Source organism: Chloroflexota bacterium (assembly GCA_026708035.1).
GTDB lineage: Bacteria > Chloroflexota > UBA11872 > UBA11872 > UBA11872 > JAJECS01.
On sequence record JAPOVQ010000012.1, the window covers coordinates 1 to 80,765 of the forward strand.

An 80,765-nucleotide genomic window follows, 5' to 3' on the forward strand; every position below is an offset into this window, starting at 1 on the left:
CTGGTGCGCGGCGGTCCGGGCGCCCACCAGGGACGCCCCTACGCGAAGGGCGGCAACCGCACGGGCGCGTTTTGTAGGGGCAGCCCTCGTGGCTGCCCGCCCTCCGTCAGTCGAGCGGGTCGAAGTAGGTGAAGTCGGTGCCGAAGCTGTCCATGGCATCGACCGCGGCGCCGCGCAACCGCACGCGGATGTCGCGGGTGCGGTGGTTCAACACCAGCTCCCGCGTGGGCAGCGCCGCGTGCAAGGTGATGGCCTGATTCGGCGTTGGGTTCGGGAACTCCAGATAGCCGCCCGCGAAACGGTGCTCGAGCCGGGCCGGCGCGACCTCGATATCGCCTGGGCTGAGCCACTCCGGAATCCGCACTGCAAGGGGGCCGCCGCGAAGCGGCGTGATCCGCAGCATGCCCTCGGAATAGTCCGATTCCACGCGCGCGTCGGCGGTGTCGCGGTCGAACCACAGATTTACGCGGGTGACGTCGCCGTCGCGGCGCACTGCGTCAGCGAACGCCTCGCATAGCGATCCGGTGGTGCCGGCAACGATGTCCCAGCTGGGCGCGACTTCCGGAATTCCGATGGGCCGGTGCGCGTAGGGCGCGCAGAATCCGAACATTCCCAGCGCGCGATCGGCCACGTCGCGGCGCGCGTCGCTGTCGTCGGGCTCCGGCGGCAGCCCGGTGAACGACGTGTCCCGGAACTGCGACGGCAGTATGTGCGCGCGCAGCATCTGCTCGGCGTCGTCGTAGTAGCTCGGATAGCCCCGTCGCGCCAGAATCAGCGCCGTTTCCAGCACGTCGCCGGTGTTGTTCAGCTCGCCCTGGTCCGGGTTGCGGCCCGCGTCGCTGCGCTCCATCACCCAGCCAATTTCGTCGCGGATGGTCCACAGCCCCCCGTCATAGAACGTCCGCACGCGCTCCAGCAATGCCGCGTCGTCGGTCAGATCGGCCAGCTGGGCCAGCGACGACATGACGCACGTCGTCGAGTGCCCGTGCGCCCCGAAGCGTTCGGTTTCGTAGGAGCCGTCGGGCAGGAAGAACTTGTCCAGCGCGTGGTCCTTCAACGTCTGCGCCAGCTCCAGCGCCGCGTCCGATCCGGTCGTGCGGACGTACTTGACCAACGGCCCGATGGCTCGACCCACACCCTCGACGAAGGTCGGGCGCGCCTGAAAGTCCAGGCCGGACCGGGCATTGAGCGACGCCAGGTCCCAGCCGCGCTCGGGCGACCAGAATTCTCGAATGGCGGCGATGCAGCGCTCGGCCAGCTCAGCCGCCTGGTCGTTGCCTCGGTGCCGCACCAGCGCGTTGAGCCCGTGGAACCCCTCCCGAATGCTGTGCTCGTCAACCTCCACGAGCGGCCCGCCCATCTCGCGCCGGTTGCAGGGCAGCGGCACCGGTCCCGTGAAGGAGAACAACGCCCCCCGCGTGTGCTTGGCGATGGCTTCCTCATCCACCGGCGCGCCGGTCACCTCGGCGGCCCGCAGCATCGACTCCAGGTGACGCCCCGACACCTGCACGGCGCAGTGCCACGGGCTGAACCCAAACCACCCGTCGGGCCACAGCCGGGAGTACATGAAGGGCAGATCGTCGTCGTCCGCGTTGAAGGAGCGGGCCATGGCGCGCGTGCCCAGCTCGATGGCGCTGCGTATGTCCGTGGTGTTGACGTTCCCCACGCGACGCGGGCCGCGCCCATGCGCGGCGGGCGCCGGAGCGTCGTGCGGCTGCGCGTCGTCGGAGGCGGAGCGGACCGTCATTCCCTCACCTGCCCCCGGCGCCTATGAGTCGTCGGATGCGGCATGCGCGGCCAGCACCGCTTCCGCCCGCTCGCGCAGCTCGGGATCGTCACGTTCGATGATTCGCTCCAACGCGCCGATCGACTTCCTCACCAGCTCGGGCGACAGGGAGCCGTCTTCGAACTCCTCGAGGGTCCGAGCGTCCACCTGCTCGAGATGGACATTGTTGACGTCGGCGATCGTGGTCTGGAGGTCGGACCAGTAGTACTTCAAGTCGTCGGACGCCCAACCGGCGTAGACCTCTTCCCACGTTGTCACGCCCATGTGCGGCAGCAGGGTCCGTTGGAGCACGGGCTCGCCGGCGCATTGATAGCGGCCGTCGACCGATATGCGGATCCTGTCGCCCGTCACCGGCAGGCCCCGGTGCACCGTGAGACTGTGAAAGATGAGAACGTCGCCCTGGCGGAACTCGTTGGTCGCCCAGGCGCCTTCCAGCGGATCGATCACGGCGATGCCGCCCGCCCCGAGCGCCGGGCGGTAGTCGTAGACGCCCCGGCGGTGCGAGCGGGCCGCGACCGCCAACCCGCCCATCGACGCCGGCAGGTCGTGCAGGGGAAACCACGCCGTGTAGACGTCGGCCGAGCCCTGCACGTGCGGGAAGTCCTGGTGCGCGGGCGTGGTGAACATCTCGCGCTGCGGGAACATCACGCGCGCGATGATGCTGGGATGCGCCAGCACCGGGGGTTCGAGCAAAGCCTCCATGACTCCCAGCAACGCCGGCTCGAGCTGCAGCGCGTGGAACGATTCGAGGAGATAGAGCCGCGCGTAGGTGTCGTTGGGGATGCTCCCGCGACCGTCCGGGATTCCGGCGGGGTTCACCAGTTGGTCGCGGTAGCCGTCGGCGTCGGCATAGCCCAGGTCGCGCAGGACCTCGAGAAACTCCAGCCGCACGCGCTCCAGGTTGGCCGCCGGCAACAGGCCGCGAATAAAGAGGTAGCCATCTTCCTCGGCGCGGGCGCGCAGGCGGTCGGCATCGCCGACGAGGTCGGTCGAGTCGCGAAACTCGTTCATGGCACCACAGGAATTGCGGGCGGTGACGGCAGCGATGATAGCGCCGCGCGGGCTCAGTCGCTCGCATCTCCCGCGGGCGGCCAGTCGCTCTTCAGCACCGCGTAGTAGGCGTCGTCGACGCGCAGGCCATGCGCGACGCGGTTGCCGCGCACCTCGCCGACCTGGACCATGCCCACCTTCTCCAGCACGCGCCGTGAGGCGCCATTGCGCACGTCGACTCGGGCGTAGACGCGCTCGAAGTCGGTGGTGGTGAACACCGCGTTGACCACGGCGCTCACGACCTCGGTGGCGAAGCCCTGGCCCCACCGCGGCCTGGCAATGGCATAGCCGACCTCCGCGTGGCGGTTCTGCGGGTCGGGCCACATCCCGATGTGGCCGATCAGTTCCCCGTCCAGATCGGCTGCCCACCACGACGGATCCTTGCCCCAATCATCCACCAGCCGCCCCACGACGAATTCCTCCGCGTCACGACGGGTATACGGGTACGGAAGCGGGAAATAGCGAGCCCACTCGGCGTCGTTGCAATAGGCCTGGCGGGGCTCAACGTCGCGCAATTCGAACGGCCGCAGGGTCAGTCGCGGCGTGCGAATCGTGCGAGGCAGGTGCTCCATTGCAGGCTAGCGTACGCCATTCGGACGGGCTCTGGTCCGGTGGCCCATGCTGCGCGCAGCATGGGAGGTTCAGCCACGGCCGGTCCCACGCTGCACGCAGCGCGAGCCACCGGAGATTGCGGGCAGCCACAAGGGCTGCCCCTACACGTCCGAGTCCGCTGTCGGGGCGCCTCTTGTGGGCGCCCGCGATTTGTCGAATTCGGAAACGGAATGTCGGCGGCCGGTCAGGCGTCGTCCGCCATCCCCGGCACCACGGTCGCCTTGAGGGCGGTCATCTGCGTGGCCGCATCGATTGCGGCGGTCACGCCTTCCTCGCTCAGGTCGAAGTTGGTGTGCAGGCGCGGCCAGTCATGGTCGGACTGAATGGCGTGCAGATCGCGCATGGCCTGGGCGACCTCGTCCGGCGCGAACGCCCAACTGCCGAGCAGTTGAATCTCCTTGGTGCAGATGCGATGCCAGCTGGTGTCGAAGCTGCCGGCGTCGGTGAACTGCCCCATCTCCACGAAGGTCCCGCCGTCACGCAGCATCTCCACGCCCTCGGGTCCGGCGGCGGGATTGCCCGAGCACCCGATCACAATGTCCGCGCCGCTGCCGCCCACGGCCTCGCGCACGGCGGCGATGCGAGACGCCGCGTCGGGCGTCGCCGCGAGCGACACGGTGGCATCGGCGCCAAACGCGCGCGCCAGGGCCAGTCGCGGCGTCTCCGGATCGCCGACGGTCACCACCGGCGCGGCCCCCCGCTGACGCGCGGCCACGGTGGCGAGCAAGCCGATGGGCCCGGCGCCCTGGATCACCACCGACGCGCCCGCGGTACCCGCCCCAAGACCCAACGCGTCGACCCGATTGAAGGCCCGCGTCACCGAGCTGTAGGGCTCGACCAGCGTGCCCACCATCAGCGGCATGTCGTCCGGCAGGCGAAAGAGCTTGGTGGCGGGGAAGGCGTCCAGATCCACGAACAGCATGTCGGCCCAACCACCCCAGAGGTGCGGCGGCCGCTCGAAGGGAATCTTGCGCCCGTAGTAGGTCGGGTTGAGGCACTTGTTGGCGCGCTCGGGCGATTCCACGCAGACCTCGCACGCGCCGCAGGCGTTGAGCGGCGGCAGCATGACGTGATCGCCTTCGCGGAGCGGCGCGCCAGTGGCGTCCGTGCGGAGCTGCGGTCCGATCTCTTCCACGACGCCGGCCAGCTCGTGACCCAGTGTGATCGGCCAGGGCAACGCGCCCGGCCAGTGCCCCTGCAGGATGTGCAGATCGGTGCCGCAGACGCCGCAAGCCTCGATGCGAATCAGCGCGCCGCGCGGCGGGATCGAGGGACGGGGAACGCGCCGCAGCACCGGGGGCGTGCCGGGACCGTCAAAGGTCACTACGCGAATGTCGGCAGCGGCGCTGGTCATTGGCTCAATCGACGAAAAACTCGGGCTTCAGTATGCCCGCCACAATGCGCTCTGCTATCAATGTCGCGCAGCCATCCGCCGGAGCAACGGGTCATGGGCGATATCCGCGGCGTCATTCCCATTCTCAAGACTCCGTTCGATCTCGAGGACCGGGTGGACGAGGAGAGCCTGCGCCGCGAGGTGGACTACTGCATTGACGCCGGCGCTCACGGGCTGGGGATCGCCTTCGGCAGCGAGATGCCCAAGCTGAGCGAGGCGGAGCGCACGCTGGTGGCGAGGGTCGTCATCGAGCAGGCGCGGGGTCGCGTACCGGTTGTTATGTCAACCGGGCATCCCGCCACCGTCCTTGCCGTGCGCGCAAGCCAGGAGGCGGAAGCGCTCGGCGCGTCGGCGGTGATGCTGATTCCGCCGGCCAACGGCCTGGCGGAAGCGGAGCTCCACGGCTATTTCAGGGCCGTGGCCGCATCCATTCGCATTCCCCTCGTCGTGCAGGTGATGACCGGCGCGCATCTCTCGGGCGACGAGCTGGCGGCGCTGGCGCGGGCGGTGCCGCAAATCCAATACGCCAAGGTCGAGAGCGCCCCGCCGGCGGAGTCCGTCGCCGAGGCCATCGCCAAGGCCGGCGACCGCGTCACGATCATCGGCGGCGCCAGTGGCGGCGCGCTCATCGAGGAGTTGGAAATCGGGTCGCAGGGCACCATGCCGCACGCCGCCCTGGTCGGCTCATTCGCGCGCATCTGGGACCTGTGGCACGCGGGCAATCGCGATGCCGCCCGCGAGACCTGGCAGCGGGAGATCGTGCCCCTCAACGCCATCGGCGGGGCGGTGTATAAGGAGATGCTGCGGCGCGAGGGCGTGATTGCGCACAGCCACTTCCGCGCGCCGGCGGAGAGCCGCTTGGCCGCCGAGGCGCTGCGCAAGCTCGATCGACTCTGTGAGACGCTTGGCATCGGCTGACCGCCCGCACCCGGCATGATGCGCCCATGACTGAGACGATCGTTTTCTTTGTGATCGTGGGGACGATTGTGCTCGGAATCGGGCTCGATGTGGGGTATCGACTATGGCGCGCCGCGACGCGGCGTCAGCCTAGCGACGCGCCCGCGGGCGTTGCCCCGGAGCTGCCGGTCGACGACGGTTAGGCCCGGCCTGGATCCCCGCCTGCGGAGGCCATTTGAAGAATGGTCAATACTTCACGCCCACGCCCCGGATCACCCTCACCCTAACCCTCTCCCTTCAAGGGAGAGGGGACCGGACCCGCTCCCCGGTCCCTGCCGGTGCGGCTTTGCAAGGGTCTCCCGCCTTCGGAATGACGGACGGACTGCCGGGAGACCGCGACCTACGCGAACGGGTCCATGCGCATTGGCAGCCCCGCGGCCACGAGCTCGCGCTTGACGCGCTCGATGCTGATCATCTTGAAGTGAAAGATCGACGCCGCCAGCGCAGCGTGCGCGCGGCCCTCGACCAGCGCCTCGCGGATGTGCTCGATCGACCCGGCCCCGCCCGAGGCGACGACCGGCACCGGCACGGCGTCGCAGACGGCGCGCAGCTGGTCCAGGTCATATCCGGCGCGCGTGCCGTCGGCGTCGATGCTGTTCATCACGATCTCGCCCGCGCCAAGCTCGACACCGCGCTGGGCGACCTCGATGGCGTCCAGGCCGGTGGGCGAGCGCCCGCCATCCAGCACCACCTCCCACCAGGGCGAATCCCGGTCGCTCCGAAGCTGCGCATCGATGGAAAGCACGATGCACTGTGACCCGAACCGATCGGCGCCGATCCGAATCAAGTCGGGGTCGCGATGGGCGGCGCTGTTGATGGACACCTTCTCCGCCCCCCGCCGCAGCATGGCGTACATGTCGTCGGCGTTGCGCAGCCCGCCGCCCACGGTGAGCGGAATGAAGACCTCCGACGCCACCCGCTCGACCAGGTCGCCCATGATGTCGCGGCCCTCGGCGGATGCCGTGATGTCGTAAAAGACCAGCTCGTCGGCGCCCTCCCGGTCGTAGCGTGCGGCCAGCTCGACGGGATCGCCGGCGTCCACGTCGGCTGAGAATTTCACGCCGCGCACGTTGCGGCCGTTCTTGACGTCGAGACAGGGAATGATGCGGCGGGTCAGCATCAGGCTTCACCGGCGGCGGCCTGAATAGCCTCGCCAAGCGAGAACGCCCCGCGGTACAGGGCGCTGCCGATGATGACGCCTGACGCCCCGGCGTCGCGCAGCCGGACGATATCGTCGAGCGACGCCACGCCGCCCGAAGCGACGACCGGCAGGTGTTGCCCGACCTGCTCGACCAGGTCGCGCGTGCCTGCGACGTTTGGTCCCTTGAGCATGCCCTCGACCACCACGTCCGTGTACATGATGGCCGCGGCGCCGGCTTCCACGGCCCGCGCCGCCAACTCGCTGACCGGCAGCGTGGATTCCTTCGCCCAGGCGTCGGTGACCGCCATGCCCTGGCGCCCCTCAACCGCCACGGCAATCCGGCCCGGATGGGCGGCGGCGGCGCTCGCCAGCATTTCGGGATCGCGCACGGCGGCGGTGCCCAATACGACGCGCGCGGCCCCATGCCCCAGCACCCGCTCGACATCGGCCTGCGAGCGGATGCCGCCCGCGACCTGCACCGGGACATCACCCGCGACCTCGATGATGTCCTCGATGACCGCCGCGTTCGTGCTGACCCCGACGCGGGCCCCGTTGAGATCGACGACGTGCAACCACGACGCGCCCTGCTCCAGCCAGTGCCGGGCCGCTTCCACCGGATCGTCGTAGAACACCGTCTCCCGGTCGAAGTCGCCTTGCACCAACTGCACGCAGCGACCGCCGCGGATATCGATGGGGGGATAGACCTCCATCACGGACCGGCCTCGTCGCGCGGGCGCTGTCCCGCCAGGCGCGCGAAGTTGGCGTAGAGCCGCAGACCCGCGGCGCCGCTTTTTTCCGGGTGAAACTGCGTGGCGAAGAGGTTGTCGCGCAGCAGCGCGCTGGCGAAGGTCACGCTGTAGTCGGTCGTCGCGGCCACGTGCGCCGCGCCGTCAACAGGCGCGAAGTACGAGTGCACGAAGTAGAAGTTGGCGTCCTGCGGGATGCCCGCGAACAGCGGCGACTCAACCTGCTGGCGGACCTGGTTCCAGCCCATGTGCGGCACGTGCCGGCTGGGCGGGAAGCGCACCACGCGGCCCGGTACCACGCCGAGGCACGTCGTGCCGCCGTCCTCGTCGCTGGCCTCGTAGAGCACCTGGAGCCCCATGCAAATGCCCAGGTAGGGCACGCCGCCGTCAATCGCGTCCAGGATGGCGGGAATCACGCCGGCGCGTTCCAGGCCGCGCATGGTATCGGCGGCGGCCCCGACGCCGGGCAGGACGACGCCGGTGGCGTCGGCGATCTCGGACGGATCGTGGGTCACGGTGATCTCGGCGCCGACGTGCCGCAGCGCGCGCTCCACGCTGTGCAGATTGCCGGCGCCGTAGTCGACGACCGCGATCATGCGTCGCTCGCGGCTGCCGGAGCGGCGAGGATGGCCTGCGTGGACGACACGACGTCGTCGAGCGCCACGTCCACCTGGTCGCCGCCGTCGAGGGGCTTGAGGGACACGCGCCCGGCCTCGACCTCGCGATTGCCGACGATCAGCGCCACCCGCGCGCCGACGGCGTTGGCGCGGCGCAGGTGCGACCGCGGGCTGGCGGCGGAAAATCCGACCTCGGTGGCGATGCCCGCCTGCCGCAACCCTGCGGCCACGGTGGTCACGACCGTCAGCGCCGCATCGGCCAGGGGCGCCACATACACATCGGGCGTTGGAGGCGACGCTTCCTCGAGCCCGACGCGCCGGCGATTGAGCAGGATGCGCTCGATGCCACTGCCGAACCCGACGCCCGGCAGATGCGGACCGCCGAGCGTCTCGGCCAGGAAGTCGTAGCGGCCGCCGCCGCCGACGGTGCTCTGCGCGCTGCCGTCGGGCGGCACGATCTCGAACACGGTGCGGTTGTAATAGTCCAGGCCGCGGGCCAGCCGGTGGTCCAGAGTGCAGGGAATACCCAGCGCCCCGAGCAGGCTTCGCAGCGTATCGAAGTGCTCGCGCGCGGCGTCGCCGAGGTAATCGAGCGAACGCGGCGCATCGGCGCTGACGCGCTCGCACGGCGGTTTCTTGCAATCGAGCAGCCGCAGCGGGTTTTGCGTCAGCCGCGTCTGGCAATCGGCGCACATCCTGTCCGAGTACGGCGTGAAGAAGGCCACCAGGGCGGCGCGGTATTCCGGCCGCGACTCCGGGTCCCCGAGCGAGTTGACGTGCAGCGCGAGGTCCGAGATCCCGAGTGCGCGAAGCGTGCTCCAGAGCAGATCGATCACCTCGGCGTCCACCGCCGGGTTGGGGTCGCCCAATGCCTCGGCGCCGATCTGGTGGTGCTCGCGCAAGCGGCCGGCCTGCGGACGGTCATACCGAAACACCGGCAGCACGTAGTAGAGCTTCACCGGCTGCGGCAACACGTGCATGCCGTGCTGCTGATAGGCGCGCACGATGGACGGCGTGCCCTCGGGCCGCAGGGTCAATGAGTCGCCCCCGCGGTCGTCGAAGGTGTACATCTCCTTCTGCACGATGTCCGTGGTCGCACCGGTGCCCTTGTCGAACAGCTCGGTGGCCTCGAACGTCGGCGTGCTGATCGGCTGGAAGTTTCGCAGGCGGCACTCGCGCGCGAATGCGCCCAGGACGCCGTCCCACGCGGGCGCGTCGGCCGGCAAGCGGTCGGACGTGCCGCGCGGTCGCTGGAGACCGGAGCTAGGCACGGTTGTTGGGCTTCGGCGAAGACATGGCTATTCGAGCTGCGCCCGCGCCGCGGGACTGCAAGGCAGACACGGCATCGCGCTACGGCAGCGCGAGCGCCACGATCAACCGCCACACGATTTGGATGACCACGATCGCAATCAGCGGCGACAGGTCGATCATCCAGGACGAGGGCAGTCGATTGCGGATCGGCGCCAGAATCGGCTCGGTGACGTCAATGAGCAGACGCATCAGCGGGTGGCTGGGGTCTTGCACGAACCAGGACAGCAGCGCCCGGCCCACGATCGCGAAGACCAGGATCGTGACCAGGATTTCGAGAAAGCTGATGAGGCCGATCAGCATGGCGAGTCCATCGATGGCGGCGCGGGCCCGGCGCTCGCGGCCGTCGGGCGACTGCCAAAGATAGCCCGTCCCACGCGAATCATCGTCGAGCCCTCGGCGATCGCCGCGCCGAAGTCGTCGGTCATGCCCATCGACAGCTCCGTCAGCGGCTGGTTGGGGAGCTTCGGGCGCAGCGCGTCGCGCGTCTCACGCAGCTCGCGAAAGCAGGCGCGTAGGGCCGCCAGATCGCCCCGCAGCGGGCCGATGGTCATCAGGCCGCGCAGGATGAGACCGGTCTCGCGGTCGATCACCTCGCACAGTCCTTCAAGTTCTTTCGGCGCCACGCCCTCTTGCGTGGGCGCGCCGGTGAGATTCACCTGCGCCAGCACGTCCACGGGGCGGTTGTCGCGCACTGCGTCCAGCCGGCGGGCCAGTCGTGGGGAGTCGACGCTCTGGATGCAGGCAAAGCGCTGGACCGCCGTCCGCGCCTTGTTGCGCTGCAGGTGCCCGATGAGGTGCCACGTCCCGCCGCCCACCTGGGGAATCTTCGCATCGGCCTCCTGGACCCGATTCTCGCCGAAGGTCGTGAGACCCGCGGCAAGCGCCGCGCGCACCACGTCGACGGGCACGGTCTTGGTCACCGCCACCAGCTCGACGGATTCGGGCGAACGGCCGGCCGCGGCGCAGGCTGCCGCGATCTCCCGGCGCACCGCCGCGATGCGCAGGCGAAGTCCCTCATCGACCGTTGGCGCACCCTGCATCCCGCCATTCTAGGCGCGGACGGGCGCCGGCGACGGTTGGCGGTCGGTCGTGCGATTACCCGGCGGACCGGCGCCGCAGGAATGCCGGAATCTCGATCTCGGGCTGGTCGTCGGGACCGGGCGAGAAGTCCAGCTCGCGCACCCGGGGCGAGGCCGGCGTTCGCACGCGCGTCCGCGCGGCGGGTCGCATTTCCTTGCGCTCGAGCTGGAAGCCCGTCGCGATCACCGTGACGTGAATTCGACCTTCGAGCGCCTCGTCGACCACGGTGCCGAAGATGATGTTGGCGTTCGGATCGGCCGTCTTGGCCACGATCTCCGCCGCCTCGTTCACCTCGTACAGCGTCATGTCCGAGCCGCCCGTGAAGTTCAGCAGCACGCCACGCGCGCCGTCCATGGAGGTATCGAGCAGCGGGCTGTTGAGGGCCTGGGTGACGGCGTCGGTGGCGCGGGTTTCGCCCTGGCCCTCGCCCATGGCCATGAGCGCGGTGCCGGCATCGGTCATGACGGCCCGCACGTCGTTGAAGTCCAGGTTGATCAGCCCAGGCATGGTGATGAGGTCCGAGACGCCCTGGATCGCCTGTCGCAGTACGTCGTCGGCCAGCGCGAAGGCCTCGCTGATCGTCGATTTGGCGTCGGCCACGTTGAGTAGTCGGTCGTTGGGGATCACCACCAGGGTGTCGACGCCCTCCGCGAGATCTTGGATGCCTTCATCGGCCACGCGCGCGCGCGCCGTGCCTTCGAATGCGAACGGACGGGTAACGACGCCCACGGTCAGCGCGTCGCTTTCCTGCGCGATCTCGGCCACGACCGGAGCGCCGCCCGTGCCCGTGCCGCCGCCCATGCCGGCGGCGATGAAGATCATGTCGGCCCCGTCGAGCGCCTGGCGCAGATCCTCGGCGGATTCTTCGGCTGCCTTGTGGCCCAGCGCCGGGTTGCCGCCGGACCCAAGCCCGCGGGTGGCCTTTTCACCAATGTGCACGCGCACCGAGGCTTGCGAGCGCATCAGCGCCTGCGCGTCCGTGTTGACAGTGATGAAATCCACGCCGCTGACGTCCACGTCGATCATCCGGTCGACGGCATTGCTCCCGCCCCCGCCCACGCCGACTACCTTGATGGTGGCGGATTGCTCGCTGGGAGGCTGGGACGCCTCGCGCCGCGGCGTCGTGAGTCGTGTAATGCGGCCCGTGCTGCCGGTATCGTCGTTCATGTCTTGGTCCCCTGTCGCCGGAGTCCAGCGCTGGCGGACGTCATTGCGGTCAGCTCGCGCGTTCGGCTACTCATTATGCACAACAGTAAAGCGTCTGTGGGACATTTCGTCAGGCTGCGGCTGGTGCGACCAGGCCGCGCAGCCACGAACCGAAGTTGGTGAGCACCCCGCCGGCTCGCCGCACGGGCCGCTGATCCAACCACCCGTGATCCGGGCGCGGCGTCGCCCCCATGAGCGTCAGGCCGATGGCCGTGCTGAACTGCGGCTCGCGCATGCCCTCGTCGAGGCCCCAGAGCGCCTGCGGCCGGCCCAGAGCCACGGGCAGCTCCAGAATCTCGGACGCCTTGGCCGCCAGACCCGGAATCAGCGACCCGCCGCCCGTCAGGGCGACGCCCGCCGTGAGCACGTCGTAATACCCGCTGCGCACGATTTCATCCTTCACGTGGGTGAAGATTTCCTCCATGCGCGCGTCGATGACCTGGGCCAGGTCGCGGCGGCGAACCGCGACCGGCGCGCCGTAGTCGAAGCCCGGGACCTCGACGGCCGACTCGTCGGCATCGACGTAGGGATCGGCCCGACCATGCTGGATCTTGAGGGCCTCGGCCACTCGCAGCGGCAGCCGCAGGCCCCGCGCGATGTCGGATGTGACGAGCGCCCCGCCCATGGGCAGCACGGCAATGTGCCAGCAGGCGTCGCCCACGTAGATCGCCACGTCGGTCGTGCCGCCGCCGATGTCGACCACGGCGGCGCCTTCCCGCCGCTGGTCCTCGGTGAGACAGGACGCCGCCGACGCCAGCGGCTGCAGGACGCGGTCGCGAACCTCGCATCCGGCCCCCGTCACGCAGCGCTCCAGGTTGGTCATGGCGTTGGTGGCGCCCGTCACCACGTGGGCCTCGACCTGCAGGCAGCGCCCGGTGAGCCCGCGCGGGTCCAGCACGTCGGTCAGGTGGTCCACGCTGAAGGTCTTGGGAATCACGGCGGCGATCTCGCGCTCGGCCGGCAGCGAGATGGCCGCCGCCGTGCGCACGATGCTGTTCATATGACGCGGCCGCACCGTCGGGTCGTCGGCGCCGAGCCGCAGCTCGGCGTGCTGGCTGTGTGACTGCAGGTGCCCCCCGGCGATGCCGGCCACCACGTGCCGCACCCGCGTCTGCGAGACCTCCTCGGCGCGCATCACCGCCTCGTCGATCGCCTTGATCGTCTGCACGATGTCCACCACCTGCCCGCCCTTGAGGCCGAGCGATGGCGCCGTGCCGATGCCCAGGACATGCAACTGCGTGTCCCGATATTCCTGACCAACGACCACGCAGGTCTTAGTCGTGCCTACGTCCAACCCGACGACCGTTCGATTGCGTCCCAACGTCTGCTCCTCCAGTGCCCCCCGGATGTCTGCCGACTCAGCGAACTCCGCTGCTGCTATCTCACGGGGAATCCCCGATCGTGCTGATCAGCGGCGGGGCGTTGGTGGTGCGATAGGTCGGGCGGTCCACGGGGCGCAGATCCACGGACGCGACGCGCTCACCGCGGCGGTTGGCTCGCTCGAGCACGGCCTGCAGCGCCACGAGCTTCGGCTCGAGTCGCTCAATGCCGCCGAACTGCAGCTCGCGACCGGAATGGTCGATGACCGTGAGGTTGCCGGCCGAGTATTGGATCCGGTTGGGGAACACCCGCAGCAGCGGCAGGTTGCTCTGCAACTGGTGGGCGGCGAGCAGGGCGGGGAGATTGACGTGCTCGCCCGGAGCGGTCTCGCGCGCGCCGGTGTCCTCGATGGTCAATTCGAGGTCGGGCCGATAGCGCGCCGCCAAGATCTGGCCGTCGGCATCAACCAGGTAGCTCTGTCCGCCGACAATCCAGTTCGCCACGGGCGCGTCGTAGGCGATGGTCACGGTCAGATGGCCATCCACGGCGACGTCGACCAGCGCGTCGGCCACGCCCGGAATCTCGAGCAGCTCGTCGCGGATGGCGGCGGTGTCGACGCGAAACACGCTGGCCCCGACGAACTGGCCGACCAACGACTCGATCTGCTCCGCGCTCACCACCGGGGGCGGCGACGACGCGGCACGGTGCACCGTGATGTTGCGCACCTTCAGCACGGGCGACGTGAGCATCCACACCAGCAGGATGGTGGCCAGGCCGGCGATGCCGAGCGAGAGCAGATGGACGTGCCACGGGCGGGGGTCGGCCGTCATGCCATCAGCTCCGAGGCCGCGGCCTGCCAGCGACCCAGCATGCGAACTTCCGGCTCCAGGCGAATCCCGTGCCGCTGCTGGACGATGGTCTGCACGTGCAAGGCCAGCGCCAGAATGTCCGCCGCCGTGGCGGTGCCGTCGTTGCTGATGAAGTTGGCGTGCATCGGGGACACGAAGGCACCGCCGCGAGCGCATCCCTTGAGTCCCGCGGACTCGATGAGACGCCCCGCGTAGTCTCCGCTCGGGTTCTTGAAGAACGAGCCGGCGTTTTGTCCGCGCGGCTGGGTATCCAACCGGCGGCGCGCGAAGGCCTCCAACTGCGCCTGTAGCGCCGCAGGGTCGCCGGGCTGGATGCCGAGCGACGCGCTGAGCACGACGGGCGTTTGGGGATCGTTTTGCAAGGCGCTGTGCCGATAGTCGAAGGCCAGATCGTCGGGGCCAAGCTGCCGCACGCCGTCCGGATACCAGACCTCGGCGGACTCCAGCACAGCCGCGATATCGCTGCCCCAGGCGCCGGCGTTGCCAAACACGGCCCCGCCGACCGTCCCGGGCACCCCGATCGCGAACCCGAGCCCGGCGTGCCCGCCGGCGGCGGCCTGCCGGGCGAGCCGCGCCATCGTGTGGCCCGATTCGACGCGCGCCAGGCCGGCGGCCGCGTCGAACGTCAATCCGACGCAGTTATTGCTGATCACCAGGCCTTCGATACCTTCGTCGGCCACCAGCAGATTCGTGCCGTGTCCCACCACCGTGCGCGGCGCCCCGGCCGCCTCGGCGGCGTCGAGCACGGCCACGAAGTCATCCACGGCGTGCACTTCGACCCAAAGGTCGGCCGGGCCGCCCACGCCGAAGGTCGAGTGCCGCGCCAGTGGCTCGCGCTCGCGCACGGCGAGGTGCCCCGGGAGCGCCAGCGACCCGCTCATGCCGCGGCCCGCGTTTCGACCCAGACGCTGATGCGATCGGCCAGTGGGGTCACGGAGTCGGGCCCCATCACCAGGATCACGTCGCCCTCGGCCGCCTCGGCGGCCACCAGGTCGGCGATGGCGTCGAACGACGGGAGAAAGCTCGCGTCGGAATGTCGCACCCGGGCGGCCAGCAGCGCCGAGCTCGCCTCGACGCCCCGCTCGCGGCCTGGCGGTGAGTAGATCTCGGCAAAGGTGACGCGGTCGGCGCCCGCAAACGCCTCGACAAAGTCGTCCAGCAAGTCGAGCGTGCGGCTGCGGAGCAGCGGCTGGTAGATGGCCCAGAGCCGCCGATGGGTGAATTCGCGCGCGGCCGCGATGGTGGCGCGCACGGCGGTTGGATGGTGTGCGTAGTCCTCCAGCACCCGCACGCCGCCGCCGCAGGCGCGCAGCTGCAAGCGGCGCTCGACGCCGCCGAACGACTCAATCGCGCGCGCGACTTCGGACGCGGGCACCCCGGCCAGCGTGCAGGCCATCAGCGCCGCCAGCGCGTTCCAGGCGTTATGACGCCCGCGCAGCGGCAGCCGGCAGGCCACCGGCCCGTGCGGCGTGCGAAACTCCACCGCGCATCCATCGGCCGCCGGCGTGTAGGTCTCCAGGTCCCACGCTTCGTCCGGGCCGAACCACAGCGCCGGCGTGGGCGCACCGGCCGCGACGCGTCGCAGATGCGCCACGTCGCCGCGGGCGATCAGTCGGGCGTCGGCGGGAAGCCCGGCCGCGAACGCGGCGAAGGCCTCCACCATGCGCGCCTCGGTCCCAAAGTAGTCCAGGTGATCGCGCTCCAGGTTTGTGATCACGGCAATCTCCGGCCGGTAGGCGAGAAACGCCGAGTCGAACTCGTCGGCTTCCACCACCATCCAGCTGTCTCGTCGGTAGCGCCCGTTGGCGTGATCGAGCGACGGACTGGCGGCGCCGAGCAGGAAGCTGGGATCGCGGCCGGTCTCCCGCAGCACCGCCGCGATCATGGCGCTCGTGGTGGACTTGCCATGCGTGCCGGCGACGGCGATGCCGCGGGACGCGTTGAAGAGCTCGGCGATGATCGCCGCGCGCGAGGCCACTGGCACGCTGCGGCTCCGGGCCGCGACAAGCTCCACATTGTCCGAGGGAACGGCGGCGGAATGCACCACCAGGTCGGCGCCGGTCACGTTGCCCGCGTCGTGGCCGCGATGAATCCGCGCGCCGCGCGACTCGAGCTGTCCCGTAGCGGCGGTGGCGCGCAGGTCGCTGCCGCTGACCTGGAGCTCGAGATCGATCAGCGCGGCCGCCACGCCGGACATGCCCGCGCCGGCAATGCCGACCACGTGCACGCGGCGCACGTCCGCCCCGAGCAGCCGGCCGGGTGCGGCGTTCATGCCGCCGCCGCCTGCCGGGTCGGATCGGCAAGCCCGATCGCGAGCCGGGCCACGGCGTCCGCGGCGTCCGGTCGACCTCGCGCGGCTGAGGCGCTGCGCATCTGGTCCAGGCGCGGCGTGTCCGCCAAAAGGTCGGTGATCGTCGACGCCAGCTTGCCGCGGGTCAGGTCATCCTCGAGCAGCACGACCGCCGCGCCGGACGCGGCGACGGCGTTGGCGGTGGCGATTTGGTGTCCAGCCCCGAATGCGCCGGGCGCGATCACGGCCGGAGCGCCGACGGCGCCGAGCTCGGCCACCGCCGTCGCGCCCGAGCGCGTCACGATCAGGTCGGCGGCGGCCATGAGGTCCGCGAATCCTTCGTTGATGAAGGCGTGGATGTGATAGCGCGCGCGCCGGTCGGGGGAAAGGCGCTCGCGCACCGATGCAAGCCACTCGAAATCGCCGCGCCCGGTGACATGCACGATTGCGGCCCGGTCGAGCAGATGGGTGAGATCCCGCGCGATGGCGGCGTTGACCGCGTGCGCGCCCTGGCTGCCGCCGACCACCAGCACCAAAGGCTCGTCCGATTCCACGCCGACACGAGTCCGGCCCGAGTCGCGATCGGGACTGGCAAAGGCATCCCGCAGGGGATACCCCGTGAACTCGACGCGTGTGCCGCGCAGCTGCCCCACCGCCTCGCGGAAGGCCACCGTGGCGACGGTCGCCAGCGGGGCCAGCGCCTTGGTGGCCCACCCCAGTTGCGCGTCGCCCGAGAAGATCAGGCGGGGAATGCCCCGCAGCCACCCGGCCAGCATGACGGGCACGCTGACGTAGCCGCCGCTCAGGACGATCGCGTCGGGCGGTCGGGCGCCAAGGTCGCGCCACACGGCAACCGTCGAGATGCCGAGGCGCCACAGACGCGCCGGGAGCCGGGCGAAGCCCACGCCCACGATGCCGCGGACGCGGATCGGGAAGAGATCGAACTCCACGCCTCGGTACAGCTCGCGATCGAGCTCGCGCGCCCCGCACACGATGGTGATGTCGCCCTCCGCGTCGCCCAGCAGCTTGCGCAAACGCCGCGCGACGGCCAGGGTCGGAAAGATATGTCCGGCGGTGCCGCCGCCGGCCAGCACGATTCTCATTCGCGCCGCTGCAACGCGGATTTCCGCGCCACGTTGAGCAGGATGCCCATCATCAGCAGCGAAGCAAGAAGCGACGAGCCGCCCAGGCTCACAAACGGCAGCGTCAGGCCCGTGACCGGGATCAGTCCCGTGACGACGCCCATGTTCACGAACGCCTGAAACGTGAGCTGGGTGACGATGCCGACGGCCAGCAAGCGGCCGAACGGATCCTCGGTCGAGCCCGCGATCTGGATTCCCCGTACGAACAGCGCGAGAAACAGCACCAGCACGAGGCCGGTGCCGACAAGGCCGAACTCCTCGCCAATCACCGCGAAGATTGAGTCGGAATCGGGCACTGGCAGCAGAAATTTCTGCGTCCCGGCGCCCAGTCCACGCCCGGTGACGCCGCCGGCGCCCAGGGCGATCTTGGCCTGTGCGGCTTGATAGCCGGTGTTGGTGACCTCGGGGTCGCGAGTGAGAAAGGCCAGCACGCGCGCCCGCTGGTACTCGTGCACGGCGATGGATATGGCGCCGGCCGCTAGCGCGCCGATCGGCAGCACCGCAAGGTGCCGCAGCCGGACGCCGGCCACGAACAGCACGGCCAGACCCACCGCCGCCATCGTGACGGCCGTTCCCAGGTCGGGCTCGGCGACCACGGGCAACACCACGGCCGCGAGCAGCCCGCCGCCGCCCAGCAGGCCAATGCGCCAATCCCGCACGCGGTCGCCGAAGTGTTTGGCCAGCTTGGCCAGGGCCAGAATCAGGGCGAGCTTGGCGAACTCGCTGGGCTGCAGCGTGAAGTCGCCGATGACGAACCAGCGTCGGGCCGCCAGCTGCGGCGGCGCGTTCGAGAAGAAGTAGACCCCAAGCAGGAGCAGCCAGGCAATGCCCAGGGCGGGCAGGGCAACCCGCTCGTAGCGCTGGTAGTCCACGGCGCTCAGACCCAACGCCAGGACCAGGCCCGTGATCCCAAAGATCATCTGCTGAATCGTGTCGGCGTCGAGGGGCGCCCCCTCGCCGAGAACCGCCGGAATGCGCGCGCTGGCGACCATGACCGCGCCGCCCAAGGGCAGCAGCACCGTGAGCAGGAGCAGAATCGGGTCCTGCGGCGGCCAGCGGAGCCCACGCGCGGCGGGCCGTGCCTGCGTCGCCATCAGCTCACGCGGCCCGCGCCGGGATTCGCAGGTACGAAAAAACGCGGGTCATGATGCGCTGGAACGTCGGCGATGCCACGAAGGCGCCGAAATAGCCCTCCTGGGGACGGTTGATGACCACCAGCGTGAGCAGTTGGGGATCCTCCAGCGGGCCAAATCCCACATAGGACGCGATCGAGAGATCGGATTGAAAGCGCCCGCCGACCGGGATTTCGGAGGTGCCGGTCTTACCCGCGGTGCGATATCCGGCCACGGTCGCGGGGTTGTTCGGAATTCCGCCTTCGGCGCTCTCCATCATCTGCATGAGCTTGTGCGCCGATTCAGCTGAAACGACCCGCCGCACCTCCTGGGGCTGCACGAAGCCCCGCCGGCCGTCGGCGTGCTCAACCGCGCGCACGATATGGGGGCGCATGAGCACGCCGTCGTTGGCGACTGCGCCGATGGCGGCTGCAATTTGGAGCGCGGTTACCCCGATTCCGTGACCGAACGAGTTGGCCGCCAGATCCGCCTGAAACCACCCACGGTCGCCGCGCCGGCGCACGATGCCCGGCACCTCGCCGCTCAGGTCCACGCCGCTGATCTCGCCGAAGCCGAACTTCTCGATGTAGCGATAGAACCGATCCGGACCGGTCTTGTCCGCCACGAAGATGGCGCCGGTGTTGCTCGAGTGACGCAAGACGCTCGTCATGTTTTGGTCGGGATAGGTCTGCAAGTCCCAGTTCTTGAACTCCTCGCCGAAGTAGCGAATGGATCCCGGGAGGTCATGGGTCGATTCGGGCGTGATGGATTTGCTGTCCAGCCCGGCGGCCATGGTGACGAGCTTGAAGGTGCTGCCCGGCTCGTAGACGTGGCTCAGCGCGCGGTTGGCGAACTCCGGGCCGAAGGACTGGTACTCGTGCACCCGCGCCGGGTCGTAGTCCGGCACGTTGGCCAGCGCGAGGATGGCCCCGGTGCGCGGGTCCAGCATGATCACCGAGCCCGACGCCGCGCTGAAGCGCTCGACCGCGACTTCGAGCTCTTCCTCCACGATGTGCTGAATGGTGCGGTTGAGGGTGAGCGTGAGATGCGACCCATGGCGGGCCGGCAGCAGATTGTGACGCCCGATCGGGATCTCGCGGCCCAGGCGGTCCAGGTCCGACGTGCGCAGGCCGGGGCTGCCGGCCAACAAATCGTCGTAGTGCGCCTCGACCCCGGCTTGACCCACGACGTCGCCGGGTCGATCGACGCGCTCGCCGAGAAAGCCCAGCACGTGGGCGCCGAGCCGGCCATTGGGATAGACGCGCACGCGATCCGGCTCGAGCCGGATGCCCGGCAGCTCATCGGCCGCGACGGCGCTGCGCAACCGCCGTTGCTCGTCATCCAAGATGCCCCGCGCCAGCAGCGCATAGCGGGACCGCGGGTTGCTGATCGCGTTGGCAACCGAAATGGGATCGAGACCCAGGATGTCGTTGAGGCGGTTGGCGATGTCGAAGGGGGCGCTCTCCTCGTGCACCACGCGCGGGTCCGCCACCACGCTGATGGCGCTGCGCTCGATGGCCAGCACGTCGCCGGAGATGTCGAAAATCGTGCCTCGCCGCGGGTGCAGCTCGGTCCGCGCCAGCAGCTCACCGGCGCCGCGGGCGGCAAGATCCGCCGCCTGGTTGACATGCCAGTCGTAGAGGCGCCAGCCGAGGACTCCGGCGCCGAGCGCCGCGCCCCCAAGCATCACCGCCAGACGCCGGCTCGGGTCGGCGGGCGCGTTGGCGCGGTCCGTGACCGGGCGCCTACTCGCGGAGGCTGGTGATCTTGCCACTGATCGCTCGCAGAAACGCTTCCCACCACGGCATCGCATACAGCCACTGGCTCGGCGCCGCCCAGACCGGAAGGTCCAGCGACACGCCGGGTGGCAGGGCCTGACTGTTGACGAAGAGGGGATTGGTGGGTTCGCGCATGTCCAGGTCCCTGAACGCCACCCGCTGCACGGTTGGCAGATCGTTTTCGGTGGCCAGCTGCGCGCGAATGTCCTGTTGGGTCCGCAGCAGCACTTCGAGCCGCCGCTCCAGCGCCTGCACCTCACCGCCAACGCGAACGATCGCCTGCGTCTGCTGCACCCAGACCATGGCGAGCACAAAGGCCGCCACGATGAGCGCCAGCACCAGGCGCGACGGGCTGATCGGCCGCAGGACCACCTGCGCGAACTGCGCCGGCAGCGCCACGCGGCGCTGGATCCGCGCCTCACGGACGGCCATGGCGTACCTCGGTGAGAGCGCCCATCAGTGGGATAGCGTCAGACGCGCGGCGCGCAGCTTGGCGCTGCGCGCCCGCCGGTTGGCCGTCACTTCCGCCGCGTCGGCGCGCCGCGGCGAGCGCGTGAGGATCTCGGCCGTACCCGCGGCGGCCCAGGCGCGGAACCGGTGTTTGACGATGCGGTCCTCGTGGCTGTGGAACGCAATCACCGCCACGCGGCCATCCGGGGCGGCAATCTCGTGCGCCGCCTCCAGGCCGGCCGTCAGGGCGCCCAGCTCATCGTTGACGGCCATGCGCAGCGCCTGAAACGTGCGGGTGGCCGGATGAATGCGCTGGCGACCGGGGATGGCGCGTTTAACCGTCGCCGCCAGCACCGCCGTGCTGGTGATCGGCCGGCGCTGCACGATGCGGCGGGCAATGCGCCCGGCGCGCCGCTCGTCGCCAAACCGGCGCAGCAGCTCCGCAAGCTCGGGTTCGGGCAGGCGGTTGACGAGGTCCAGCGCGGGACGGCCGCCATTTGGATCGAAGCGCATGTCGAGCGGCCCGTCGTGCTGAAACGAGAAGCCGCGCGACGGGTCATCGAGCTGATCGCTGGAGAGTCCGAGGTCGAATATCACCCCGTCGGCGCGGTCGAAGCCGTGGGCCGGGGCGACGCGCGCCAGGTCGCGAAAGTTGGCCTGCACGGGTGACACGCGGGGATCGTCGTTGAAGCTGTCGCGAAGCCGCGCCACGGCATCGGGATCGGCATCGAGGGCCAGGACGCGCGCGGCTCCGGCGGCTAGGAGTGCTTGGGTGTGCCCCCCGGCGCCGGCCGTCGCGTCCACGTAGCTCCCCCCGCGTGAAACTCCCGTGAGATCAATGACCGCCGCAACGAGCACTGGAGCGTGAACTGGCGACGCTCCCTTCGGAGGTTTGGTGTATGGGGGACGCAGGGGAGGCACTGCGTCCCCCATAGAACACCCGAAAGTTAGTGTGGGGCGCCTCCACCGGCTCGCCGCATGATGGCGACGGCGTCCGCGTCGATACGGTCGCGCTGATCGCGCCAGGTATCGGCGTCCCAGATTTCAATGACATCGCCGGTGCCAATCACGGCGACTTTCTTTGCCAGGCCAGCGAAATCGATGAGGTGCGACGGAATGTTGATCCGTCCCTGCCCATCGAAGTCCACGCGCTCGGCCATGCCGAAGACGCGTCGTTTGGTGTCGCGCACGTCGGGGTCGAGGGGATCCATGTCCGCCAGACGTTCCTCGATCTGGCGCCAGCGCTCGCTCGGATAAAATGTGAGGCACCGCTCGGCGCCCACCGTGAGCACGCCCCCGCCGGGAAGCAAGGCGCGAAACTTGCTGGGGAAGGCCAAACGCCCCTTGGCGTCGAGCTGGTGGACTCGAAGTCCGGTGATGCCGTGCATTGCTCATGACGTTCGCGAGATCGCCTATCGCCCGCGGTCATCCTCCCCACGTTCCCCCACAAATCACCACTCCAGTAGTGATTCAACGGCGGAAGTAAACCACAGGCCCCACCATGCGTCAAGTGATTTGCCGAAAAATCCTTGAGATTTTTGGGCGGCTGCCGTCTGCGCGTCCGCGCCGCGGCTAGCCCGGCGTGGCGTCCGCCGGATCGATGCGGTCCAGCGCCCAGTTCGCCAGCCGGTCCGCCAGAACGTTGGCTTCTCGGCCGACGTGGGCGTACCGCACCCGCGCCCCGGCCGGCTGGGCGGCCCGGACGCGTTCCGCCAGCGGGCGCAGACCAGCGTGCTTGATGCGCCACTCGCCGCTGAGCTGCCGGACCACCAACTCGCTGTCCAATCGGAACTCGATCTCCGTGGCCCCGAGCTGCCCGGCCAGCTGCATGCCGGTCCACACGGCGTGATACTCGGCCTGGTTGTTGGTCATCACGCCCAGCCGCACGGCGGCTCGAGCCACGATCTCGTAGTGCTCGTCGAGCGCGACCACGCCGGCGGCCGCCGCCCCCGGGTTGCCCCGGCTGGCGCCGTCGCAATGAATCGTGAGCTTGATCGTCGCCCTCGAGAATCGTGCGTGGCTCGCGGGCGTGATCGTACCTGTCGGCGCGCTCGAGCTCGGCGATGACCGATCGCGCGCTGCTGCACGCCGCGGGGCCGTTCGAGCGATATCGAGCGGAGCTGGCGCTCGGGACGCATTGGTACCTGGCGGCGCTCCGCGCGGCGGGCGCGTGGACGCTTCGTTCGGAGATCGTGCGGCAGCGCCGGCTGGTCTATCTCATCGACGGGCAGGCGCTGGACCTGCTGCTGGTCATCGAGCGCCTGGTGACCGCGGGCGGCGGCGCCACGGCCGTCGAGCGCGACCGGCTCCTCTTCACCGGTGAACCGCCGATCCCGCTGACCGAGGCCGAGTTCCGCGACGCCCTGGGGCCGGATGGCTATTCCGCCTACCTCAACTACTTCTACGGCGTCACCGTCGAAGAAGCGCTGCATGGCGTCGTCGAGCTCGAGGCGGCAAAGGCCCACGCGCTGGACGCATCCGCGAGCCTTGGGATCTTTGAGCGGATTTACGGACGCTCGCTGTTGGACCTGTTGGCGGCCTACGCGGAAGAGCGCGGCGAAGACCCGCCGCGGCGCCTGGCCTGGCCGGCCTACAAGTCGTTTACCTACTGGCTGTTTCGTTTGCGGGTGCGCACCTCGGTCGCGCCGCGTATCGCCAGCGATACGCGCAAGGCCCTTGACTATCTGCGCCGGCTGCGCGGACCGGGCGGCGGATCGCCGGACCCGTTGCGTCCCGATGCGGACGCAAGCGCCGATCCCACGGCGCCGCCGAACATCATCGACATCAGGCGCCCGGCCTAGGGAATCTCAGAACAAGCGAGGCCCTCCGGCATGCACAGACCCCAATCCGTTCGACAACCCCTTCGACAAGCTCAGAGCCTGCCCCGTACTCGATACGGGGGCGAACGGATTGGGGTCGAGCCGGCGGCCGAGGTCAGACCCTTCCTCGACGACATCGGACTACGAACCCGCGTCGGCTCGACCCGGCCCGCGCGCGAGCGAGGCGACCAGGGCCAGCAGAGTGACAGCCGCGGCCGCCGCCCACGTCACGCGGAACGCGTCGAAGGCGGTGTCCAGCGGTTGATCCCCGACCACGGCCACGCCCAGAAGTCCGGCCGCCAGCACGCCCCACAGCGTGCCCCAGAGCGCCTGACCCACGGACTGCCCGGTATTCCGCGCCAATGACATGGTGGCGCTGGCCTGTCCGCGATGGCGCGGTGCCGCGGCCCCCATGAGCGAGCTGGCGTTGGCGCTGTTGAACAGGGCCAGTCCCACGCCCGTCACCAGGGTCCGCGCGACCACGTCTCCCGGGCCGGCGGCGTCGCCCAATGTGGCCATCAACGCAAGTCCCACGGCGGTAAGCGCCACGCCCACCGAGGCAACGGACCGCGTCCCCAGGCGATCGGCGAGCGCTCCCGACGGCGGCCCCAGCAGTCCCATGAGGACCGGGATCGTCGCCAGCACCAAGCCGACTTGGACCGGAGCCAGCCCCAGACCGCGCTGCAGATAAAACGGCAGCAGCAGGACGAGCGACGACAGCCCGGCGAACGCCAGAAACGCCGCCAGCGTCGCCGCGCTCAGCTCGCGCACGCGGAACATCCCGAGGTCGACCGTTGGCGCCGGCGAGCGGCGCTGCCAGGCCAGGAATCCACCGAGCAACACAATGCCCATCAGCAAAGGCACGAGCACCAGCGGCGCCACCAGACCCGCGACTTGCACCCGGTTGAGCCCGAACAGCACCAGCATGACGCCGACCACCAGCGACGCCGCCCCGGGGACGTCGAACCGCCGAGGTCCAATGGGTGCGACGTAGGGGAGGGACCGCAGCCCCAACGCCAGGCTAATCAGGCCAACCGGGACGTTGAGATAGAAGATCCAGCGCCAACCGATGGTGTCTACGAGCACGCCCCCGGCGAGCGGCCCGGTGATGAGACCCGCCGAAACCGCGCTGAGCACCCAGCCCATGGCGCGGCCGCGCTCGTTCTCCGGGAATGCGTCGATCACCAGCGCGGCGCCGATGGCCTGCGTGGCGGCGCTGCCAAGTCCTTGCAGGACCCGACACGCCACCAGCATCCACACGTTGACCGCCATGCCCGACAGCAGTGAGCCGGCCACGAAGATCGCGAGGCCCGCCACGAAGAATCGCCGCCGCCCCAGCACGTCCGCGGCGCGACCGAACGGCAGCAGCAGCCCGGTGATGACCAGCAGGTAGGCCAGCACCACCCACTGCAGCGCGTCGAAGGTTGCGTTCAGCTCGACGGCCAGCGTGGGCAGCGTGATGTTGACGGCGCTGGAGTCGAGCGTGGCCATGAACACGCTGGTCATGACGACCACGAGCGTGGTCCACTTGCGCGAAAGTCGCATCCGGTTCATGTCGCGCGGCGGGTCAGCTGAGCGAACGCGCGAACTGCACCAGCGCGCCCGCGAGCCGCTCGGCGTCTTCCGTTGAGATCGAGCTTGTGATCATGACGGTCGCGAGGCCCGCGGCGCTCTCGGCGTCCACATAGTGGTCCAGGCGCTCGCGCAGCGCTTCGAGGTCCTCCGCGGGCACGCCGCGGCGGCGCAGCAGGTCGAGGGCAACCTCCAGGCGCGGTTCTCGATGCCGGGCGTCGGGCGCGTAGACCCAGGCGATGCTCTGCAGCCGCTCCTCCAGCGGCGCCTGCAAGGCGAACCCCCGCGCGGTCGGTCGCAGCGGCAAACCCGCATCCTGCCAGCGGCCCAGCAGGTGCTCGCAGATGGGGAACAGCTCCGAGGGCATCCGGCGCTGGAGCGCCCGCACTTCGTCGTCGTCGCTGCGGTAGATGCGGAACTCAGCCTCCACCAGCCGCCCCCAATGCTCGGACCGCGGATCGGCGCCTTTTCCGGGTAGGGGCGGTTCGCGAACCGCCCGCCGGAGACCCCGCCAGCCGCCGAGTATTTCCCCTCATCCTGTCCTCCTCCCACCAGGGGAGAAGGGACTGGCCCACGGACCCCCTGCTTGGCATCAGGTGCACCCGCGCTCACCGGCCGGAGCCCGGTTCCCTTTACCTCGACGGGAGAGGGTTAGAGCCTGCCCCGTACTTGATACGGGGGTGAGGGTGCCGGCGGCCCATGCTGCGTGCAGCAAGGGAGTCCCACTCTCAATCACCGGGAAGCCGCTCCGGTTCGGCGCACGTTCCAGAGTAGCGGCGCGGCCCTACTTCAGCAGCCGCCCGATCAGTCGCGCGAATAGCGTCGAAAGCCCCAGAGCCACGCCAAAGGCCACGGCCGCCCGCGGCCCGAACAGCGCCCGCACGTTGCCCTGGATATTGGCGCCCACCACGGCCAGCGTCAGCACCCGGTCGGCCTGCACGTTGCCCGCCACGACCCACGACGCCGCCACGTTCTCCAGCTTCGCGTTGGCGGTCAGGGCGCCCGCGACGGCGCTGTTGCGCACGGTGGCCTCCCGCGCGGCCACGCCGCCCACCAACGTTTGACCGGTGGCAAGCGCATCGGCCTGCGCGACGCCGATGGCCGAGGCGTCGCTTTGGAGGACATCGGTCTGAATGCGGCGCACCGACCCGCCGCGCACGATGGCGTTTTCAGCGCGCACCACGCCCACCGGCTGGCGGTTCAGGCGCACGGTCTCGCCGCGGGTCTGCTGCAGCGGCTGGTGATCGTCACGATCGGTCATCTGGGCCTCCCGTTGCCGGCTGAGTCGAGGACGCGGCCTCCCATGCGGCAGCCCGAGCCGCATCGTAAACCGTCTGCAAGCGAACGTCGTGGTCGCGCGCGGCGCGGGCGCAGTCGTCGGCCTCCGGCGCCACGTCGCGCAATCGTCCGTCAACGTACGAAGCCTTGACCCCAATCTCCCCATAGGGCGTGTTTACCCGCAGCGAATGCCGCGGCACTTTCACGCGCCGCGCGTCATGAAGCCGCACGCCCAGCGTCGACGTCTCGCGCAGCAGCACGTCGACCGCGGCATCGCTCGTTTCCGGGGACGCCAGAACGCGGACCAGCGTTCCGGGTCGCCCCTTCTTCATCACCAGCGGCGTGAGGGTGACGTCCAGCGCACCGACCTCGAAGAGGCGCTCGCTGACCGAGGGGTAGTGCTCCGGATTCATGTCGTCCACATTCGCCTCGATCACCGTCACCACGTCCGCGCCGAGCGTGGGAGCAGACTCACCCAGCGTGACCCGCAGCACATTGGGGATGGCGAGGTCGGCGGTGCCCGCGCCATATCCGGTCGCCGTCACCCGCATGGGCGGCGCATGGCCGGCGTGGGTCGTGAACTCCGTCAGCACCAGGGCGCCCGTCGGCGTGAGCAGCTCCGCATCAACGTCGTTTGCGTAGATCTCGAGCGGCGCCCCCTCGAGGAGTTGCAGCGTCGCCGGCGCCGGAACCGGCAGCACACCGTGCGAAGTCGTGACCGTTCCCGTGCCCGCATTGATGGCCGACGTGCTCATGGCATCGATGTCCAGCAGGTCCACGGCCACGCACGCGCCCACGATGTCGAGCACCGCGTCCACCGCGCCGAGCTCGTGGAAGTGCGCGTGGTCCGGGTCCACGCCGTGAACCGTCGCCTCGGCGACCGCCAGCCGCCGCACCATGCTCAGGGCCCGGTCTTTGATGGGCGCTCCCAGTCCGCTCGCAGCAATGACTGCCGCCATCGACGCGGGGTCGCTCAGCGTTCCGTGCCCGGCGGCGGCCTCGATCTCGAAATCCATGTGCGTCGCCGCGATCGGACCCTTGCGCACCGCACGACGGACCAGGCGCCACGGCGGCAGATCGAGCGTGCGCAGCTCGGCCTCCAGCGCGGCCTGGTCCAGCCCGGCATCGAGCAGCGCGCCCAGAAACATATTGCCGCTGGCGCCCGACGGGCAATCGACGCGGGCGATGGTCATTCGGTCGCCGCTCCGCCGGCGCGCCGCGCGATCAGCGCCGCCTGATATCCCGCGCCGAAACCGTTGTCGATGTTCACCACCGACACGCCGGGCGCGCAGCCGCTGAGCATGGTCAGCAACGCCGCAATGCCGCCCAGCGAGGCGCCGTAGCCCACGCTGGTGGGCACGGCGATCACCGGCCGGTCCGTCAGGCCGCTCACCACGCTGGGCAGCGCCCCCTCCATGCCCGCGACCGCCACGATGGCGTCGGCCGCGTCCAGGCGCTCCCGCTGGGCAAGCAGCCGATGCAGTCCGGCCACGCCCACGTCGCCGACGGTCGTCGCGTCCGCGCCGAGCGCCTGGGCCGTCACGTGGGCTTCCGCCGCCACCGCCGCGTCGGACGTGCCGCCGGTGAGCACGAGCACGCGACCCTTGGGTTCGGGCCCTGACTCGGGCACGCGGGTGATCATGCGCGCGTCCGCGTGAAACACCGCGTCCGGCAACTCGGCGCGCACGGACTCGAAAGCCGCCATGTCGGTCTTGGTGACGAGCACCGGCTGCGCGTGGCCCGCGATCGACGCCGCGATAGCGGCGATCTGGGCCGGGGTCTTGCCCGCGCCGTAGATGACCTCGGGCATGCCGGTGCGCAGCGCGCGGTGGGTATCGACGCGGGCGAATCCCAGGTCGTCGATGGGCTGATAGCGCAGCCGTTGCATCGCGGCCTCGGCGGTGATCGCGCCGCCGGCGACCTGCTCCAGCAGGTCACGCAGATCGTCGGGCGTCACACCAGGACTCGGCGAATGCTCGTGAACGCCTGCGGACCGGCATAGCGCCCCGCCGCGCCCAGGTCCTCCTCGATGCGCAGCAGCGCGTTGTACTTGGCCACGCGGTCGGTGCGGCAGGGCGCCCCGGCCTTGATCTGTCCGGCGTTCGTGGCCACGGCGAGATCGGCGATGGTCGTGTCCTCGGTTTCGCCGGAGCGGTGCGAGACGACCACGCTGAACCCCGCGCGCTGGGCCATCTCGATCGCCGCCTGGGTCTCGGAAAGCGAGCCGACCTGGTTGACCTTGATCAGAATGCTGTTGGCCGACTGCTCTTCGACGGCGCGTTCCAGGCGCTCGGTGCTCGTGACCAACAGGTCGTCGCCCACGAGCTGCACGCGGTCGCCCAGGGCCGCCGTCAGGTCGCGCCAGCCCGGCCAGTCGTCCTCGCCCATGCCGTCCTCGATCGACAGCAGCGGAAACCGGTCGGCCCACTCGACCCACAGCTCGACCAATTCGGCGCGTGACAGCACGCGGTCCTCGCGGTCCAGGCGATAGGTGCCGTCGGGCTGAATGAGCTCGGTCGCCGCGGCATCGATGCCGAGGTATATGTCCGCCCCGGGCTGATACCCCGCGGCCTCGATGGCCTGCACGAGCAGCTCCATCGCCGCGGCGTTGGAGGGCAATGCCGGCGCGAAGCCGCCCTCGTCGCCGACGCTGGTTGACAGCCCGCGCCGCGTCAGCTCGTCGTGCAGCGAGTGGTAGACCTCGGCGCCCGCCCGCAGCGCCTCGCTGAAGGTCGGGCGGCCCACGGGCATGACCATGAACTCCTGGAAATCGGTGCTGCCGGCGGCGTGCTGTCCCCCGTTGAGCAGGTTCATCATCGGTACCGGCAGGGTATTGCCGAACGGCCCGCCCACGTAGCGGTAGAGCGGCAGCCCTACCTCATCCGCCGCCGCGTGCGCCACCGCGAGCGAGACTCCCAGGATGGCGTTGGCGCCCAGCGAGGATTTGTTCGGCGTGCCGTCCGCCGCCAGCAGCATCTCGTCCACGGCGGTCTGGTTGGTCGCGTCCTCGCCCTCGATCTCGGGGCCGAGCACGCTGAGGATGTGGTGGACGGCCTTCTGCACGCCGCGTCCGTGATAGCGCTCGGGGTCCTGGTCGCGCAGCTCCAGGGCCTCGTGGGCGCCGGTCGAAGCCCCCGACGGCACCGCGGCACGCCCAATCGCGCCACTCTCCAGCACGACGTCAACCTCGACCGTCGGGTTACCCCGCGAATCGAGAATCTCCCGCGCGCGCACATTGGCAATGGCCGTCACGGCTGCATCCTTCGGCGGCCCTTAGGAATCGTAATGGTCAAGATATCCGGTCAGGGGAGGGCGATTCGCGAATCGCCCCTACCTATGCGTCCCGGTCCGGCCCTTTCTCCCCTGGCGGGAGAAGGTTGGGATGAGGGGGATTCGCATCGGTCGCCTAGACCACTTCAACGTCGATCACGATCCGCCGGATCGACTGCGTGGGCAGCTCGTTCGTGCCCAGCTCGCGCGTGAAGTCTGAGTGCGAGTACGCCACGTGCAGCTGATTGCCCCGCTGTATCACCGAGGTGTACGAGCAGCCGGGACCGGTGTGGAAGGCGAACGGATACTCCCAATGCTCGCCGGTGCCGTCCAGGCTCAGCGTCACGTGCGTGATCTGGGGATGGCCGTAGGCCCCGCGCCCGGCCACGCAGGCCAGCACGCCGTTGGGCAGCTTCTGCAGGCGCGGCTTGACGCCCTGCCAGCCGACCGACTCCGGCGCCGACCACGTCTTGCCACCATCCGTCGAGCGCGACTGGAACATGGGCGAGTAGCCGCCCGTCCGCATCATGCAGAGGATGTCGCCGTTGTCGAGCTGGATGACGTCCGGCTCGTCGAACCCCTCGTCCACCGCCCGGTCCGCCGGGCCGTAGACCGGCTTGTGGTCGTCGGGATGGAAGTGCTCGACGAACTTCCAGGTGCGCCCACGGTCCGACGAGCGGACGACGGAGCTCGAAAAGCTGTATTGCATCATGGGCCGCCCGCTGGGGCTGATTTGGTCGAGCACCTCGGGCGGGCCGACCTGCTGCTCGAACACCGTCATGTAATCCCCGTTGTCCAGCTCGATCAGGCGGGAGTAGTTCTCAAACGACGCCTCCTCCCACGGAAACCCCTCGACCTTGAACGGGTGGAGCTCCAGCAGCTCGCCCGACTTCGTCCACCGGCGCAGCTGAAATGTCGAATCCGCCCGCTGCTGCACGAGGTGATACGGCCCCTCGGCGCTCAGATTCGGCTCCTGGTAGTTCTCGAGGGGATAGGTGTCGATGCGCGTGATCGTGCCGTCGCTGGGGTAGCCGATGATCCCCGAGCCGAAATCCATGGTGTTCAGGCCGGTGTCGGGATGCCGGTCGATGAACGGCGAGTCGTCCGGCGCCGGCTGCCAGGTCGCGCCCAGATCGCTGGAGACCACCGCCGCGAGCGGCTCCACGCCGCCATGCCGACCCCGGTGGTAGGACAGGAAGAGATTGTCGCCCTCGAGCTCCACGAGGCCCGGAAAGTTGACGACGCTGTCGGTCACCTCCAGCCACACGTCGGGCTCCGACGCGCTGATCACCACCTCGCGCGATCCGTTGCTGTACCTTGCCTGCTTGATCATCGCTACACCCCACCCCTGAGGCCGCACCACTGGCGGCCACCTGCATCGTAGGAGCCGGAGGCCGCGGGCGCACGGAATACTGCGCGAATGCCGACACTTTGCGGTTCCAAATCAGCTGAGTCCAGCTCGGGCAAATTTCCGGAACTCTCTTCGGAGCTACAATTGCGCCACCAGAGAACACTCGGGAGAGGCCGATGGACGTCCAAAGCGCCGTGCAGAAGGCGCGAGCGTACCTTCAGGAGCTTTTTCAGGGCGAAGAGATTGAGGACATCGGTCTCGAAGAGGTCGTTTTTGACGAAGAGTCAAATGAGTGGAAGGTGACCATTGGTTTCTCGAGACCTTGGGAAAAGCCAAACATCGACTTCGCGCTGAGCGAAGGACCAAAGCGATCCTATAAGGTGATTCGGATCGACAACAATGGAACCATTAAGTCGCTCATGGACCGTACGTTGACCGTTCAGCGCAATTGATGCCGCTGACCGGTTTCTTCATCGACACGAATCTCCTTGTATTGCTGGTTGTTGGGAGTGTGGGAAGAGATCTGATCTCGAAACATAGCCGCCTGCAGAGCTTTGAAGTGGAAGACTATGACCGACTGCTTAGTCTGATCCGAAACTTTAAGCGAGTGTTTGTGACGCCGAACACGCTTACAGAGACCTCCAACTTGCTTGCTCAGCATGGAGACCCGGAGCGTTCCTACTTCTTTCGAAGATTCCGGAGCATTATCGAAAGCAGCCAGGAATTTGTCGTTGCCAGCGATGTGGCAGCGGCCAACAATAGGTTCACGCAGCTTGGACTTAGCGACGCGGTGCTCTTGGAAGCAGTAAATGCGGAGCGCCCGCTGGTTACCGTCGACTCAGACCTCCATCGAGCAGCTTTGTCGAAAGGGCCGAGTACCGCCGTAAACTTCTTGCATCTCCAGAACCGACGCCGCTAGGCCTAAACTGAATCGCTCAAATCCGCCGCGTGGTGTTGGTGAAATGCTCGACTCTCTCGGACCGCAGTGGCCGGTCGAGGATGGTGGCCGCGCGGGAGGAAAGCCGCTTTCGTCAGCACCTGGTTGCCGTTGGGCCTATAGCGCCAGACGGCTCCGGGGACGTTTCACCGGTCGGCACCGTCGCTGAGACAGATTTCGAAGCTGGTGTCGCCGAGCACGGCGTCTTGATCCGCCATTCCGGGCTCGACCCCGAATCCAGCGGGCTATTCCCTTGTTCGCGGTGAGCCCGTAGAACCATCAACGAGTTGAGAGGCGTCACTCTCACCGACTGACGATCGCCGTCTAGTCCTTCGACGCAGTACGGGAGCCGCCGAGGCCGATGGTCGCCAATCCCAGCGCCAGACCGATCGGCGCGAGCGACAGCGCGGCGGGAATCGGCGCATGGCCGACCGCGCCGATCACGACGTCCAAAAGGCTCGGCGGTCGCGGCTCCTCATCCGGGGAATCGTGGGCGGCGCTGGCCGAACGCTTCTCGTCGTCGGCGTGATGGTGGTCGTCCGCCGCACCCTCGTCGCCATGGGCGTGATGGTCGTCCGCCTTCCCCTCGTCGTGGTGATGGCCGGCGCCTTCCGTCTCCTCATGGTGGTGGGAGTCCTGGGCGCTCGTCATGCTTTCGCGGCGATCTTCGTGCTGGTGGTCATGCGATTCCGGGTCGAGATTCGCGGCGATGTGTTGCCAGGCTCCGAGCAGGGCGCCCACCATCGTCAACACCGCAACCACGCGCGCGAGCCTGACCGTGACGGCCGTCTGGCGAACGGCCAAACCGACCGTGGCTGCTACGACAATCCCGAGCACGATCCACGGCGCAAACTGCCAGGGGCTGAGCCAGTGCCGGTCGTAGGCGAGGGCCAGGCTAGTGCCCACCACACCCACCGCCACGAGCAGCACCAAGCCTGTCCGAAGCCGTGCCGTCGCGCCGTCCCGCCCAACCATGTCAGTCATGGTACTCGCGATACCTGCAGGCGTGCAGGGCCTGCGGGCTCAGACGGCGACACTCGACGGCCTCTCGCTATTGAGAGTCGAGGGAATCCTCAGCGCTCGTTCATCTCATCCCGCGTGAACCGACGGCCGCCGGTCGCAATTTCGCCGCGCAGCAGGTGGACGGTGGCGATGGCCGCCTCAGCCGGCTGTCGGCGCCCGGCATGGTCCTCCAGCCGTCGCCGAAACTGGGCGTTCATCGTCGTCCGCTTGGCCGCAGCGCGGCGTCGCCCAGACACGGACGGCCTCCGACTAGATCGTGTGCATGAACGGCACGTGCTCGGTGCCGTTGATGACGGCCAGCGCCAGGTCGCGGAAGCGAATCGTTTCCGCCGTGTTGTCGACCTGGTTGCAGTTCCAGATTGCCGTCCACACGAACTCGACGCCGAACCAGCCGCCATAGCCGACTTCCTGCATCTTCTCGATGATGCGGCGGTAGTCGATGACGTTCTCGTCGAAGTCCACCTGCATCCGGTCCGGCGCGCAGCCGCGGCAGTGGAAGTGGCGGGCGTGGGGCAGCAGCGGGTCCACGCTGGTCTGCTCCATGCCCTGGTAGACGAAGTGGCAATAGTCGAGCGTGAGCTTGAGGCCCGGCACCAGGTCCAGCATTTCCAGCGCCAAGTCCACGGTGTTGGCGTTGGTGCCGACCGCGGGCTCGACCGAGACCGCGATGCCGTGTTTGTCGCCCTGATCGACGCGCCACTTCAACTCCTCGGCGGAGTTTTGCAGCGACTCGGTGGGCGACTCACCCTCGAACGGCACGCCGCAGGTCGACGAAATGCCCTTGGCTTCGAGGCGGCGCGACAGCTCCACCACGTCGTTGAAGTACATGCGCCCGGCTTCTCGCTCCGCCGGATCGGGATTGTTCGGCACCATGCCGCCGGGTTCGGTGCTCGGAATCAAGAATACGTCCGCAGGCTCCAGGTTGTTCCGCTCCAGCCGCTCGCGCAGGATGCCGGCCCACATGGGCACGTCGCCGTGGATCACTTCGGGGCGAATGTGCGAGCGGTTGCCGAAGATCCCAAGATCGACACCCTCGAATCCGAGGGTCGAGATCAGGGCCAGGGATTGCTCGTGGCGGAGCAGGGGCCAGGTGAAATCGGCGCAGGCGAGCCTAATGGACATGGAATCACCTCCCGCGGGTGCGTCGGCCCATGGTCGCAAACTCGGCGCAAGCGCGCCCGGCTGCCAGCGGCGGCGCCGACCCGCGTTGCCCCGGAGCGGCATACACTCCAGCACACGCTGATCGAGGGAGGCATCGACCCCTGCTCCTGAATCGCCGAGCCTCGCTTCGAACGCCCATGGGGGCCGCCCGGCGTCTAGGCGCCGCGCTGGCAGCCCTCGTCGTCTGCGGCGCCGTCGTGCTGGCGGCCTGCGACCCAGTCGAGCCCGCCGCCGACGCCACCCCCACGCTCGCACCAGATCCCCGGGCCGAAACACAGGACCCCATGGTGCCCGTGGTGCGGGGGCGGCTTGAGAACCGCCTGCGGATTCCGGGGCTGGTCGAGGCCCGGGGACAGGAGATCCTGACCTTCGACGTGCCCGGCGTCGTGGGCGCCGTGCGCGGACAGCGCGGGGTGATGGTGCAGGCGGGCAGTGTCTTGATATCGCTCGATGCGGAGTCGCTGAACGCCGAGATCGGCGGCGCACGCCAGGCCCACGTGACCACCCTGGAAGAGCTTGCGGCGGTCGAGGCTCGGCTTTCCGCCGAACGGGTGGCCGCCGAGCGCGCCGTACTTGCGGCGGCGGCCGAGCGAGCCGAGCGCCAGCGGGTGTGGGAAGCGCTCACCGCGCCTGCGCCCGACCATGAGGTGATCCTCCAGCAAGCGCGCATTGCGCTGCTCGCGCAGGTGCTCACCGACCGCCACGCGGCGGTTGAGGCCGCCGAGCGTTCGGTCGACGCGCTCATCGCGACCACGCGGGCCGAGCGTGCGCTGCGCGAGGCCGACCTGGCCGAGGCCCAGGCCGAACGCGACGCGCTGCCCGAGGACGCGTCGGCGCGCGAGTTGGCGGCAGCCGACGCGAATCTGGCCACCGCCGAGCTTGCGGTCGCCGAGGCGCGCGCGGTCGAGGAGCAAGCGGCCGGCCCGGACGGACCGCCTCGACTGCGCGCGGCCCGGCGGGCTCGGGCCGCCGCCGAGTTGGACCTGTTGACCGCGCAGGCCGACCTCGGCCGCCTGACGGCGGCCCCACCGGCCGCCGAGCTGGCCGCGGCCGAGGCGGCGCTCACCTCGGCGCAATACGAATATGACCTCGTCGCCGAGGCGCGGGCGGCGCTGGACGCCGGCACCTCGCCGCTTGCCGTGGACGCCCAGCGGTTGCGGGCCGAGGCCGAGCGTCTCGATAAACGAATCGCCCTGCTCGAGAGCCGAACGACGCAGTTGGAAATCGCGGCGCCCTACGACGCGATCATTTCGCGCGTGCTGACGGTGCGAGGGCGCGAGATTGCCCCCGGCGACCCGGCCATCGAGCTGGCAAGAGCCACCGACCTGGTCTTCGAAGCCGTGGCCGGTCCGGCGCAAGCCGCCAACCTGCGCATCGATCAAAAGGTCAACGTCACGCTCCGGGAGTTTGCCCAGACACCCTTCGAGGGAACGGTCGTCACACTGCCGCTGGACACGGGCGACCCGTCGGACAAGCCCTTCATCCAGCTCGCGGTGGACTGGGGCGACCAACCGGTCACGATCGGCCTGCAGGGCGTCATCAGCGTCTTGCTGGGCGCGTCCGACGGCGTGCTCAAGGTGCCCGCGACCGCCGTGTGGACCCTCAACGGTCGCTCGTTCGTCGAGACCCTGATCGACGGGCGCCGTCGCACGCTGCCGGTGACCCTGGGCATGGGAACCGATGACGAGGTCGAGATCGTCCACGGCCTGTCCGAGGGCGACATGATCTTCGCCACCGTTCGCTCGTGATCTTCTCGGGGGTCGGCGCCGCCGGGCGCACCGTGCTGGCCCTCGTCGGATTCGCCGCGCGGAGGCTGCGCAGAAACCCGATACACGCCCTCACCACGCTGCTGGGACTGTCTCTCACGGTCGGCGTGGTCACCGCCGTGCCGCTCTACGCCGAGGGCATGAGCACCCGCCTGCTGCGCGAGCACCTGCGCGCCTCGCCGGAGCCGCTCGACCTGGGCGTGGTGATCGAGCACGGCGAAGCGCAGCTGCCGGACGATCTCACGACATCGCTGGCGGCATACCGGCGAGCCGACCGGTTCTTGGGTGAGGCCGTCGCGACCCATCTGGGCGTTCCCTCGTCAGCCATCGTGCGCTTGGTGAAATCCGACAACCGGCACCTGCTCTTCACAACCGACGACCCGGACGCGCCCCTGCGCGAGGGCGTTCCGTGGGGCGGGTTGGCCGCGATTTCCGGGCTGGCCGAAAACGTCGAAATACTGGAAGGCCGCGCGGCCACTGACGAGGTCTACACGCTGCGCATGCCGTCCGGCGCGCTGGTTCCCCTGGTGGAGGCCGTTGCCGCAACGGACATGCTCGACGCCGGGGGCCTGGTGGTTGGGGACCAGGTGCAGCTGCGCTTCGGCGACCCGCGGGCGCTTGACACACCGCAGGCGGTCGTCGCCGTCGACATCGTGGGACGCTTCGCACCCATCGACGGGCGCCACGCCTACTGGCCCGAGGATGTCGAGGAGCTGACGGCGCGCACCCTGTTCACGCCGCCGGCCGCATTCGTCGACGGTCTGCTGGCGCGCTATCCCGACGTTTCGCATCCGCGGCTCCTGGACCGCGCGGTGTGGTTCGCTCCGCTGGACGCCGTCGCGCTGCAGGCGTCGTCCGCCGGTCGGACGCGCGAGGGAATCTTCGCCGTGCGCACGATTGCCGAGCGGGTGCTGCCGTATATGAGCGTGCAGACTCGCTTGGAGCGCGACCTCGAACGGTTCGAGGGCCGCCTGGTGGTGCTCACCGTGGCCCTGCTGGCGCTCAGCGTGCCCATTGTCCTGATGGTGCTGGGGTTCATGCGGCTCTCGGTGTCGCTGGCCATCGAACGGCAGCGCCAGGAGGTGGCGCTGCTGCGCAGCCGCGGGGTGGGCGTGATCCAACTGGTCGGCGTGTATCTCATCGAGGGGCTGCTGATCGGGGCGCCGGCGCTGGCAATAGGCCTGGTGCTGGGCGTGGGCTTTGCCCAGGCCATCGGACAGACGGCGAGCTTTCTAGCCTTCGACGCCCGAGCGCCGCTGGACATTGCGCTGACGGGGAACCAGGTTGCCGTTGGCGCAGCGGCAATCGGGGTCAGTCTGCTGGCGATGCTGGGGCCGGTCGTGGCGGCGGCCCGACTGAGCATCGTGGGCGCCAAGCAGCAGGCCTCGCGGAGCCTCGATCGACCGCTCTATCAACGGCGGCTGCTCGACGTGCTGCTGCTGGCAGCGGCGGTTGCAGGGTTCTACCTGTTGCGGACCGTGGACGCACTGCCCGGCGAGACCGAGGACGACCTGCTGCTGGCCGACACGCTGCTGGTATTGGCGCCGATACTCTTTATCTTCGCGGTTTCGGTCTTCGCCCTCCGCGCCTTTCCGCATCTCGTGCGGACGCTCGCCGCGCTCACCTCGCGGGTATCCGGCGTCAGCGCCTTCGTGGCCCTGCGCCAAATCGGACGCAGCCCGGCCCACTACACCAGCCTCGTCTTGCTGCTCTCGCTGACCTTTGCCCTGGGGGCCTTCAGCGCGTCGTTTGCGGCCACGATCGATCGCAACATCATCGATCGCGTCTACTTCGCGACCGGGGCCGACGCCCGAATTGTCGAGAGCGGGCACTTCGACGCCGACACTCAATCCTGGTACATCGCCCCGGTGGATCGGCACCTGGACGTGGTGGATGCCGGCGGCCGGCAGGTCGTCACGGAAGCGGCGCGACACTGGGTCAAGAACGCGCTGTTGCACGTCGACACGCCGTCGGTGAACGCACTGCGCGAGGTTCGGCTGCACGCGGTCGACCCGATTCCCTTCGCCCGGACCGTCGCGTGGCGCGAAGACTACGCGCCGGCTTCGCTCAACGGGCTCGCCAATGCGCTCGCCGCCGACGACCGCGGCGTGATCCTGGAGCGCGCACCGTTTCACGAGACCATGGGCGTGCAGCTTGGCGATTCCGTGACGATGGAGATCAATCGGGTGGTGGTGCCGTTCGTGGTGGTGGGCTGGATGGATGCGCTGCCGGGCCACAGTCGAGGTTTCGGCTCATTCGCCCTCGCCAATCTCCCCTACGTCGACCGCGTGGTTGGGCGCTCGCCGTGGGGGACCTATGTGCAGCTGCTGCCCGACGCGCCGGCCCAGGAACTCATCCAACCCTTGAACGACCTCGACATCCGGGCGCTGCGCACCGTGGACGCCAGGGACGAAATCGTCCAAGCGCGCCGCGACGCCGTGCTCGTCGGCACGTTTGGCTTGCTGACGCTGGCGTTCATCGTTGCCGCGGGCCTCACCCTCAGCGGCTTCGGCATGCACGCGGTCCTGTCGTTTCGCCGGCGCGTGCAGGAGTTCGGCATCCTGCGCGCCATGGGGATTTCCACGCGCCAGATGGCCGCCATCGTGGCGCTGGAGCAAGGATTTCTGGTGCTGCTCGGCACGGCCGTGGGGACGGCCATCGGCATGGTGACCGCCGCGCTGTTCGTGCCGTTCCTCGAGCTCAGCGCCGGAGAGCGCGAGGCGTTTCCACCCTTCATCGTCGATAGCGCCTGGGACGACGTCGCCAAGATCTACGTGGTGTTCGGCGTGCTCATCGCCGCGGCGTTGCCGCTCTCGATTTGGCTCCTGCGGCGCGTGCGCACCCACGAGGCCATCAAGTTTGGCGAGGAATCCGGATGAGCGACGCGGTACACGTGCGCTGCCAGGACCTGGTGCGGATCTACAAGGTCGCCGAGCTGGAGGTCGTCGCGCTGCGCGGCCTCAATCTCGAAGTGGCCGCGGGCGAAATGATGGCGATCGTGGGCAACAGCGGCAGCGGCAAGAGCACGCTGCTCAACATCCTGGGCGGGCTCGACCGGCCGTCGGCGGGCGCGTGCAGTGTCGGCGGGATCGATCTGGTCAACGCCTCGGGCGCGGAGCTGGCGGAATACAAGCGCTACGACGTGGGATTTGTGTGGCAGCAGAGCGCGCGCAACCTCATCCCCTATCTCAGCGCCCTGGACAACGTGCTGGCGCCCATGCTGTTCGCGGGCGGCGCGGGGCCGACGGAGCAGCGCCGGGCGCGGGAGCTGCTGGCGGCGTGCGGACTGGCGGAGCGGATGAGCCATCGGCCGCCGCAGCTTTCGGGCGGCGAGCAGCAGCGCGTGGCGATCGCGGTGGCGCTGGCCAACGAGCCCGAGCTGCTGCTGGCGGACGAGCCCACGGGTGAGGTCGACAACCAGACGGCCGGCGACATCTACGATCTGCTGCGGCGGCTCAACGCGGACCGTCGCCTCACGGTGATGATCGTGACCCACGACCGGGACGTCACGCGCCACGTGGACCGGGTGGTGGCGATTCGCGACGGGCAGACCAGTTCGGAGATCGTGCGGCGCGTGGGCCTGCCGGGCGCCGACGAGCCGGCGCACGAGGAGTACGTGATCGTCGACGAAACCGGCCGCCTGCAGATTCCCCGCGACTATCTCGAGGAGCTGGGCATTTCCGGACGCGCGACCGTGGACGTGGACGCCGACGAGGGACGGCTGGTGGTGCGGCCGGCGGAATCCTCCGGCGAGCGCGACGGAACCGAGGCCAAGCCATGACTCCGGTGGCCGACGCTCGATTTCCGGTGGCCCACGCCGCGTGCAGCGTGGGAGTGCAAATGATGTCCAAAGTGATCGTGGGGGCATCGTGAGCGCGTCTCCGTCGTCGGCGGTCGTGCAACTGCTCGACGTCTCGCGCCGCTTTGGCGAGGGCCTCGCCGCGGTGACGGCCGTCGCCGGCGCGACGTGGGACATCGCCCGCGGTGAGCTCCATGCGCTGCGCGGACGGTCCGGCTCGGGCAAGACGACCCTGCTTAATCTGATTGGCGGCCTGGACCTGCCAACCGAAGGACGGGTGGTGTTCGACGGCGCCGATCTTGGAACACTGAGCGAGGACGAGCTGGCCGGCGTGCGTCGCCGCAGTCTCGGGTTCGTGTTTCAGACGTTCGCCCTGCTTCCGGTGCTTTCGGCGCGGGAGAATGTGGAGTTGGCCCTGCGCGTGGCCGGCGCCCCGTCGGCGACGTGGAGCGAGCGCACGCGCGAGGTGCTGCGGCTGGTCGGCCTGGAGTCGCGCGCGGATCACCGCCCGTTCGAGCTAAGCGGGGGCGAGCAGCAGCGGGTGGCCATCGCCCGCGCTATCGCCAATCGACCCGACGTGCTGCTGGCCGACGAGCCCACGGGCGAGCTGGACAGCAACACCGGACTCGAGATCATGCTGCTCTTCCGCCACATCGTGGCCGCCGAGGGCGTGACCGCCGTGGTGGCGACCCACGATCCGGCGCTGAGCCAGATCGCCGACCAGACGATGGTCATGCGCGACGGGCATCTCGCCGAAGCTGAAGGACCGCTGGACTTCGACCTGCCGGACCTGATCCAGCACGTGGAGATCGTGGATCCCGACGCGACGGCGCGCACGCCGTAGAGCCAATGTGATCGCCAACCGTATGATGGACGCACGAGAAAGCGTGCTAGATTGACACCAGCTATGGGCGTCAAATACGCAGCTCAATGTTGCATTGCAAACAGTGTTGATCAATCACTTGTTCGTGCTAGCTAGATAGGTAGTTATGTGCCTCCTGAAGCAAATGTAGAACCGACCTATGACACTCTTTTATTTCTTGCCTTCTCGGCGTTTATCGCATGGTTTATCGCGGTTGCAGCACTCGTCGTTGCTCACTTCAAGCGCACCGATTACAATGCCGATAGCTTACGTAGACGCGTAAGCATCTTCGTTGGATGCGTGATTGTTGCCTGGGTTGTGTTTCTTGTATTGTTCCTCAACTCGTTCTCGTAGGGATTCGTTGACGGACAAAGGGGCGGTCAGCCGGCGAGGCCGACCGGCGTCGAGGCGTGCAATCGTTCTAGTGCTGCGCGCACGCAAGGGAGCAAGAGCAATATGCAACCAGACTTGATCACACTGCCGCCGGACGTCGAGCGGCCCATGGTGGTCCGACGGCGCGACGGGCGCCTCGATGGCTTCTTTCTCAAGGACGCGGACATCCCGACGCCGCGCGTCGCGCGCATCGTCTCGCACGACGACGGGCGCACCTGGGACGAAGCGCCCGACGTGCTGACATTGCCCGAAACCGGCGGGCTGTGGGGCGGCCTGGAAGTGCTGGCGGACGCCGACGACGAGGTTCACTGCTTCTTCATGCACGACCGCGGCTCAGGGGTCTTCGGCGCGCCGCTGGCCGGCGAAGGCGTGGCCCACGAGGGCCCCTACCACGGCAAGTTTCTCGACATCTGGCACCTCAAATCGCGCGATGGCGGCGACGCATGGACCGAGCCGAAGCGGATCTGGGAAGGCTTCACCGGCGCGCTGAACAGCGTCATCCAGCTTCGCGGCGGCCGCATCGTGCTGCCGTTTGCATCGGCCACGGGCCAGACCTGGGCGCACCGGGTCGATACCGGGCTGGACGCGTTCAGCTTCGCCGGCGCCTTCTACTCGATGGTGGTCTACTCCGACGACAGGGGCGATACCTGGCGCCAGGGCACCCGCGACATCAAGTCGTGGGCGCCGATTCCGGCCTACGGCGCCGACGAGCCGGTGATCATCCAGAAGCTCGATGGGCGCGTCTGGATGCTGCTGCGCACGCAGACCGGCCGCCTCTACGAGTCGTTCTCGGACGACGGCGCGGAGTGGTCCGTCGCGCGCCCGACGCCGCTCGTTTCGTCGGACTCACCGGTCGGCCTCGTGCGCCTCAGCGACGACCGCCTGGTGCTGCTTTGGAACTGCTGCCAGCGGTTTCCCTACGCCTACGGCGGGCGTCACGTGCTGCACGCGGCCGTATCCGAAGACGACGGCCTGACCTGGCGCGGCGCCCGCGAGGTGCTGCGCGACCCGCGCCGCCACGATCCGCCGCCCACCAAGGGGGACTTCGGCACCGCCTATCCGTTCCCGGTAGTGACGAGCGACGACGCGGTGATCATCGTCTCGGGCCAGGGCGAAGGCCGCGTGTTGATGGTGCGGCTGGATCCGGCATGGCTCTACGAGACCCGGCAGTCCAGCGACTTCGCAAACGGGCATGAGGATTGGTCGATCTTTGGTACGGCAGGCGTCCAGCGGCAGCCGCATCCGGACCGCGCCGTCGCCTTCGCCCTGCGCCTCACCAAGCAAGAGCCCGGCCGCACGGCCGCGGCGGTCTGGAACTTCCCCGCCGGACGGCGGGGACGCGTACAAATCCGATTGCGCGTGGAAGGGGGCGCCGGTCCGTTTCGGCTCAGCCTCACGGATCACTTCTCCACCCCGTTCGACCCCCAGGACCAGTTCCACAACACCTTCAACGTCCCGGTCGCGCCGGAGGGCCGGATCGCTGGCGAACCCGCGCTCGAGACCGGTCGCTGGCACACGGTCGAGCTGGCGTGGGACACGCAGGAGGAGCGCGCATGCCGCGTTTCGGTCGACGGGCGCCAAGTCACGGCGGTGCCTCAGTTACACGAGACTCTCGGAGTGAACTACCTGCGCGTCGTCGCTCTGTCAGAGCCCCACGACCACGCCGGTCTGTGGATCGAGTCGACGACCGCCGACGTGGAGCCCTGATCTAGCGATCGGAGGATGAGTCGGGCGCCCGCCGCTTCCACGGCAGGTCACCCACGACTCGCCAGCCGATGACGCCCGCCAGGCCCAAGAGCACGGCCATGGCGATTCCCACGAACTCGTAGCCGCGCACATCGAGCAGGAAACCCACCGCCGGCGCGACGCCGAGTTGGACGAGCGAGCCCATGGTCAGCAGCACGCCCAGCGACCGTCCCACGTAGGCCTTGGGCACCCGGTCGCCGATGAGCACCGACGGAAGCACCGCCCCCAGTCCGGTGACCGCGGACAGCGCGCCCGCGGCGATGAACACTCCCAATCCGAGCGGCAGCGTGAGCAGCACCGCCGCGCCGAAGGCGCCCAGCACCATGGCGTAGAACGCGCTGCCGCGGCCGGCGCGGTCCATCAGGTTGCCGCTCAGGAAGGTGAGCACGGCTCGGGCGGCGCTCATGGCGGAAATCGCCACTCCCACGACGGCGGGCGTAAAGTCAAGTCCCTCGCCGGCATAGAGCGGCAGGATCACGCGGCTTTGCCCGACGACCGGACCGGTGAGCAGCATGGCCAAGGCGATGATGGGCCAGACCACGCGGGGCAGTCGCAGGTCGCCGAGGCTGAACATGCGAGGACTTCGCTCCGGACGCGAGGGCGCCCCGCCGCGAACGATGGCCGGAATGACAGCCGCGACGCAAAGACAGAGCGCGGCCGGAAGAATGAGCGCCGCCCGCCAGTCGAACGCGGCGGCAACCACGCCCGCCAGCGCCGGACCGATGAACGCGCCCACCTGGACGCCGGACATGACGCGCGACGTTGCGCGGCCACGCTGCTCGGGGTCAGCCTGCGCCACGGTATAGGCGATGCTGCTGGTGATCATGAACGTCGCGCCCACCGTGGCGATGAGGTTGCCTGCCAGCAGAATCAGGTATCCCGGCGACAGCGCCATGAGCAGCGTGCCGGCGGCGAGCCCCGCAGCCCCGGCGGCAATCGGCACGCGGGCGGGCAGGCGGTCGGCAACCATGCCAGCCGGAATGTTGGTGAGCATGCCCGCCAGCGCCTGCGCCGAGAAGATCAGTCCAAGCTGGGCGAAGGTGAGCCCAAACTCGTCGCGAATCACCACGAGCAATGGGCCCGGTGCGGTGGCCACCACGGCCGTCACCGCCAGGACGGCAAAGACCGTGACGAAATCGGCGCGTGGTCGTGCCATATGCGCGCGGTGTCGAAGGCCGTTTCGGGTTGTGGCTAGGCCATGCTACGTCGCGTTGCCGCCTTGGGTTGCGTGCGGGCGGGTTTCAAACCCGCCCCTACGCTCGCGGCCAGAGGTGTCTGGTAGGGGCAGGTTTCCAACCTGCCCGTGCCACCGAGCATCTGCCGGCGGCAGCCCGAGCGGCAGGCGCCGTGGCAACCGCGCCGATGTGTAGTACAAATGGCCCCGCGCGGGTCCTTGCCCCGGCGCGAAGGCCCGCATCCCCACCCATGGTGAGTACCAGATCACGTTTGCGTTGTCGGCGGCTGCACCCAGGATTCGCGACAACGCGTGGCGTCTGACGGGCCTGCCCAGCTAGGCGCGGCGACCTCGGGTCCCACGAGATCGATGCTCCCGCCGTCGCCGGACTACGCGGAGCTCAAGCGCCGAATCAAAGCCGCGGGGCTGCTCGAGCCGCAGCCGCGCTATTTCGCCTTGAAATTCGCGAGCACGGCGCTGCTATACGCGATCAATATCGCCATCGTGCTCGTGTTCGATCACCCCGCCGTCGTCCTGGCGGCCGCAGTCTTTCTCGGGTTCGTGTTCACGCACGTGGGATTCCTGGGGCACGACCTGGCCCATCGGCAAATCACCCACCGTTCGCGCCTGGTCTCGTCGCTTGGGCTCGCCATCGGCAACCTGCTCATCGGCGTGAGCTATTCGTGGTGGACGGCGAAGCACAACCAGCATCATGCGACGCCGAATCACAGCGAGCAGGACCCGGACCTGGACTATCCCATGCTGGTCTTCGAGTCGGCGCGGATCAAGGACCGCAAGCGCGCGTTCTACCCCGTCATCGCCTACCAGGCGTTTCTCTATCTATTCCTGGGCGCGTTTCAGGCGTTTGGGATGCGGGCGCAGGCCGTGGCGCAGGTGCTGAGCGGCCGGTCCCCGCGCCGAACGGCCGAAGGGCTGGCGCTGGCGCTGCACGCGCTGCTCTACGTCGCGCTATTGATTCAAATCGGCCATTGGGGACTGGGCCTGGCGTTCCTCTTCATTCATCAGATGACGTTCGGGCTCTACAACACGCTGGTGTTTGCCCCCAACCACAAGGGCATGCCGATGATCGACGAATCCAACCGCATGGACTATCTGCGGGAACAGGTGCTCACCGCGCAGAACGTGACGGCGCATCCGGTGACTGATTTCGTCTACGGCGGACTGAACTATCAGATCGAGCACCATCTGTTTCCAGCCATGGCGCGCAACCGGTTGCGCTCGGCACAGCCGCTCGTGAAGGCCTTTTGCGCCGAGCGCGGGATCGACTATGCCGTGACGGGACCGCTGCAGGGACTCATCGAGCCGCTGCGGCATCTGCACGCCGTCTCGGCGCCGCTGCGTCGAGGGTCGCGAGCCGCGTAGGCGGCCGCTCGGCCCTACGCCAAGAGGTCTCGCAGCCGCTGCTCCAGGTCGGCCTTGGCTTCCGGCTGCGGCTCCATGAGCCGCGCGTCCCGGAGGCTGCCGGCGATCGGCTGGTGGTCCGTGACCAGGTGCGGATCGCCGCCCTCTTCGTTGATCAACTCGATGAGGAGTCGCTCCACAAGCTCGGCTCGAACCGCGGCATGGCCCGGGTCGTCCCAGAGGTTGTGCAGGTCCTCGGGGTCGTCCTTGACGTTGTAGAGCTCGCCGTACTCGGTGGTGCCGTAGTGCAGCAGCTTCCAGTGCTCGGTCACGAGCATTTTGACCCGCTGCGTGATGGGCTGCGGGTGCGCCTTGCCGAGGCCAACAAGCTCCGGCCGACCGCTGCCAAAGATGGCGATGCGCTCCACGATCACCGCGTCGCGATGCACGTCCGTTTCTCCGCGCAGTAGCGGAGCGAAGCTGCGGCCCTCCTGGCCGACCAGCGGATCCGCGCCCGCGAGGTCGAGCCAGGTGGGCACGAGGTCGAGCTGCGTCATCACCCCGGCGTGCACGCGGCCCGCCTCGACCGTCCGCGGGTGGCGCCACAGCAGCGGCACGCGGTTGACGCACTCGTAGGACATCATCGGCTTGGCGGCGATGCCGTGATCGTTGAGGCCCTCGCCGTGGTCCGAGCTGAAGATCACGTGGGTATTTTCGGCCAGGCCCAGCCGCTCCAGCTCGGCCAGCACGCGGGCGACGCCGTCGTCGATGAAGGTGGTCATGCCGTAGTAGTGCGCCACGATCTCGCCGTGGTGGTCGCCGTCCCAGCCGCTGGTGGTGTCGTAGCCCTGATAGGGCAGGCCGTCGCGGGCGTACTGGTATTGCGGCGGCTTGTTGCTCACGTCCTCGCGCGGCACCGCCGGCGGCATGTCCGCCGGGTCGTACATGTCGCAGTAGGGGCGCGGCGGCGTGAAGGGCTGGTGCGGGTCGTAAAACGACATCCAGAGGAAGAACGGCCGCTCCCGCCCGTGGCCCCGCAGCCAGTCGACGGTGCGGTCGGCGGTGCGGTGGGTGTAGTGCCACTCGGCGGGGACGGCGTTCTTCCAACTATGGAAGGCGCCGGTGCGGGGCGCGAGCGCATTGACCGGCTTCCACAGCTCCAGGCCCTCGGGATGATGCCGCTCGAGCCAGACGCGCCAATGGCCCTTGGGATACGTGTGGGCGCCCAGGATTTCGACGTAGTCGAACCCGAAATAGGGTCCGTACCAGAGGCCGTCCTCTGGATCGACCGGCGCGCCGGGCGGGGGGTGATCCGGCAGCACGTCCTCGTATTCGCCGCTCTTGAAGTGGGGCTTGCCGACCAGCGCCGTGGCGTAGCCGGCCTGGCGGAGGGAATCGCCGACGACGGGGATGGCCTCGCTGAGATTGACGTTGTTGAAGACGTGATGCCCGCGCTGGCTGCGTCCCGTGATCATGCTGGCGCGCGCGGGGGCGCAGATGGCGTTGGTGGGATAGGCGCGGTCGAAGCGCATGCCGTCGCGCGCCAGGCTGTCCATTGCCGGCGTGCGGATGCGCGGGTTGTGAATGCCCAGCGCGTCCCACCGCTGCTGGTCGGTGGTGATGAAGAGGAAATTCGGCTGGGAGGTGCTGGGCATTTGGGTCCGCTTGGGAATGGGATTCAGTCGCCCACCTTAGCCGTCCTGCTTAGCGGCGGCCAAGGGCGGTCGAGGCTCAGTCCAGGTGCCAGACCTCGGGCGCGAAGAACATCTGGCCGTCTGCGTCGGTCAGTTCCTCGATGACGTCCTCGAACCATGCGCTCCAGCGGGTGTTGACGTCGTAGGACCCGATCTTGCCGAAGGCGGTGGCGACGTCCGGCTCGCACTCGGCGTAGGCGATGACCTGGAGTCCACGCCGAAACAGCGAGTAGTTGGTGAAGCCCGACTCGCGGATGGCCTCCACCAGCTCGGGCCAGATCTCGTCGTGACGGCGCTTGTATTCGTCTTCGGTGCCGGGCTTGATCTGAAAGGTGAAGCAGACCCGCTCCATGGGGAACCTCCGTGCGCTGGGAACGCTTGACGTGCCGAGGCTACCGCGCCACATCAATCTGCGCGCCGGCTGAGGCGGTCAGACCTCCTCGACGACCGTGGCCTCGATGCCGCGGTGCAGGTCGCGGTGGGTGTAGTAGTAGACCACCAGCACGCGACCGTCCCGCAACTCCACAGCCCAGGGATAGCCGCAGTCCGAGGTCATGGAGTCGCTGCGCACGTTGAGGACGGCGCAGGTGTCGAGGTCGTCGCACTCGGCGTCCGTGACCCGCACGGTGCAGCCGCGCTGCCCGTCCCAGCGCGTCCCCGTGGTGACGAACACGCGCCCGTCGCTCAGCGGCAGCATGTGACTCGGGCTGCCGTAGATGGAGGTCGGGCGCCACGGCGACCAGGTGCGGCCGTCGTCGTCCGACTCGACCCGAGCCACGATGGTGCCGCCCTGCCGCCCCGTCAGTTGGATCCTTGGCGAGCCCCGCGGATGACACCGATAGAGGACCACCAGGCGGCCGCTGGGCGTGCGATGAATGGCCGGCTCGCTGAAATGCACGATCGGGTCATCCGCGATGCGGCCGCCGTAGGTCCAGGTTTCGCCAAAGTCGTCGGAGACGCGCAGCATGCCGAAGTAAGGCTGCTCGCCGTGAGGACGCTCGGTGGCTTTGCTGGGCTTGAGCAAGCGGCCGCCGGGCAGCTCCAGCAGCCCGCTGCGACACACGCCCGAATGCTCTGCGGGATGGCCCCACTGGGCGTCCGGCAGACGGGGAAAGCGCACCGGGTTGCTCCAGGTTCGTCCGCCGTCGCGGGAGCGCACCCAGAACGGGATGCCCGGTCGGGAGATCCAGATGCAATGCTGCGGCGATCCGACATCGGGCGCGTGCGGCACCGCGTTAAAGGTGAAGTCGGCGATTCCCTGGGCGGGCACAAGCTCGTTGCTGGACGCGTGAAGAAAGAGGCTGCCGTCGCTGAGCGTGTGGGTGCCAAAGTCGATCACGCCGCCGCGCGGGTCGTTGGTGACCAGCCACGGTTCGCTCCAGGTCTGGCCCTCGTCGCGCGACGCGACGGCGCGCACGTCGAAGAGCGGATGGCTGTGATGGGCATGCCCGAGGTGCGGCGCGCGGTGAAAGAGCGCCAGCAACTCGCCCTCGGGCGTGCGCACGACGTTGGGCGCGGTTGCGTAGTGCCCGGTCTCGCGGTAGACGGTGAGGTGCTCGACGACGCGCCAGCTCATGGGGCCGGCAACTGGACGGCCCAGACTCGCGGCATCGCGGATTGCCTCTCGTGGGTTGGGCTGTGACGGGCAGTCTACGCGGAACGAGCTGACGGCCCGAGACGCGACCTCGGCTGGCGGTTGTCACCCTCACCCCGACCCTCTCCCATCCCAGGGAGAGGGGGCCGGACCGACGTGCGCCGAGCGGTGGATATGGCGTGTTCCAAGCGGCAGACCCCTCACCCCGCCCCTCTCCTCATGGGAGAGAGAGCCGGATCTCGCCGGCGGAAGAGTTGGGAGTTCGCACGACGGGCTTGGGCCATCCCCGTGATAGGCTGCCGCACCAGAATTGAGCCCAATAGTCGAGCGGAGGCGCACTGGTCATGAGTTCGTCACAGCAGGCGGCCATCGAGTCGTGCATCCAGCGGTTTTGCACCGGCACGCTCACCGAGGCAGACCTGCGAGACACCTTGCAGTCGCTGGCCGACGGCGAGAACAAACGCCAGGAGCTGCTGTACGTGCAGGCCGGCACGGCGTCGGTCAATTCGGCGGTGATCGGCATGTTCATCGCGCGGGACGGTGAGATCGACGAGGGTCCGCCGAATCCCGACGACATGCCCTACGACACCGTCATGGACGCCCTGAATGACGGCTGGCGCATCATCAAGTTTCCGGAATTGGCCGTGATCCTGGACGAGACCAGGCTCCACGGGCCGGGAGTCGAGTTCATCCTGGAGAAGGTGAGGTAAGCCCGCCATGCGAACCCACGACTGCGAACCGACGCTCACCGACTCTCAGGTGCTCGACTTTTGCAAGTCCGGCTATCTGCCGCTCGAGGGCGTGGTTTCCGACGACGTCAACCAGCGCGTCGTCGATTTCATGAACGACCACGCGCCGCACATCGAGCCGGGCGATTTCGCCAACCACGAACCCAACGAGATCCTCGACGAGGACTGGTTCGTCGACGGCGTGCTGTGCAATCCGGTGGCGGCCGGCGCGGTGCGCTGCCTGCTCGGACGGGACTTCGCGCTGCCGAGGATCATGTCGAGCCACCGCGTCCACATGCCGGCCCGCGCCTACGGCTGGCATCGCGACGGCGGCTCGCTGTCGAGCCACGAGCTGAACTATCTGCAGGTCTACTACTACCCGCAGGACACGACAGTGGAGATGGGCGCCACGGCGTTCCTGCCCGGCTCGCACCTCTACTGGCCCTTCGGGCAGGGCAGCTCCGGCCTCTACGGCATGTTCCGCGGTACGGTGTCGAGCGCGGCGCCCGCAGGGTCGATCTTCATCTCGGCCTATTCCGTGTGGCACCGGCGCACGCAGTCGACGGCTTCGGGCATCCGCAATCTGCTGAAGTACAACTACTGGCGCACGTCGGCGCCGGAGCGCGATTGGGTGCGCGAACCGGACTTCGACCCGGCGACGGCCGTCTACGGCCCCGGACCCGACGCTCCCCCCGGGCCGCGACAGTCCTACCTGGCCGTGGCGCGCATGTACTTCTGGCTGTGCGGACGCTTGGACGACTTCCAGGCGCTGGGCGGCCAGGGTTGGCCGAAGGTCGGGCCGGTGGACTACCAGCCCTACGGCTATCCGGGCGACCCCACCGATCCGCGCGTCCAGCAAAAGGCAAGCTGAACCCGCACGCAGGGACTATTGGGCAACCCCTCCGTCATTCCGGCTTCCGCCGGAATCCAGTCCGCTCGAGGCTGAGGTCGCGCCAGATGCTTGGCGTCGGGCGGGTCTGAGACCCGCCCCTACCGGATTCCGCAAAGGTCTCTTGAAGGGAAAGAGCTAGGGTGAGGGTGATCCGGGGCTCGGGCGTTGGATGTGGACCATCTAGGCAAGGGTCTCCACAGGCGGACCTACCGTGACCACGCCCGGCCGGGTGATCGTCGGCACCGCGAATTGGAACGACCTGCGCGGGTTCTATCCGCGCGGCACCAAGGCGAGCGAGAAGCTGGCAGCCTACGCCGCGCGACTCTCGGGCGTGGAGGTGAACGCCACCTTCTATCGCATGCCCAAGCCCGAGACCGTGGCCGCGTGGGCGGAGCAGACGCCGGACGGCTTCATGCTGAGCCTCAAGGCGCACCGCTACATCTCGGGATTGCTGCGGAATCCGGATAAGGCCGACGCGACGGGATTCGAGCGGCACTTGGCGATGGCGCGGCCGCTGGTGGAGGCCGGAAAGTTCGCGGGATACCTGCTGCAGTTCCCCGGCAAGCTGAGCGCCGAGATGGACTTCGAGCGGTCGCTATCGGTGCTGCGTGAGGGCTTTCGCGAGGTGCCGCTGGCCGTTGAGCTGCCGGACTCCCCGGACGAAGACGTTCGCGCGCTGATCGTCGAGGCTCTGCGCACCCACAACTTCGCGCGGGTGCGCAACGACTCAATAGCTTCGGAGTGCGCGCCAATGCCGATGGACTCCGATGACCTGATGTACTTCCGATTCCGTGGTCCGGCGGCTGCTTCGAACATGGGTGATGACGGGCGCGTGCGGTATTCCGATGCCCAAATCAAGGAACGGGCAGCTATCGTTGAGCAGGCGAGCGAGACGGGCCCAATGACCATGGTCGTGTGTTACGGGAAGAAGGACGTGGACACCGCCGACGCGGCGCTGCGGCTGACCGCCGAGCTCGGGAATCGTGGAGTTGCCGTTGGCTGAACATTCGCCGCGATCCGCGGACGCGCCGCCCGTGCCCGACGGCTACGACGGGCCGCGGGCCTGCGACCCGCATGAGTTCGGGGCCATGCTCGACCTGCAAAACCTGGCGCTGCGGACCCTCAACTCACGCGCCGGGGAACCGCCGCGCATGCCGTCCATGGGCTTGGACTGGCCGCACGTCTACTACCCCGCAAACCTCGACAACATCCGCGTGGTCACGCACGACGGTCTGGTCGTGAGCGCGGTGGCCATCGCCCCGACGACGGTGCGCACGCCGCGCGGCCGGTTAGAGCTTGGCGGCATCAACGGCTTCGTCACGCACCCGGCGCACCGCCGGCGCGGGCTCGGCACGGCCGTGCTGCACGACGCGCACCGGGTCATGCGGGAATGCGGCCATCACATCGCCATGCTGGGCACCGTCAGCCAGAACTACTACCGCCGCTTCGGCTGGGAGATGGGGATGCGGCAGCGCAGCCACACCCTGGACCGCGCGAACATCACTCTGCTGCCGCCGAGCCCCCACGTTGAGATCACCGAGGATTGGCGCTCCCACGTGGCGTCGCTGACGGCCATGTACGCGCGCGAGCCCATGGGCGCCGACCGCGACGAGCACTACTTCACGCTGGTGGCGCAGTCCCGGGCCGACCGCCTGCTCGTCGCGCTGCGCGACGGCGAGCCGGTGGCGTACGTGGCCGTGTGGCAGCGGGAGGTCCTCGAGACCGGCGGCGACGTGGTGGCGACCGTGGCACTGCTGCGGCGCGTGCTGCGCGATGCCGACGATCCTCGCGCCAGCACCACCGACCGTCCACCCGGCGAAAGCACGGTGGTGACGCTCGACATCATCGTGCCCGAATCGAACGAGGGCCTCGCCGGACTGCTGCAGGAGACCGGCATTCCGTTCGGCCAGACCCATCACTACATGATCAAAGTGATCAACCTGGAGTCACTGCTGCGCGCGCTCGACTTGAGTGAGGTCGAGGCCACGCCATCTGGCGACGGCTGGCGGCTGCGGCGTGGCGGCCGCACGCTCGCGGTCAGCGAGTGTGAGCTGGTGAAGCTGCTGTTCGGTCCGGAGCGGTTTCCCGACTTCGCGCCGGACCTGTTCCCGCTGGACTTCTTCCAGTGGAAGCTCGACCGGATGTGAGGCTAGGAACAGCCTGAACACAGGTGGAGGGCTTTACCCCAATCCGTTCGCCCTGAGCAACGTCGAAGGGCCCCGTTCATGGTTCGACAGAGCCTGTCCTGAGCTTGCCGAAGGGCTCGCCACGAACGGTGGCGGAACCCCACGGACGGGTTGACGGACTTATGACGCAAGCGTCCCCGGATTCCACCGGATAGCCGTCACCTGCGTATGCCCGATCGCGGCGTCCCACACGGTGCGCGCGGGCCCGTGGTCGCATGTGCCGACGATGGAGAGCACGTCGCCGTCGTCCAGCGTCACGCTGGCGCTGAAGCCGCTGACGCCGCTGCCGTAGTAGAGGTAGACCGCCTCGTCGGCCCAGGATTCGCCGGAGTCGCGACTGAGCATGACGCGGCCACTCGGCGGGCCGGGACCGTAGCGGGTGTCGTGGACGACGGCAATGGTTCCGTCGCCGGAGACCGCGGGCGCGCCAAAGCACTGGCCGAAGACGGTGGTGAGCTGGCGCAGGTTGCCCCAGGTGCGGCCGCCGTCGGGCGAATCGGCCAGGAACACGTGCTTCCAGGCCAGATTGCCCCGCGCGCCCTGAGGGTCCAGGTCCTTAGCGCGATCGTCCGGCATCCGCGGCCGCTGGTAGCGAACGACCGCCAACAGCCGACCGCCGCCCAGCTCCGCGACCGCTCCCTCGGTACCCCAGTCGCACACGAGCGACGGCTCCGACCAGGTATGGCCGCCGTCACTGGATCTGAAGGCCAGCAGATGCATGACGCCGCTGGCGGGCGGCTCCCACACCAGGCGGTCGCGGCAGCAAAAGAGCATGAGCAGGGTGCCGTCGTCGATCCGCCGCAGGGAGTGGTAGTAGCGCTCGTCGTAGCGGGCCGGCAACGTCAGCTGCGAATGCGCGCTCCACGTGCGGCCCTGGTCGGTCGAGGCCACGATCTCGATGGGGTCCGTGCGGATGCCGTCGTTCGAGCCGACGTGCACCAAGGTTCCGTCGTCGAGAACGGCAATCGGCCCCCGGTACGGATACATGTCGAGGCCCAAAGTGGCCGATGGTTCACGTCCCGCCGAGTCGCCGCGCGGATAGGCCGACCAGGTGCGTCCCTCGTCGTCGCTGCGGCAAATCAGCGAGCCCTGGTTGACGTAGATTGCGCCGTCCCGGGCGCGCGCGGCGTGGACCATCTGCGGGTGCCCTGCGGGATCGTGCGGCAAGGTCGACTTGACGACCGGCACGCGATGCAGCCGGCCGGCGGCGGCGTGCAGCACGTAGTCGGACGCCTGCATCTTGGCCAGGTCGTCGTCCGACGGCCACGGCGCGCCGCCAAGGTTGCCGGTGTCACCCGGCGCGGCGAGCTTCATGGGATCTGGCCTTGGATCATGTCGACTCCTTGGGCATTTGGGCAGCGAATTCGCCGGTCGTCCGCACCCTCACCCTAACCCACTCCCATCGAGGGAGAGGGGACCGGATGGGCCGCCGCCAGGAGGTTCTTCCGGAGCCGTCGGGGCGGGTTTGAAACTCGCCCGACGCCAGGCATCCGGCGCGCTTCCAGGTTCGGCCGGACTGGATTCCGGCTTCCGCCGGAATGACGGAGGGGTTGCGCAGAGGCCTCATCGAGGGGGAGGGGATTGCGGGGAACTCGGCCTGGCACAGGTCCGGTCCCTCCTCCCCTGGTGGGAGAAGGTTAGGTTGAGGGGGATTCGACTCCTCACGGTGACCTGCTCCCCGCCACTTCGCCCGGCGTGATTAGCCGCGGCGGGGCGTCGTCGGGCCAGTCGAGATGCCCCATGAACAGGCCTCGGGTGCGGTTGGACTCACGGTAGCGGAAGTCGTCGGGATCCGCCGAGCAGTGGGTAATCCACCACTGCCCCTCCCAATGCAACACCTCCGAGGCGTGGCAGAAGCCCAGCCGTTGCGGCTCGTAGCCATGAAAGTCATAGGGCGAGTCCGAGGCGACGAAATGCGTCCACCAGCCGTGCTTGAAGAAGAGCCAGAACTTGCCGTCCTTGGGCACCACGCAGGGCGACTCGACCTCGAGCGTCGGCTCGTCGTCGAACGGCCACGCCTTCATGGTGAACACCGGCCCGATCTCCTGCCAGTGCAGCAGATCGTGGGACATGGACGCGGCCACGCATACCAGGTTGTGGCCGAACTTCTCCTGCACGCGCGCGACCCAGTAGGCCACGAACGTCCCGTCGTCGAGCTTGATGATGTGCGGGTCGCGGCAGCCGCCGTAGGAGCCTCCCAGGCGGCGCGCCACCGAAAGAAAGTCGCCGCCCGCGTCGCGGTGCATGCGGTCCACCTGGTCGGGCTTGGGCAGACCGAATCCGGGCCACTTGGCCCAGGAAACCGACGGCACGATCGCGGGATTGCCGGGGAAGCGCTCCCAGGCGAAGCAGTCGGTCGACGTGGCGAGGCAGATTCGCTGCGTGCGGTGCGTATCCGTGACGCAATACAGCATGTAGAAGCAGCCGTCGTGCTCGATCACGTAGGGCGCGAAGCAGGTCACCTCTTCCGGCCAGACGCCGGTGGCCGTGAGCGCCGGGGGATGCACGGTCCACTGCATCAGGTCGGCGGACGTGGCGTGAGCGAGCGAGTCCTCGACGCCGTGCATCTCGCCCGGACCGGTCACGTCGCCGATGATGCCGAAGAAGTGCCACAGACCGTCGTGCCGGATCAGGCAGTGGTCGTTGAGATAGCGGCCCGGATAGGTCAGCACCTCCCGAAACGCGCCAAGCTGCACGTCGCCGTAGGGACTGCGGCGGACGGAGCTAGCAGGCATGTGGGACTCCGCGCGATCGCGCAGGTGTGACCGCCTCGCTCTCCGGAGGGCCCCCTAGACCTCCACCGCCTTGACCTCGTCGGACCAGTCGGTCCAGATGCTGCCCTTGGGGCCGGCGGCCAGGCGATCGTCGGGCCAGGTGTCGGGCTTCTTGTGGAAGCCGTAGAGCGTGGCCTGGCGGATGATGTCGGGGTGTTCGTTCCACCCGGCCAGGTGCAGCATGATCGTGTGCCAGAGCACCACGGACCCGGCGGGTCCCGCGGTCATCACGGGCTCCGTGTCGTCCTTGATGGCGCCGATCGGGGGATCGGTGTAGCCCACGAACCTGGGCGCGTCCTCGCCGTTGGCAATGGCCGTCGCCCCGTGGTTCGTGGTCTCCCAGTAGTCCCAGATGCGGTGGTGGCTGCCCGGGAAGAGCATCAGCCCACCCGCGCCCTCGGGCACGTCGTCGAAGTAGACGGCGGTCTGCAGCAGCCGGCGACTGTTGTAGAGACCCTCGCCCGCGTGGGCCCCGCGCCAATCGGGTGGGGTCGAAACCGGGCTGTTCGGCAGCGTGCAGTACATGCCGCGGGTGCCCTGCGCGGTCATCCAGTGAGGGCCGGTGCTGGGCAGGCGCAAATATTCCGTCTCGCCCGAGACCTTCCCGGTCCATTCCTCGTGCCGAGGTCCCAGGTGGACTTCCATGCCGTCGGCGATCTTCTTGGTCATGAAGCATGGGCCGGTGGTGCAGCCGGAATCGTCGAGGCCGCCGGGGAACACGACCTCGCCCTTGCCCAGCAGCTGCTCGGCGATGTCCCACACCGCGCGGGCGCCGATGTCGAGCAGCAGGTCCTCGGCACCGTTGCGAATGATCATCCGATGCCCGCCGCCGGAGAAATAGGGGTCGCCGCCGACCTCCGGCCGCGCGTAGCTCTCTTTCTCCTCGTCGGTGAACGGGATCCAGGTGGAGGGGTCGTCGCGTTTCATGCTGGGCCGGCTCTCGGCGATGGTTTCCCACATTTGATCGCGGGCCTGGCGGCAGAGGTCGGCATCGACGACGCCCGGGAGCACGAGGTAGCCGGTGCGCTTGAACTCGGCGATCTGGCACTCAGTGAGGCGGGCGGCCTGGGGGACGGTTGGGGCGGACGCTGGCATGGGATCCGGTCCTTGTGTGGGTGATGCCCTCACGCTGATGCGTGAGTATGGCCCACGGCGCGAACGGTCACCAGTGTCGGCGTCTTGCGAACGTCCCGCTGCCGATACACGCCCTGGCGGACGCGGTCGGTCAGTTCCGGATCGACGACTCGCGTCGGGCTCGCTGCCGGATGGTTGCGAAAGTACTCAGTCTTGGCGTCCAGCTCCTCGACTCTCAGCGCGCCTCGCGCCACGAGCCCGCGCTCGAAGGCGAGCAGCCACCGCTGGTAGTAGCCGGACAGGTATTCGTCTGGATCAAGACCTTCCAGCCTGGGACGCGAGAGACCGTCTTTGACCGTAATCACGAGCCCGAAGATCCGACCCTCCCACTCGTTATGGAAGATCGGCTCATCCGCTTCAGGCTCGACGTGTCCGTAGCCCGGCACCCCGCCCATGTCGTGTATGCCGGAGATTTTCATCGGCTAGCTCCGCCTTCACCTCACACGTTGGATGCGACAAGTACCAAGCCGTCGGAGTCCGGCGTCATGGGCGGGGTCCCGACGGGCAACCACAAGGGTTGCCCCTACACGGATCGCGCAGGGATTCGGGACCGGGATCACCGCTTCCCGAAACCGTTGCGTTAATCGTCGACACCCCACGCCCAGAGCCGCGGGTCACCCTCACCCCAACCCTCTCCCTTCAAGGGAGAGGGGACCGGAGGTGCTCCCCGATCTGCCCTGGAGGGGTTACGCAACGGTCTCCTTCCGCGGGAGTGACGGACTCTCGGCGACCCGCGGCGTCCTATTCGGCTAGATCTCCACCGCCCGAACTTCCTCGGACCAGTCGGTCCAGATGCTGCCCTTGGGGCCGGCGGCCAGGCGATCGTCGGGCCAGGTGTCGGGCTTCTTGTGGAAGCCGTAGAGCGTGGCCTGGCGGATGATGTCGGGGTGTTCGTTCCACCCGGCCAGGTGCAGCATGATCGTGTGCCAGAGCACCACGGACCCGGCGGGTCCCGCGGTCATCACGGGCTCCGTGTCGTCCTTGATGGCGCCGATCGGGGGATCGGTGTAGCCCACGAACCTGGGCGCGTCCTCGCCGTTGGCAATGGCCGTCGCCCCGTGGTTCGTGGTCTCCCAGTAGTCCCAGATGCGGTGGTGGCTGCCCGGGAAGAGCATCAGCCCACCCGCGCCCTCGGGCACGTCGTCGAAGTAGACGGCGGTCTGCAGCAGCCGGCGACTGTTGTAGAGACCCTCGCCCGCGTGGGCCCCGCGCCAATCGGGTGGGGTCGAAACCGGGCTGTTCGGCAGCGTGCAGTACATGCCGCGGGTGCCCTGCGCGGTCATCCAGTGCGGGCCGGTGCTTGGCAGGCGCAGGTATTCCGTCTCGCCCGAGCCCTTGCCGGTCCACTCCTCGCGCCGGGGGCCCATGTGGACTTCCATGCCCTCGGCGATCTTCTGGGTCATGAAGCAGGGGCCGGTGGTGCAGCCGGCGTCATCGACGCCGCCGGGGAACACGACCTCGCCTTGGCCCAGCAGCTGCTCGGCGATGTCCCACACCGCGCGGGCGCCGATGTCCAGCAGCAGATCCTCCGCGCCGTTGCGAATGATCATCCGATGGCCGCCGCCGGAGAAATAGGGGTCGCCGCCGACCTCCGGACGCGCGTAGCTTTCCTTCTCCTCGTCGGTGAACGGGACCCAGGTGGCGGGGTCGTCGCGCTTCATGCTGGGCCGGCTCTCGGCGATGGTTTCCCACATCTGGTCGCGGGCCTTGCGGCAGAGATCGGCATCGACGGCGCCCGGAAGCACGAGGTAGCCGGTGCGCTTGAACTGGGCGATCTGGCTCTCGGTGAGGCGGGCGGCCTGGGGGACGGTTGGGGCGGACGCTGGCATGGGATCCGGTCCTTGTGTGGGTGATGCCCTCACGCTGATGCGTGAGTATGGCCCACGCCGCGTAGGGTCACCAGTGACGGGGAGCGGTACCTTCGGCTACTCCTGTAAGGCCACTGCGCGGGGCGTCCTGGGACGCCCGTTAGGCGCGCGCGCTCGGGTAGTTTGCGGGCGTCCGCAGTACGATCCACTGCATTGTGAGCAGCGGCCCGGTTCATTACGGCCTCGCGGGCGTCGCGCGGACGACCCTGACCGAGACCGACATCGACGACCTGCGCGTCGGCGCCTGGATCCTCGGTACCGGCGGCGGCGGCGACCCCACCTACGGCAATCTCTGCCTCAAGAAGCTCTACGCGCAAGGCCGCGTGGTCGAAGTCATTGACCCCATGGACCTGCCGGACGACGCCCATGTCGCCGCCGTCAACCAGATGGGGTCGCCGCTGCCGGCGGAGGAGCGGCTGACCGATCCGGCGACGGTGACCCGGGCGATCCGGGAAATGGAGGCCTACGCCGGCATCCGGTTCACGGCGGTAATGCCCTGGGAGATCGGCGGCGGCAATGCGTTTCAACCGCTGATGGCGGCGGCCATGCTGGGTTTGCCGGTCGTGGACGCCGACGCCATGGGCCGGGCCTTTCCCGAAGCGCAGATGACGAGCTTCGCGGTCAAGGACTTCACCTGTCATCCGCTGGTGATGGCTGACATCCGGCCCAATACCGTGATCATCTCTGAGGCGGCGGATTGGAAGTGGCTGGAGCGCCTGCGCCGCCGCGCCTGCACCGAGTTGGGCGCCGTTGCCGCGACCTGCAACCCCCCGCGAACCGGTCATGAGGTCAAGACCGGCTCGCATCTCTACACGGTCGACAAGGCGCTGCGGATCGGCCAGACCGTCCGGCGCGCGAAAGCCGCGCACCGCGATCCGGTGGCCGAGCTCCTGAAGCAAGAAGGCGGCATTGCGCTGCTGCGCGGAAAGGTCACGGACGTGGAGCGGCAAACCACCGGCGGCTACTTGCGGGGACGGCTCGACATCGCAGGTCTTGACGCCCACACCGGAGCCACCATGCGCATCGCGTTTCAGAACGAGTTCACGGTCGCCTGGCGCGACGACGAACCGTGCGCCACCACGCCCGACCTCATCTGTGTGCTGGATCAGGATTCCGGCGAGGCCATCGGCACGGAAGTGGTTCGGTTCGGGCAGCGGGTGGCGGTTGTTGCACTGCCCGCGCCAGAGATGCTGCTCAGCGAGCGCGGGCTAGAGCTGACGGGGCCACGAGCCTTCGGCCACGATCTCGACTACCACCCGCTCTTCACGCGGTGACCCGGTGAAGGCCATCGGGATCGATGTCGGCGGAACGAGCACCGACGCCGTGCTGCTGCATAACCGCAAGGTGCGCCGTTATGTCAAGACGGCAACCACCGCCGATGTGAGCTCGGGTATCTCGTCGGCACTCGATGCGCTTCTGGGACTGGCGGGACCCGACGCAGCAGGCGTCGATGCGGTCATGCTGGGCACCACGCATTTCACCAATGCCATTGTCGAGCGGCGAGGGCTGACGCCGACCGCCGCCATTCGCATCGGCCTGCCGGCGACCGCCTTCCTCGAGCCCTTCACGGATTGGCCGCCTGATCTGACGGCAACCGTCCAGGCGCGAAACTTCATGGTGCGCGGCGGCCACGAATACGACGGGCGTTCTATTGTTCCGTTCGACGCCGCCGCAGTTGAATCAGCGGCCCGCGAGATTCGCGACGCCGGAATCCGAGCCGTGGCGATCACGTCCGTCTTCTCGCCGCTCGACGCGACGCTGGAAGAACGCGCGGGCCAAATCGTGCGCCGCGTGTGTCCCGGGGCCGGCGTCACGCTGTCGCATTGCCTGGGGCGCATCGGTCTGCTGCCGCGCGAGAACGTCACCATCCTCAATGCCAGCCTGGTCGACCTGGCCCGCGCGACGACCGCCGCGTTTGCCGACGGTCTGCGGATGGCCGGGATCGACGCGCCGGTCTATCTGACCCAGAACGACGGGACCATCGCGCGCATGGAGCGGGCGGCGGAGCTGCCAATCCTGGGCGTGGCGTGCGGGCCCACCAACAGCATGCGGGGCGCGGCGTCTCTCTCGGGCACGTCTGACGCGCTCGTCATCGACGTGGGCGGGACGACGACCGACATCGGCTATCTCCGTCACGGCCTGCCGCGTCAAGCCAACCGGGTCGTGGAGATCGGCGGCGTGCGCACGCTGTTCCAAATGCCGGATCTGCTGTCGCTGCCGCTCGGCGGCGGGTCGAAGGTGACCGCCCCGCCGCTGGCGATCGGTCCGGAGAGCGTGGGCTTCCGGCTGACCGAGCTTGGCCGCGTCTTCGGTGGGGGCGTCACCACGGGCACCGATGTGGCCGTCGCCGCCGGAGCAGCGTCGCTGGGCGATCCGCGTCTCGTGGGCGACCTGCCGGACGGTTTGGTCAGCGAGGCGATGGCGATGGTTCGCGCCATGCTGGAGGACGCCGTTGATCGCCTGAGGCCCGACGCGGAGCCCCGGCCGGTGATCGCCGTCGGCGGCGCTGCGTTCCTGGTGCCCGACGGCCTGGCCGGCGCGGGCGAAACCGTGCGCGTGCCGCACGCCGCGGTTGCCAACGCCGTGGGGGCCGCAATGGCCCAGGTCAGCGGCGAGTCCGATCGGGTCTATCGCGACGTGCCGCGCGACGCGGCCATCGCAGCGGCGACCACGGCCGCCCGAACGGACGCCATCGCGGCGGGCGCCGATCCCGACACGCTTGAGGTCGTGGAGGTCGAGGACCTGCCGCTGGCCTATCTGCCCGGCAATTCGCGCCGCGTACGGATCAAGGTCTTGGGAGAGATCGCGCTGCCGCGGCTGCGGGGCGGGCGCCGGCCGCGGCGACACGCGCCACGAGCGCCCGGCTAGGGCCCGCGGTCTCCGAAACTCGGCTGAATTCGAGGGTCGAGCGGCGCCCCAAGAGTCGTGACGCGTACCTTGCGCGTCACCGAATCTGCGTACCCCAACTGGGTTTGTACCAGGCGTACAAGAGCGCCGCCGAACGTCACCAGAACCACTTCGCCGTCGGCGTCGACGCCAAAAGAACTGAGCGGCCGGTCCAGGTCGGCAATCTCGACGAGGCGCCAGCCGGGTTCGGGGTTCCTGTCGAGAGCCCAGACTCGTCCACTACAGTAGTCGCCAAACAGGTACACGCCATTGAGCTGGTGGATCGAAGTTCCTCGATAGACGACGCCGCCAACGACGGCACAACCACCGTCGCGCCCGTAGGTGATTAGAGGCATTGTGAGACTGGGGTAAATGGAGAGATATTGACATATTTGCGCAGATTTAAGCTTGAGATCAATGTTAATATCATTTGCAAGTGAACCACGATGACGACACCAATTGCCTTCATAGTACGGCCAGCCGAGATTTGCGCCCGGGGTAGCAATTGACACCTCTTCTTGCCTATTCCACCCTACGTCGCCAATCCACAGACTGCCATCCTCCGCGTCGATTGCCATGCGCCAGGGATTCCGCAGTCCATACGCCCATATCTCCGGTCGTGCGTTCGGCGTGTCCCACTGCGGATTGTCGTCGGGAACCCGATAGGGTTGGTCGCCCGATGCTCCCCGCACGTCGATGCGGATGATCTTTCCATGCAACGAGTCCAGGCTCTGCGGACACTCAAGACACGAGCTATCGCCGAAGCCCAAGTACAACATGCCGTCGGGTCCGAACCGAATGGCGCCACCCCAATGATCTGCCGCCTGCGTCTTTCTCTGAACATCGAGGATGACGAACTCCTGCTCGCGCACGGCGATTCCATCCGCGACCGGAAAACGTGAGAGTCGGGCGAACCATCGATCATCGTCCCTGTCCAGCATCGTGTAGTAGACGTAAAGGAATGGCGACCGCTCGAAGTCCGGGTCCACGGCCACACTCAGCATTCCCATCTCGTACCGGTCGGAGTAGACAACGTCGGAGAGGTCCAACACAGGACGCCGCCCAAACTCCGACGACAGCACCGCGATTGAGCCCCGTTTATCGGCCACCGCGAGGCCGCCATACGGCCAGGGAATCACTTCGACAGGCTGGGAAAGCTCGATGTCGGGAAACGCATTCACGACGAGCAGGCGGCTATAGGGTTCAGGGAAGGAGTATGGATGGGACGACCAGCACCCGACTTGGCCGGCTTCATTGATGGCACAGGCGTCATGCCACCCGACGCTTAGGGACGAGAAGGCGCCGGGGGGACCAAACGTCTCCAGCGGTGCTCCGGTTGGTCGGGCGTCCCAGCACTCCACCTGGCCGGTCGCCAATGCGCCGCACGTGCGGCGATCACCGGCGCTGATTTGGTCAAACACGGTCGCCGGCGGGAGCCCTCCCCCGTTCTCGCTCTGGCCCTGGCAGAGCGCGGCGCCGTTCGCGCGCAGGACGCACGTGTGGGCGACCCCAACGGCCAGGGCGCGGAACGGACCGACTCGAGAATCGGCGCGTCCGTTGTCGTTCTTGCCCCAGCAGGCCAGGTCCCCGTTGTCCTTCAGGCCGCAGCTATGCTCGGCGCCGGCGCCAATCGCCGTAAACGCCACCCCGGCCGGGACGGCCGCCCGACCATCCGCCTCCCGTCCCCAACACGTTGCGCCGTCTGGGCCAATGCCACAGGCATGGTCCCAGCCGGCCGTCACCGCGGTGAACTGGCCATCGGGGGGATCGGCCTGCTGGTGACGGTTGTTGCCCCAGCACGCCAGCGTGCCTTCCGTCGTGATGCCGCAGGAGAAGCGCCAGCCCGACGCAATCGCACGGAACTTGACGCCGCTCGGGAGGTCCAATTGTCCCAGGTCATTGCTGCCCCAGCACACCGCACTGCCGTCGCTGCGCACCGCGCAGGCGTGGTTCTCGCCGGTCCCCACCTGCACAAATGCGGCCTGATTCGCCCCGAAGTCCTCAGGTTCGGCCGTGGGAGTCGTGGACGCTTCTGACGCCTGCGGCGTTGGCGTCGCGGCGGCGGTCGGTGTCGGGTCCGGCGTCGGAGAGACTTGTGGCATCGGCGTTGTGGCGGCAGGCGCTGAGTTCGGCGTGAGGCTCAGCGAGGCCACCGTCGGTGTCGGCGCGGCATTCCGCGGCAGGATTGCCCAGGGCACGGTCGACGTTGGACCCGGCACTGGGCTCGGCGAGGCCACGGAGGGCGCTCGACGAGGCGTGAACGCCCGCTGGCGAACCCCGGTGTCCAGTCTGGGATCGGGATCCAATGGCGCGGAATCGACGCAGCCGCCAAGAAGCAGGAACATCGCCCCAACTACTGAGCAGGTCCGCAAGAAACGTATCTGCTTGCGTGGCATCGTCCCGGCGACCCCCTCAGGCACCAAGCCCCCAACAGTCGGCAGCAAAAGACCTGCCCCAATGGTGTGAATAGGGTAGCGGCTCGGGCCGGCGATTGAGTTCTCCGGCGCGATGGTGGCGGGCGTTGGCTGCGACCGTGACCCGTTCCCGGACCGTCTTGAAGGAATTGATCGGGTTATGCCTCAGCCGCTGGGGGTGACCGTGGCGTCGGCGTCGGCGGGTTCGTCATCGGCCGGCGTGGGCGTAGCGTCCGACTCGGCCGGTTCACCGCCACACCCCGGGATGCCGCGAAACTCATAGCCACGCGACGAGAGCTCGGCGAGGACCGTCTCGAGCGCCGCGACGGTCTGGCTGCGGCCGCCGCCGCCGTCGTGCATGAGGACGATCGCTCCGGGCGAGGCGTGGGACAGGACGTAGGAAGCGATTTGCTCCGCGCCGGGCTGTCGCCAGTCCTGGGGATCGACATCCCACATCACCAGCGCTTTCCCCAGCTCGGCGGCAAGTGGGGCCGTGCGCGCATCGACGGCGCCGTAGGGCGGGCGCAAGCAGGCGAGCGGATCGGCCCGGTCGCCGACGACCGCCCGAATCGCCTCGTCCCCGCCGGCCACCTCGCCGAAGAACTCCTCGCGCGTGAGATTGGCGAGTGACGGATGGTTGACGGTGTGGCTGGCGATCCGGTGGCCGCCGTCAACCACCTGCTCCAACACTTCCGGGAAGCGCTGCACCTGCACGCCCAGCACGAAGAACGTAGCCACGGCGTCGTACCGCGACAGGATCTCCAGCATGGGCAGGGTGTAGCTCGCGTGAGGGCCGTCGTCGAAGGTCAGATAGACCACCGGCTGCCCGGCTGCTCCATACGAGGGACGGGCGGCGATGTCGGCGGGCGAGTCGTTGACCGGTTCGTCGTCGGCCGGTTGGTTGTCGGCCGATGCGTCATCGACCAACGCGTCGCGAGCGAGCACGAAACGGGCGTTGGAAGGTAGAGCCAGCGCTTGGACGTTGCAGTCCGGCGACGCGGCGCTCGCCGCCTCGATCGCTTGCCAGGTGACCGCGCCGACGACGCCGGTCGGCGTGAGCCCGTGGTCGGCCTGGAACCGCACCACGGCTCGACGCGTGGCCTCGTGATATTCGTCGAAATATCGACCGGGGTCATTGAATCCCGACACCCGCAGGCACGCCAGCCGTTGATGCAGGGCCTTGACGTTCCGGCCGCGATCACCGCTCCCGAGCAGGTTGCCCTCGGCAAAGAACTCGGCCGACGGGCCGGGCAACAGGGGCTCCGGACCGTCAGGCGGGCTCGGAGGTGTGCCGGGCGCCTGCGGCACACCGGCGAGAAAGTCACTGGCGGCCGCGAAGAATGGGTCGTCGGGCGCTAGCTCCGCGGCCCGCCGCATGGCCGTCCGGGCCCTGGTGAGGTCATCGGGCGAGGCGAGCGTGAGCGCGAGGGCGTGGACGGCGTGGATCTCGGCCCGGTCGGGGGCAGCTTCCAGCGCCCGCGTCGTGTGGTCCAGCATCTGGGTGGCCATGGTGGCCGGATCGCGTTCCGCCTCCGTGTCGATGATGAGCGGGCCGTCGAGCGCGAACGCCTGCGCCGGATCGTGCGCGCGCATCAGGTCGACGGCCGCGGCGTACTCGCCGGCAAACACCGTGGTCAGCAGCGGCTGCGCCACCGAGCCCGCGTGGAGCAGCCGCGCCGCGGCGGTCCGGTTGACTACCACCGAGAGCCAGCGCACCTCCGCGCTCTCCGGGACCTGCCGGGCCGCGGCGATCGCCGCCAGCGCCGCGTCCCGCCAGAGACCGGCCCGGGCCAGCGCCACAACCTCATCGACCTGGGTCACGACACCGGCGGGCACGTTGGCCACCGGGGCGCGCAGATCCACGGGAACGAGTCGGGATCCGTCCCACCAGTAGAGGATTTCGCGCTTGAGCTCAACGGCGCAGGCGTAACAGAACACGTAGGGATCCGAATCGTTGACCACGACCTCCACCAGGCCGTCGCCGTCCAGTTCCGCGACCTCGCCGGCGTCCGGACGGGCGCTCAGCCATGAGAGCTCCGTGCTGAGCGTCGCGCCGTCGAACCTGATGATGTTCAGCGTGCCGGCGTGGGCGCCGGTGCCGCCGCGGACGGTGATCCAGGCCGCCGGCGTGCCGTCGGCCAGCGCCCACCCCGTCGGCGTCATGTCGACCTGGGTTCGCTGCGGCGCCAGCTCGATCTCGAGGCGGTCGACCTCGATCCACTGGTTCTCCGCGGAGAGCCGGTACACGGCTGCGAAGTGCCAGAAGTTCACCACCTCGTCATCAGCCGTAAGCCTGGCGGGCTGCGGGCCGTCCGTGACCGCGCCCCAGAAGTCGCCCGACGCGTCGGATGGCCGCAAGGGGAACACGTGCACCGGCTGGGCATCGGCATCCGGGAATTCTTGGTGGATGCCTTCCTGGATGAACCGGCGCAGCCGCTCTGCCGTTTGGTCCTCGACAGTCGGCTGAACTGGCGCCTCGGCCGTGGGCGTCGCCTCGTCAACGCCGGCCGTCGGAATATAGAGGTGCACGGCGGTTGTGGGCTCCGGAGCCGGGCTGGGTGTCGGGGTTGCGGTCGGTGCGGGCGTTGGGTCGGGCGACGGCGTGGGCGAAATGCTCGGCGGCGCTGGGGTCTCCGTCGGCACCGCTGCGGCCGTGGCGACAGGAGTCAGCGTGGGCGATGGGCCCTGCTCGGCAGCGGCCTGCGTTAGCCGCGCTGGCGGCGTCTGGACGGCCGGCTCGGACTCGACAGGACCACACGTGCCGCCCAGGGCAAGCAGCATGAGTCCCGCCCAAGCCGCGCGCAGCCATCGCGTCCGCATGACCCACAAGCCTCTATTCTTCGCAGAAGACCATCCCCAAGCTTTCAAACTCATGGATCACTAGGTATCTGAGGGCAACCGGAATACACCCGGACAGCTGGTTGCCGGACAGATTGATTTCCTCGAGGTGGATTGAGCGCCCGAACTCCGGGGGAATCTCGCCGGTGAGCTGATTTCCGTCAAGGAATAGCAATCGCAAAAAGCCATCTTCCACGAGGTCGGGAGGTATTGGCCCTGTCAACTGATTTCCGGATGCAATAAGCTCCTTGATCCCGAAATCCCAGCCTAGACCCGTGGGAATCGATCCCGTCAGGAGATTGTTCGCCACGTTCACGACTTCCCCGACGCCCGAAAGCAATTCGCGCGGGATAGGCCCCGTCAACTGATTGCCGGAAAGATTCAAGTCCCTCAAGTACCGCGCGCCGAACATCTCGATAGGAATCGCACCACTCAGTTGGTTGTCCGACAGATCCAGATCCCTGAGCTCGAAGAGTTGACCGATTTCCGGCGGAATCTCGCCTGACAGCCGGTTGCCTTGAAGCCACAGGCCTTCAACGCTCGAAAGATGGCCAATCTCCGGTGGGATAGCTCCCGACAGTTGGTTGTTGTTCAGGAGAATCCATGACGCCGTAAGTTCACCAAATTCCGGCGGGATTGTACCCGTCAATTGATTGTTATCGAGACGTAGTGACCGAAGATTCGGAATCTGGCCAAGCTCTGGTGGGATAGGTCCATCGATTGCATTGTTACTCAGACTTATGCTGGTTACTGATGAAAGGCCGCTGAGTTCCGCGGGAATCGGTCCCGTCAGTCGATTGTCATGAGCAACGAAATACAAGAGATTCTTGAGCTGCCCAATCTCCGGCGGGATCGGCCCCTCGATCTGGTTGTTGAACAGATACAGTTCCGACATTTCACCCAGATTGCCGAGCGATGCGGGAATCGGACCGGTCAATTGATTGTCATTGACATGCAGATACCAAAGATGTCGAAAATTCCCAAACGTCTCGGGAATAGGTCCCGACAACTGGTTGCCCGATAGAAATAGCTCACGCATCAGGCTGAGTTCTCCGAGCTCCGGAGGAATCGCGCCGGTCAGCTGGTTGCCGCTTAGTGTGAGCCTGTCGAGGCCGTTGATCTGACTGAACTCTGTGGGTATCCCACCCGACAGCCGATTCCAACCGAGGTTGAGGCCCGTGAGGTTTCTCAGGTTTGCAAGCTCGGGAGGAATCGGACCGGTCAACTCATTGCCGCCGAGGTCGAGATACCGAAGACTTTGAAGTTGGGTCAGCTCCAGGGGAATCGGACCTGTCAGTGAGTTGGCCCCGAGAATGAGAACCTCCAGCTGGGTAAGCTGGCCAAGTTCTCCAGGAATTTTCCCATGGAGATTCATAGAGCTCAGTTGTAGACGCGATAGATTGATGAGGCGACCGATTTCTATTGGTATGTCACCGGTGAGGTTGTTGGAATACAGATCCAGCCTGGTGAGGTTCGTCAGCGCGCCAATCTCGGGAGGAATGACGCCGGTCAGCTTGTTCCAGCCGAGATCCAATTCCCTGAGCCCGGTCAACGTCGTCAACTCGGTTGGAAACTCGCCCGACATCTCGCGTGACCGTAAGTCGAGACCCTGGACGCGCGGCGGTGTGCCGCCAATCGCCACGCCTTCCCAGCTCGTAATCGGGCGATCGTCCGACCAGTCCAATGGCGGAGACGCGGCGAGGACGTTCCGGACGCTGAGCAATGTCTCGCAATCGCGGACCAGCCCGGGATTGTCGGCCGGATTTGCGACCGCGGCGCCGGCGGCGCAGCCGGCGATCGACACGGGCTCAGGCGTCTGACGCTTACCGATCGCGCGAAGATCGCCCTCGGCGCCATGGCGCAGGAGAATGCGCAGGTCGGACCCATCCGGCGCCATGCTGTAGAGGGCGACGCTCTCGTCACTCTTCGGGCGTGGCAGTTCGAGGTTCCCCAGGGCAATGCGGGATCCGTCCGGCGACCAGGCGGCAGTTAGCCCGTATACAAGCGTCAACGGCGAGACTCCAACGTGTGCGCCGTCCGCCGTGACTATGCAAATGTGATCGCCGCAGCTGAACAAGATCATCGACCCATCGGGCGACCAGGACAGCGTCTCCACCCAAGTGTCCTCCGGGTCAATGGGCTCGTCGTTCGACCCAAACCGATCGCCGGCGGACGGGTCGATGGTCGTGACGCGCTGCTGGCCAGAGCCGTCGGCGGCAATCGTGAACAGGGCCAATTCGTCGCCGTCCGGTTTGGCGAATGCAATCCGCGTGCTATCAGGCGACCATGCGGGTCGGCTATTGGTCGCCGTGAGAAGCCGCAGGTCCGAGCCGTCGATGGCGATGGTGAAGATCGCCGGTCCGCGCGCTTTGGTTCCTTCGAACCCGACAAACGCGATTCGCCCGCCATCGGGCGACCAAACCGGCCTTTGCCTATCTGTCGCTTCACGAGGCAGCACATGGCCCGAGACCAGGACCCTTGCCGGAGAGCCGTCCGTACCGACGGTCGCTAGCCCGTAGCCGGACTCGAAGTCCCATTGGATGTACGCCACGCTCGATCCATCCGGAGACCATGTCGGATAGTCGTCGTAGCGCTGGTTGGCCGTCAGCGCCGTTCGCTGACCGCCATCGATTTCCAGAACCCCAATCTCGTAGGCGTCGGCGTCCAACAGGTCGTAGCGTTCCTCCTGTTCGATACCCTCAAACGTCGAATAGGCAACGCGAGTAGCATCCGGCGAAACGCTGGCGGCATGGAAGACCCATTCGTAATAGTCCCTCCCAGCAATCCGCCGCATTTCGGCGCTGACATCGACCAGCGCTTCTACGCCCGAGCCGTCCGACGCGACGCGATATAGCATCGGACCAACGGCGAAGAGTATCTGCGACGGATCCGGATACCACTGAACAATGTTCTTCGGCCGCTTCCACATGGCGAGAAACGTCCGGTCATAGTCGCTCCACCTGGCTTCGATGTTTGCGTCTTCGTCGTTGTAACTCCCCGAAGTGCTGACAATGCCTTGACCAAATGGCGTCGCGGTGACCGGAATCGGTTCGGCTTCCGACGGCGCTGGCGTCTCCACGGCGATTGCTGATTCCGAGATCTCCGGCGTTTCGGTGGATATGGCATAGACGCTGCCGTCGGCAGCCCCGACATACACCGTGTTCTCAACGACGGTGAACCAGCGCCGTTCATCCCGCTCGCCCAGATCAATGGTCCAGATCAAATGGCCGTTGGCGGCGTTGTAGGCCTCGAGGCTCCCGTCGCTTGACTGGACGTAGAGGAGTCCGTTGACAACCACCGGATGGGCGAGCGTCCGGTCAACCAGATCGAAGCCCCAAACCATCTCCTCAGGCTTGTAGTTGGTCTTTGATGGATCGGTGGCGAAAAACTGCCCGCCATCCGACGCGAGATACAAGAATCCTTGAGCGAATACCGCAGGCGAATTGACGGCTCCACCTAGCTGGAACGACCAGTTTGTTTCGCCTGTCGCGACATCGTTGCCGAAGACGTGATCGCCGACCGAAACGTACACTGCCTCGCCTTCAACCAGCGCCGGCATGTCTCGGGCATCGTCGTGAAAGCTCCAGTACAGGTTCTGGTCCCAGATCTTCCGCCCGCTTTCTTCATCAAGTGCGTAGATGCTGGTGTCGGCCGTAAGCAAGATCCTCCCGTCGGCGATCACGGGGCCTCCGTCGATCACCAAGGGGGATGATCGAGAGGACGTCCGAGCAAAAAAGCTCCATACCACCTCACCGGTCGACGCGCTCAGCGCTTGCAGGTCGCCCGCGATGCTCGTGAAATAGAGTTGCGAGCCGGCCACCGTCGGCGCGGTCTGCGGATCGAACGCGATGGGTGGTTCGGCAACCCAGCGCCGTTCTCCCGATTTCGCGTCAAGGGCATGAAGCTGGTGCGCCCCGCGATCTCGCGCGCTGAGAAAGACCATTCCGTCGCTGACCGCAGGTTGGTATTGCACCAAGTCACCCGTATCGAGTTTCCAGAGCAGCTCGCCGCTCGCGGCATCCAACGCGTACAAGTGATGGTCGTCGGATCCGACGTACACCACCCCGTCGGAGACGGTGGGCGAGGACCTCACCGCGTCGGCCGTGGCGAAGCTCCACAGCAACGCCCCGCTCGAAGCATCGAGCGCGTAGACCTGATGGTCGTCCGACCCGGCGAATACGACGCCATCGCTGACGGTGGGAGCCGCAACGACTGGGCCGCCAGCGGAAAACTGCCAAACCGGCGACGGGGTTTGCCAGCCCGGGCCGTCGTCGTCATCGGCCGCCGGAAGCAGATCTTCCACGCAGGCCCCGTAGCCCGCGGCGAATTCTCGGAAAGCCGGAGCGCTGGCCAGGCTCTCACCCGGGAGAAGAGCAATCCTGAACTCTGAGTCGAGGAGATATGACCGCACGCACTCGTGGTGTTCGGGAGTCATGCCGCCGACCTCTCGCGCAAGTGCCGCCAGTGAAATGGCCGTGGCCGTCGGCGTCACCAGGCAGCTCTGGGCGCCCCTCTCCAATTCAGGGGTGGGACGAAACGGCTTGCCCAATACCAGCTCCATGAGCGGCTCGCCAACTTCAGTTCGCACGCATGAGCTTTCGGGGCCGCTACCCCAAGTAATCCAACGGTCGACCGGGTGTGCGTCCTCACCTGAAATGATGACGTCGGGAATACAGCTCCGCAGCCCATCGATCAGTGTCTGAATGGCCGTAGCACGGTCCGGATCGGACCTTGGCAACATCCCGCCGGCGATTTCGCTATCGCTAAACAAATCGCGCACGCAGCGCTCATCGTCCCTGAATACCCCGCCGGACTCCGTCGGCAGCAATTCGAAGAACAACCTGGCGACCGTGCCCTCTTCCAGACAGCGAAAGACGTCCTCTTGCCACTGTTGCGACTCCGCCTGGGCCGTCCTGCCCAAGAGCAGGGCAAGCACCGCTTCGCTCAACCTGGAATGAATGCACAGATCCTCTGGCTTGCTGAGCCCAGGTCCTCCACGACTAAGGGTGTCCCGAAGCGGCTGGATGTTGCACGCAAGGAGACCGCGGAGTATCTCCCGCGAGGCGGCCACGCTCTCCGAATCGGCGTCGGGGAGAATCCCGGTCACGTAGTCCGCAAGGTCATATGGGACCACGAATTCCTCAGCGCAGCTCATGCTGTTCTCGGTGATTTGATACCAACCTTCACCCACCCAAAAGATGAGCAAGCGAAGCGCATTCGCCTGGTCGAGACACCGAAAGAAGTCCACGTGCACCGGCGCTGGGGGCGCAAAGAATGTGAGCAGGGGACTTCCGAGAAGCGACGACAATCGCGTCACCCCGACCTCGCGTCGGACACATTCCTGCTCGGCTGTCGAAATCGTTTCAAAGACGTCTCGCCAGGTGGCTCGCACAAACTCGCCAAAGCTCCCATCGCGTGAGCGGGGTCCGGGCTGCAGATCGAGGACGATTCCCGTTGGTTCGGATGTCGGCGTGGCCGTGGGGGTGGGCGTGGCTTGCGGCGTCGCGCCGCCGGTTGCCTCCGGGGCCGAGACCGGCGCCGGGCTCGGCTCGGCTGCCGCACGCGCGGTAGACGGCGGCGAAACGGCAGGCTTGGACCCAACGGAACCGAACGTGGCGGCCATGGCAAGGACCACGAGGCCCGCAAGAGCCGCCCGCCGCCGCCATGCTCGCATTTGCTCGCGCCCACCGGAGCCTGCGCCTAGCAGGCCGCGCATTCTAGTGGAGCGTGCGGAGATGACCGGTCCCGCTCGGATCGCCGGCGCCCGACATGACGAAGCAAGACCCGCCTACCGCCGGTCTCGAACCACGATTGCTCCAGACTACCTACGCCAGAGATTGACTCATGTCACATGAGTCAAATAGACTTTCACTATGTCCAAACGACTGCAGGTCCTCTTGGACGAGGAAGAGTACCGAGAGATTCAGCGCGTCGCCCGGCGGCAACGCGTGACCGTTGCGGAATGGGTCCGTCAGGCGCTGCGCCAAGCCCGCAGCGACGATGCTGGAACGATTGACGCCAAGCTGCGGGCAATTGCCAAGGCGTCACGGCACAGCTTCCCAACGGCTGACATCGAGGACATGCTCGAAGAGATCGAGGCCGGATACCAGCAGCCGTGATCTTCGTCGATTCCAATGTGCCGATGTACTTGGTGGGTGCATCGCATCCGAACAAGGATCGCGCGGTGGCGGTCCTCACGCAGCTCGTCGCAGACGGGGAGCGATTCGTCACCGACGTCGAGGTCTACCAAGAGATCCTGCATCGCTACACGGCAACGCAGCGCCTACAGGCCATAGACGCGGCCTTCGAGAGTCTGGATGCCCTTGTCGACGACATCTTGACCTTTGGCATGTCGGAAATCCGCGCTGCACGAGCGCTCATCAGCTCCATCGACGGCCTCTCGGCACGGGACGCCATCCACGTGGCCGTCATGCACGAGGCCGAAATCAGCCGCATTCTGAGCTTCGATCGCGGCCTTGACGCCTGTCCCGGGATTGAACGCCTCGCGTGACAACCAAGCCCGCCAATCCGCCGGCCGATCCGCGGCAGCCGAACGCCGGCCCGGAATCCACCCACCAGGCGGACCCGGAGCCGCTCCCTCGCCGGCATATCGTCTTGACCATGGGCGGGCTCATGCTCGCCATGTTTCTGGCGTCGCTGGACCAGACGATCGTCAGCACGGCCATGCCGCGCATCGTCGCCGACCTGGGCGGCTTCGACCGGTTTACCTGGGTCACCACGGCCTATCTGGTCGCATCCACCACCGTGGTGCCCATCGCCGGGCGGTTGTCGGATCTCTACGGGCGCAAGGCGTTCTTCCTCGGCGGCATCTGCATCTTCCTGGTTGGGTCGGTGCTGGCCGGCCTGAGCCAGTCGATGAACCAGCTCATCGCCTTCCGCGCCATCCAGGGCATCGGCGGCGGCAACATCATGGCCATGTCCCTGATCACCGTGGGCGATCTCTTCTCGCCCGCGGAGCGCGGCAAGTACCAAGGCGTCGTGGCCGGAGTCTTCGGCATCTCGTCGGTGATCGGCCCCACCCTGGGCGGCTTCATCACCGACAGCCTGTCGTGGAACTGGGTCTTCTACGTCAACATGCCCCTGGGCCTGCCGGTGGTTGCCCTGTTCATTCGCTTCTTCCCCAACATCCGGCCGGCGGGACGGATGCATCGGCTGGACTACGCCGGCATGGCGCTCTTGGTCCTGATCGTGGTGCCGCTGCTCATCGGCCTGTCGTTGGGCGGCGTTCAGTACGAATGGTTCTCGCTCCAGGTCATCGGCGTCCTCGCCTTCGCCGCCGTGATGACCCTGGTCTTCGTGGTGGTGGAGCGGCGGGCGAGCGACCCCATCATGCCGCTGAGCATCTACTCCAACCGCGCCGTGAGCGTCTCACTCGTCGCGGTATTCCTGACCGGATTCGGCATGTTCGGGTCCATCATCTTCATTCCGCTGTTCTTCCAGGGCGTGTTGGGGGCGTCGGCGACCAGCAGCGGCTCGTTCCTCACGCCGATGATGCTGGGCATGGTGGTGGCCGCCGGGCTTTCCGGCCAGGCCCTCTCACGCCTGGGCGGGCACTACCGAATGCAAGGCCTGGTAGGCATCGTCGTCATGGGAGTTGGCATTGCGCTCATCTCCCGCATGACCGCCGATACGTCGTTCGGACAGGCGGTGGCGAGCATTGTCATCACGGGCATCGGGCTCGGCATCACCTTCCCCAGCTTCACCATCGCGGTGCAGAACGCCATCCCGCCCAATCAGCTCGGCGCCGCAACTGCGGCGACGCAGTTCTATCGCTCCGTGGGCGGCGCCTTGGGCCTGGCGGTGCTCGGGTCATACATGGCCAACCGCTTCGCGACGGGGCTCGACGACGCGCTGCCACCGCCGATTCGGCAGGCGCTGCCCGAGGGCCAGCTCGCCGAGATGTCCAACAATCCGCAGGCGCTGGTGAATCCCGAGGCCCTGGATCAGCTCCAGACCGCGTTCGCCGACCGCGGGCCGCAGGGCGCCGCGATGCTAGAGCAGCTGCTCACGGCCCTGCGCGAGACGCTGGCGTCGGCCATCGGCGACGTATTCCTGGTGGTGACCGTGGCGCTGGCCGTCGCATTCGTGGTGACGATCTTTCTCAAGGAAGTCCCATTGCGCACGCGCAGGCCGGGAGTGCGACCTGACTGAACTGCGCCGAGGGTCGAACGGCCGCGCATCGGTGCGGGCGGTGGTCTTCGATCTCTTCAACACGCTTACCGCGCCGGTCGATCGCGGGGCGTTCCACACCTCGGCCAAGGAGATGGCCCGAGCCGTCGGCGTGGACCCAGATGCTTTCAGCAGAGGCTGGTCCGACACATGGCGGGAGCGATTCAGCCGCGACTATCCAACAGCTGAAGCCGACGTGCGGAGCGTATGCCACATGATCGGGGAACAAGTCGATGCGGAGGGGATTCGAAAGGCATCGGGGATCCGCGCCGAGTTCGCGCGACGCACTCTTCAGCCGCGGCCGGACGCCGTCGCCACGCTTGGCAAGATCCGTGCGCTCCGTCTTCGCACGGCGCTGATCAGCGACTGCTCGCCCCCCGTCCCCGCCCTTTGGCCTGCGACGCCGTTGGCCCAGCTGGTTGAGGAACCCTTGTTCTCCTGTACGGAGGGGTTGATCAAGCCCAATCCCGCTCTTTATCTGCGGGCATGCGAGCGACTCGGGGTGGACCCGGCGGCCTGCGTGTACGTGGGCGATGGCGGCAATGGTGAACTCAGCGGCGCCGAGCGCGTGGGCATGCGCGCGATTTTGATCAGGACGCCCGCGAGTTCCGCTGCCTATGATTCGGAACGCACCTCGTGGCCTGGCGAAGCGAATGACGCCCTCAGCGAGATACCGGGTCTGATCACTGGAGAAGGAGCCGCCGCTGCCGATTGACGCCGAGCGGCGTTCGCGGCGGCCGGGGCACAGCATGACCAACCAGCGCCACGACCCGAGCGGCAGCGCACCGGTGGCGGCGGTGGTGTTCGACCTCTTCAACACGCTCACACCGCCGGTCGACGACGCGGCGTTCAGGGCGTGCCGCATCGAGATGGCACGAGCCGTCGGCGTGGACCCCGACGCCTTCTCGCAGGCATGGTCCAAGGCTTGGCGAGAGCGCTATGACGGCACGTTTCCGACCATCCAGGCGTGCGTGCGCGGCGTGTGCGCCGCGCTGGGAGCGCAACCCGACGCGGCGGCCGTTGAAGAGGCGTCCCGGATTCGCGTCCAGTGCACGCGGCGCATCCTGCGGCCGCGGCCGGACGCGCTTGCCGCGCTGGCTCAGGTGCGCGCGCTGGGTCTGCAAACAGCGCTCATCAGCAACTGCATTCCGGAGATTCCCCTCCTTTGGTCCACGACGCCCTACGCCGAGGCGATCGACGAACCACTGTTTTCCTGCGTTGAGCGGCTCACCAAGCCCGATCCCGCCATCTACTTGCGCGCCTGCGAGCGCCTGAGGGTTGATCCATCGGACTGCATGTACGTCGGCGATGGCGCGCAGGGTGAGCTCACCGGCGCTCAGCGAGTTGGGATGCGCACCATCCTCATCACGACGCCGGGAAGGCCGGCGGAGAAGTACTCGGAACAAGAGTCGTGGCGGGGCGAGTCGATCGACGCGCTCGGCGAGCTTCCCGGTCTCACGACCGGCACCGCCGCGACCGATTGACCGCCGCCGTCGTGTAGGGGCGTCCCGCATGGGCGCCCGTGTCCGGTGGCCCGCGCTGCGTGCAGCGTGGGATCGGCCTTGGACGAACCTCCATGCTGCCCGCAGCATGGGCCATCGGATCTGATGATCGATTGACGCCGGGCGTCGGACGCGGTTGGCTGTAAGCAGGATGCAGCAGCCACCGGCACACCTGATCGAAACGCGGGGACTCACCAAGCACTTCGAGCCGCGCGTACCCCGCAGCCGTCCGTGGGAGATCGTGCGGCGCCGTCGAGCGTCCCAAGCATCCGCCGAGCCGATCATGGCCGTGCGCGAACTGAACCTGTGCATCCCGGCGGGCGAGTGCTACGGCCTGCTGGGCCCGAACGGTGCCGGCAAGACGACGACGGTGAAGATGATCTCCACCCTGCTAGAGCCCACCGCCGGCGCCGCGCTGGTCTGCGGCTATGACACCGTGCAAGAGGGCGCGGACGTGCGCGGCAGCATCGGCGTCATGTTCGCCGGCGAGCGCGGGCTCTACTGGCGGCTGACAGGACGCGAAAACCTGGAGCTGTTCGGGCGCATGGAGTACATGACCGGGTCGGCCATCCGCGAGCGCACGGAGCGCCTGCTGGACCACCTGGGTCTGGCGGACCGCGCCGATCAACTCGTTGAGACCTACAGCACGGGCATGAAGCAACGCCTCAACCTGGCCCGCACGCTGCTCCACGACCCGCCGGTGCTCATGCTCGACGAGCCCACCGCGGCGCTGGACCCGGCCGCCGCGCGCGGGACGCGCCGGCTGATTCGCGAGCTGAGCCGGGAGGGCAAAGCCGTCCTGCTCACCACGCACAGCATGCACGAGGCGGAAGAGATCTGTGACCGCGTCGGCATCATCCACCGCGGCGTGCTGGTGGCGGAGGGCGCCCCGCGAGAGCTGATCCGCGAAGCCGGCCTGGAGCCGCGACTCGAGCTGCGCCTCGGCGGCGACCTCCAGGCCGCCCGGACGGCCCTGGGCAACCAGGCGCTGTGGTGGGGCGACGCGGCGGACGATGGATCAATCGAGGCCGCGGTGCGGGCCGCCGACGGCTGGCGCACGGCCCATGCCCTCGACGAGCGGCTGCGCCGGGATGGCGTGACCATCGAGGACGCCCGCTTGCGCGACGCCACGCTCGAGGACGCCTTCATCAAGCTCACCGGCGTGCGCCTGGAAGGCCCGTTCGAACGTGTCTGAAATCTGGCGCCGGGCGCCGGCTCACGTGGCGGCGTTCGTCGCGGTCGCCGCCAAGGCCTCGCGCATACAGCGGCGCGAGGGATGGTTCTGGCAGATTGGCGTCGTCGCGGCGTTGACAACGGCGTTGCCCGTAGTGCTCAACGCTCGCGCGCTGGCCGGACCGGACGAGGCGCAGGCCGCGACCTTCGCGGCCGCGGCGGGCACCGACAACTACCTCGCGTTCGCCACCATCGGCACCGTCGTCATGGTCTGGATCGCGACGACCATGCAATCGGTCGCGATCGGGCTCTCCAGCGAGCGACACATGGGCACGCTCGGGATCGCCTGGACCTCGCTCACCCCGCGAACGCTCATCCTGGCCGCGGATGCCGCGGGTCGCGCGCTGGCGCAAATCGCCTTTGCCTTGGTGATGTTCGCGGCCGTGTGGCTGCTGTTTCGCTTCGAGTTGCGCCTCGTCCCGCCGGCGCTGGTGTTGGTGCTGGTCACTGCCGTCACGGCCAGCATTGCGGTCGGCGTATTGATGGCCGGATTCGTCATGCGGTATCGGGAAGCCGCGATACTGTTCGGCACGTTCACCGTTGCGTCGGGAGTATTCGCCGGCATCGCGTACCCGACCACCGTGCTCCCGGAGTGGGCGCAGGTCGTGGGACACGCGCTGCCGCTCACCTGGATTGCCCGCGGACTGCGGGCCGCGCTGGTCTTCGGCGACGCACCGGAGGCGTATCTGGCGGCGGCCGTGTTGCTGGGCATGACCCTCGTCCTGAGCGTCGTCGGCTGGCGCCTCTTCGCGAAATTCGACCGCGCCACGCGCCGCCGCGGCTTGCTGGAGGCGTTTTGAGGCACCCGATGACGGCCGAACTTCGTCCCGCGCTGCTGGCGGTGTGGGCGTCGTTCCTATGCCGATGGCAGGAAGTCGGACGCGCCAAGGTCCGCTTGCTGTCCCTCTTGATCAACGTGGCGACACTCCTTATCCCCCTGCTGTTGGCGCAACTGGCGTTCGGCAGCGAGGGATTCGCGGCCAGCGGCGGCGGGGAGCACGTCGTCGCGTTCGTCGCCGTCGGGTGGCTCGCGCTGCATGTCGCCCAAAGTGCAGCCACGGGGACCCAGAGCTATCTCCGCTCGGGGAATGAAACCGGCGTGCTGCCGCACCTCTGCACCACGCGAGTCGCGCGATGGGTGCCGATTGCCGGGGTGACGCTGTTTGAGCTGGCGACCATGCTGATTCTGGCGCTCGCCATCCTGGTCGTCGTGTTGCTGGTCGCCGGCGGGTTTCCGGCAGTGAGCCTTCTTAGCATCCCCGTGATTCTGCTAAGCCTGGTCGGATTCGCCGGCATGGGGCTGGCCTGGGGCAGCGTGGCGCTGGTGGTCCGGCAGTGGCAGGTCCCGCGACTCTTCGACAGCATCGCCTTTCTGCTCGCGGGAGCAGCCTTTCCGATCGCCGTCCTGCCGGCCGAGGTCAGGTGGATCAGCTACGGCCTGCCCCACACCTACGCCCTGGACGCCATCCGCCACACGCTGCTGGGCACGCCCACGCTGATCCCCATCTGGGCCGAGTTGATCATCCTGTCGCTGACCGCTGTCGTCGCCGGCATCGGCGGCGTCGCCGTCTTCAACCGCCTCGACCGCTACGCCACCCGCCACGGCCTGGTGGGGCTGTACACCTAGGTCCCGCGCCCATCGATCAGCGCCGGCAGGCACGCAATCCGCGTCGACGAGCGGATCCGACTCCCTCTCCCGCGGGGAGAAGGTTGGGGTGAAGGGTTCCCCGCCGTCATTCCGGCGTCCGACTCCCTCTCCCGCGGGGAGAGGGTTGGGGTGAGGGGTTCCCCGCCGTCATTCCGGCGTCCGACTCCCTCTCCCGCGGGGAGAGGGTTGGGGTGAGGGGTTCCCCGCCGTCATTCCGGCGTCCGACTCCCTCTCCCGCGGGGAGAGGGTTGGGGTGAGGGGTTCCCCGCCGTCATTCCGGCGTCCGACTCCCTCCCCCGCGGGGAGAGGGTTGGGGTGAGGGGTTCCCCGCCGTCATTCCGGCGAAGAGCCTGCCCCGTACTTGATACGGGGCCGGAATCCAGTCCGGTCGACTCGGGAGGCGCGCCGGATGCTTGGCCTCGGGCGGGTCTGAGACCCGACCCTACCGGACTCTGCAAAGGTTTCTGGACGGGAAAGGGCGAGAGCCTGCCCGGACTCGATCCGGGGGTGAGGGCCCGGTGGCCCACGCTGCGGGCAGCGTGGGAGCGCCGCCAGCACGAGCGACGTCGCACGTGCAACGGCCGATGCCGCATGGCCCGGTGCCCTACGCTACGGACGCTGCAGAAACCGTCGAGCGCAAGCACAACAGCCTTGGGAAACGTCGCGATCGTCGAGGGCATCGAGGCCGAATTCGTCGGCGACGCCCTGCGGGTGGCCTACGACGCGTTCGCCAAAAAGTTCCGCCTGGGCTTCCGCGACGCCGACGACCTGATCCGCCTCTTTCGCGACTCGGTCGACACGACCAGCTGCTTTTCGGCCACGGTGGATGGACGCTTCGCCGGCATCCTGACCTTCAGGTCGGGCAGCCGGGAGTTCTATAACCTCAGCCTGGCCGCCCTGTTCTCACGCTTCACGCCTGTCCGAGCCCTACGCATGCTGGGCAACTTGCTGCTGCTGACCGAGGGCGTCGCGCCCGACGAGTTCATCGTCGAGTCGCTCACCGTCGATCCGTCGTCCCGGGGACTGGGTCTCGGCACCGCGCTGATGCAAGCCGCCGAAGCCAAGGCTCGCGCCATGGACAAGCGCACCATGTCGCTGGGCGTCATCACCGAAAACGACGGCGCCATCCGCCTCTACCAGCGGCTCGGCTACACCACCACCAAAACCTGGGACGGCTACCTCGTGCGCCTGGTCTCGGGATCAACCGCCGTCCACCGGATGGAGAAGCCCTTGGGGGTCGAGTGACAGCACATCCCACGCGGCCGCGGAGCGCGAGCCGGCGGCGCCGTGAAGGGGCGGCCCTTGTGCCCGCCCGCATCCCCCTCGGAGGAAATAGACTTCTACCTGCTGTATCGGACCTGGATTCCGGCCTCCGCCGGAATGACGGCGGGGGCAGCCTACGCGGCTCCACCTGAAACGTCAGCCGCCGAGCTTGTATTTCGGAGTCGAAGTTAAAGCCCGAACATGCCAAAAAACTCCCGGCTCCCAGGTTTAGCGGCCGCTGGGGCTCGCGCATTCCGCGCGGCTTCAGCCCCGAAAATGACGGTTGCGAGTCCGGCTTGAGCAAGTAAACGCCACGCTTGGTTCATGACGGCGCGGAGCCCCTCACCCCGGCCCTCTCCCCACGGGAGAGGGAGTTGGACGCCGGAATGGCGGCGGGGAACCCCTCACCCCAGCCCTCTCCTCATGGGAGCGGGCATCGGACGCCGGAATGACGGAGAGGGGCGCGGCGGCACAGCAGGAGACGACGCGTCCGTGTAGCAACGGTGTTGGACCGTCAAGGGTTAGCGCATGGTCGGGTCCCACATGGC

70 protein-coding genes are annotated in these 80,765 nt (G+C 68.0%); 26 read left to right on the plus strand and 44 right to left on the minus strand.

Going from position 1 to position 80,765, the window contains the following annotated elements; genetic code table 11:
- Positions 1 to 106: 106 nt before the first annotated feature.
- The 4 genes from OXG33_04880 to OXG33_04895 all read right to left on the minus strand — a co-directional run bounded on the left by OXG33_04880 (position 107) and on the right by OXG33_04895 (position 4,802).
- The gene (locus OXG33_04880; GenBank protein ID MCY4113261.1) at positions 107 to 1,747 is read right to left on the minus strand and encodes a hypothetical protein; all 1,641 of its coding nucleotides are present in this window, start codon (positions 1,745 to 1,747) and stop codon (positions 107 to 109) included.
- A 21-nt stretch (positions 1,748 to 1,768) separates the two neighbouring features.
- A complete protein-coding gene (locus tag OXG33_04885) occupies positions 1,769 to 2,797 on the minus strand; it encodes a phytanoyl-CoA dioxygenase family protein (protein ID MCY4113262.1) in 1,029 nt (342 codons plus the stop codon).
- Between the two features lie 53 nt (positions 2,798 to 2,850).
- Positions 2,851 to 3,408: a GNAT family protein gene (locus tag OXG33_04890; GenBank protein ID MCY4113263.1), complete on the minus strand. Its 558-nt coding sequence runs from the start codon at positions 3,406 to 3,408 to the stop codon at positions 2,851 to 2,853.
- Positions 3,409 to 3,632: 224 nt separating this feature from the next.
- Entirely contained in the window at positions 3,633 to 4,802 is a 1,170-nt protein-coding gene (locus OXG33_04895) for a zinc-binding dehydrogenase (protein ID MCY4113264.1), read from the minus strand.
- A 93-nt stretch (positions 4,803 to 4,895) separates the two neighbouring features.
- Between OXG33_04895 and OXG33_04900 the strand changes: the two genes are divergently transcribed.
- Both OXG33_04900 and OXG33_04905 read left to right on the plus strand, forming a co-directional pair.
- On the plus strand, positions 4,896 to 5,759 hold the full coding sequence (locus tag OXG33_04900; GenBank protein MCY4113265.1) for a dihydrodipicolinate synthase family protein: 864 nt from the start codon (positions 4,896 to 4,898) through the stop codon (positions 5,757 to 5,759).
- Positions 5,760 to 5,785: 26 nt separating this feature from the next.
- Positions 5,786 to 5,941, plus strand: coding sequence for a hypothetical protein (locus OXG33_04905; GenBank protein MCY4113266.1), 156 nt, complete (start codon positions 5,786 to 5,788; stop codon positions 5,939 to 5,941).
- 197 nt (positions 5,942 to 6,138) lie between these two features.
- Here OXG33_04905 and hisF read toward each other — a convergent pair whose 3' ends face one another.
- From hisF to OXG33_04995, 18 genes are all read right to left on the minus strand, one after another.
- Positions 6,139 to 6,918: an imidazole glycerol phosphate synthase subunit HisF gene (gene hisF / locus OXG33_04910; protein ID MCY4113267.1), complete on the minus strand. Its 780-nt coding sequence runs from the start codon at positions 6,916 to 6,918 to the stop codon at positions 6,139 to 6,141.
- The gene (hisA, locus tag OXG33_04915) at positions 6,918 to 7,649 is read right to left on the minus strand and encodes a 1-(5-phosphoribosyl)-5-[(5-phosphoribosylamino)methylideneamino]imidazole-4-carboxamide isomerase (protein MCY4113268.1); all 732 of its coding nucleotides are present in this window, start codon (positions 7,647 to 7,649) and stop codon (positions 6,918 to 6,920) included. Before hisA ends, hisF begins: the two co-directional genes overlap by 1 nt.
- The gene (gene hisH, locus OXG33_04920) at positions 7,649 to 8,281 is read right to left on the minus strand and encodes an imidazole glycerol phosphate synthase subunit HisH (protein MCY4113269.1); all 633 of its coding nucleotides are present in this window, start codon (positions 8,279 to 8,281) and stop codon (positions 7,649 to 7,651) included. The genes hisA and hisH overlap by 1 nt, the downstream gene beginning before the upstream one ends.
- Positions 8,278 to 9,573, minus strand: a complete 1,296-nt coding sequence (gene hisS, locus OXG33_04925) for a histidine--tRNA ligase (GenBank protein ID MCY4113270.1) — start codon at positions 9,571 to 9,573, stop codon at positions 8,278 to 8,280. The genes hisH and hisS overlap by 4 nt, the downstream gene beginning before the upstream one ends.
- 79 nt (positions 9,574 to 9,652) lie before the next feature.
- Entirely contained in the window at positions 9,653 to 9,913 is a 261-nt protein-coding gene (locus tag OXG33_04930) for a YggT family protein (protein MCY4113271.1), read from the minus strand.
- Positions 9,907 to 10,653, minus strand: coding sequence for a YggS family pyridoxal phosphate-dependent enzyme (locus OXG33_04935; protein MCY4113272.1), 747 nt, complete (start codon positions 10,651 to 10,653; stop codon positions 9,907 to 9,909). The genes OXG33_04930 and OXG33_04935 overlap by 7 nt, the downstream gene beginning before the upstream one ends.
- A 55-nt stretch (positions 10,654 to 10,708) precedes the next feature.
- On the minus strand, positions 10,709 to 11,860 hold the full coding sequence (ftsZ, locus tag OXG33_04940) for a cell division protein FtsZ (GenBank protein ID MCY4113273.1): 1,152 nt from the start codon (positions 11,858 to 11,860) through the stop codon (positions 10,709 to 10,711).
- A gap of 109 nt (positions 11,861 to 11,969) precedes the next feature.
- Positions 11,970 to 13,220: a cell division protein FtsA gene (gene ftsA / locus OXG33_04945; protein MCY4113274.1), complete on the minus strand. Its 1,251-nt coding sequence runs from the start codon at positions 13,218 to 13,220 to the stop codon at positions 11,970 to 11,972.
- 61 nt (positions 13,221 to 13,281) lie between these two features.
- On the minus strand, positions 13,282 to 14,049 hold the full coding sequence (locus OXG33_04950; protein ID MCY4113275.1) for a cell division protein FtsQ/DivIB: 768 nt from the start codon (positions 14,047 to 14,049) through the stop codon (positions 13,282 to 13,284).
- Complete coding sequence (murB, locus tag OXG33_04955; GenBank protein MCY4113276.1) at positions 14,046 to 14,969, minus strand: UDP-N-acetylmuramate dehydrogenase; 924 nt, start codon at positions 14,967 to 14,969, stop codon at positions 14,046 to 14,048. Before murB ends, OXG33_04950 begins: the two co-directional genes overlap by 4 nt.
- Positions 14,966 to 16,360 carry a UDP-N-acetylmuramate--L-alanine ligase gene (gene murC / locus OXG33_04960; GenBank protein ID MCY4113277.1) on the minus strand — a complete coding sequence of 465 codons (1,395 nt, stop codon included), beginning with the start codon at positions 16,358 to 16,360 and terminating at the stop codon, positions 14,966 to 14,968. Before murC ends, murB begins: the two co-directional genes overlap by 4 nt.
- Positions 16,357 to 17,481 (minus strand): glycosyltransferase, encoded by a 1,125-nt coding sequence (locus OXG33_04965; GenBank protein ID MCY4113278.1) that lies wholly within the window; start codon positions 17,479 to 17,481, stop codon positions 16,357 to 16,359. Before OXG33_04965 ends, murC begins: the two co-directional genes overlap by 4 nt.
- Positions 17,478 to 18,614, minus strand: coding sequence for a putative peptidoglycan glycosyltransferase FtsW (locus tag OXG33_04970; protein MCY4113279.1), 1,137 nt, complete (start codon positions 18,612 to 18,614; stop codon positions 17,478 to 17,480). Before OXG33_04970 ends, OXG33_04965 begins: the two co-directional genes overlap by 4 nt.
- 4 nt (positions 18,615 to 18,618) lie before the next feature.
- On the minus strand, positions 18,619 to 20,406 hold the full coding sequence (locus OXG33_04975; GenBank protein MCY4113280.1) for a penicillin-binding protein 2: 1,788 nt from the start codon (positions 20,404 to 20,406) through the stop codon (positions 18,619 to 18,621).
- The gene (locus OXG33_04980; GenBank protein MCY4113281.1) at positions 20,378 to 20,842 is read right to left on the minus strand and encodes a hypothetical protein; all 465 of its coding nucleotides are present in this window, start codon (positions 20,840 to 20,842) and stop codon (positions 20,378 to 20,380) included. Before OXG33_04980 ends, OXG33_04975 begins: the two co-directional genes overlap by 29 nt.
- Before the next feature lie 24 nt (positions 20,843 to 20,866).
- A complete protein-coding gene (gene rsmH, locus OXG33_04985) occupies positions 20,867 to 21,781 on the minus strand; it encodes a 16S rRNA (cytosine(1402)-N(4))-methyltransferase RsmH (GenBank protein MCY4113282.1) in 915 nt (304 codons plus the stop codon).
- 26 nt (positions 21,782 to 21,807) lie between these two features.
- Positions 21,808 to 22,248: a division/cell wall cluster transcriptional repressor MraZ gene (gene mraZ, locus OXG33_04990; protein MCY4113283.1), complete on the minus strand. Its 441-nt coding sequence runs from the start codon at positions 22,246 to 22,248 to the stop codon at positions 21,808 to 21,810.
- A gap of 184 nt (positions 22,249 to 22,432) precedes the next feature.
- Complete coding sequence (locus OXG33_04995) at positions 22,433 to 22,855, minus strand: ribonuclease HI family protein (protein MCY4113284.1); 423 nt, start codon at positions 22,853 to 22,855, stop codon at positions 22,433 to 22,435.
- Positions 22,856 to 22,923: 68 nt separating this feature from the next.
- On the opposite strand from OXG33_04995, the gene OXG33_05000 reads away from it, so the two are divergent.
- Positions 22,924 to 23,661 (plus strand): hypothetical protein, encoded by a 738-nt coding sequence (locus OXG33_05000; GenBank protein MCY4113285.1) that lies wholly within the window; start codon positions 22,924 to 22,926, stop codon positions 23,659 to 23,661.
- Between the two features lie 159 nt (positions 23,662 to 23,820).
- On the opposite strand, the gene OXG33_05005 is transcribed toward OXG33_05000, so the two are convergent.
- The 7 genes from OXG33_05005 to OXG33_05035 form a co-directional block, all read right to left on the minus strand.
- Positions 23,821 to 25,233 (minus strand): DHA2 family efflux MFS transporter permease subunit, encoded by a 1,413-nt coding sequence (locus OXG33_05005; protein MCY4113286.1) that lies wholly within the window; start codon positions 25,231 to 25,233, stop codon positions 23,821 to 23,823.
- Positions 25,234 to 25,246: 13 nt separating this feature from the next.
- A complete protein-coding gene (locus tag OXG33_05010) occupies positions 25,247 to 25,681 on the minus strand; it encodes a hypothetical protein (protein ID MCY4113287.1) in 435 nt (144 codons plus the stop codon).
- A 354-nt stretch (positions 25,682 to 26,035) separates the two neighbouring features.
- On the minus strand, positions 26,036 to 26,512 hold the full coding sequence (locus OXG33_05015) for a hypothetical protein (protein ID MCY4113288.1): 477 nt from the start codon (positions 26,510 to 26,512) through the stop codon (positions 26,036 to 26,038).
- Positions 26,499 to 27,722, minus strand: a complete 1,224-nt coding sequence (gene larC / locus OXG33_05020) for a nickel pincer cofactor biosynthesis protein LarC (protein MCY4113289.1) — start codon at positions 27,720 to 27,722, stop codon at positions 26,499 to 26,501. Before larC ends, OXG33_05015 begins: the two co-directional genes overlap by 14 nt.
- Positions 27,719 to 28,486, minus strand: coding sequence for a nickel pincer cofactor biosynthesis protein LarB (gene larB, locus OXG33_05025; GenBank protein ID MCY4113290.1), 768 nt, complete (start codon positions 28,484 to 28,486; stop codon positions 27,719 to 27,721). Before larB ends, larC begins: the two co-directional genes overlap by 4 nt.
- Complete coding sequence (eno, locus tag OXG33_05030; GenBank protein ID MCY4113291.1) at positions 28,483 to 29,781, minus strand: phosphopyruvate hydratase; 1,299 nt, start codon at positions 29,779 to 29,781, stop codon at positions 28,483 to 28,485. Before eno ends, larB begins: the two co-directional genes overlap by 4 nt.
- Before the next feature lie 154 nt (positions 29,782 to 29,935).
- The gene (locus OXG33_05035) at positions 29,936 to 31,132 is read right to left on the minus strand and encodes a sialidase family protein (GenBank protein ID MCY4113292.1); all 1,197 of its coding nucleotides are present in this window, start codon (positions 31,130 to 31,132) and stop codon (positions 29,936 to 29,938) included.
- A gap of 194 nt (positions 31,133 to 31,326) precedes the next feature.
- On the opposite strand from OXG33_05035, the gene OXG33_05040 reads away from it, so the two are divergent.
- Together OXG33_05040 and OXG33_05045 are read left to right on the plus strand one after the other, a co-directional pair.
- The gene (locus OXG33_05040) at positions 31,327 to 31,602 is read left to right on the plus strand and encodes a hypothetical protein (GenBank protein MCY4113293.1); all 276 of its coding nucleotides are present in this window, start codon (positions 31,327 to 31,329) and stop codon (positions 31,600 to 31,602) included.
- Positions 31,602 to 32,069, plus strand: a complete 468-nt coding sequence (locus OXG33_05045; GenBank protein MCY4113294.1) for a hypothetical protein — start codon at positions 31,602 to 31,604, stop codon at positions 32,067 to 32,069. The genes OXG33_05040 and OXG33_05045 overlap by 1 nt, the downstream gene beginning before the upstream one ends.
- A gap of 342 nt (positions 32,070 to 32,411) precedes the next feature.
- Here OXG33_05045 and OXG33_05050 read toward each other — a convergent pair whose 3' ends face one another.
- The 3 genes from OXG33_05050 to OXG33_05060 all read right to left on the minus strand — a co-directional run bounded on the left by OXG33_05050 (position 32,412) and on the right by OXG33_05060 (position 34,232).
- On the minus strand, positions 32,412 to 33,017 hold the full coding sequence (locus OXG33_05050) for a hypothetical protein (protein MCY4113295.1): 606 nt from the start codon (positions 33,015 to 33,017) through the stop codon (positions 32,412 to 32,414).
- Positions 33,018 to 33,160: 143 nt separating this feature from the next.
- Entirely contained in the window at positions 33,161 to 33,346 is a 186-nt protein-coding gene (locus OXG33_05055) for a hypothetical protein (protein ID MCY4113296.1), read from the minus strand.
- A gap of 13 nt (positions 33,347 to 33,359) precedes the next feature.
- A complete protein-coding gene (locus OXG33_05060; protein MCY4113297.1) occupies positions 33,360 to 34,232 on the minus strand; it encodes a sugar phosphate isomerase/epimerase in 873 nt (290 codons plus the stop codon).
- A gap of 176 nt (positions 34,233 to 34,408) precedes the next feature.
- Here OXG33_05060 and OXG33_05065 point away from each other — a divergent pair, with 176 nt between their 5' ends.
- The 5 genes from OXG33_05065 to OXG33_05085 all read left to right on the plus strand — a co-directional run bounded on the left by OXG33_05065 (position 34,409) and on the right by OXG33_05085 (position 42,798).
- The gene (locus tag OXG33_05065; GenBank protein MCY4113298.1) at positions 34,409 to 36,019 is read left to right on the plus strand and encodes an HlyD family efflux transporter periplasmic adaptor subunit; all 1,611 of its coding nucleotides are present in this window, start codon (positions 34,409 to 34,411) and stop codon (positions 36,017 to 36,019) included.
- A complete protein-coding gene (locus tag OXG33_05070) occupies positions 36,016 to 38,916 on the plus strand; it encodes an ABC transporter permease (GenBank protein MCY4113299.1) in 2,901 nt (966 codons plus the stop codon). The genes OXG33_05065 and OXG33_05070 overlap by 4 nt, the downstream gene beginning before the upstream one ends.
- The gene (locus OXG33_05075) at positions 38,913 to 39,818 is read left to right on the plus strand and encodes an ATP-binding cassette domain-containing protein (GenBank protein ID MCY4113300.1); all 906 of its coding nucleotides are present in this window, start codon (positions 38,913 to 38,915) and stop codon (positions 39,816 to 39,818) included. The genes OXG33_05070 and OXG33_05075 overlap by 4 nt, the downstream gene beginning before the upstream one ends.
- An 88-nt stretch (positions 39,819 to 39,906) precedes the next feature.
- On the plus strand, positions 39,907 to 40,680 hold the full coding sequence (locus OXG33_05080; GenBank protein MCY4113301.1) for an ABC transporter ATP-binding protein: 774 nt from the start codon (positions 39,907 to 39,909) through the stop codon (positions 40,678 to 40,680).
- A gap of 474 nt (positions 40,681 to 41,154) precedes the next feature.
- On the plus strand, positions 41,155 to 42,798 hold the full coding sequence (locus OXG33_05085; protein ID MCY4113302.1) for a sialidase family protein: 1,644 nt from the start codon (positions 41,155 to 41,157) through the stop codon (positions 42,796 to 42,798).
- 1 nt (position 42,799) lies between these two features.
- Here OXG33_05085 and OXG33_05090 read toward each other — a convergent pair whose 3' ends face one another.
- Positions 42,800 to 43,993 carry an MFS transporter gene (locus OXG33_05090; GenBank protein MCY4113303.1) on the minus strand — a complete coding sequence of 398 codons (1,194 nt, stop codon included), beginning with the start codon at positions 43,991 to 43,993 and terminating at the stop codon, positions 42,800 to 42,802.
- A gap of 387 nt (positions 43,994 to 44,380) precedes the next feature.
- Between OXG33_05090 and OXG33_05095 the strand changes: the two genes are divergently transcribed.
- A complete protein-coding gene (locus tag OXG33_05095) occupies positions 44,381 to 45,394 on the plus strand; it encodes an acyl-CoA desaturase (GenBank protein MCY4113304.1) in 1,014 nt (337 codons plus the stop codon).
- A 14-nt stretch (positions 45,395 to 45,408) separates the two neighbouring features.
- Here OXG33_05095 and OXG33_05100 read toward each other — a convergent pair whose 3' ends face one another.
- From OXG33_05100 to OXG33_05110, 3 genes are all read right to left on the minus strand, one after another.
- Complete coding sequence (locus OXG33_05100) at positions 45,409 to 47,028, minus strand: sulfatase-like hydrolase/transferase (protein MCY4113305.1); 1,620 nt, start codon at positions 47,026 to 47,028, stop codon at positions 45,409 to 45,411.
- 76 nt (positions 47,029 to 47,104) lie between these two features.
- The gene (locus OXG33_05105; protein ID MCY4113306.1) at positions 47,105 to 47,419 is read right to left on the minus strand and encodes an L-rhamnose mutarotase; all 315 of its coding nucleotides are present in this window, start codon (positions 47,417 to 47,419) and stop codon (positions 47,105 to 47,107) included.
- A gap of 78 nt (positions 47,420 to 47,497) precedes the next feature.
- Positions 47,498 to 48,643, minus strand: a complete 1,146-nt coding sequence (locus OXG33_05110) for a sialidase family protein (GenBank protein MCY4113307.1) — start codon at positions 48,641 to 48,643, stop codon at positions 47,498 to 47,500.
- A 362-nt stretch (positions 48,644 to 49,005) separates the two neighbouring features.
- Between OXG33_05110 and OXG33_05115 the strand changes: the two genes are divergently transcribed.
- The 4 genes from OXG33_05115 (at position 49,006) to OXG33_05130 (ending at position 52,428) form a co-directional block, all read left to right on the plus strand.
- Positions 49,006 to 49,371, plus strand: a complete 366-nt coding sequence (locus OXG33_05115; protein ID MCY4113308.1) for a hypothetical protein — start codon at positions 49,006 to 49,008, stop codon at positions 49,369 to 49,371.
- A 7-nt stretch (positions 49,372 to 49,378) separates the two neighbouring features.
- Complete coding sequence (locus OXG33_05120; protein MCY4113309.1) at positions 49,379 to 50,260, plus strand: phytanoyl-CoA dioxygenase family protein; 882 nt, start codon at positions 49,379 to 49,381, stop codon at positions 50,258 to 50,260.
- A 232-nt stretch (positions 50,261 to 50,492) separates the two neighbouring features.
- Positions 50,493 to 51,284, plus strand: a complete 792-nt coding sequence (locus tag OXG33_05125; GenBank protein MCY4113310.1) for a DUF72 domain-containing protein — start codon at positions 50,493 to 50,495, stop codon at positions 51,282 to 51,284.
- Complete coding sequence (locus OXG33_05130; GenBank protein MCY4113311.1) at positions 51,277 to 52,428, plus strand: GNAT family N-acetyltransferase; 1,152 nt, start codon at positions 51,277 to 51,279, stop codon at positions 52,426 to 52,428. The genes OXG33_05125 and OXG33_05130 overlap by 8 nt, the downstream gene beginning before the upstream one ends.
- 159 nt (positions 52,429 to 52,587) lie before the next feature.
- On the opposite strand, the gene OXG33_05135 is transcribed toward OXG33_05130, so the two are convergent.
- The 5 genes from OXG33_05135 to OXG33_05155 form a co-directional block, all read right to left on the minus strand.
- A complete protein-coding gene (locus OXG33_05135) occupies positions 52,588 to 53,781 on the minus strand; it encodes a sialidase family protein (protein ID MCY4113312.1) in 1,194 nt (397 codons plus the stop codon).
- A 347-nt stretch (positions 53,782 to 54,128) separates the two neighbouring features.
- Entirely contained in the window at positions 54,129 to 55,202 is a 1,074-nt protein-coding gene (locus OXG33_05140) for a hypothetical protein (protein MCY4113313.1), read from the minus strand.
- A 54-nt stretch (positions 55,203 to 55,256) separates the two neighbouring features.
- Positions 55,257 to 56,336, minus strand: a complete 1,080-nt coding sequence (locus OXG33_05145; protein ID MCY4113314.1) for a phytanoyl-CoA dioxygenase family protein — start codon at positions 56,334 to 56,336, stop codon at positions 55,257 to 55,259.
- 29 nt (positions 56,337 to 56,365) lie between these two features.
- Complete coding sequence (locus OXG33_05150) at positions 56,366 to 56,794, minus strand: nitrile hydratase subunit beta (GenBank protein ID MCY4113315.1); 429 nt, start codon at positions 56,792 to 56,794, stop codon at positions 56,366 to 56,368.
- Between the two features lie 330 nt (positions 56,795 to 57,124).
- Positions 57,125 to 58,204 (minus strand): phytanoyl-CoA dioxygenase family protein, encoded by a 1,080-nt coding sequence (locus OXG33_05155; protein MCY4113316.1) that lies wholly within the window; start codon positions 58,202 to 58,204, stop codon positions 57,125 to 57,127.
- Between the two features lie 194 nt (positions 58,205 to 58,398).
- Between OXG33_05155 and OXG33_05160 the strand changes: the two genes are divergently transcribed.
- Together OXG33_05160 and OXG33_05165 are read left to right on the plus strand one after the other, a co-directional pair.
- Positions 58,399 to 59,517: a DUF917 domain-containing protein gene (locus OXG33_05160; protein MCY4113317.1), complete on the plus strand. Its 1,119-nt coding sequence runs from the start codon at positions 58,399 to 58,401 to the stop codon at positions 59,515 to 59,517.
- Positions 59,518 to 59,521: 4 nt separating this feature from the next.
- Positions 59,522 to 61,111, plus strand: coding sequence for a hydantoinase/oxoprolinase family protein (locus OXG33_05165; protein MCY4113318.1), 1,590 nt, complete (start codon positions 59,522 to 59,524; stop codon positions 61,109 to 61,111).
- On the opposite strand, the gene OXG33_05170 is transcribed toward OXG33_05165, so the two are convergent.
- The 3 genes from OXG33_05170 to OXG33_05180 all read right to left on the minus strand — a co-directional run bounded on the left by OXG33_05170 (position 61,108) and on the right by OXG33_05180 (position 71,587).
- Positions 61,108 to 63,231 (minus strand): PQQ-dependent sugar dehydrogenase, encoded by a 2,124-nt coding sequence (locus OXG33_05170; protein ID MCY4113319.1) that lies wholly within the window; start codon positions 63,229 to 63,231, stop codon positions 61,108 to 61,110. The two genes, OXG33_05165 and OXG33_05170, sit on opposite strands and share 4 nt — an antisense overlap.
- Positions 63,232 to 63,708: 477 nt before the next feature.
- A complete protein-coding gene (locus OXG33_05175; protein MCY4113320.1) occupies positions 63,709 to 66,363 on the minus strand; it encodes a polysaccharide deacetylase family protein in 2,655 nt (884 codons plus the stop codon).
- A gap of 13 nt (positions 66,364 to 66,376) precedes the next feature.
- A complete protein-coding gene (locus OXG33_05180) occupies positions 66,377 to 71,587 on the minus strand; it encodes a PQQ-binding-like beta-propeller repeat protein (protein ID MCY4113321.1) in 5,211 nt (1,736 codons plus the stop codon).
- Between the two features lie 667 nt (positions 71,588 to 72,254).
- Here OXG33_05180 and OXG33_05185 point away from each other — a divergent pair.
- The 9 genes from OXG33_05185 (at position 72,255) to OXG33_05225 (ending at position 80,199) form a co-directional block, all read left to right on the plus strand.
- Positions 72,255 to 72,500 (plus strand): ribbon-helix-helix protein, CopG family, encoded by a 246-nt coding sequence (locus OXG33_05185; GenBank protein ID MCY4113322.1) that lies wholly within the window; start codon positions 72,255 to 72,257, stop codon positions 72,498 to 72,500.
- Positions 72,497 to 72,892 (plus strand): type II toxin-antitoxin system VapC family toxin, encoded by a 396-nt coding sequence (locus OXG33_05190; GenBank protein ID MCY4113323.1) that lies wholly within the window; start codon positions 72,497 to 72,499, stop codon positions 72,890 to 72,892. Before OXG33_05185 ends, OXG33_05190 begins: the two co-directional genes overlap by 4 nt.
- Positions 72,889 to 74,553 (plus strand): MDR family MFS transporter, encoded by a 1,665-nt coding sequence (locus OXG33_05195; GenBank protein MCY4113324.1) that lies wholly within the window; start codon positions 72,889 to 72,891, stop codon positions 74,551 to 74,553. The genes OXG33_05190 and OXG33_05195 overlap by 4 nt, the downstream gene beginning before the upstream one ends.
- 40 nt (positions 74,554 to 74,593) lie before the next feature.
- Complete coding sequence (locus OXG33_05200; protein MCY4113325.1) at positions 74,594 to 75,286, plus strand: HAD family hydrolase; 693 nt, start codon at positions 74,594 to 74,596, stop codon at positions 75,284 to 75,286.
- Between the two features lie 34 nt (positions 75,287 to 75,320).
- Positions 75,321 to 76,055 (plus strand): HAD-IA family hydrolase, encoded by a 735-nt coding sequence (locus OXG33_05205; GenBank protein ID MCY4113326.1) that lies wholly within the window; start codon positions 75,321 to 75,323, stop codon positions 76,053 to 76,055.
- 169 nt (positions 76,056 to 76,224) lie between these two features.
- Entirely contained in the window at positions 76,225 to 77,268 is a 1,044-nt protein-coding gene (locus tag OXG33_05210) for an ABC transporter ATP-binding protein (protein MCY4113327.1), read from the plus strand.
- Entirely contained in the window at positions 77,261 to 78,106 is an 846-nt protein-coding gene (locus OXG33_05215; protein MCY4113328.1) for an ABC transporter permease, read from the plus strand. Before OXG33_05210 ends, OXG33_05215 begins: the two co-directional genes overlap by 8 nt.
- An 8-nt stretch (positions 78,107 to 78,114) precedes the next feature.
- Entirely contained in the window at positions 78,115 to 78,933 is an 819-nt protein-coding gene (locus OXG33_05220) for an ABC transporter permease (GenBank protein MCY4113329.1), read from the plus strand.
- 672 nt (positions 78,934 to 79,605) lie between these two features.
- Positions 79,606 to 80,199 (plus strand): GNAT family N-acetyltransferase, encoded by a 594-nt coding sequence (locus tag OXG33_05225; protein MCY4113330.1) that lies wholly within the window; start codon positions 79,606 to 79,608, stop codon positions 80,197 to 80,199.
- The last annotated feature ends 566 nt before the right edge of the window (positions 80,200 to 80,765 follow it).

Excerpts from the sequence above, each read along its gene's own strand:
- OXG33_05085 (MCY4113302.1), top strand. The coding sequence starts at position 41,155 with ATGCAACCAGACTTGATCACACTGCCGCCGGACGTCGAGCGGCCCATG.
- OXG33_04965 (MCY4113278.1), bottom strand. The coding sequence starts at position 17,481 with ATGAGAATCGTGCTGGCCGGCGGCGGCACCGCCGGACATATCTTTCCG.
- OXG33_05210 (MCY4113327.1), top strand. The coding sequence starts at position 76,225 with ATGCAGCAGCCACCGGCACACCTGATCGAAACGCGGGGACTCACCAAG.
- OXG33_05145 (MCY4113314.1), bottom strand. The coding sequence starts at position 56,336 with ATGCCAGCGTCCGCCCCAACCGTCCCCCAGGCCGCCCGCCTCACTGAG.
- OXG33_05110 (MCY4113307.1), bottom strand. The coding sequence starts at position 48,643 with ATGAGCTGGCGCGTCGTCGAGCACCTCACCGTCTACCGCGAGACCGGG.
- murB (MCY4113276.1), bottom strand. The coding sequence starts at position 14,969 with ATGAGCGGGTCGCTGGCGCTCCCGGGGCACCTCGCCGTGCGCGAGCGC.
- OXG33_04885 (MCY4113262.1), bottom strand. The coding sequence starts at position 2,797 with ATGAACGAGTTTCGCGACTCGACCGACCTCGTCGGCGATGCCGACCGC.
- OXG33_04930 (MCY4113271.1), bottom strand. The coding sequence starts at position 9,913 with ATGCTGATCGGCCTCATCAGCTTTCTCGAAATCCTGGTCACGATCCTG.
- OXG33_05060 (MCY4113297.1), bottom strand. The coding sequence starts at position 34,232 with ATGTCCATTAGGCTCGCCTGCGCCGATTTCACCTGGCCCCTGCTCCGC.
- OXG33_05100 (MCY4113305.1), bottom strand. The coding sequence starts at position 47,028 with ATGCCCAGCACCTCCCAGCCGAATTTCCTCTTCATCACCACCGACCAG.
- OXG33_05150 (MCY4113315.1), bottom strand. The coding sequence starts at position 56,794 with ATGAAAATCTCCGGCATACACGACATGGGCGGGGTGCCGGGCTACGGA.
- OXG33_04900 (MCY4113265.1), top strand. The coding sequence starts at position 4,896 with ATGGGCGATATCCGCGGCGTCATTCCCATTCTCAAGACTCCGTTCGAT.
- OXG33_05155 (MCY4113316.1), bottom strand. The coding sequence starts at position 58,204 with ATGCCAGCGTCCGCCCCAACCGTCCCCCAGGCCGCCCGCCTCACCGAG.
- ftsZ (MCY4113273.1), bottom strand. The coding sequence starts at position 11,860 with ATGAACGACGATACCGGCAGCACGGGCCGCATTACACGACTCACGACG.
- OXG33_04905 (MCY4113266.1), top strand. The coding sequence starts at position 5,786 with ATGACTGAGACGATCGTTTTCTTTGTGATCGTGGGGACGATTGTGCTC.
- OXG33_05065 (MCY4113298.1), top strand. The coding sequence starts at position 34,409 with ATGGGGGCCGCCCGGCGTCTAGGCGCCGCGCTGGCAGCCCTCGTCGTC.
- OXG33_05175 (MCY4113320.1), bottom strand. The coding sequence starts at position 66,363 with ATGCGGACGCGATGGCTGCGCGCGGCTTGGGCGGGACTCATGCTGCTT.
- hisF (MCY4113267.1), bottom strand. The coding sequence starts at position 6,918 with ATGCTGACCCGCCGCATCATTCCCTGTCTCGACGTCAAGAACGGCCGC.
- OXG33_05015 (MCY4113288.1), bottom strand. The coding sequence starts at position 26,512 with ATGACCGATCGTGACGATCACCAGCCGCTGCAGCAGACCCGCGGCGAG.
- OXG33_05185 (MCY4113322.1), top strand. The coding sequence starts at position 72,255 with ATGTCCAAACGACTGCAGGTCCTCTTGGACGAGGAAGAGTACCGAGAG.
- larC (MCY4113289.1), bottom strand. The coding sequence starts at position 27,722 with ATGACCATCGCCCGCGTCGATTGCCCGTCGGGCGCCAGCGGCAATATG.
- OXG33_04895 (MCY4113264.1), bottom strand. The coding sequence starts at position 4,802 with ATGACCAGCGCCGCTGCCGACATTCGCGTAGTGACCTTTGACGGTCCC.
- mraZ (MCY4113283.1), bottom strand. The coding sequence starts at position 22,248 with ATGCACGGCATCACCGGACTTCGAGTCCACCAGCTCGACGCCAAGGGG.
- OXG33_05095 (MCY4113304.1), top strand. The coding sequence starts at position 44,381 with ATGCTCCCGCCGTCGCCGGACTACGCGGAGCTCAAGCGCCGAATCAAA.
- hisA (MCY4113268.1), bottom strand. The coding sequence starts at position 7,649 with ATGGAGGTCTATCCCCCCATCGATATCCGCGGCGGTCGCTGCGTGCAG.
- OXG33_05105 (MCY4113306.1), bottom strand. The coding sequence starts at position 47,419 with ATGGAGCGGGTCTGCTTCACCTTTCAGATCAAGCCCGGCACCGAAGAC.
- OXG33_05140 (MCY4113313.1), bottom strand. The coding sequence starts at position 55,202 with ATGCCTGCTAGCTCCGTCCGCCGCAGTCCCTACGGCGACGTGCAGCTT.
- OXG33_04880 (MCY4113261.1), bottom strand. The coding sequence starts at position 1,747 with ATGACGGTCCGCTCCGCCTCCGACGACGCGCAGCCGCACGACGCTCCG.
- OXG33_05135 (MCY4113312.1), bottom strand. The coding sequence starts at position 53,781 with ATGAAGCTCGCCGCGCCGGGTGACACCGGCAACCTTGGCGGCGCGCCG.
- OXG33_05120 (MCY4113309.1), top strand. The coding sequence starts at position 49,379 with ATGCGAACCCACGACTGCGAACCGACGCTCACCGACTCTCAGGTGCTC.
- OXG33_04935 (MCY4113272.1), bottom strand. The coding sequence starts at position 10,653 with ATGCAGGGTGCGCCAACGGTCGATGAGGGACTTCGCCTGCGCATCGCG.
- OXG33_05040 (MCY4113293.1), top strand. The coding sequence starts at position 31,327 with ATGGACGTCCAAAGCGCCGTGCAGAAGGCGCGAGCGTACCTTCAGGAG.
- OXG33_05035 (MCY4113292.1), bottom strand. The coding sequence starts at position 31,132 with ATGATCAAGCAGGCAAGGTACAGCAACGGATCGCGCGAGGTGGTGATC.
- OXG33_04970 (MCY4113279.1), bottom strand. The coding sequence starts at position 18,614 with ATGGCGACGCAGGCACGGCCCGCCGCGCGTGGGCTCCGCTGGCCGCCG.
- OXG33_05170 (MCY4113319.1), bottom strand. The coding sequence starts at position 63,231 with ATGCCACAAGTCTCTCCGACGCCGGACCCGACACCGACCGCCGCCGCG.
- OXG33_05220 (MCY4113329.1), top strand. The coding sequence starts at position 78,115 with ATGACGGCCGAACTTCGTCCCGCGCTGCTGGCGGTGTGGGCGTCGTTC.
- OXG33_04890 (MCY4113263.1), bottom strand. The coding sequence starts at position 3,408 with ATGGAGCACCTGCCTCGCACGATTCGCACGCCGCGACTGACCCTGCGG.
- OXG33_05115 (MCY4113308.1), top strand. The coding sequence starts at position 49,006 with ATGAGTTCGTCACAGCAGGCGGCCATCGAGTCGTGCATCCAGCGGTTT.
- OXG33_05005 (MCY4113286.1), bottom strand. The coding sequence starts at position 25,233 with ATGAACCGGATGCGACTTTCGCGCAAGTGGACCACGCTCGTGGTCGTC.
- OXG33_04950 (MCY4113275.1), bottom strand. The coding sequence starts at position 14,049 with ATGACGGCCGACCCCCGCCCGTGGCACGTCCATCTGCTCTCGCTCGGC.
- OXG33_05090 (MCY4113303.1), bottom strand. The coding sequence starts at position 43,993 with ATGGCACGACCACGCGCCGATTTCGTCACGGTCTTTGCCGTCCTGGCG.
- OXG33_05075 (MCY4113300.1), top strand. The coding sequence starts at position 38,913 with ATGAGCGACGCGGTACACGTGCGCTGCCAGGACCTGGTGCGGATCTAC.
- OXG33_05205 (MCY4113326.1), top strand. The coding sequence starts at position 75,321 with ATGACCAACCAGCGCCACGACCCGAGCGGCAGCGCACCGGTGGCGGCG.
- OXG33_04980 (MCY4113281.1), bottom strand. The coding sequence starts at position 20,842 with ATGGCCGTCCGTGAGGCGCGGATCCAGCGCCGCGTGGCGCTGCCGGCG.
- murC (MCY4113277.1), bottom strand. The coding sequence starts at position 16,360 with ATGAACGCCGCACCCGGCCGGCTGCTCGGGGCGGACGTGCGCCGCGTG.
- OXG33_05000 (MCY4113285.1), top strand. The coding sequence starts at position 22,924 with ATGACCGATCGCGCGCTGCTGCACGCCGCGGGGCCGTTCGAGCGATAT.
- hisH (MCY4113269.1), bottom strand. The coding sequence starts at position 8,281 with ATGATCGCGGTCGTCGACTACGGCGCCGGCAATCTGCACAGCGTGGAG.
- OXG33_05045 (MCY4113294.1), top strand. The coding sequence starts at position 31,602 with ATGCCGCTGACCGGTTTCTTCATCGACACGAATCTCCTTGTATTGCTG.